The sequence below is a fragment of the Serratia sp. (in: enterobacteria) genome (genome assembly GCF_051654945.1).
Lineage (GTDB): Bacteria > Pseudomonadota > Gammaproteobacteria > Enterobacterales > Enterobacteriaceae > Chania.
Window position 1 is genome coordinate 57,672 of sequence record NZ_JBOFZA010000056.1, and the last position, 107,142, is coordinate 164,813.

At 53.6% G+C, this 107,142-nt stretch carries 104 protein-coding genes and 1 pseudogene (1 of these 105 cut by a window edge); 77 read left to right on the forward strand and 28 right to left on the reverse strand.

The features are described from left to right. The 6 genes from ACRDCA_RS08225 to ACRDCA_RS08250 all read right to left on the reverse strand — a co-directional run. Positions 1-582, reverse strand: partial view of an ABC transporter permease gene (locus tag ACRDCA_RS08225; protein WP_438689095.1) — the 5' portion only. It extends 264 nt beyond the left edge of the window; the window shows 582 of its 846 coding nt (coding positions 1-582); it begins with the start codon at positions 580-582; its stop codon lies off the left edge, out of view. 128 nt (positions 583-710) lie between these two features. After that, the gene (locus tag ACRDCA_RS08230) at positions 711-1,691 is read right to left on the reverse strand and encodes an ABC transporter substrate-binding protein (RefSeq protein WP_438689096.1); all 981 of its coding nucleotides are present in this window, start codon (positions 1,689-1,691) and stop codon (positions 711-713) included. A gap of 57 nt (positions 1,692-1,748) precedes the next feature. Next, positions 1,749-3,143, reverse strand: a complete 1,395-nt coding sequence (locus ACRDCA_RS08235) for an amino acid permease (RefSeq protein ID WP_438689097.1) — start codon at positions 3,141-3,143, stop codon at positions 1,749-1,751. 140 nt (positions 3,144-3,283) lie between these two features. After that, positions 3,284-4,819: a histidine ammonia-lyase gene (gene hutH, locus ACRDCA_RS08240; RefSeq protein ID WP_438689098.1), complete on the reverse strand. Its 1,536-nt coding sequence runs from the start codon at positions 4,817-4,819 to the stop codon at positions 3,284-3,286. Then, a complete protein-coding gene (hutU, locus tag ACRDCA_RS08245; RefSeq protein ID WP_438689099.1) occupies positions 4,816-6,507 on the reverse strand; it encodes a urocanate hydratase in 1,692 nt (563 codons plus the stop codon). The genes hutH and hutU overlap by 4 nt, the downstream gene beginning before the upstream one ends. A 369-nt stretch (positions 6,508-6,876) precedes the next feature. Continuing rightward, positions 6,877-8,214, reverse strand: coding sequence for an MFS transporter (locus ACRDCA_RS08250; protein ID WP_438689100.1), 1,338 nt, complete (start codon positions 8,212-8,214; stop codon positions 6,877-6,879). 325 nt (positions 8,215-8,539) lie between these two features. Here ACRDCA_RS08250 and queE point away from each other — a divergent pair, with 325 nt between their 5' ends. After that, complete coding sequence (gene queE / locus ACRDCA_RS08255) at positions 8,540-9,211, forward strand: 7-carboxy-7-deazaguanine synthase QueE (protein ID WP_438689101.1); 672 nt, start codon at positions 8,540-8,542, stop codon at positions 9,209-9,211. 119 nt (positions 9,212-9,330) lie between these two features. Here queE and queD read toward each other — a convergent pair whose 3' ends face one another. Beyond that, a complete protein-coding gene (gene queD / locus ACRDCA_RS08260) occupies positions 9,331-9,690 on the reverse strand; it encodes a 6-carboxytetrahydropterin synthase QueD (RefSeq protein WP_021179400.1) in 360 nt (119 codons plus the stop codon). A gap of 421 nt (positions 9,691-10,111) precedes the next feature. Here queD and cysJ point away from each other — a divergent pair, with 421 nt between their 5' ends. The 3 genes from cysJ (at position 10,112) to cysH (ending at position 14,574) form a co-directional block, all read left to right on the forward strand. After that, the gene (cysJ, locus tag ACRDCA_RS08265; protein WP_438689102.1) at positions 10,112-11,914 is read left to right on the forward strand and encodes an NADPH-dependent assimilatory sulfite reductase flavoprotein subunit; all 1,803 of its coding nucleotides are present in this window, start codon (positions 10,112-10,114) and stop codon (positions 11,912-11,914) included. After that, entirely contained in the window at positions 11,914-13,629 is a 1,716-nt protein-coding gene (gene cysI / locus ACRDCA_RS08270) for an assimilatory sulfite reductase (NADPH) hemoprotein subunit (RefSeq protein WP_438689103.1), read from the forward strand. The genes cysJ and cysI overlap by 1 nt, the downstream gene beginning before the upstream one ends. Before the next feature lie 210 nt (positions 13,630-13,839). Then, entirely contained in the window at positions 13,840-14,574 is a 735-nt protein-coding gene (gene cysH, locus ACRDCA_RS08275) for a phosphoadenosine phosphosulfate reductase (RefSeq protein WP_438689104.1), read from the forward strand. A 243-nt stretch (positions 14,575-14,817) separates the two neighbouring features. Here the strand turns inward: cysH and ACRDCA_RS08280 are convergent. Both ACRDCA_RS08280 and ACRDCA_RS08285 read right to left on the reverse strand, forming a co-directional pair. Continuing rightward, positions 14,818-15,078, reverse strand: a pseudogene (locus ACRDCA_RS08280) (hypothetical protein); the annotation flags it as partial. Between the two features lie 98 nt (positions 15,079-15,176). Further along, positions 15,177-16,259: an aminopeptidase gene (locus tag ACRDCA_RS08285; RefSeq protein ID WP_438689105.1), complete on the reverse strand. Its 1,083-nt coding sequence runs from the start codon at positions 16,257-16,259 to the stop codon at positions 15,177-15,179. A 292-nt stretch (positions 16,260-16,551) separates the two neighbouring features. Here ACRDCA_RS08285 and cysG point away from each other — a divergent pair, with 292 nt between their 5' ends. From cysG to ACRDCA_RS08310, 5 genes are all read left to right on the forward strand, one after another. Continuing rightward, entirely contained in the window at positions 16,552-17,982 is a 1,431-nt protein-coding gene (gene cysG / locus ACRDCA_RS08290; RefSeq protein ID WP_438689106.1) for a siroheme synthase CysG, read from the forward strand. Positions 17,983-17,991: 9 nt separating this feature from the next. Further along, positions 17,992-18,900 carry a sulfate adenylyltransferase subunit CysD gene (gene cysD / locus ACRDCA_RS08295; RefSeq protein ID WP_438689107.1) on the forward strand — a complete coding sequence of 303 codons (909 nt, stop codon included), beginning with the start codon at positions 17,992-17,994 and terminating at the stop codon, positions 18,898-18,900. A gap of 12 nt (positions 18,901-18,912) precedes the next feature. Next, a complete protein-coding gene (cysN, locus tag ACRDCA_RS08300) occupies positions 18,913-20,343 on the forward strand; it encodes a sulfate adenylyltransferase subunit CysN (protein ID WP_438689108.1) in 1,431 nt (476 codons plus the stop codon). Next, positions 20,339-20,962: an adenylyl-sulfate kinase gene (cysC, locus tag ACRDCA_RS08305; protein WP_438689190.1), complete on the forward strand. Its 624-nt coding sequence runs from the start codon at positions 20,339-20,341 to the stop codon at positions 20,960-20,962. The genes cysN and cysC overlap by 5 nt, the downstream gene beginning before the upstream one ends. A 109-nt stretch (positions 20,963-21,071) precedes the next feature. Then, entirely contained in the window at positions 21,072-21,389 is a 318-nt protein-coding gene (locus ACRDCA_RS08310; protein ID WP_438689109.1) for a DUF3561 family protein, read from the forward strand. Between the two features lie 181 nt (positions 21,390-21,570). Here ACRDCA_RS08310 and ACRDCA_RS08315 read toward each other — a convergent pair whose 3' ends face one another. The 3 genes from ACRDCA_RS08315 to ACRDCA_RS08325 form a co-directional block, all read right to left on the reverse strand. Beyond that, positions 21,571-22,293 carry an amino acid ABC transporter ATP-binding protein gene (locus tag ACRDCA_RS08315; protein ID WP_438689110.1) on the reverse strand — a complete coding sequence of 241 codons (723 nt, stop codon included), beginning with the start codon at positions 22,291-22,293 and terminating at the stop codon, positions 21,571-21,573. Beyond that, on the reverse strand, positions 22,277-23,044 hold the full coding sequence (locus tag ACRDCA_RS08320; RefSeq protein WP_025122021.1) for an amino acid ABC transporter permease: 768 nt from the start codon (positions 23,042-23,044) through the stop codon (positions 22,277-22,279). The genes ACRDCA_RS08315 and ACRDCA_RS08320 overlap by 17 nt, the downstream gene beginning before the upstream one ends. A gap of 83 nt (positions 23,045-23,127) precedes the next feature. Next, positions 23,128-23,898, reverse strand: coding sequence for a basic amino acid ABC transporter substrate-binding protein (locus tag ACRDCA_RS08325; protein ID WP_438689111.1), 771 nt, complete (start codon positions 23,896-23,898; stop codon positions 23,128-23,130). Positions 23,899-24,296: 398 nt separating this feature from the next. On the opposite strand from ACRDCA_RS08325, the gene ftsB reads away from it, so the two are divergent. The 13 genes from ftsB (at position 24,297) to rpoS (ending at position 37,160) form a co-directional block, all read left to right on the forward strand. Next, positions 24,297-24,617 carry a cell division protein FtsB gene (ftsB, locus tag ACRDCA_RS08330; RefSeq protein ID WP_438689112.1) on the forward strand — a complete coding sequence of 107 codons (321 nt, stop codon included), beginning with the start codon at positions 24,297-24,299 and terminating at the stop codon, positions 24,615-24,617. A 3-nt stretch (positions 24,618-24,620) separates the two neighbouring features. Further along, positions 24,621-25,328, forward strand: a complete 708-nt coding sequence (gene ispD / locus ACRDCA_RS08335; protein ID WP_438689113.1) for a 2-C-methyl-D-erythritol 4-phosphate cytidylyltransferase — start codon at positions 24,621-24,623, stop codon at positions 25,326-25,328. Positions 25,329-25,339: 11 nt separating this feature from the next. Continuing rightward, positions 25,340-25,813, forward strand: coding sequence for a 2-C-methyl-D-erythritol 2,4-cyclodiphosphate synthase (gene ispF, locus ACRDCA_RS08340; RefSeq protein ID WP_021179414.1), 474 nt, complete (start codon positions 25,340-25,342; stop codon positions 25,811-25,813). Between the two features lie 3 nt (positions 25,814-25,816). Further along, the gene (truD, locus tag ACRDCA_RS08345) at positions 25,817-26,863 is read left to right on the forward strand and encodes a tRNA pseudouridine(13) synthase TruD (RefSeq protein WP_438689114.1); all 1,047 of its coding nucleotides are present in this window, start codon (positions 25,817-25,819) and stop codon (positions 26,861-26,863) included. 292 nt (positions 26,864-27,155) lie between these two features. Next, complete coding sequence (locus tag ACRDCA_RS08350; RefSeq protein ID WP_438689115.1) at positions 27,156-27,890, forward strand: fimbrial protein; 735 nt, start codon at positions 27,156-27,158, stop codon at positions 27,888-27,890. Between the two features lie 76 nt (positions 27,891-27,966). Continuing rightward, complete coding sequence (locus ACRDCA_RS08355) at positions 27,967-28,464, forward strand: CS1 type fimbrial major subunit (RefSeq protein WP_438689116.1); 498 nt, start codon at positions 27,967-27,969, stop codon at positions 28,462-28,464. A gap of 70 nt (positions 28,465-28,534) precedes the next feature. Further along, positions 28,535-31,243 (forward strand): TcfC E-set like domain-containing protein, encoded by a 2,709-nt coding sequence (locus ACRDCA_RS08360; RefSeq protein WP_438689117.1) that lies wholly within the window; start codon positions 28,535-28,537, stop codon positions 31,241-31,243. Between the two features lie 160 nt (positions 31,244-31,403). After that, complete coding sequence (locus tag ACRDCA_RS08365; protein WP_438689191.1) at positions 31,404-32,432, forward strand: CfaE/CblD family pilus tip adhesin; 1,029 nt, start codon at positions 31,404-31,406, stop codon at positions 32,430-32,432. A gap of 110 nt (positions 32,433-32,542) precedes the next feature. Continuing rightward, positions 32,543-33,052, forward strand: a complete 510-nt coding sequence (locus ACRDCA_RS08370; RefSeq protein ID WP_438689118.1) for a CS1 type fimbrial major subunit — start codon at positions 32,543-32,545, stop codon at positions 33,050-33,052. A gap of 416 nt (positions 33,053-33,468) precedes the next feature. Then, the gene (gene surE, locus ACRDCA_RS08375; RefSeq protein ID WP_438689119.1) at positions 33,469-34,230 is read left to right on the forward strand and encodes a 5'/3'-nucleotidase SurE; all 762 of its coding nucleotides are present in this window, start codon (positions 33,469-33,471) and stop codon (positions 34,228-34,230) included. Further along, positions 34,224-34,850 carry a protein-L-isoaspartate(D-aspartate) O-methyltransferase gene (locus ACRDCA_RS08380; protein WP_025122016.1) on the forward strand — a complete coding sequence of 209 codons (627 nt, stop codon included), beginning with the start codon at positions 34,224-34,226 and terminating at the stop codon, positions 34,848-34,850. Before surE ends, ACRDCA_RS08380 begins: the two co-directional genes overlap by 7 nt. A 276-nt stretch (positions 34,851-35,126) precedes the next feature. Then, a complete protein-coding gene (gene nlpD, locus ACRDCA_RS08385; RefSeq protein WP_438689120.1) occupies positions 35,127-36,107 on the forward strand; it encodes a murein hydrolase activator NlpD in 981 nt (326 codons plus the stop codon). A gap of 54 nt (positions 36,108-36,161) precedes the next feature. Beyond that, positions 36,162-37,160, forward strand: coding sequence for an RNA polymerase sigma factor RpoS (gene rpoS, locus ACRDCA_RS08390; RefSeq protein WP_438689121.1), 999 nt, complete (start codon positions 36,162-36,164; stop codon positions 37,158-37,160). 236 nt (positions 37,161-37,396) lie between these two features. Here the strand turns inward: rpoS and mutS are convergent, their stop codons facing one another. Continuing rightward, the gene (gene mutS, locus ACRDCA_RS08395) at positions 37,397-39,952 is read right to left on the reverse strand and encodes a DNA mismatch repair protein MutS (RefSeq protein WP_438689122.1); all 2,556 of its coding nucleotides are present in this window, start codon (positions 39,950-39,952) and stop codon (positions 37,397-37,399) included. Positions 39,953-40,113: 161 nt separating this feature from the next. Between mutS and ACRDCA_RS08400 the strand changes: the two genes are divergently transcribed. From ACRDCA_RS08400 to ACRDCA_RS08415, 4 genes are all read left to right on the forward strand, one after another. Further along, complete coding sequence (locus tag ACRDCA_RS08400; RefSeq protein WP_438689123.1) at positions 40,114-40,257, forward strand: hypothetical protein; 144 nt, start codon at positions 40,114-40,116, stop codon at positions 40,255-40,257. A 226-nt stretch (positions 40,258-40,483) separates the two neighbouring features. Next, complete coding sequence (locus ACRDCA_RS08405) at positions 40,484-40,624, forward strand: hypothetical protein (protein WP_438689124.1); 141 nt, start codon at positions 40,484-40,486, stop codon at positions 40,622-40,624. Between the two features lie 1,050 nt (positions 40,625-41,674). Then, positions 41,675-42,241, forward strand: a complete 567-nt coding sequence (locus ACRDCA_RS08410) for a helix-turn-helix transcriptional regulator (protein WP_438689125.1) — start codon at positions 41,675-41,677, stop codon at positions 42,239-42,241. Between the two features lie 576 nt (positions 42,242-42,817). Beyond that, positions 42,818-43,393: a LuxR C-terminal-related transcriptional regulator gene (locus ACRDCA_RS08415; RefSeq protein ID WP_438689126.1), complete on the forward strand. Its 576-nt coding sequence runs from the start codon at positions 42,818-42,820 to the stop codon at positions 43,391-43,393. A gap of 97 nt (positions 43,394-43,490) precedes the next feature. Here the strand turns inward: ACRDCA_RS08415 and ACRDCA_RS08420 are convergent, their stop codons facing one another. Together ACRDCA_RS08420 and ACRDCA_RS08425 are read right to left on the reverse strand one after the other, a co-directional pair. After that, positions 43,491-43,985, reverse strand: a complete 495-nt coding sequence (locus ACRDCA_RS08420) for a hypothetical protein (RefSeq protein ID WP_438689127.1) — start codon at positions 43,983-43,985, stop codon at positions 43,491-43,493. Continuing rightward, positions 43,969-44,751, reverse strand: coding sequence for a winged helix-turn-helix domain-containing protein (locus ACRDCA_RS08425; protein WP_438689128.1), 783 nt, complete (start codon positions 44,749-44,751; stop codon positions 43,969-43,971). Before ACRDCA_RS08425 ends, ACRDCA_RS08420 begins: the two co-directional genes overlap by 17 nt. A 529-nt stretch (positions 44,752-45,280) precedes the next feature. On the opposite strand from ACRDCA_RS08425, the gene ACRDCA_RS08430 reads away from it, so the two are divergent. The 10 genes from ACRDCA_RS08430 (at position 45,281) to ACRDCA_RS08475 (ending at position 53,486) form a co-directional block, all read left to right on the forward strand. Next, positions 45,281-45,823, forward strand: coding sequence for a fimbrial protein (locus ACRDCA_RS08430; protein WP_438689129.1), 543 nt, complete (start codon positions 45,281-45,283; stop codon positions 45,821-45,823). A 73-nt stretch (positions 45,824-45,896) separates the two neighbouring features. Beyond that, positions 45,897-46,451, forward strand: coding sequence for a fimbrial protein (locus ACRDCA_RS08435; protein WP_438689130.1), 555 nt, complete (start codon positions 45,897-45,899; stop codon positions 46,449-46,451). A 13-nt stretch (positions 46,452-46,464) separates the two neighbouring features. Further along, a complete protein-coding gene (locus ACRDCA_RS08440) occupies positions 46,465-48,975 on the forward strand; it encodes an outer membrane usher protein (protein WP_438689131.1) in 2,511 nt (836 codons plus the stop codon). A gap of 100 nt (positions 48,976-49,075) precedes the next feature. Further along, positions 49,076-49,837, forward strand: a complete 762-nt coding sequence (locus tag ACRDCA_RS08445; RefSeq protein ID WP_438689192.1) for a fimbria/pilus periplasmic chaperone — start codon at positions 49,076-49,078, stop codon at positions 49,835-49,837. A gap of 73 nt (positions 49,838-49,910) precedes the next feature. Then, a complete protein-coding gene (locus ACRDCA_RS08450) occupies positions 49,911-50,513 on the forward strand; it encodes a fimbrial protein (RefSeq protein ID WP_438689132.1) in 603 nt (200 codons plus the stop codon). Further along, on the forward strand, positions 50,506-51,006 hold the full coding sequence (locus ACRDCA_RS08455) for a fimbrial protein (protein ID WP_438689133.1): 501 nt from the start codon (positions 50,506-50,508) through the stop codon (positions 51,004-51,006). Before ACRDCA_RS08450 ends, ACRDCA_RS08455 begins: the two co-directional genes overlap by 8 nt. Beyond that, positions 51,003-51,491 carry a fimbrial protein gene (locus ACRDCA_RS08460; RefSeq protein ID WP_438689134.1) on the forward strand — a complete coding sequence of 163 codons (489 nt, stop codon included), beginning with the start codon at positions 51,003-51,005 and terminating at the stop codon, positions 51,489-51,491. The genes ACRDCA_RS08455 and ACRDCA_RS08460 overlap by 4 nt, the downstream gene beginning before the upstream one ends. 10 nt (positions 51,492-51,501) lie before the next feature. Continuing rightward, positions 51,502-51,990 carry a fimbrial protein gene (locus ACRDCA_RS08465; protein WP_438689135.1) on the forward strand — a complete coding sequence of 163 codons (489 nt, stop codon included), beginning with the start codon at positions 51,502-51,504 and terminating at the stop codon, positions 51,988-51,990. 10 nt (positions 51,991-52,000) lie between these two features. Further along, entirely contained in the window at positions 52,001-52,543 is a 543-nt protein-coding gene (locus tag ACRDCA_RS08470; RefSeq protein WP_438689136.1) for a fimbrial protein, read from the forward strand. A 184-nt stretch (positions 52,544-52,727) separates the two neighbouring features. Further along, positions 52,728-53,486: an MrpH family fimbial adhesin gene (locus ACRDCA_RS08475; protein WP_438689137.1), complete on the forward strand. Its 759-nt coding sequence runs from the start codon at positions 52,728-52,730 to the stop codon at positions 53,484-53,486. Positions 53,487-53,744: 258 nt separating this feature from the next. Here ACRDCA_RS08475 and ACRDCA_RS08480 read toward each other — a convergent pair whose 3' ends face one another. Together ACRDCA_RS08480 and ACRDCA_RS08485 are read right to left on the reverse strand one after the other, a co-directional pair. After that, the gene (locus ACRDCA_RS08480) at positions 53,745-54,221 is read right to left on the reverse strand and encodes a hypothetical protein (RefSeq protein ID WP_438689138.1); all 477 of its coding nucleotides are present in this window, start codon (positions 54,219-54,221) and stop codon (positions 53,745-53,747) included. After that, a complete protein-coding gene (locus tag ACRDCA_RS08485; RefSeq protein ID WP_438689139.1) occupies positions 54,214-55,005 on the reverse strand; it encodes a winged helix-turn-helix domain-containing protein in 792 nt (263 codons plus the stop codon). Before ACRDCA_RS08485 ends, ACRDCA_RS08480 begins: the two co-directional genes overlap by 8 nt. A gap of 454 nt (positions 55,006-55,459) precedes the next feature. Between ACRDCA_RS08485 and ACRDCA_RS08490 the strand changes: the two genes are divergently transcribed. The 10 genes from ACRDCA_RS08490 to ACRDCA_RS08535 all read left to right on the forward strand — a co-directional run bounded on the left by ACRDCA_RS08490 (position 55,460) and on the right by ACRDCA_RS08535 (position 63,679). Then, positions 55,460-56,062: a helix-turn-helix transcriptional regulator gene (locus ACRDCA_RS08490; protein WP_438689140.1), complete on the forward strand. Its 603-nt coding sequence runs from the start codon at positions 55,460-55,462 to the stop codon at positions 56,060-56,062. Between the two features lie 161 nt (positions 56,063-56,223). After that, positions 56,224-56,766: a fimbrial protein gene (locus tag ACRDCA_RS08495; protein ID WP_438689141.1), complete on the forward strand. Its 543-nt coding sequence runs from the start codon at positions 56,224-56,226 to the stop codon at positions 56,764-56,766. 92 nt (positions 56,767-56,858) lie between these two features. Beyond that, the gene (locus ACRDCA_RS08500; RefSeq protein ID WP_438689193.1) at positions 56,859-57,386 is read left to right on the forward strand and encodes a fimbrial protein; all 528 of its coding nucleotides are present in this window, start codon (positions 56,859-56,861) and stop codon (positions 57,384-57,386) included. An 18-nt stretch (positions 57,387-57,404) separates the two neighbouring features. Continuing rightward, entirely contained in the window at positions 57,405-59,948 is a 2,544-nt protein-coding gene (locus tag ACRDCA_RS08505; RefSeq protein ID WP_438689142.1) for an outer membrane usher protein, read from the forward strand. 14 nt (positions 59,949-59,962) lie between these two features. Continuing rightward, positions 59,963-60,718 (forward strand): fimbria/pilus periplasmic chaperone, encoded by a 756-nt coding sequence (locus ACRDCA_RS08510; RefSeq protein WP_438689143.1) that lies wholly within the window; start codon positions 59,963-59,965, stop codon positions 60,716-60,718. An 11-nt stretch (positions 60,719-60,729) separates the two neighbouring features. After that, entirely contained in the window at positions 60,730-61,320 is a 591-nt protein-coding gene (locus tag ACRDCA_RS08515; RefSeq protein ID WP_438689144.1) for a fimbrial protein, read from the forward strand. 7 nt (positions 61,321-61,327) lie between these two features. After that, positions 61,328-61,816: a fimbrial protein gene (locus tag ACRDCA_RS08520; protein ID WP_438689145.1), complete on the forward strand. Its 489-nt coding sequence runs from the start codon at positions 61,328-61,330 to the stop codon at positions 61,814-61,816. A gap of 14 nt (positions 61,817-61,830) precedes the next feature. Continuing rightward, complete coding sequence (locus ACRDCA_RS08525) at positions 61,831-62,313, forward strand: fimbrial protein (RefSeq protein ID WP_438689146.1); 483 nt, start codon at positions 61,831-61,833, stop codon at positions 62,311-62,313. Between the two features lie 9 nt (positions 62,314-62,322). Further along, positions 62,323-62,856, forward strand: a complete 534-nt coding sequence (locus tag ACRDCA_RS08530; protein WP_438689147.1) for a fimbrial protein — start codon at positions 62,323-62,325, stop codon at positions 62,854-62,856. A gap of 28 nt (positions 62,857-62,884) precedes the next feature. Next, positions 62,885-63,679: an MrpH family fimbial adhesin gene (locus tag ACRDCA_RS08535; protein WP_438689148.1), complete on the forward strand. Its 795-nt coding sequence runs from the start codon at positions 62,885-62,887 to the stop codon at positions 63,677-63,679. Positions 63,680-63,837: 158 nt separating this feature from the next. Here the strand turns inward: ACRDCA_RS08535 and ACRDCA_RS08540 are convergent, their stop codons facing one another. Beyond that, entirely contained in the window at positions 63,838-64,635 is a 798-nt protein-coding gene (locus tag ACRDCA_RS08540) for a winged helix-turn-helix domain-containing protein (RefSeq protein WP_438689149.1), read from the reverse strand. Between the two features lie 419 nt (positions 64,636-65,054). On the opposite strand from ACRDCA_RS08540, the gene ACRDCA_RS08545 reads away from it, so the two are divergent. The 18 genes from ACRDCA_RS08545 (at position 65,055) to ACRDCA_RS08630 (ending at position 82,320) form a co-directional block, all read left to right on the forward strand. Next, positions 65,055-65,696 carry a helix-turn-helix transcriptional regulator gene (locus ACRDCA_RS08545; protein WP_438689150.1) on the forward strand — a complete coding sequence of 214 codons (642 nt, stop codon included), beginning with the start codon at positions 65,055-65,057 and terminating at the stop codon, positions 65,694-65,696. 196 nt (positions 65,697-65,892) lie between these two features. Next, positions 65,893-66,435 carry a fimbrial protein gene (locus ACRDCA_RS08550; RefSeq protein WP_438689151.1) on the forward strand — a complete coding sequence of 181 codons (543 nt, stop codon included), beginning with the start codon at positions 65,893-65,895 and terminating at the stop codon, positions 66,433-66,435. Positions 66,436-66,503: 68 nt separating this feature from the next. Further along, entirely contained in the window at positions 66,504-67,079 is a 576-nt protein-coding gene (locus tag ACRDCA_RS08555; protein WP_438689152.1) for a fimbrial protein, read from the forward strand. A 111-nt stretch (positions 67,080-67,190) separates the two neighbouring features. Further along, positions 67,191-69,680 carry a fimbria/pilus outer membrane usher protein gene (locus ACRDCA_RS08560; RefSeq protein WP_438689153.1) on the forward strand — a complete coding sequence of 830 codons (2,490 nt, stop codon included), beginning with the start codon at positions 67,191-67,193 and terminating at the stop codon, positions 69,678-69,680. A gap of 42 nt (positions 69,681-69,722) precedes the next feature. Continuing rightward, the gene (locus tag ACRDCA_RS08565) at positions 69,723-70,439 is read left to right on the forward strand and encodes a fimbrial biogenesis chaperone (protein ID WP_438689154.1); all 717 of its coding nucleotides are present in this window, start codon (positions 69,723-69,725) and stop codon (positions 70,437-70,439) included. Between the two features lie 8 nt (positions 70,440-70,447). Beyond that, on the forward strand, positions 70,448-70,981 hold the full coding sequence (locus ACRDCA_RS08570; RefSeq protein WP_438689155.1) for a fimbrial protein: 534 nt from the start codon (positions 70,448-70,450) through the stop codon (positions 70,979-70,981). Positions 70,982-71,017: 36 nt separating this feature from the next. After that, the gene (locus ACRDCA_RS08575) at positions 71,018-71,515 is read left to right on the forward strand and encodes a fimbrial protein (protein WP_438689156.1); all 498 of its coding nucleotides are present in this window, start codon (positions 71,018-71,020) and stop codon (positions 71,513-71,515) included. A gap of 13 nt (positions 71,516-71,528) precedes the next feature. Further along, a complete protein-coding gene (locus tag ACRDCA_RS08580; RefSeq protein WP_438689157.1) occupies positions 71,529-72,488 on the forward strand; it encodes a hypothetical protein in 960 nt (319 codons plus the stop codon). Positions 72,489-73,168: 680 nt separating this feature from the next. After that, complete coding sequence (locus ACRDCA_RS08585) at positions 73,169-73,840, forward strand: tyrosine-type DNA invertase (protein ID WP_438689158.1); 672 nt, start codon at positions 73,169-73,171, stop codon at positions 73,838-73,840. Positions 73,841-74,243: 403 nt separating this feature from the next. Next, the gene (gene fimA / locus ACRDCA_RS08590) at positions 74,244-74,789 is read left to right on the forward strand and encodes a type 1 fimbrial major subunit FimA (RefSeq protein ID WP_438689159.1); all 546 of its coding nucleotides are present in this window, start codon (positions 74,244-74,246) and stop codon (positions 74,787-74,789) included. A gap of 79 nt (positions 74,790-74,868) precedes the next feature. Beyond that, a complete protein-coding gene (locus ACRDCA_RS08595; RefSeq protein ID WP_438689160.1) occupies positions 74,869-75,411 on the forward strand; it encodes a fimbrial protein in 543 nt (180 codons plus the stop codon). An 80-nt stretch (positions 75,412-75,491) separates the two neighbouring features. Then, entirely contained in the window at positions 75,492-76,205 is a 714-nt protein-coding gene (locus tag ACRDCA_RS08600) for a fimbria/pilus periplasmic chaperone (RefSeq protein WP_438689161.1), read from the forward strand. An 83-nt stretch (positions 76,206-76,288) separates the two neighbouring features. Next, positions 76,289-78,928, forward strand: a complete 2,640-nt coding sequence (locus ACRDCA_RS08605) for a fimbrial biogenesis usher protein (RefSeq protein WP_438689162.1) — start codon at positions 76,289-76,291, stop codon at positions 78,926-78,928. Between the two features lie 22 nt (positions 78,929-78,950). Further along, on the forward strand, positions 78,951-79,478 hold the full coding sequence (locus ACRDCA_RS08610) for a fimbrial protein (protein ID WP_438689163.1): 528 nt from the start codon (positions 78,951-78,953) through the stop codon (positions 79,476-79,478). Between the two features lie 15 nt (positions 79,479-79,493). Further along, the gene (locus ACRDCA_RS08615) at positions 79,494-80,000 is read left to right on the forward strand and encodes a fimbrial protein (protein WP_438689164.1); all 507 of its coding nucleotides are present in this window, start codon (positions 79,494-79,496) and stop codon (positions 79,998-80,000) included. 43 nt (positions 80,001-80,043) lie between these two features. Next, entirely contained in the window at positions 80,044-80,976 is a 933-nt protein-coding gene (locus ACRDCA_RS08620) for a fimbrial protein (RefSeq protein WP_438689194.1), read from the forward strand. 67 nt (positions 80,977-81,043) lie between these two features. Next, positions 81,044-81,706: a hypothetical protein gene (locus tag ACRDCA_RS08625; protein ID WP_438689165.1), complete on the forward strand. Its 663-nt coding sequence runs from the start codon at positions 81,044-81,046 to the stop codon at positions 81,704-81,706. Further along, positions 81,703-82,320: a helix-turn-helix domain-containing protein gene (locus tag ACRDCA_RS08630; protein ID WP_438689166.1), complete on the forward strand. Its 618-nt coding sequence runs from the start codon at positions 81,703-81,705 to the stop codon at positions 82,318-82,320. The genes ACRDCA_RS08625 and ACRDCA_RS08630 overlap by 4 nt, the downstream gene beginning before the upstream one ends. Before the next feature lie 95 nt (positions 82,321-82,415). Here ACRDCA_RS08630 and ACRDCA_RS08635 read toward each other — a convergent pair whose 3' ends face one another. Beyond that, on the reverse strand, positions 82,416-82,991 hold the full coding sequence (locus tag ACRDCA_RS08635) for a tyrosine-type DNA invertase (RefSeq protein WP_438689167.1): 576 nt from the start codon (positions 82,989-82,991) through the stop codon (positions 82,416-82,418). Positions 82,992-83,421: 430 nt separating this feature from the next. On the opposite strand from ACRDCA_RS08635, the gene ACRDCA_RS08640 reads away from it, so the two are divergent. Then, positions 83,422-83,673: a hypothetical protein gene (locus ACRDCA_RS08640; protein ID WP_438689168.1), complete on the forward strand. Its 252-nt coding sequence runs from the start codon at positions 83,422-83,424 to the stop codon at positions 83,671-83,673. Between the two features lie 284 nt (positions 83,674-83,957). Further along, on the forward strand, positions 83,958-84,347 hold the full coding sequence (locus tag ACRDCA_RS08645; RefSeq protein ID WP_025122488.1) for an SHOCT domain-containing protein: 390 nt from the start codon (positions 83,958-83,960) through the stop codon (positions 84,345-84,347). A gap of 93 nt (positions 84,348-84,440) precedes the next feature. Here ACRDCA_RS08645 and yiaA read toward each other — a convergent pair whose 3' ends face one another. Next, a complete protein-coding gene (yiaA, locus tag ACRDCA_RS08650; RefSeq protein ID WP_438689169.1) occupies positions 84,441-84,893 on the reverse strand; it encodes an inner membrane protein YiaA in 453 nt (150 codons plus the stop codon). A gap of 156 nt (positions 84,894-85,049) precedes the next feature. Further along, entirely contained in the window at positions 85,050-85,868 is an 819-nt protein-coding gene (locus tag ACRDCA_RS08655) for a winged helix-turn-helix domain-containing protein (RefSeq protein WP_438689170.1), read from the reverse strand. A 722-nt stretch (positions 85,869-86,590) separates the two neighbouring features. Between ACRDCA_RS08655 and ACRDCA_RS08660 the strand changes: the two genes are divergently transcribed. The 6 genes from ACRDCA_RS08660 to ACRDCA_RS08685 all read left to right on the forward strand — a co-directional run bounded on the left by ACRDCA_RS08660 (position 86,591) and on the right by ACRDCA_RS08685 (position 93,141). After that, entirely contained in the window at positions 86,591-86,971 is a 381-nt protein-coding gene (locus ACRDCA_RS08660; protein WP_438689171.1) for a winged helix-turn-helix domain-containing protein, read from the forward strand. 118 nt (positions 86,972-87,089) lie between these two features. Continuing rightward, positions 87,090-87,626, forward strand: a complete 537-nt coding sequence (locus ACRDCA_RS08665; protein WP_438689172.1) for a fimbrial protein — start codon at positions 87,090-87,092, stop codon at positions 87,624-87,626. A 52-nt stretch (positions 87,627-87,678) separates the two neighbouring features. Then, positions 87,679-88,383: a fimbrial biogenesis chaperone gene (locus ACRDCA_RS08670; protein ID WP_438689173.1), complete on the forward strand. Its 705-nt coding sequence runs from the start codon at positions 87,679-87,681 to the stop codon at positions 88,381-88,383. A 74-nt stretch (positions 88,384-88,457) separates the two neighbouring features. After that, a complete protein-coding gene (locus ACRDCA_RS08675; RefSeq protein ID WP_438689174.1) occupies positions 88,458-91,112 on the forward strand; it encodes a fimbria/pilus outer membrane usher protein in 2,655 nt (884 codons plus the stop codon). Between the two features lie 220 nt (positions 91,113-91,332). Beyond that, on the forward strand, positions 91,333-92,517 hold the full coding sequence (locus ACRDCA_RS08680; protein ID WP_438689175.1) for a fimbrial protein: 1,185 nt from the start codon (positions 91,333-91,335) through the stop codon (positions 92,515-92,517). Between the two features lie 60 nt (positions 92,518-92,577). Beyond that, the gene (locus ACRDCA_RS08685; protein ID WP_438689176.1) at positions 92,578-93,141 is read left to right on the forward strand and encodes a helix-turn-helix transcriptional regulator; all 564 of its coding nucleotides are present in this window, start codon (positions 92,578-92,580) and stop codon (positions 93,139-93,141) included. A 57-nt stretch (positions 93,142-93,198) separates the two neighbouring features. Here ACRDCA_RS08685 and ACRDCA_RS08690 read toward each other — a convergent pair whose 3' ends face one another. The 3 genes from ACRDCA_RS08690 to ACRDCA_RS08700 all read right to left on the reverse strand — a co-directional run bounded on the left by ACRDCA_RS08690 (position 93,199) and on the right by ACRDCA_RS08700 (position 95,993). Then, on the reverse strand, positions 93,199-94,653 hold the full coding sequence (locus ACRDCA_RS08690; protein ID WP_438689177.1) for an alpha/beta hydrolase: 1,455 nt from the start codon (positions 94,651-94,653) through the stop codon (positions 93,199-93,201). 141 nt (positions 94,654-94,794) lie between these two features. Continuing rightward, positions 94,795-95,262 (reverse strand): glycine zipper 2TM domain-containing protein, encoded by a 468-nt coding sequence (locus ACRDCA_RS08695; RefSeq protein WP_438689178.1) that lies wholly within the window; start codon positions 95,260-95,262, stop codon positions 94,795-94,797. Between the two features lie 278 nt (positions 95,263-95,540). Further along, entirely contained in the window at positions 95,541-95,993 is a 453-nt protein-coding gene (locus tag ACRDCA_RS08700; RefSeq protein WP_438689179.1) for a periplasmic heavy metal sensor, read from the reverse strand. Between the two features lie 163 nt (positions 95,994-96,156). Here ACRDCA_RS08700 and ACRDCA_RS08705 point away from each other — a divergent pair, with 163 nt between their 5' ends. From ACRDCA_RS08705 to ACRDCA_RS08715, 3 genes are read left to right on the forward strand one after another with little or no spacing between them, the layout of a single operon-like run. Then, positions 96,157-96,330: a hypothetical protein gene (locus ACRDCA_RS08705; protein ID WP_438689180.1), complete on the forward strand. Its 174-nt coding sequence runs from the start codon at positions 96,157-96,159 to the stop codon at positions 96,328-96,330. Then, positions 96,320-97,726 carry a two-component system sensor histidine kinase ZraS gene (gene zraS, locus ACRDCA_RS08710; RefSeq protein ID WP_438689181.1) on the forward strand — a complete coding sequence of 469 codons (1,407 nt, stop codon included), beginning with the start codon at positions 96,320-96,322 and terminating at the stop codon, positions 97,724-97,726. Before ACRDCA_RS08705 ends, zraS begins: the two co-directional genes overlap by 11 nt. Continuing rightward, positions 97,713-99,056, forward strand: coding sequence for a sigma 54-interacting transcriptional regulator (locus tag ACRDCA_RS08715; protein ID WP_438689182.1), 1,344 nt, complete (start codon positions 97,713-97,715; stop codon positions 99,054-99,056). Before zraS ends, ACRDCA_RS08715 begins: the two co-directional genes overlap by 14 nt. 213 nt (positions 99,057-99,269) lie before the next feature. On the opposite strand, the gene ACRDCA_RS08720 is transcribed toward ACRDCA_RS08715, so the two are convergent. From ACRDCA_RS08720 to ACRDCA_RS08735, 4 genes are all read right to left on the reverse strand, one after another. Beyond that, positions 99,270-100,571: a c-type cytochrome gene (locus ACRDCA_RS08720; RefSeq protein ID WP_438689183.1), complete on the reverse strand. Its 1,302-nt coding sequence runs from the start codon at positions 100,569-100,571 to the stop codon at positions 99,270-99,272. Positions 100,572-100,574: 3 nt separating this feature from the next. After that, positions 100,575-102,836 (reverse strand): molybdopterin cofactor-binding domain-containing protein, encoded by a 2,262-nt coding sequence (locus tag ACRDCA_RS08725; protein ID WP_438689184.1) that lies wholly within the window; start codon positions 102,834-102,836, stop codon positions 100,575-100,577. After that, the gene (locus tag ACRDCA_RS08730) at positions 102,833-103,306 is read right to left on the reverse strand and encodes a (2Fe-2S)-binding protein (protein WP_438689185.1); all 474 of its coding nucleotides are present in this window, start codon (positions 103,304-103,306) and stop codon (positions 102,833-102,835) included. The genes ACRDCA_RS08725 and ACRDCA_RS08730 overlap by 4 nt, the downstream gene beginning before the upstream one ends. A gap of 205 nt (positions 103,307-103,511) precedes the next feature. Next, the gene (locus tag ACRDCA_RS08735; RefSeq protein ID WP_438689186.1) at positions 103,512-104,246 is read right to left on the reverse strand and encodes a carbonic anhydrase; all 735 of its coding nucleotides are present in this window, start codon (positions 104,244-104,246) and stop codon (positions 103,512-103,514) included. Positions 104,247-104,503: 257 nt separating this feature from the next. On the opposite strand from ACRDCA_RS08735, the gene mltB reads away from it, so the two are divergent. Both mltB and ACRDCA_RS08745 read left to right on the forward strand, forming a co-directional pair. Beyond that, on the forward strand, positions 104,504-105,583 hold the full coding sequence (mltB, locus tag ACRDCA_RS08740; protein WP_438689187.1) for a lytic murein transglycosylase B: 1,080 nt from the start codon (positions 104,504-104,506) through the stop codon (positions 105,581-105,583). Between the two features lie 384 nt (positions 105,584-105,967). Then, positions 105,968-107,103, forward strand: a protein-coding gene (locus ACRDCA_RS08745; RefSeq protein WP_438689188.1) for an IS3 family transposase whose coding sequence is annotated in 2 segments (ribosomal slippage) — positions 105,968-106,229 and positions 106,229-107,103 — 1,137 coding nt in all. Because the reading frame shifts where the segments join, the coding sequence is not laid out codon by codon here. The last annotated feature ends 39 nt before the right edge of the window (positions 107,104-107,142 follow it).

Genomic DNA, 107,142 nt, shown 5'->3' on the forward strand with positions numbered 1-107,142 from the left:
GTTGGCTCCGAAAGCGGTGACGGACTCCATCACCTCTTTATCGACCTGGCGGATACCCAGGTCGGTCAGGCGGATCAGCGGCGGGGTGGCGTAAATGACCGTGGCCAGGATCGCCGGGACTTTACCCAGCCCGAACAGCATCAGCACCGGGATCAGATAGACGAAGCTTGGCATGGTCTGCATGACGTCCATCAATGGCATCATTACCGAGCGTACCCGATCGCTACGCGCCGCCAGGATCCCTTGCGGAATACCGAGCACTATCGCCAGCAACGTTGCCACCAACACCAGCGCCAGCGTTTGCATCAGTTTGTCCCACATCCCTGCGGTACCGACCAACAGCAGCAGGCCGACCATCACCACCGTCGGCAATACGCGGCGGGTGGCATGCCAGGCTAACAGACCGACGATAATCAGCACCAGCCACCAGGGGGCCGCACGCAGCAGGCTTTCCAATTGGATCACCGCCCACAGCAAGGTATCGGAAATCTTGCGGAACATATCGCCGTAATTATTCACCAGGATTTCCACCCAGTGGTTAATCCAATCGGCGACAGAGAAGGTAAAACGTTCTGGAAACATGATTTTTGCCCCTATCGGGTCTGGAACGCGAAGGCTCCAGACAAGTGTTTACCTGAAAGCTCCCACAGCGCAGGGGCGCAGCATGCTGCGCCCGTCAGATGTTGAGCTGAGAAGCTAAGAGAATGCGCTTACAAAGACGCCTGGATTTTCTTCGCTGCGTCTTCACTCACCCACTGTTGCCAGATTTCCGGGTGCTGTTTGAAGAACTCCAGCGCCAGCTTCTGTGAGCTGATGCGTTCTTTACTCATGCGGGCCAGATTCTGGTTAACCATATCGAGCGGCAGATTGACCTTGGCCAAGACTTCTACCAGCTCTGGGGCTTGCTGGTTAAATACGCTCGACAGGCCGACCTTGATATGGATGGTTTTATTCACACCCGGTTCATCCAGCCTCACCAGATCGAGCTGGCCCATGATCGGCGTGGGTGACCAGTAGTAGAACAGGATCGGTTCGCCACGGCGGTAACTGGAAAGGATTGCGGTATCCAGCGCCGGGCCGGTTCCTGGACGGAAGTTGGTGAACTTATCGGCCAGATTGAAGGTTTTCAGGATGGTGCTGTTATCCAGTTCACAGGTCCAGCCGGCAGGGCAGTTGTAGAAACGCCCTTTGCCAGGTTCTTCCTGATCGCGGAACACCTGAGCATATTTTGCCAGGTCGGGGATGCTTTTCAGATCAGGGGCCAGGGGTTTGATATTACGCTTGGCGTCCCCTTCGATGACATAACGCGGGACATACCAACCCTCGACCGCGCCAACGATGGGTGCTCCTACGCTGACCGCTTTACCGGCTTTCTCGGCCTTGTTCCACACTTCACTACGGCCAATCCACTCTTCGGCGAAGACCTGGATATCATTGGTGCCGACGGCCTGTTCCATGGTGATGGAGTTGCCCGGGAGGGCATCGGTTTGGCAGTCGTACCCTTTTTGCAGCACGTACTGCATGATATCGGTCAGCAGCATGCCGCTTTCCCAATTCAAACCGGCAAATTTAACCGGCTTGCCAGACTCGCACCAGCCGGCAGCCTTGGCGGAAACGCTGCCCATGCTCAGCCCAATGGCAATTAGCGGCACCCACAGCGTTTTCAATAATCCCGATGTTGTTGTTTGCATAGCGCATTTCCCTTGATTATGGGGTCAGTTGATAAGCCCGGGAACGACGGGCCGTTATTACCGGCTTTCCGTTGAGACTACGGCGGGTGAACCCCCACCTTTTTTGCGTACCCACAACGTATAAGCCAGCGTCAGGAAGGCTACCCAGACTAGCCCGACATACAGCGCGATACGGCTTTCCTCGAAGTAACCGAGCAGGCCGATCACGAAGACCATAAACGCCGTAGCCAAGGCGGGAGCGACCGGCCACCAAGGCACCGGGAAGCTCAGCCTGGTCACTTCATCTTTAGTGAGCGTCCGGCGCATGGCGATTTGTGACAGCAGGATCATCAGCCACACCCATACCGTGGCAAAGGTGGCGATGGAGGCAATGATGATGAATATCTGTTTGGGGATCAGGTAGTTGAGCACGACGGCCAGCAGCAGCGCGATGGACATCACTAACACTGTCATCCAAGGCACGCCGTTGCCGGTCAGCTTGGTGAAGGCCTTCGGTGCCTGGCCATCCTGTGCCATGCCGTACATCATGCGGCCAGCGCCAAAGATATCGCTGTTGATGGCGGAGATGGCGGCGGTGATCACCACCACGTTCAACACGTTAGCCGCCGAGCTGATGCCCATATGGCTGAAGATTTCGACAAACGGGCTACCGTTCTGGCCGATGCTGTTCCATGGGTAGATCGACATCAATACCAGCAAGGTCAGTACGTAGAACAACAGGATACGGACGGGGACCGCGTTGATTGCCTTGGGCAATACCTTGGCAGGATCTTTGGCTTCGCTGGCGGTGATGCCGATGATTTCAATGCCGCCGAAGGCAAACATCACCACCGCCAGAGAGGCGATGACGCCACCAATGCCGTTTGGCATAAATCCACCGTGCTGCCACAGGTTGCTGAACCCTGTAGCTTCCTGCGTCACGCCGAAACCGAACAGCATCACGGCGGCTCCGCCAATGATCATCGCCACGATGGCGGCAACCTTGACCAGCGACAGCCAGAACTCCATCTCGCCAAACACTTTGACGCTGCACAGGTTAAGCGCGCCGATAAACAGAATGATGCTCAGCACCCAGACCCATTGCGCGACGTCCGGGAACCATAGCCCCATATAGATACCGAAGGCCGTCACGTCGGCCAGCGCCACGATCACCATTTCAAAGGTGTAGGTCCAGCCGGTGAGGAACCCGGCCAACGGGCCGAGATAATGACTGGCATAGTGGCCGAAGGAGCCGGAGACGGGCTGATGCACCGCCATTTCCCCCAAGGCTCGCATCACCATAAATACCGCCGCGCCGCCCACCAGATAGGCAAGCAGCACGGCCGGGCCAGCCAGTTGAATAGCGCCAGCGGAACCATAAAACAGACCGGTGCCGATAGCCGAACCGAGGGCCATAAAGCGGATATGTCGCGCGTTCAGGCCACGCCGGAGCTGGGGTTTCTCATTACGCATGTTGCTTCTCCGTTTTAATCATATTGTTGTCGGACAGGCAGCGCTATCCACGCCGGGGGAACGAGCCCTGGCGGGATAGAAGACGAATTGTGCAGGGTAATAAGCCGTGCTCCAGACTGACGGGGCACGGCCTAAAGGCGTTACGCCTGGCTAGGTAACAATGCGGTAGGGACCAGAGCGGTCAGATGGCCTGCTGCCAACAGTTGGCTGGCCGCTTCGATATCGGGGGCGAAGAACCGGTCCTTATCGTAGTAGGCAACGTGTTCGCGCAGCAGATGGCGTGCCTGCTCCAGACCTGCGGTGGTTTGCAGGCCCTTACGCAGATCCAGCCCCTGGCAAGCGGCTAACCATTCCACGGCCAGAATGCCGCGGACGTTATCCGCCATTTCCCATAGGCGACGGCCCGCTGCCGGTGCCATCGAGACATGGTCTTCCTGGTTGGCAGACGTCGGGATGCTGTCGACGCTGGCCGGGTGTGCCAAGGCCTTGTTCTCGCTGGTCAGCGCAGCGGCGGTAACCTGAGCGATCATAAAGCCGGAGTTCACCCCGCCGTTATCCACCAGGAACGGGGGCAACTGCGACATGTGTTTATCCATCATCAACGAGATACGGCGCTCGGAGAGTGAACCGATTTCGGCAAATGCCAGCGCCAGGTTATCGGCGGCCATGGCGACCGGCTCGGCGTGGAAGTTGCCGCCGGACAGCACATCACCCTGTTCGGCAAACACCAGCGGATTATCGGAAACGGCGTTGGCCTCAATTTCCAGCACCTCTGCGGCCTGACGGATTTGCGTCAGGCAGGCACCCATCACCTGCGGCTGACAGCGCAGAGAGTAAGGATCTTGCACCTTCTCGCAGTTGGCGTGTGAATCAGACACCGCGCTACGCGCCCCAAGCAGGTGGCGATAAGCGGCGGCGGCGTCGATCTGCCCACGTTGGCCACGGACTTCGTGAATGCGCGGATCGAACGGGCTACGAGAACCCAGAGCGGCCTCGACGGTCAGGCTGCCGGTAACGGTGGCGGCAGCATACAGGTCTTCGGCATCAAACAGGCCACGCAGCGCAAAGGCGGCGGAAACCTGGGTGCCGTTCAGCAATGCCAGGCCCTCTTTGGCCGCCAGCGTTAATGGCTTCAGACCCGCTTTGGCCAGCGCTTCGGTGGCCGGCAACCACTCGCCCTGATAGCGGGCTTTGCCTTCACCCAGCAGCACCAGGCTCATATGGGCCAAGGGAGCCAGATCGCCGGAAGCGCCAACGGAACCTTTCAGCGGAATATGCGGATACACTTCGGCATTCACCAGCGCCATCAGCGCCTGGATCACTTCCAGACGGATGCCGGAGAAGCCACGTGACAGGCTGTTGATTTTCAGCACCATAATCAGGCGCACCAGATTGTCGTCAGTAGGCGCACCGACGCCAGCCGCATGTGACAGCACGATAGAGCGTTGCAGGTTCTCCAAGTCCTCACGGGCGATACGGGTGGAGGCCAGCAGGCCAAACCCGGTATTGATGCCGTAAGTGGTGCGGTTCTCTTCCACGATGCGTTCGACACAGGATACGCTTTGCTGGATTGGGCCATAGGCGTTGTCGTCCAGCGTCAGGGTCACCGGGTGTTGATATACCTGGCGCAGTTCGGCCAGCGTCAGCTTGCCCGGGCGGATAGTCAGAGCTTTCATGCTTTGTCTCCCTGAGTTGCGGCAACCATTGGCAGGTTCAGGCCTTGCTCGCGAGCACAGTCGATAGCGATGTCGTAACCCGCATCGGCATGGCGCATCACGCCGGTGGCCGGGTCGTTATGCAGCACGCGGGCGATACGCTCGGCGGCTTCATCGGTGCCGTCACAGACGATCACCATGCCGGAGTGTTGGGAGAAGCCCATACCGACGCCGCCGCCGTGGTGCAGAGACACCCAGGTGGCACCGCTGGCGGTGTTGAGCAGGGCATTGAGCAGCGGCCAGTCGGACACGGCATCAGAGCCATCTTTCATTGATTCGGTTTCGCGGTTCGGGCTGGCTACCGAGCCGGAGTCCAGGTGGTCACGGCCAATCACGATAGGAGCCGAAAGCTCGCCGCTGCGTACCATCTCGTTAAATGCCAGCCCCAGCTTGGCGCGTTGACCCAGGCCGACCCAGCAGATCCGCGCTGGCAGACCCTGGAAGCTGATGCGTTCACGCGCCATATCCAGCCAACGATGCAGGTGCTCATCGTCTGGGATCAGCTCTTTGACCATCGCATCGGTCTTGTAGATATCCTGCGGATCGCCGGACAGCGCAGCCCAACGGAACGGGCCTACGCCACGGCAGAACAGCGGGCGAATATAGGCAGGCACAAAGCCTGGGAAGTCAAAGGCGTTGGTGACGCCCATCTCTTTAGCCATCTGGCGGATATTATTGCCGTAGTCGAAGGTTGGCACGCCCAGCTTCTGGAACGCTAACATGGCTTCGACGTGTTCGGCCATCGACTGCTTGGCGGCCTTTACCACCACCGCAGGCTCGGTTTGCGCACGGCGGCGATACTCTTCCCAGTTCCAGCCTTTTGGCAGATAACCGTTGAGCGGATCGTGGGCACTGGTCTGGTCGGTGACCATATCCGGACGCACGCCGCGCTTGACCAGTTCAGGCAGGATTTCTGCCGCGTTGCCACACAGGGCGATCGAAATGGCTTTGCCTTCGGCACAGTATTTTTTCAGACGCGCCAGTGCGTCATCCAGATCGGTCGCCTGCTCATCGACATAGCGGGTTTTCAGACGGAAATCGATACGGCTTTGCTGGCATTCAATGTTGAGCGAGCTGGCCCCGGCCAAGGTAGCGGCCAGAGGCTGTGCGCCACCCATGCCACCCAGCCCGGCGGTCAGCACCCAGCGGCCTTTCAGGCTGCCGTCGTAGTGCTGGCGGCCAGCTTCGACGAAGGTTTCGTAAGTCCCTTGCACGATGCCCTGGCTACCGATGTAGATCCAACTGCCGGCGGTCATCTGGCCATACATTGCCAGACCTTTGGCATCCAGCTCGTTAAAGTGTTCCCAGGTGGCCCAATGTGGCACCAGGTTGGAGTTGGCAATCAGCACGCGCGGGGCGTTGCTGTGGGTTTTGAACACGCCGACCGGCTTGCCGGACTGCACCAGCAAGGTTTCGTCGTCTTCCAGCGTTTTGAGGGTGGCAACGATCTTGTCGTAACAGTCCCAATCACGGGCTGCGCGGCCGATACCGCCATAAACCACCAGTTCATGTGGGTTTTCAGCCACTTCAGGATCGAGGTTGTTCATCAGCATGCGCAGCGGCGCTTCGGTCAGCCAGCTTTTGGCCGTTAATTGTGTGCCGCGGGGCGCGCGAATATCAACATGGCGAACTTTGTTATTTGCAGTCACAGCTAGTTCCTCAAACGGTATCGGTACAAATCTCATCTCATGACGTAAACACCGGTCATAACAATGAGCAGGGTTTATTAACATATACTTGTATGTACAAGCATATGCAACAGCGACGACGATTTGAGAAAAACGGCATAAGCAAAGATTATTTGCTTTATAAATCATTCGGTTAAATTTGTTTTTCGGATTAAGTCCATTAGCCAGACGCGGCAAAACAGTGAGCTGCTCTACAAAAATGAATTAAAATAGTGTCATTTTTGAGCGATAAATCACAATAATTTTACATATGGATTACAACTAAGCGGGGGCGATAAAAAAAACCTATTGCCGGGGGAAGCAGGGCGCGGGAGCGCGCCCTGGAGAAGATTAAAGAACGGGTTGTAATATGCTCGAGCGCGTCAGTTTGAATACCGTAGCCAGGCTGGCCAACAGCGCCGGGATCGCCAGAAACAGCAAAATACTTTGTACCTGCCACTCCATCGCCAATAGCTGGGCCGCCATCATGGTGCCAGCCACGCCGCCAAAGCGGCCAATCCCCTGCATCCAGGCAATACCGGTCGCGCGGCTGTGTGTCGGGTAATAGGTAGCCGCCAGAGTTTGCAGGCCGGATTGCGCGCCGTTCATGGTGATGCCCATCAGGAAGATAAAGGTACCGAGCAGCACGATCTGGCTATCCTCGGTGGCCATCGCCACAATCAGCAGGGCGCTGATGGCAAAGCCGGTGGCTACCACCTTGTGGGCATTCCAGCGATCCATCAACCAACCGGCCATCAGGATCCCCAGCGTACCGCCAAAGGTGAACAGTGAAGTCAGGATCGCCGACTGCTCAAGCTGATATCCCAGCCCTTGCATCAATAGCGGCATCCAGCTCAGTAATACGTAGTAGATCACCAACCCCATAAAATAGGTCAGCCATAGCATCAGCGTTCCCACCAGGTAGGGGCGGCTGAACAGCAGGCCGACGCTGGTTTTTGACAAGGCCAGCTTGTCTTCATACAGGTAGAAACGGGAGATATGGCTGATATTGTGGCTGATAAAGCGTTGGGCAATCTGTTTGATTTTGGCCGCATCATGGCCACGGTTCACCATATATTTTACCGATTCCGGCAGCAGCAGGATCAACAGTATGGTGAGCAACAGCGGGGCAATAGCTCCCAGCAGCAACACGCTGTGCCAGCCGTAAGCGGGGATCAGCCACGAAGAGATGGCACCACCGCCAGCCGCTCCCAGCGGAAATCCGCAGTACATGGTGTTGATGGCCAGCGATCGGCAACGCTGCGGGGCGTATTCGGAGATCAGCGTGATGGCATTGGGCATGGCGGCACCCAGCCCAAGCCCGGTGAGGAAACGCCATAGCGTCAGGCTATTGAGTGAGCCTGCGTAGGCGGTGGCCAGACTGGACAGGCCGAAGAACAGGCAGGAAAACACCAGCACCCGCTTGCGGCCAACGCGGTCGGAAATCGGCCCGGCAATCAGGGCGCCCAACGAAAGGCCCAGCAGCGCAGCGCTTAATACCGGCCCCAGATCCTGTTTGACGATCCCCCAGTCTTTGGCCACCGAAGGGGCGATATAGCCCATCGCCGCCGTATCGTAACCGTCGATCGCCAGGATCAGGAAACCCAGGATGATCAAGGTCCAGTGAAACAGCGAAAACTTGCTGTCGTCGATTGCCTGCTGAATATTCAACTCGGTGGAGTGAGCCATAATCCCCTCTGAACGCAGAAATGATGCTGATGGATGGATCGTCGGAACTGCGCCCGACTTGTGCCTGCCTGTCTATACATCTGCGTCACTGTCATGGTTTGTGTCAAATATTTTTAAATTATTTGTTAATTGTATGTTTGTTTTGCGAGGTGGATAACATCGGCCGTTGGCGTTAAGGCTGCAATAAACGCCACCTATTAGCGGGTTAGCTGGAGAAAGCTGCTGGTTGTTGGTAACGGGAAAAGATTTCATACAATTTTCCCGGTTTGGCCGTCCGGGTGGGATCTGCGATAATGCCTCTTTCCCCTTCGAAATTGAGAAAGCGATGCAGTACCCGATTAACGAGATGTTCCAGACCTTGCAGGGCGAAGGCTATTTCACCGGCGTTCCAGCCATTTTTATTCGTCTACAGGGTTGCCCGGTGGGATGCAGCTGGTGCGATACCAAACACACCTGGGAAAAGGACGCCGATCGGGAAGTGGATATGCAGCGCATCCTGGTGAAAACAGCCGAGAGCGATGCCTGGGGCAGCGCCAGCGCAGAACAGTTGCTGGAGGTGATCGAGCAGCAGGGCTATACCGCACGTCATATCGTGATCACCGGCGGAGAGCCGTGCATCTACGATCTGATCCCGATGACCAAGCTGTTTGAGAATGCGGGTTTTGGCTGCCAGATCGAAACCAGCGGTACCCATGAAATCCTCTGTACTCCCAATACCTGGGTAACTGTTTCACCCAAAGTGAATATGCGCGGTGGCTTGAAGGTGATAGAGCAGGCGCTGATGCGGGCCGATGAGATCAAACATCCGGTTGGGCGGGAGCGTGATATTGAGGCGTTGGACGAGTTGCTGGCGACGTTGCACGACGAAAAGCACCGGATTATCGCCTTGCAGCCGATTAGCCAAAAGGAAGATGCGACGCGGCTATGTATTGAAACCTGCATTGCCCGCAACTGGCGGCTTTCGATGCAGACGCACAAGTATCTGAATATCGCCTGAAACTCCCCCCAGATTTGCTCCAGAAAATGTGGGAAATATCAGCGAACTCGATCGGTTCCCTCTCCTTGGGGAGAGGGTTAGGGTGAGGGGAATCGCACTTGGCCAAACCCCTTCATCTATTAACCTTTATATACGCAGCCCGCGGTACAGGTCTCTTTGACCATCACCGCCGACAGTTCTGGCAGTTGCGGTTTCAACTGCTGCCAAATCCAGGCGGCAAGCACTTCGCTGGTCGGATTCTCCAGGCCAGGGATGTCGTTCAGATTATAGTGGTCCAGGCGCTGCCAGATAGGCTTGAAGGCGGCCTTCAGCTCGGCAAAATCCATCACCCAGCCGGTGTGGGCGTCCACTTCTCCGGTAACTTCGATACGCACCATGAACGAATGCCCGTGCAGACGGCCGCATTTGTGGCCCTCCGGTACGTTTGGCAGGTGGTGTGCGGCTTCAAACTGAAAATCTTTAAATAGCGTGGTTGCCATTTGCTACGGCCTCATTGACTCAAAAAACCGCCGAATAGTAACGGAAAGTGAGCCTGCTGACTAATCTTACTCACCTGATAGGGTCTCGCGCTTGATCTTCATGGGGCGGCGCGAGAATAAATTTGTTCGGCCATAGAAAGACTTATCGGGCGCATCATCCAACCTCAAATGCGAGTCATTTCACTTTTTATAAAATAACCATATAAATATCAATCAATTAAAAATTACCATCTAACGATTTAGCCACTATCCCTTACCAGGAAAACTGCTTAGTCGTTTTGGTTATTAATTATTGCTATCCCTTATTTAATCGTTGCAATGACGCTCGGTAACCTTACAAACTCTCCTGGTCTTTTCAGGACATCACACAACAACAATTACAGCGACTGACACTGGCTAAGCATAGGATATCCGTACCGCGATGACGACTCAGGTTCCTCCAACATCTTTGCTCCCGCTGACACCCGAACAGCTCTCGAGTTTACAGGCCGTCATCGGTGGGTATTCCCCAACGCAGCTGGCGTGGTTGTCCGGTTACTTCTGGGGCATGGTCAATCAGCAGCCGGGAAGCGTGGCCTCGGCACCGGTTGCCGCGGCCCCTGCGGCCAGCATTACCCTGATTTCTGCCTCTCAGACCGGCAATGCTCGCCGTCTCGCTGAACAGTTACGCGATGATTTGCTGGCGGCGAAGCTGAGTGTCACCTTGGTCAATGCCGGTGACTACAAGTTCAAGCAAATCGCCCAGGAGCGTCTGCTGGTAGTGATTGCTTCCACCCAAGGTGAAGGCGAACCCGCGGAAGAGGCGGTCGCGCTGCATAAATTCCTGCATTCGAAAAAAGCGCCCAAGCTCACTGAAACCGCCTTTGCGGTGTTTGGCCTGGGGGATAGCTCGTACGAGAATTTCTGCCAGTCCGGCAAGGATTTTGATGGCAAGCTCGCCGAGCTGGGGGCCGAACGCCTGGTGGAGCGCATCGATGCGGACGTGGATTATCAGGAACTGGCTGTTGCCTGGCGCAAGCAGGTGGTGGAAGTCCTGAAGTCGCGAGCACCTGTGGAAAACAGCGCCCCCGCAGCATTGGCCAGCGGCGCGGTCGATCTGATCGATAGCAGCCCTTACAGCAAAGAACAGCCGCTGACCGCCCAACTGGCGGCCAAGCAAAAGATCACCGGCCGTGCTTCCGATAAAGACGTGCGCCATATCGAAATTGATTTAGGCGATTCCGGCCTGCGCTATCAACCGGGCGATGCGCTCGGCGTGTGGTTTGACAACGATCCGGCGTTGGTGGATGAGTTGGTGCAACTGCTGTGGCTGAAAGGCGATGAACTCGTTGAGGTTGAAGGGCAAACCCTGCCGTTGCGCGATGCCCTGCGCAGCCACTTTGAACTGACGCAAAACACCACGCTGATTGTGGAGAAATATGCCGGGCTGTCACGGGACGAACAACTGATTGGCCTGCTGGCCGATAAGCCTAAACTGCAACATTACGCGCAGAACACCCCGATTGTAGACATGGTACGCCAGGCTCCTGCCGATCTGAGCGCAGAGCAGCTACTCAGCCTGCTGCGCCCGCTGACGCCGCGTCTGTACTCCATTGCCTCTTCTCAGGCGGAAAATGACAGCGAAGTGCATATCACCGTTGGCGTAGTGCGCTATGACATTGATGGCCGCAGCCGTGCCGGTGGAGCTTCCAGCTTCCTGGCCGATCGTCTGGAAGAAGAAGGCGAACTGCGGGTCTTTATCGAACATAACGACAACTTCCGCTTGCCGGCCAACCCGGACACACCGCTGATCATGATCGGCCCTGGCACCGGTATTGCCCCATTCCGCGCCTTTATGCAGCAGCGCGAAGCCGACGGTGCCGGGGGTAAAAACTGGCTGTTCTTCGGCAATCCGCACTTTACCGAAGACTTCCTGTATCAGGTTGAATGGCAGCGCTATGTGAAGGATGGCCTGCTGACGCGCATCGATCTGGCCTGGTCACGGGATCAACAACATAAGGTTTACGTGCAGGACAAGCTGCGCGAGCACGGAGCGGAAGTCTGGAACTGGATCCAGCAAGGCGCACACATCTATGTCTGTGGCGACGCCAACCGCATGGCGAAAGACGTTGAAAACACATTGTTAGCACTGGTGGCCGAGCACGGTGGAATGGATACCGAGCTGGCAGACGAATTCTTAAGCGAGCTGCGCCTTGAGCGCCGTTATCAGCGAGACGTTTACTGATGAGTGATAAACACCCCGGGCCTCTGGTGGTTGAAGGCAAACTGGCCGATGCCGAGCGTCTGAAGAAAGAGAGTAACTTCCTGCGCGGAACCATTGCCGAAGATTTACAGGACGGTCTGACCGGCGGTTTTACCGGCGATAATTTTTTGCTGATCCGTTTCCACGGCATGTATCAGCAGGACGATCGTGATATTCGTGCCGAACGTGCAGAGCAGAAGCTCGAGCCGCGCCACGCCATGATGCTGCGCTGCCGCCTGCCGGGGGGGATTATTTCTCCGCAGCAGTGGCTGGGCATCGACAAATTTGCCGCCGAAAGCACGCTGTACGGCAGTATTCGTATCACCAACCGCCAGACGTTCCAGTTTCACGGCATCGTCAAAGGCAATGTGAAACCGGTACACCAGTTGCTGAACCGCCTGGGGCTGGATGCGCTGGCGACCGCCAACGACGTGAACCGTAACGTACTCTGCACCTCGAATCCGGTGGAGTCGGAGCTGCATCAGGAGGCGTACGAATGGGCGAAGAAAATCTCCGAGCACCTGCTGCCGCGTACCCGCGCCTATGCCGAAGTGTGGCTGGATAAAGAAAAAGTCGCGACCACGGACGAAGAGCCGATCCTGGGAGCCACTTACCTGCCACGCAAGTTTAAAACTACGGTGGTGATCCCGCCGCAGAACGATGTGGATCTGCACGCCAACGACATGAACTTTGTGGCGATTGCCGAGCACGGCAAGCTGGTGGGCTTTAACCTGCTGGTGGGCGGCGGTCTGTCCATCGAGCACGGCAACAAGAAAACCTATGCGCGTACGGCGAGTGAGTTTGGCTATATTCCGCTGGAGCACACGTTGGCTGTCGCCGAAGCGGTAGTGACGACCCAGCGTGACTGGGGCAACCGTACCGACCGTAAGAACGCGAAAACCAAATATACGCTGGAGCGGGTAGGGGTAGATACCTTCCGCGCCGAAGTTGAAAAGCGTGCCGGTATCACCTTTGCGCCGGTGCGTCCGTACGAGTTTACTGGCCGTGGCGATCGCATCGGCTGGGTCAAAGGAGTCGATAACCACTGGCACCTGACGCTGTTTATTGAAAACGGCCGCCTGCTGGATTACCCAGGCCGTCCGCTGAAAACCGGCGTGGCCGAGATCGCCAGGATCCACCAGGGTGATTTCCGCTTAACGGCTAACCAGAACCTGATCGTCGCTGGGGTACCGGAAAGCGAAAAGGCCAGGATCGAAGCGCTGGCGCGCCAGCATGGTCTGATCGACGACGGAATCAGCGAGCAGCGCAAGAACTCAATGGCCTGCGTATCCTACCCAACTTGCCCGCTGGCGATGGCGGAGGCCGAACGCTTCCTGCCAGAGTTTGTGACCAAGGTCGAGGGCATCATGCACCGGCATGGCGTGGGTGATGAGCATGTGGTGCTGCGTATCACCGGTTGCCCGAACGGCTGTGGCCGGGCGCTGCTGGCGGAAATTGGCCTGGTCGGTAAAGCGATTGGCCGCTACAACCTGCATCTGGGGGGGAACCGTGAAGGGACGCGTATTCCGCGCATGTATCGGGAAAACATTAACGAAGAGGAAATCCTGCAAACTATCGATCAGCTGGTAGGCCGTTGGGCAACGGAGCGTAACGCTGGCGAAGGCTTTGGCGACTTCACCGTTCGCACCGGCATTATCCGGCCAGTGCTGGATCCCGCGCAGGATTTCTGGGAATAACCATCGCGGCTGCATGCTATATCGGTGCAGCCAATCCCCTCACCCCGGCCCTCTCCCAAAGGGAGAGGGGGAAGCCCGAGGTTTGATGCCGCACTGGTGCTCTAGCTACTTTGTAGAGCGATATGCTGAATACGGGCACGTACGGTTCCCTCTCCCTTTGGGAGAGGGTTAGGGTGAGGGGCCACATCAACACTATCAGGAGATCGCATCATGGCTGAATGGGATCTGGCGGCGCTGAACGCGTTACCAAAATCCGGGCAGGCGCTGGCATTGGCGGTCGTTAACGGCCAGTTGGAACAGCTTTCGGCGCAGGAGAGAGTCGCCTGGGCACTGGAACATCTGCCGGGGGAGTTTGTGCTCTCCTCCAGCTTTGGTATTCAGGCGGCGGTGTGTCTGCATCTGGTCACGCGCATCAAGCCGGATATCCCGGTGATCCTGACCGATACCGGCTATCTGTTCCCGGAAACCTACCAGTTTATCGATCAACTGGCCGACCAGCTGAACCTGAACCTACAGGTATTCCGCGCCGAGCATTCACCGGCCTGGCAAGAGGCGCGCTACGGCAAGCTTTGGGAGCAGGGCGTTGAGGGGATTGAGCAGTACAACCAGATCAACAAGGTTGAGCCGATGAACCGCGCGCTGGAAACGCTGGGGGCCCAAACCTGGTTTGCTGGCCTGCGTCGTGAGCAATCGGGCAGCCGTGCCAACCTGCCGGTGCTGGCAGTGCAGCGTGGGGTGTTCAAGATCCTGCCGATCATCGACTGGGATAACCGCCAGATTTATCAGTATCTGACCGAGCATGGGCTGAGCTATCACCCGCTGTGGGATCAGGGCTACCTGTCGGTGGGCGATACCCACACCACCCGGAAATGGGAAGAGGGCATGAGCGAAGAGGAAACCCGCTTCTTCGGCCTGAAGCGCGAGTGTGGCCTGCACGAAGGGTGATGGCTGATAGCGGCTCTGAACTAACTCACTCTCCCTAAATCAGCGTCCATGAGGTTCGCTGTCTGTACGTTGGGAGAGGGGTTGTAACTCACAAATGGGCGCAGCATGCAGCGTCCCTACGGTCGTTGGACACGGCAATAACTGCACTAGCTTAATAACATGTGCCGCAAGAGAGCGCGGGTTAAATCTTGGCGTGTTCGGCAAGGCTCGGTCAGACGCACTTCATACATGATAGGTTACTCCTTAACCTCTTGCAGCCCTTAACCTTTTCAGTGCTTCATCAGGCGTGAGGACTTTCCCTTCAACGACTTCTTGTTTGGCTTTCAACGCTAGTTTTAGCAGTGCCAGGGATTGCTGTTCCTGTTCCCAGGCAGCCAACTCCTCTTGTCGTTCCAAGGCCGTTTGAACGAATAATTCAGCAGTTCCGTTTTTAGTCACCCAAACACCTCCTTTGAAATTATCAGGTGATCCAAGGCTCTCTCGGGTCGCTTTTTGCGATAAGGTTTATGTGCGCACTCATCGGCTTCTTCTCGCATACGGATTTCACTCAGTATACTTAACCGAGGGGATGAGCACAAAATTTGTACTCTATGTTCGCCCAACTATTTCTTCTTTTTCTTCTTCGGCTCTGGGGCTGGATGCGCCTGTACCAGTTCTTTCACCAGCGGTAACAGGATCCGCACGCTGTCACGGCTGCGTTTATCGATCCGCCCCGGCAGATGGGTTTCCAGGTATTGCAGATTGTCGAATTGCGGACGATGCCAGGTGATACCCTGCGGGAAGCTCGGGCTGACGATACGCTGCTGATAACCGTCCTTCTCCCCCAGCGACCAGTTGGTCGCCTCTACCGCCATCACCGGGATTTTGGCCTCATCAAAGATAATCTGATCGGAACAGCAGCCGGTGCCTTTGGGGAACGCTTTGCTACCAGGGTTGATGGCCGCTTCGATACCATAACGGTGGGCGATATTCAGCGCCCGATCGCGGGATCTGGCTATCACTTCCGGCTCGGTGTTGCGTCCTGAATGGAAATAGAGGCGATCGCCGGTGATCAGGCTGTCGAGGTTAATCACCAGCAGCGTGTTATTGCGTTCATCCTGCGTCATGCGGCCGAGGTAGTTTTTCGCCCCCACCGATTTGAGTTCTTCACCGCTCATGGCTACAAAACGCAGGCTATAGGTGGTAGGGATGTTTTTCAGCCGGTTGGCCAATTCCAGCATCACGCCCACGCCAGAGGCGTTGTCGTCGACCCCTTGCAGCGTCAGGCCGCCGAGATTGTTGTCCACCTCATCGTCGCTAAGCGGGGTATAGGTATCGAAGTGCGCCATGATGATCACCTGCTGGGGGCGTTCACCTTTTTTGGTCGCAATCACCGAACTGACGCTGATCTTGCGCCAGTTTTCACTGCCGTCTTTGTTGGTGTAGAGATAACGGGCGTCAAAGGTGCGGCTGTCAGCCGGGTAGCCCATCTCGCTAAACTGTTGTTTCAGATAGTCGGCGGCCAATAGTTCTGCCGGGCTGCCCGCCATGCGGCCGGGGAAGTAGGTGGCGATGTGACGTATCTGGCTGGCGGCGAACTGGCCCATCGGGGCGTCTTTTACGGGTTTGGTAGCGGCCGAAACGCTTACAGCACTGCCGAGAGCGACTAACAACAGCCCAGCCCTCAGACACAAGCGGGAAAACATACCGAAAAATCCTTCTTTGACAGCGGTGATGCCGATTATTTTTGCGGTAGTCAGTATGGGACGCTACGGGCGATAAGACAATTTCTTCGCGTCCTATTTTTGTCTGAGATGCACGACGTTAAACCACCCTGTTCAACGATGCTCCATTTCGATTCACTCGCTGCCTGTCTATTTAACCTCGTTGTAGCCTGCCTTATTCCATTTAAGAACATCTCATGCCTTTTCGTCATTTCAGGGGGCAAATCGCACGCCGTATAGTCACCCTATCAATTTGTTATATGAAAAGGCCGTTGTGGACTATCTACCAATATTTGCCGACCTGAAACAACGCCCGGTGCTGGTGGTGGGCGGCGGCGAAGTGGCTGCACGCAAAGTCGACCTCCTGCTTCGTGCTGGGGCCGAAGTGCGGATCGTGGCGCAGGCGCTCTCCGCTGAGCTGGAGCAACAACATCTGCAAGGGCAAGTTCACTGGCTGGCGCAGAGCTTTGTGCCGCAGCAACTTGACGACGTTTTTCTGGTGATTGCCGCTACCGACGATAGCGCGCTGAACGCCGAGGTGTATGCCGAAGCGGATAAGCGCCGCGTGCTGGCCAACGTGGTAGACGATCAACCGCGCTGTTCTTTTATCTTCCCGTCGATTATCGATCGCTCACCGTTGGTGGTGGCCGTGTCATCCAGCGGCCAGGCTCCGGTATTGGCGCGGATGCTGCGCGAGAAACTGGAAGCCCTGCTGCCTACCAGCCTGGGACAGATGGCAGCACTGGCAGGTGGGTTGCGTGGCAAAGTGAAACAACAGTTGGCTTCCATGGGGGCCAGACGGCGTTTCTGGGAACAGGCGTTCAATGGCCGTTTTGCTACGCTGGTGGCGAATGGGCAGGCTGAGCAGGCACAACAGCAGTTGGATCAGGATTTAACGGCTTTTGCGCAGGGTAATAAGGGTAAGCAAGGTGAGATCGCGCTGGTCGGGGCAGGCCCGGGCGATGTCGGCTTGTTAACCTTACGCGGGCTGCAGGTCATGCAGCAGGCCGACGTGGTGCTTTACGATCATCTGGTGAGTGAAGAGACGCTGGATTTGGTGCGTCGCGACGCTGAACGTATCTGCGTGGGCAAACGCGCCGGTGCACACTCGGTGATCCAGGAAGAGACCAATCGGCTGCTGGTGGAACTGGCGCAGCAGGGGAAGCGGGTAGTGCGGTTGAAAGGCGGCGATCCCTTTATCTTTGGCCGGGGTGGCGAAGAGTTACAGGTGGCCGCCGCTGCCGGAATTCCTTTCCAGGTGGTGCCGGGTGTGACCGCCGCCGCAGGGGCTACGGCCTATGCGGGTATTCCACTGACGCACCGCGATCATGCACAGAGCGTCACCTTTATTACCGGCCATGGCCGTGACGATGAAGACGGCCTGGATTGGCCCGCTCTGGCGCGGGCGCGTCAGACATTGGCGATCTACATGGGCACCATGAAGGCGGCGGATATCAGCCGTAATCTGATCGCCCATGGTCGTGACGCAGCGACACCGGTAGCGGTGATCAGCCGGGGGACGCGGGCCGATCAACAGGTGCAGACCGGCACCCTGCAACAGCTGGAACAATTAACTCGGCAGGCACCGTTACCGGCGCTGCTGGTGATCGGTGAAGTGGTGGAATTACATCATCAAATCGCCTGGTTTGGGCATCAATCGCAGACGGCAGTGGCAGCGCGCCCGGCCGTCGTGAATTTGGCTTAAGGATCTGTTATGGACCAAAAACGACTCACCCATTTGCGGCAATTGGAGGCGGAGAGCATCCATATTATCCGTGAAGTGGCCGCCGAATTCGGCAATCCGGTGATGCTCTATTCCATCGGTAAAGACTCCTCGGTGATGCTGCATCTGGCACGCAAGGCGTTCTACCCGGGCACGCTGCCGTTCCCGCTGCTGCATGTGGATACCGGCTGGAAGTTCCGCGAAATGTATCAATTCCGCGATCGTACCGCCAAAGAGTACGGCTTCGAGCTGCTGATCCACAAAAACCCGGAAGGGGTGGCGATGGGTATTAACCCGTTTGTTCACGGCAGCGCCAAGCATACCGATATCATGAAAACCGAAGGCCTCAAGCAGGCGCTGAACAAGTACGGTTTTGACGCCGCCTTTGGTGGCGCGCGCCGCGATGAGGAAAAATCCCGCGCCAAAGAGCGGATCTACTCGTTCCGCGATCGCTTCCACCGCTGGGATCCGAAAAACCAGCGCCCGGAGCTGTGGCACAACTATAACGGCCAGATCAACAAGGGCGAGAGCATCCGCGTGTTCCCGCTGTCAAACTGGACCGAACTGGATATCTGGCAATACATCTTCCTGGAGAAGATCGACATCGTTCCGCTCTATCTGGCCAAACCGCGCCCGGTAGTGGAACGCGACGGCATGTTGATGATGGTGGATGACGATCGTATCGATCTGCAACCGGGCGAAGTGATCAGCCAGCGAATGGTGCGCTTCCGTACTCTCGGCTGCTGGCCGTTGACCGGCGCGGTAGATTCTTCTGCGCAGACGCTGCCGGAGATCATCGAGGAAATGCTGGTCTCCACCACCAGCGAACGTCAGGGCCGCATGATCGACCGCGATCAGTCCGGTTCGATGGAGCTGAAAAAGCGCCAAGGGTATTTCTAAGGAGCCGCCGGAATGAACAACGTTATTGCACAACAAATCGCTGAACAGGGCGGGGTAGAGGCTTATCTGCACGCGCAGCAACACAAGAGTCTGCTACGCTTTCTGACCTGCGGCAGCGTGGACGACGGCAAAAGTACCCTGATCGGTCGTTTGCTGCACGATACCCGCCAGATCTACGAAGACCAGCTGTCTACCTTGCATACCGACAGCAAACGCATCGGTACCCAAGGGGAGAAGCTCGATCTGGCCTTACTGGTGGATGGTTTGCAGGCGGAGCGTGAGCAGGGCATTACCATCGACGTGGCCTACCGCTATTTCTCGACTGAAAAGCGCAAATTTATCATTGCCGATACGCCGGGACATGAGCAGTACACCCGCAATATGGCTACCGGTGCCTCGACTTGCGATCTGGCGATCCTGTTGATCGATGCCCGCAAGGGCGTGCTGGATCAGACCCGTCGCCACAGCTTTATTGCCACGCTGCTCGGCATTCGCCATCTGGTGGTGGCGGTGAACAAAATGGATCTGGTGGATTACAGCCAGGCGGTGTTTGAGCAGTTCAAAGAGGATTACCTGACCTTCGCTCAGCAACTGCCCAACGACCTGGAAATCAAGTTTGTGCCGCTGTCGGCGTTGGATGGTGACAACGTTGCCAGCCAAAGCGTACAGATGCCTTGGTACAGCGGCCCAACGCTGCTGGAAGTGCTGGAAACGGTAGATGTCATCAGCGAGCGTGAACACCAGCCGCTGCGCTTCCCGGTGCAATACGTCAACCGCCCGAATCTCGATTTCCGTGGTTATGCAGGGACGTTGTCTGCCGGTGTGGTTCGCGTGGGCCAGCGCATTAAAGTGCTGCCATCCGGCGTTGAGTCCACCGTGGCACGCATCGTGACCTTCGATGGCGATCTGCCAGAGGCAGGGCCGGGTGAAGCGATTACGCTGGTACTGAAAGATGAAGTCGACATCAGCCGGGGTGACCTGCTGGTGGACGCCAGCGAAACCCTACAGGCTACGCAAAGCGCCTTGGCAGACGTGGTATGGATGGCGGAACAGCCGCTGTTACCGGGCCAGAGCTATGACATCAAGGTGGCTGGCAAGAAAACCCGCGCCCGCATTGAGAGCATTCGCCATCAGGTGGAGATCAACTCGCTGGCGCAGCATCAGGCCGACGTGTTGCCCTTAAACGGTATCGGGCTGGTGGAACTGACCTTCGACGAACCGTTGGTGCTCGACAGTTATCAGCAGAACCATGATACCGGTGGCCTGATCTTTATCGATCGTTTAACTAACGTCACGGTCGGCGCGGGGTTGATTCGCGAAGCCTTGCAGCAGGATAATCCGGCAGCGGCGGGGGATTTCAGCGCCTTTGAACTGGAGCTGAACGCCTTGGTACGCAAGCACTTCCCACACTGGGGTGCGCGTGACTTGCTCAAGGGGAATTAACGTGGCCGAGGCCGAGTTAGCGAAAGACGAAAACGTGGTATGGCACCCGCATGCGGTAACGCGTGCGGAGCGCGAAGCGGCCAACGGCCATCAGGGCGTGGTGCTGTGGTTTACCGGCCTGTCCGGTTCGGGGAAATCGACCGTGGCTGGCGCACTTGAGCAGGCTCTGCATCAATTGGGCGTCAGCACCTACCTGCTGGATGGCGACAACGTGCGCCACGGCCTGTGCAGGGATCTGGGGTTTTCTGACGAGGATCGGCGTGAGAACATCCGTCGGGTCGGTGAGGTGGCCAAGCTGATGGTGGATGCCGGGCTGGTAGTGTTGACGGCGTTTATCTCGCCACACCGTGCCGAACGGCAGCTGGTACGTGAAATGCTGGCCGAGGGGCAGTTCATCGAAGTGTATGTCGACACCCCGCTGGCGATTTGCGAGGCTCGTGACCCGAAAGGATTGTACAAAAAGGCCCGCGCCGGCGAGCTGCGTAATTTCACCGGTATTGACTCGGTTTATGAGGCGCCCGTGTTGCCGGATATACACCTCAATGGTGAACAATTGGTAACAAATTTAGCTGAGCAATTGTTAGACGTACTGCGTGGTAAAGCTATTATCAAACCCTGAATTCGATAAAGGCGTGTGGCGCGGTCAGCCATGCGCTTTTTAGCCTTAGCCCGCCGCAGAGCGAGCCGCATGCCCATGTGGATACATTGGGTATCAAACAGGTAACGCTATGCAAAACGCCACACCACTATTGATAGATACACAGCTCGAGCCCGACGAGCCCTCTTATTCGTTTCTGGGGGCAACCAGCGGTTTCGTCTTCTACTGGCTGGCGTTCACCGTGCCTTTTATGGTTTACGGTTCTAACACTCTGTTTTTCCTGCTTTATACCTGGCCTTTCTTCCTGGCTTTAATGCCAGCGTCTGTGTTGGTGGGGATCACTTTCAGCATGGTGCTACGTGGGCGACTGATCCTCACGCTGTTGCTGACCGGTGCCGCCGTCATCTGCCTGTTCTGGCTGGTGTTCAGTTTTCTTAGTGGTTGGTAGAGGCGCCCTCACCCTAACCCTCTCCCCCAGGAGAGGGAACCAGATCGAGTTTGTTGATAGTGCTGTACTTCCCGAAGCGGCACAAATTAACCAAGTACTCCGCACTAGCCCCCTCGCCCTTTGGGAGAGGGTTGGGGTGAGGGGAACCAGACGTCAACAGATGTCTAAACCGTGCGGAAGGTTACAAAACTTTGCTTAGGAATGCCTGCGTGCGCGGATTGGTCGGGTGAGTGAAGATATGCTCCGGCGTGCCTTCTTCCTGAATAATCCCCTGATCGATAAACAGCACCCGGTCGGCCACTTCGCGGGCGAAGCCCATTTCATGGGTGACCACCACCATCGTCATGCCTTCCAGCGCCAGCGCTTTCATCACCGCCAACACTTCACCGACCAACTCCGGATCCAACGCTGAGGTCGGCTCGTCAAACAGCATGATTTGCGGTTCCATCGCCAATGCACGGGCAATGGCGACACGCTGTTGCTGCCCGCCGGACAGGCTGCTCGGATAGGCATCAATCTTGTCCAGCAGGCCCACTTTGTTCAGTAGCACCTCGGCGCGTTCAATGGCCTCGCTGCGCGACAGTTTTTTCACCCCCATCGGCGCCATGATGATGTTTTCCAACACCGTCATATGCGGGAACAGGTTAAAGCGCTGGAATACCATGCCCACGCTTTCACGCATTTTGTTCAGATCGGTCTTCTGGTCGTGAATGGCAAAGCCATTGACGTCGATCTCACCGCCGGAGAGCGTCTCCAGCGCGTTGATACAGCGGAGGAAGGTGCTTTTACCGGAGCCGGATGGGCCGATAATGCACACCACTTCTTTCGGCGCGATCTGGCAGGAGATACCGCGCAGCACGTGGCTTTCGCCAAATTGTTTTTGCAGATTATGTACGCGAATCACTTTTACCGAACCTTTTTTCCATGTGTTGCACCATCAGCGAGAGCAGGAAGGTGATGACCCAATAGATCACTGAAATCGTCAGATAGGGCTCCCAGTAGGTGGCGTACGCGCCGGAAACGGTACGTGCGGCATAGGCCAGATCCGCCAGACCAATTGCGGAGGCCAGGGAGGAATCCTTGACGATGGCGATGGCGTTATTGCCGAGCGGTGGCAGCATGCGGCGGAAGGCCTGCGGCAGGATCACTTTGCGCATGGTTTTGCCGTAACCCATCCCCAGCGAGCGTGAAGCCTCCATTTGGCCGCGATCGATCGACTGGATACCGGCACGGAAGATCTCGGAGACGTAGGCACCGGCATTGAGCGTGATAGCGACCACGCACGACAGGAAGGCACCGTAATCGGAGCGCAATGCACGGGCGAAGTCGACGCTCATCAAACCGTTACTGACCAGCAGGCCGTCACGCGGGTTGATAAACAGCGGCACCAGCGCGAAGTGAACCACCATGATTTGCACAAACAGCGGCGTGCCCCGGAAGGCGCTGATATAGATACGCACCGGCCATTGCACGCAATAGTGCAGGATCGGTTTCCAGATGCCGTGCGGAGCCTGAGCCAGGCGGCCTAACCCGAGGATCAGTCCCCATGTGGTGCCCAGGATCACGCAGATGATGGTACATTTGATGGTCATCCAGGCACCCTCCATAAACAACGGAGCGTATTCCTCAATGATCTCCCAACGGAATGCTGACAAAATTTAATCCTTACGATGGTAATGCGAACGTGCGGGTCTAATACGTAGGGGCGCACTCAATTGCGCCCCTATTTACAGCAGGTTTATTCCGCTGGCAGCGTAGGGACGTTGCTGTCGAACCAGGTCTGGTAGATTTTGGCGTAGGTGCCATCGGCGACGATCTTCTTCAGGCCGCTGTTGATCTTGTTACGCAGCTCATCATTGCCCTTGGCCACCGCGATGCCGAAATACTGGCGTTCAAACTTGCTGTCAGAGACCAGTTTGAACTCTTTCTCCGGGTGGGTCTTGATGTAGAATTTGGCCACACCAACGTCACCGACCGCCGCGCCAATGCCGTCTTCATACAGCTCTTGCAGCAGCAGCGGGGTGTTATCGAAGCGCTTGATGGCGGTATTGTTTTTACCCAATACGTCGGAAACCACGATGTCGCCGGTACTGGAGTTCACTACGCCCACTTTCAGGCTTTTCAGCGCGTCGATGGAATCGACTTTAGAATCTTTCGGCACCACGATAGCCTGCTCTGCCGGGAAGTATGGCGCAGAGAAATCGACCATCTGCTTGCGCTTGTCGGTAATGGTAATGCCGGAAATGATGATGTCGCGGTCGCCGGAGTTCAGAGTGGCAAAGATGCCTTCCCACGGCGTGTTCACCAGTTTCACCTGGAAACCTTCCGCTTTGGCGACGGCTTTAATCACATCGATATCGAAGCCTTCCAACTCTTTTTGGCTGTTTTCGAATTCAAACGGGCGATAGGTACCGCCGGAGCCGACGACATAGGTCGGTTCTGCGGCAAAGGAGGCAGTGGAAAAAGCGGTTGCCAGGCAAGCACCGATCAGCACAAGACGTTTTAGCATTGGTTATCCCCGAAAGTAAGTTGAGTAAAGGTTATACATTGGATTTATTTATGCACTTTAGATGCATAAAAATAAACTTACATGAATAAAAACACAACCCCTACCTGATGATGAAAATGCTAATAGTGTAAAATATGAATAATTATTTAAAACGCGGCTGAAATGTCGGTGAAAATACCCTCCATCCAGTTATTCTTACTGCATACTGACTTGGGTGGCGCTGTGCACACATTTGTAGGGGCACCGCATGCCGCGCTCGTTTAGCTTTCAGCTGACAATTGGGTGCTAAACTCAGGAAATTCTTATTCCGCTCGATTGTCGCCGCTGAAAAGCCGCTCCTGCTGTGGAGTCAAACGGAAAGTTGTGGGATGATTAAGCGCTTTTTTTAGGGGGCGGAGATGGGAAAACTGACGCTGTTATTGCTGGCGCTGCTTGGCTGGTTACAGTATTCACTGTGGCTGGGGAAGAATGGTATTCACGATTATGTACGGGTCAATGAGGACGTTGTGGCTCAGCAGAGCAACAATGCCAAACTGAAAGCGCGTAACGATCAGCTGTTTGCCGAAATCGACGACCTGAACGGCGGTCAGGAAGCGATAGAAGAACGTGCACGTAATGAACTGGGCATGATCAAGCCCGGCGAGACTTTCTATCGTCTGGTTCCTGAACCTTCCGGGCGCAACGCGGCGTCTGCCACACAGAACAACCCACCGAAGTAACGCATGAATCCATCCGTAGGCTCCTCCTCGCAGGTGATTGCTGTCCTGCCCGCTGCCGGTATTGGCAGCCGTATGCAGGCCGATTGCCCGAAGCAGTATTTAACCATCGGTCACCAAACCATTCTGGAACACGCGATCCACGCTTTGCTGCGCCACCCGCGTATTAGCCAGGTGATCGTGGCAATCAGTCCCGAAGACCAGCAGTTTAAAACGTTACCGATAGCTCAGGATCCACGGGTGTTAGTCACCGAGGGGGGGCAACAGCGCGCCGATTCGGTGTTGGCCGGGCTGCAATTGGCAGATAACGCCCATTGGGTACTGGTGCACGACGCCGCCCGCCCTTGCCTGCATCCAGACGATCTGGAGCGTTTGCTGGCCATCACGGCACACACCAAGGTCGGGGGCATCCTTGCTGCGCCGGTGCGTGATACCATGAAGCGGGCGCAAGTAGACCAAAACGTCATTGCGCACACCGTTGAACGCCAGGATCTGTGGCATGCGTTGACGCCGCAGCTGTTCCCGCTGGAACTGCTCAAGATCTGCCTGCAACGCGCCCTGGATGAAGGGGCGGCAGTCACCGATGAGGCTTCGGCGCTGGAGCATTGCGGTTACCATCCGCTGCTGGTCGCGGGGCGTTCGGACAATATTAAAGTGACGCGGCCAGAGGATTTGGCGCTGGCCGCGTTCTATTTGACTCAGTTGAACAACTAAAGGAGCGCATCATGCGTATCGGTCACGGTTTTGATGTCCATAAATTTGGCGGCGAAGGGCCGTTGGTGATCGGCGGTGTTCGCATTCCTTATGAAAAAGGACTGCTGGCTCACTCCGACGGCGATGTGGCGCTGCATGCGGCTACCGATGCCTTGCTAGGGGCGGCGGCGTTGGGGGATATCGGCAAGCTGTTCCCGGACACCGATCCGGCCTTCAAAGGGGCGGATAGCCGCGAACTGCTGCGTGAAGCCTGGAAACGCATTCGTGCCAAGGGCTATCGTCTGGGGAATCTGGATGTCACCATCATTGCGCAGGCACCGAAGATGGCACCGCACATTCCTCAGATGCGCATCTTCCTGGCGGAAGATCTGCAATGCCATATGGACGACGTGAACGTCAAAGCGACCACCACCGAACAGCTGGGCTTTACCGGTCGTGGCGAAGGGATTGCCTGCGAAGCGGTTGCCCTGTTGATCAAGGAATAACCGATGGACATGGCCAATCTGACCTGGCTGCACGGCAAGCCTGCGGCCACCGGCGTGCTGAAAGCCAATCCGGAAGACTTTGTGGTGGTTGAGGATCTGGGTTTCGCACCAGATGGCGAAGGTGAACACCTGCTGGTGAACATCCGCAAGAACGGCTGTAACACCCAGTTTGTGGCCGATTATCTGGCGAAATTTGCCGGTATTCATGCCCGTTCTGTCAGCTATGCCGGTTTGAAAGATCGTCATGCGGTGACCGAACAGTGGTTCTGCCTGCATCTGCCGGGCAAAGAATCACCCGACCTTAGCCAGTTTACGCTGGAAGGCTGTGAAGTGTTACAGGCCGCTCGCCACTTGCGTAAGCTGCGTATCGGTACGCTAAAGGGTAACGAATTCACCCTGGTGCTGCGCCAGATCAGCGATCGTCAGGAAGTAGAACAACGTTTGCAGGCCATTGCGGCAGGCGGTGTACCGAACTACTTTGGCAGCCAGCGCTTTGGCCGTGGCGGCAACAACCTGACGATGGCGCGCCGCTGGGCCAACGATGAGATCCGCGTGAAGGAGCGTAGCAAACGCAGCTTCTACCTGTCCGCCAGCCGCAGTGCGTTGTTTAACCTGATCGCCAGCCAGCGTCTGGCTAACCAACAGCAGCAAACCGTGCTGGAAGGGGATGCGTTGCAACTCGCCGGGCGTGGTAGTTGGTTTGTTGCCAAAGCGGAAGAGTTATCTGACCTGCAACAGCGTCTGGACGCAGGTGAACTGATGGTTACCGCCCCGTTACCGGGTGATGGTGAGCCGGGTACTGCTGGGGAAGCGCTGGAGTTTGAACAAAGTTGTCTGGCCCAACAGCCGGAATTAATGAGCTTGTTAAAGCGCGAGCGAGTCGATCCTGCACGCCGGGCTTTGCTGCTACAGCCGCAAAATCTCCAATGGACCTGGTGGGATGATGTCACCGTGGAACTGCGCTTCTGGTTACCGGCAGGCAGTTTTGCCACCAGCGTGGTACGTGAAATTATGCAATTGGCTGGCAGTGACGCGGAGATTTCTGAATAACCCTTTGCAGGGGCGCAGGCGGCGCCCCTGTCATTTAGCCTGCTTAACCGCGGTTAAATACTCCCCCTCTCTGCTACTCCCTCAATTAAACGAATAATTTAATTATAATAAAAAATTATCTCTTTGTTTTTCATGTGCTTGCAATGTAATTTATTATTGCGGAAATATTAATTATTGTTATGTTGAGTTATTTAACTTCCGTACTTATAGTGAGCGCATTGTTATTTAAGTCAAATTAATTACGTCTAATGTTCTGTGGATATTTATATACAGGGACGTGTAGGGTGAACCCATGACAAAAAGATATAAGCATAAATACCTGCTGGGTATTCTTCCCATTCTGTTTTTCTCTGGCTGTGCGCTGGCTAATATGAGTATTTACCCGATGAGCGTCGAGATTGGCGACTCGGGGGCGACGCAAATAAGAGTCATGTCACAAAGCGACGAGGTGCAATTCGTCAAGGTGACCGAAAAGCAAATAATCAACCCGGGCACCAGGCAGGAAAAAGAGATTAGTGTCGACGGCTTTAGCCAGAACTCGTTGGTGATCACGCCGCAGAAGTTGGCGATTTCCGCTGGCAGCCAACGTCTGGTGCGTTTGGTGGCCCTGGAACTGCCCGAAAAGGAAACCGTCTGGCGAGTCTATTTTGAGGGGGTGTCAGAATCTGCATTTGACGATGTGGTGGCTAATGCCAGCCCGCAGGCTCCCTCGACCAAGGTTGGCATCAGTCTGGTCTGGGGAGCGTTAGTGCATATTGCGCCGAAAAGACCAACGGTCAGCCTGAAGCTAGATTCGCAAAGCGGTCTGGTGATAAATGATGGCACGCTGCGTGTGCCGTTGCGAGAGGTGGGTATCTGCGATCTTGCCGGTGCTTGCAACTGGAAAAAAGAAACCGCTACGATATATCCCGGGACCAGACTTAACGTTGCTACGCTTTTTTTTCAGCCAGGTAAAAAATATAAAGCGCGCTATTACCATTGGTTAAAAAAAACCGTTGAAGAAATCGATATACCGGTAAATAACTAATTATTGTCAAATCATGATCCCTATTTTATAGGGGGAGTAAAGCTGGACGTTATCTGTAAAATAAAATGGAGATTTTATGAAAAAGTTGATTAAACCACTGCTGATCGTTTCCACCCTGGCTGCTGCTTTTGCCGTTCAAGCCGTGCAGAAAGATATTACTGTCAATGCCAACGTGGATGCGACGATTGATTTAACCCAGGCCGATAACTCGGCGTTGCCAAGCAGCATCACCATGCAGTATCTGCCGGGCAAAGGGCTATCGCCTTTCAATCTGAATACCAAGATCTGGTCTAACAGCCCTACCGCAGCGGTAAACATTCGCCTGGTGAAAGCGGCAACCCTGACCGACGTTAATGGCAGCGAGACTATCCCTCTGTCCGTCAGCCTGGGGGGGAAAGCACTGACCACGGCTAATCAGGCTTTGACCGCTGCGGATCTGTTCCCCGCGGGCATTACCAATGGTTCAGACGTGTTGCCATTGCGCTTCAGCCAGACGACCCAGGGCGTGATTAAAACCGGTTCTTACACCGGCATCGTTAGCCTAGTCGTGGCCCAGGCAACTCAGACGCCTTAATTTCTTATCTAGCGGTTTGACTTCCGATCCTGTGGGGCTTTTTAGCCCCACTTTTATCCAGGGATGAACAATGGCTTTTCACGCAAGGCTAACAACGGGATTGTTGGTAGGCCTGATGATTATTCATTACGACGCATTAGCCCTTCCTCAGGTACCCGCCGGTTTTGAAGAGTTGGCGCAAGGGCAGGATCTTTGGGTCGATGTTTCCCTCTACGGGAAGTCTCTCGGGCTTTATGAAGCCAATATCAATTTGCAACAGGTTGTTTTCATAAAGCCAGCGGAGCTGATAGCCGCCGTGCAGCAACAATTTAACGACGACCCCGCGTTGGGCACACAACTGATCTCGGCGTTGGCGAAACCGTTGGCGCGTAACGGTAATCAGGCTTGTAGCAGTAACGGCGATGCGCCGAGCTGTGACTATCTGATCACCCAGACGGTGGATATTATCTATGACGAAAATAACTCTCGCGTCAATCTGTTCCTCAACCGTCAGTATTTACCGAAAAAGGTCGCTGGTAGCGGTTTTTATCAGGCTACGGCGGAAAGTGAGAATGCGTTACTGCATCAACAAAACCTGAATTTTGTCGCCGACGAAAACTTTCAGTCGCTGGCTTTGCAGGGCAACGGCTCGCTCGGCGTCACTGAAAACGGCTTCCTGAATATCGACTGGACCTATCTGGGGCAGCACTATCGCCGTGCCAGCCATCAGCAGGCGGACGTCAACAATGCCTATTTCCGGCAGGATTTGTACCAGCGAGTCTATCTGCAAGGCGGCATGATGGATGCGCGCGACATTTTCAGCAACGCAGGCGGCAACATCAACCTCAGCCAGTTACCGATTGGCAAAATTCGTGGCTTACGAGCCGGTTCAACCATGGCCTGGATTAATCAGTCACAGGTTTCCCGTGGGACCCCGGTATCGGTTTTTCTGGCGCGTAATGCCCGTATCGACGCGTTTCGTGATGGGCAACTATTGGCCTCATTTTACCTGAATGCAGGGGCGCAGGAGTTGGACACCCGTACTTTTCCCAATGGTAGTTATACCGTGACGTTACGCGTGTTTGAGGATAACCAACTGGTCAGGACGGAAACTGTCCCTTATACCAACATCGGTGTGGCCCCGTTGAATACTTTTCAATGGTTTCTCCAGGCCGGGGTTGAGCAGAACCGTGATGTTCATCAGGGAGAAGGGGAGCGGCAAGTTGTTCAGGGCGGGTTGCGCATACCGTTGACCGACGCTCTATCTTTGACGGCGGGAACCACGTTACTGAAAGATATCCAGTATTGGGAAGCGGCGGCAGACTGGAGCCATGGCTTTAGCACTGGCCCATTGGATGGGATCTTGACCTCTCGTGTCAGTTACCTATCCGGCAGCGACGGTGCGCGCGGCAACATTCAGCAACTCAACTATAACGACGGTTTTTCGTTGAGCTTCTACCGTTCGGCGATGTCGGTACCTGGCTGTGACTCTCAAGGGGAAAACTACGGTTTCAGCGGTTGTTATCAGAGCTCTAACCTGATGATTTCACTGCCTGTTGCCCAATGGTACACCAACCTTGGCTACTCGCTAAACAGCAATGAGGGGCGTTACCGCTACCGCAGTGAGTTGCTTGATAGCGATAGCCAGCGCCAGGGGGGGGCTCCTTGGGAGCGCATCTATGCGACCCGGGCGCGTAGCCAGACCTGGCAGGTCGGCCTGAGTCGTTCCCTGATGGTTAACGACATTAACATCAACACCAGTATCAGCGCTTTTATGCGCAACGACTCCGGACGGCAGGGGACCGATAAGGGGGGCTATCTCACCCTTAGTCTGTCGTTTTCTGGGCGTAGCGGTAGCACGACTAACAGCACCAGTTCGTTGGGAGCAAGCTATCACAACAGCCAGCGTGGGGCCGGGCAACTCAGCTATAACGCCAACTACAGCCGCTACCTGGACGAAAGTGGGCAAAATGAGCTGGGAGCATCGCTCAGCGGTGTGAACAGCCAGACTTTGAGTGCTGGAACCTATGCACGCAGCAGCGGGCAGTACGGCAATGGCAGCCTTGCCGTCAACGATGCTTATGACAAGGCGAGCAACCGGCATGCTGTTAGCAGCAGTGGCAGTTTTAGCTCTTCTCTGCTGGTCGACCGCACCGGCTTGTATTGGGGGCGTTGGGGGGATGGGCGCCCGTCTTCCGCGATCACGGTTGGGGTAGACAGTGCAGTTGAAAGCCATGCCGCACTGGTCAACGTATCGGTAGACGGAGCTGGTCAGGCAGACGTCCGTAGTAATAGTCGGGCACTGTTTACCGTACCGGGCTATCAGCCGACAACCTTTGATATCAATGAATCACTCAATGCCCCGGCCGGTATCAGCAGTGAAATCCGCCGTGGGGCGGGCACGCGTACGGCGTTTATGGTGCCGGGTAAGGTATTGCGCCGCAATATCGAGGTCACCTCACGCTACACCTGGCTAGGGAGAATGTTGGACGAGCAGGGCAGGCCGATGCTTGACGGTATTCCGCTCAACGTACTTTCCTGGACGCCGTTGAGCGGCGGGGGATTTAGTCTGGAAACCGTCAGGCCGATGAACCAGCTGTATCTGCTGCGTGGTGCTCAGTTTTATCAGTGTGCAATGAAGGTGCAAGCGATCCGTGACGTGGTGCGCTATGTCGGCACCACTCACTGTAACGGAGTGGCTGTGGCAAACATACCGCCAGCCGAACAGAAACAGGCCCAACTGATGACCGCCAGCCAAGATAGCGGCAGAGATGTGCCGATGGCGATGAAGGTGAATTAGGTGATGAATTATGTTATTGAAAAAAATGTATAATTTAAAGGTTTTCATCGTGGGGGCTGTTAACGCCTTTATCCTGTACGGTCTGCTGAGTGCGCAAGTGTTTAGTGCCAATATTGCCCCACAGGCACAGGACACTAAGGTCAATATAACCTTTGATCGTATGAGCCTGCCAGCAAATATCTATATCTGGCAGAACGCCTTTGGGGGGGGCAGCACAGATGGGGTCGCATGCTCGAGTAATGTGACTTGCATAGATAAGGATGAGATTAATAGCCTAACGTGTTATTCCACCACGGATGCAACCAATGGTGCCTGCCAGGTAAACTTGTTCTGGTGGAGGAGTGTTAACAACGATAATTCGAGATATCTGACGCTGCGCTTTACCCACAGCAGTGGGGCGACCAAAGACTTACGGGTCACCTCTATTAAAGAAGATACAGGAAACTATAGTTCCTGGATTAGCGGCGTCATTTTGTCTAAGGGGTTCAATACTTTTATCCCGATGTCTGAGTTGAACAAACTATCTGTTATCGGAGTTTGGCGTGCTGACCTCAAGATGCAGATTAAAGCTTGGGATAACTGTGGCAAATTGACCGTCGGTTGCCCAGGCATTCACCGTGTTGACTGGAAGGCCAATCTGACCCTTAACGTCACAGATTATGGGAATCAGCAGGTTTACCTGCCTGCATTCCCAACCTCGGCACCGGTAATCAACCTGAACCTGAAAACCCGCCCGGGAACCAGTAGTAGCCAGAGCGTCAGCGGCAGCACCAGCCTGGATATGTGCCTCTACGACGGCAATAATTCTGCCAGTAACCGTATCAGTTTGTTATTACAGGACGAAGGTGCTGCGGCAGAGGGACGGCTTGCCGGTCAGTTTTCGATTTACCGTCGCGGTGGTGATAAGGCCAAGGTGCGCGATCGGCTGGATTACCAAGTGAGCGTGATCAACCCAACCACCGGTGCTATGCAAAACCTTGCCAACGGCACAGAGGTGGTCTGGAGCGATACCAACCGCCGCAATATCCAACGGCAGGTGATACTACCCGGCATCAGTACACCTTCGCTCTGCGTACCAGCTCCGCTTACCCTGACGACGCCAACGTTCGCTTTGGCTGATAAAACGTCGGGTGACTACACAGGCACATTACGCATTATCTACACCCCCACGACGCAAACGGCTCAATAGGGAATTGGGCGGCTTTAACCGACAGTTATCAAGGTTGAGGCTTGGATTTTTATCGTGTTTTTACAGGGAGTTTAATCTTGATGTTGTCTGTAAAGTAAGTTGGAGATTTTATGAGAAAGTTGTTTAAACCACCGCTGATGGTGTTCCCCCTGGTTGCCGCCTTTGCCGTGCAGGCCGTGCAGAAAGATATTACCGTCAATGCCGATGTGGATGCCTCGCTTAATGTGACCCAGGCCGATAGCTCGGCGTTGCCTGGTAGCATCACTATGCAGTACCTGCCGGGCAAGGGGTTGATGCCTTACAACCTGAACACCAAGATTTGGTCCAACACTCCTGCCATTGGTGTCTTCGTTCGCTTGGGAAGTGTGGCAACCCTGGCAGATGCAGATGGAAGTAAAACCATCCCTCTGTCTGTCAGCCTGGGGGGCAAAACCCTGACCACGACAAATCAAACGCTGGAAGCTGAGGATCTGTTCTCTGCGGAAATGGCCAATGGTTCTGACGTTTTGCCGCTGCGCTTCAGCCAGACCACCCAGGGCGTGCTTGAGAGCGGAAACTACACCGGCACCGTTAGCCTGGTCGTGACCTTGGCGATCCAGACGATTAGTCCTAATCCTTAACCTCGTATTCAGCGGTTTGAATTCCGACAGTGTTGGCAGGTCTGATGATTATTCATTATGGCGCGTTGACTTTCGCGCTGAGTACCTGCCCCCAAACCGCTCAATAGTATTGGCATAGTGAAAACCCACTCCAGATAACTCACCTCAGCCCCGATTAAGGGAGCATCCTGCCCTGTTGCCACGGGTTAGGGGTGATTTAGCGCCTGTTGAATTGTATAGTAGAGCGTAGTGAAGGCCGTGCAGGCCAATGCTATCAACGGCAGCGAGGTTGGCCTCGCTGTACTACGCTAGTCAGAATGGCTACTACGACAGGTTGGGCTTACTATTGAAAATACTATTAAAAACAGAAAGATGTAGCAAGACAAGCCCAAGCCTGCGTGTTATCGCCATCTTCAAGAAAGTCGTTTAACCGCAAGATGAGAATACTCCTGAGTAACGATGACGGCGTGAGCGCTCCTGGCATCCAGGTGCTGGCGGCGGCATTGCGTCAGTTTGCCGAAATACAGGTGGTAGCCCCCGATCGTAACCGTAGTGGCGCTTCCAACGCGTTAACGCTGGATGCGCCTTTGCGTACGTTGACATTACCTAACGGTGATATTGCGGTGCAGCAGGGCACCCCGACGGACTGTGTTTACCTTGGCGTTAACGCGCTGATGCTGCCAGCGCCAGATATCGTGGTGTCCGGTATTAACGCCGGGCCCAACCTGGGTGATGACGTGATCTATTCCGGCACGGTGGCTGCCGCGATGGAAGGCCGCCATTTGGGCTTACCCGCGCTGGCCGTGTCGCTCAATGGTCATCAACACTATGAGACGGCGGCGGCCATCACCTGCCGTATCTTGCATGCTTTGCAACGCGAGCCGCTGCGGACCGGCAAAATTCTGAATATTAACGTGCCCGATTTGCCCTTGGCTGAGATTAAAGGGATACGCGTGACCCGCTGCGGCAGCCGGCATCCTGCCGATAAAGTGTTTAGCCAACAGGATCCGCGTGGCCAGATGTTGTATTGGATCGGGCCGCCGGGTGATAAATTCGACGTAGGCCCGGATACGGACTTTGCTGCCGTGGAACAGGGCTACGTATCGGTGACGCCATTGCAGGTGGATTTGACCGCCTACGGGGCGCAAGATGTGTTATCAACATGGTTAACCAAAGCAGAGGTTAGCGGGGAATGGTGAACAAACGCATACAAACGCTGCTGGCACAGCTGCGCCAGCAGGGGATCAGGGACGAACGGCTGCTCAAGGCAATCGAAAACGTACCGCGTGAGCGTTTTGTTGACGAGGCTTTTGCCCATAAAGCCTATGAGAATACGGCACTGCCTATTGGTTCCGGGCAGACGATTTCTCAACCCTATATCGTGGCGCGCATGACCGAGTTGCTGAACCTGCAGCCGACTTCACGCGTGCTGGAAATTGGCACCGGCTCGGGTTATCAGACCGCGATCCTGGCACATATGGTGCAGCATGTCTGCTCGGTTGAGCGTATCAAAGGGCTGCAATGGCAGGCCAAGCGCCGCCTTAAGCAGCTTGATCTGCACAATGTCTCGACCCGCCATGGCGACGGTTGGCAAGGTTGGGGCTCGCGCGGGCCTTTTGATGCGATCATCGTGACGGCCGCGCCGCAGGAGATCCCGCAGGCATTGATGCAACAGTTGGATGACGGTGGCATTCTGGTGTTGCCGGTGGGCGAACAGGCTCAGGTACTGCAGTGCATTCAGCGGCGGGGGGATGAGTTTGCCATCAATACCGTTGAGGCCGTGCGTTTCGTTCCCTTGGTGAAGGGGGAGCTGGCTTAGGGCGTACAGAACAAAGTGGCAGATAAATTGCTGGAATATTATTAATTTCCAGTAGAATTGTTCCACTATGTGGTTGTCTTATAGCGTGATCGCATCAATGCGGCTAGCATGGGCGCCACGGTTTTTAGCTCCCTGGCGGGAGATCTGCTGGTTTTCAGGGATCGGCCGGGGAAACCTTGCGTTGTAGAACGATAAAGCTCGGCTACGATGTATAAGGTATTTTGGATCTAACACTGATATTGCTGTCATGGGGGAAGCATGAGCACGGGAAGCCCAATGAGTTCTTTACGCCGAGTTGCGGTGTGTACGATGTTAAGTTTGTGGTTGGTTGGCTGTTCGGATAAAAATTCTGCCTCGGCACCTATCAGCAGCGTCGGTGGAGGTGGGGCCGCCGCATCGGCTAACACCGGTAGTGGCAATGCACCGCAAGGGCGTATCGTTTACAACCGTAGCTATAACGCGATCCCTAAAGGGAGCTACAACGGTGGTAGCTCCTATACCGTTAAACGTGGCGACACGCTGTTCTATATTGCCTGGATCACTGGCAACGATTTCCGCGACCTGGCCCAGCGCAACAATATTCCTGAGCCGTACAGTCTTGAAGTAGGGCAAACCCTGCAACTGGGCAATGGTGCAGGCAACGGCGGCAGTGGGATGTTGGCTGGCGGTAATGGGACGGTGTCAAAACCACCTTCCAGCACTCAGATACAAACTGCAACGGTTGATTCTCAATCAACGAACGCGTATTCTGGTAATTCGAGTAAACAGAATGTAGGTAAAATGTTACCTGCAGCAGGGGCCGTTGTGGCAGGCTCAGCCGCAGCCCCTGTTACCGCACCAGCCGCTACGCCACCGGCGAGCAGCACCGTCAGCAACAGTGCCCCAGTTAGCAGCTGGAAATGGCCAACTGACGGTAAGATCATCGATAACTTCTCCTCATCGGAAGGTGGGAACAAAGGCGTCGATATCTCTGGTTCCCGTGGGCAGCCGATTGTCGCTACCGCCGATGGCCGTGTAGTGTACGCAGGCAACGCTTTACGGGGTTACGGTAATCTAATCATCATCAAACACAACGATGATTACTTGAGTGCCTACGCCCATAACGACACCATGCTGGTCCGGGAACAACAAGAAGTTAAGGCGGGGCAGAAAATAGCAACGATGGGAAGCACCGGAACCAGTTCAGTACGTTTGCATTTCGAGATTCGTTACAAGGGGAAATCCGTAAACCCGCTGCGTTACCTTCCGCAGCGATAGATTGGGCAGAATGCGCTGTATTCTGCTCGCGGTATCACGGGTAGGAGCCGCTTTATGAGCCAAAATACGCTGAAAGTTAACGAGTTACATGACGATGCAGATTTCGATGAGAACGCCATGGAGGCTGAGTCATTTGATGAAAAAGCGCAGGTAGAAGAAGAGACCAGCGAAAATGACTCGGCGGAAGACGAACTGTTGTCTCAAGGTGTTACCCAACGCGTATTGGATGCAACGCAGCTCTATCTGGGCGAAATCGGTTACTCCCCTCTGCTGACCGCAGAGGAAGAAGTTTATTTTGCGCGGCGTGCACTGCGCGGAGACGTGCCGTCCCGCCGCCGCATGATAGAGAGTAACCTGAGGCTGGTAGTGAAAATTGCCCGCCGTTATAGCAATCGCGGCCTGGCGCTGCTGGATCTGATCGAAGAGGGTAACCTTGGTCTGATCCGTGCGGTGGAAAAGTTTGACCCAGAACGCGGTTTCCGCTTTTCCACCTATGCGACCTGGTGGATCCGCCAGACGATTGAACGGGCGATCATGAACCAAACCCGTACCATTCGTTTGCCGATCCATATCGTCAAAGAGCTGAATGTTTACTTGCGCACCGCGCGCGAGCTTTCTCACAAACTGGATCATGAACCCAGCGCTGAAGAGATTGCGGAGCAACTCGACAAACCGGTTGATGATGTCAGCCGTATGCTGCGCCTGAACGAACGTATCACGTCTGTCGATACGCCGTTGGGCGGGGATTCAGAGAAAGCCCTGTTGGACATTCTGACCGACGAGAAAGACAACGGGCCTGAAGACACCACGCAAGACGATGATATGAAACAGAGTATCGTCAAATGGCTGTTCGAATTGAACGCCAAGCAGCGTGAAGTGTTGGCTCGCCGTTTCGGCCTGTTAGGCTATGAAGCGGCTACGCTGGAAGATGTTGGCCGTGAGATTGGCCTGACTCGTGAGCGTGTTCGTCAGATCCAGGTTGAAGGCTTACGCCGCCTGCGTGAAATTCTGCAAATGCAGGGCCTGAGTATTGAGGCACTGTTCCGCGAATAAACGCGTTAAAGCGATAAAATAAAAACGGTGAGCATGGTTGATGCTCACCGTTTTTTTTATGCCTGCGATCCCACTCACCCCAACCCAAAGGGGCTGTCCTGCGTAGGGGCGCTGCATGCTGCGCCCGTGTCAAGGTCAGATGCGGGAGTCAAATTATGGCACGTTCTGTCCCCTCTCCCTTTGGGAGAGGGTTAGGGTGAGGGGAAATGCGTTAGGGTTTAGGTAATAAAACAGCCTCAGACCAGGCTCTTCAACCGGTAGATCCATTCCAACGCCTGGCGTGGCGAAAGGGAATCCGGATCCAGCGTTTCCAACGCCTCAACCGCCGGTGACACTTCTTCGTTCAGCAACGTCATCTGAGTAGCATCCACCGAGCCTGCCGCCGTCTGGCTGGAGAGGCTTTCCAGTTCACGCAGCTTCTGGCGTGCACGCTTGATCACATCCCGCGGCACACCGGCCAGCGCCGCTACCGCCAAGCCGTAGCTTTTACTGGCAGCGCCATCCTGCACGCTATGCATAAAGGCGATGGTATCACCGTGCTCCAGCGCATCCAGATGCACGTTAACTACGCCCTCCATTTTCTCTGGCAAGGTGGTCAGCTCAAAGTAATGGGTGGCAAACAGCGTCATGGCCTTGATGCGGTTGGCCAGGTTTTCGGCGCATGCCCAGGCCAGAGAAAGTCCGTCGTAGGTGGAGGTGCCCCGGCCAATCTCATCCATCAATACCAGGCTGTTTTCCGTGGCGTTATGCAGGATATTGGCGGTCTCGGTCATCTCTACCATAAAGGTTGAGCGGCCAGAGGCCAGATCGTCTGCTGCCCCCACACGGGTAAAGATACGATCCACCGGCCCGATGGTGGCTTTTGCCGCCGGAACGTAGCTGCCAATATGTGCCAACAGTACGATCAGTGCCGTTTGCCGCATATAGGTACTTTTACCACCCATGTTGGGGCCGGTAATGATCAGCATCCGGCGCTGAGGCGAGAGGGAAACCGGGTTGGCAATAAAGGGTTCTTTCAACACCTGTTCCACTACCGGGTGGCGGCCATCGATGATGCGGATGCCGGGCTGCTCGCTGATGGTCGGGCAGGCATAGTTGAGCGTTTCGGCCCGCTCTGCCAGGTTGGCCAGGACATCCAGCTCGGCCAGTGCTCCAGCGCTCTGTTGCAGTTGTTCAAGGTGCGGTAACAGTAGATCGAACAGTTCGTCATACAGCCCTTTTTCGATCGCCAACGCTTTCCCTTTGGAGGTCAGCACCTTGTCTTCATACTCTTTCAGTTCTGGAATGATGTAGCGTTCCGCATTCTTCAGCGTTTGGCGGCGTACATAGTGGATCGGCACCAGATGGCTCTGGCCACGGCTGACCTGAATGTAGTAACCATGTACACCGTTGAATCCGACCTTCAGCGTATCAAGGCCCAGCTTTTCGCGCTCGCGGATCTCCAGACGATCCAGATAGTCGGTGGCACCGTCGGCCAGCGCCCGCCATTCATCCAGCTCTTCGTTATATCCCGGGGCAATCACGCCGCCATCACGCACCAGCACCGGCGGGGCTTCCACAATGGCGCGCTCCAGCAGTGCCTGTAATTCATCAAACTGGCCGACTTGTGACAGCAGTTTTTGCATCTGAGGCGCTTGGGCGTTTTCCAGCTGTGCGCGGATATCCGGCAACTGTTGGAAGGCATGGCGCATGCGAGCCAGATCGCGTGGGCGAGCCGTGCGCAGTGCCAAACGAGCCAGAATACGTTCCAGATCGCCAACCTGGCGCAGTGGCTGCTGTAGATCGCTGCTAATTGGCTGCAATGCGGCAATGGCCTGTTGGCGGTTGTTCAGCACCTGAACGTCGCGGGTGGGCATATGCAGCCAACGCTTGAGCATGCGGCTACCCATCGGGGTAACGGTGCGGTCGAGGATCGCGGCCAGGGTATTTTCACTGCCGCCGGACAGGCTTTGGGTGATTTCCAGGTTACGGCGGGTAGCTGCATCCATAATGATGCCGTCTTGCTGACGTTCCATGGTGAGGCCACGGATATGCGGCAGCGAGGTACGTTGTGTATCTTTGACATATTGCAGCAGGCAGCCCGCCGCGCGCAGCGCCTGATGGGCCTGCTCGACGCCAAAGCCGCTCAGATCGCGGGTACCGAACTGCAGGTTCAACTGCTGGCGTGCGGTATCCAGCTCAAACTCCCACAGCGGGCGGCGGCGTAGCCCATGGCGCTGTTCGATCAGCGTCATTTGCTCGAAGTTTTCCGGGTACAACAGCTCCGCCGGATTGGTACGTTGCAGCTCGGCGGCCATGGTTTCGAGATCTTCTGGCTGGGCAACGCGGAAGCGGCCGGAGCTGAGATCCAGCGTGGCGTAGCCAAAGCCGCGGCCATCCTGCCAGATAGCGGCCAGCAGGTTGTCCTGACGTTCTTGCAGCAAGGCTTCATCGGTGATGGTGCCTGGGGTAACGATGCGCACCACTTTACGCTCGACCGGGCCTTTGCTGGTGGCCGGATCGCCAATCTGCTCGCAGATCGCGGCCGATTCCCCAAGCTGTACCAGCTTGGCGAGATAGTTTTCCACCGCGTGGTGAGGTACACCCGCCATTGGGATAGGTTCACCTGCTGAAGCACCACGTTTGGTCAGTGAGATATCCAACAGCTGAGAGGCGCGCTTGGCATCGTCATAGAACAGCTCGTAGAAATCCCCCATCCGATAGAACAGCAAGATCTCCGGATGCTGCGCCTTAAGGCGCAGGTATTGCTGCATCATTGGGGTGTGCGAATCGAGTATTGCGCTGCTAGTCATAACGTTACCGTTTCCAATCCATTGAATTCAAAGTTGATTGTGATTCTTGTTGTCATCATTAGCTATCACGTTGCCTCATAAAAACCGCCAAAACGTTCAGGATGAGCAACAATCAGGGCTGCTCAAATAAATCAATCGGTTGGTCAAAGAATTGAGCATATATGACCGGCAAACAGGCTGGCAAACCTTTGTGGCTCAAAGCCTGGGTAATGACGAGATTGACGGATAAAAACCAGGCCAAACTCGGCAAGATCCGAGGCTTACGTGCCATGGGCCGCCAGGATCGTTTTCAGCCGCTATACTAGCCCAGCAGGCAACGGGCTGTCACAGCCAAAAATTGGAAGCACTACGCAAACTGGATATTTAATGGCCTAACGGAGGTTGTCATCGCACAAATAAATCAGAAATGAAGGCGTTTTTGCTACCGCGGACCTGAATGAGAGGAGAACATCTAACAAGCAAAATGCAGCAACATTGGCAACGGTTTTGGCTGATAACATGCGTTGACAAGATATGTAGATAGGAGTCGTGATGAGTGGTGCTAAAAAAGCCGTGGTATTTTATATCAAACCTTCCCGCGAACAGATTGTTCGTTCTGTGGTGACTTCTACAGCCAGCGAAACCGGTCAATCATCAGATAAAAACGAAGCCTCCCTCAAAAGCCCTGCGTGAAAAGTTTGCCTACCTTAGCCTGGGGGGGTTAAGCGTTTTCTAGCGCTCTGCTAATCCAATGCTTCATAGGTTCGTCGTCCATGCTCATTCCTGCGTGAATAGCAGAGATATACCGCTGCTAATCTTGCTCCCAGCTTTGGTAATCCACCGGATGGTTACCTCCCTGAATGTCAGTGACGAGGCACAGCCGCATTTTCCTGATGACGGTACAACGTGCCGATACCGCATTCGCCCAAAGTGCTTCCTTGCGGGTATGAATGGCCCTCTGCTTGCCCTATATGCTGTAGGTTGCTCGTATATATATTTTGGCATAGCACATATTGACTCTGAAAGTTTGACGGACCTTATATCTGAGAATCTCGCCGATCAGCTATTAACGAGTGAAGCCGTTCCGCGTATCAATAGAAAAATCAAAACTTAAAAATAAGCCTTGATTCGTTTAGGTATTCTGATGGTTATTTAATTGCTGGGCTTTATCGAATACCTTGACGTTATGATAGGACCGTTCATGGCTGGTTTAAATGGGACTTTTCTCTTTATTTTCTCTTGTTGTCTTATAATTAACGCTTTTGCCAAATAAATACTAGCATAAGCGATTATAAAATATAAGAAAGATCGGTTATGCTTTTTTTGGGGTTATTACCAGAAATAAAATTGATTGACGATAATTCTTTTGTAAGAATATACTGATATAGCTGGGTGGTAAAGAGGGTGGTATTATTATGGATATACCAGGGTAAGGTGATGAAATTGGTTTGCTTTGCATGGAACTAGTAGATAAAAGGTGACGCGATGGCGTGAAAGGGTGATGTTTCGCCTCAATTGCTACAGTCGTATCAGGCGTTTTTTCCTAAAAAAAGAGCATGAACCTCAGTGAGAGGAAGCTGCGCTTGCATCAGTGTGCCAGAAATTAATTTTGGTTTGCTCTGCCCATTGTATTAGAACCTGGATATCTACTATAGACGATATTTGGTCGCCTGCTTTTGGCGATCATAAAATCTGCATGTTCCAATATGGATGGATTATTTTTACCAGGAGGTAAGTATTCCAATGATTCTAATAGATTCGAATTATTCCTGTGCTTTAAGCAAAATAACCTTTAAATCGATCGTCGAATCCTTAAGGCGTGAGCCAACGCCTGCCTTGCAGCATAGCGAGGGATCAATCGCTTTTGTTGATGGTGATTCTGCTAATATTTACAGCGTTGTCAAGTCGGTGTATGAATTACGTAAGAGCAGCAAGGTGGTTTATATGGTGACGTTGCTGTCAAAAGATAAAGACTGCTCCTCTGTTATCAGGCATCTATCCGATTACGTGGTAGATAAAAAAATCACCTATGACGAGCTGGATAGGTTGATCCGCACCATGATTGCGACCAAACCCAAGATATTGGCGGATAATGTGTTTGGCGATGTTTGGGGGGATATACTGAAGTCTTCCCAAAAAGAGTACCTGGTGTTGAAGCTGTTGCTGGATGGCCACAGTCAATACCAGATAGCCAAGATGTTAAATCTATCGATAAAAACCATCAGTGGATATAAGGTTAAGGCGATCAAAAGGCACGGAGCCAGAAACTTCAATGAACTCTATATGCTAAAGCTAAATAATAATGCTTAACATCACCTGATAGGCAAGGTATCTGAATTGGAGCCGGGAAGGGGAGGTGTTTAACTTCCCCGTACCCATGGCAACATTCGCACTTTGCCATCGGTAATGAAGATACGTATTAATCGATGCATATACCCATGCCAATACTATGGTCTCCTCTGAGGATCAGGGTGAAATTTCGTGCCGCATGCCGGCAACCCTGCCGATCAGGTTAAGCAAAATAATGACTTTAGCGCTTTCTATCACTCACCTCAGATGTCCCGAATCTACATTATATTCCATTAAATTATTAAAATTCAGCACTAAAACCTATAAATAACGTATTTACAGTTATAAGTAACTGCGTGATAACTTTTTCTGTAACTTAAACCTCAGATTGATGTGGATCGCGGTTAGCGGGCTTTTGTTCTGACAGGCGCAACTTCAATCATCAGCGGTAACGCTAAGTTCAGAACCAGGCAGACATCGGCTAACCCCATTAAGGGGTTGACCTCTGACGTCGATGAGCAACGAGGACGGTTATTCTGGATAGCCTTGGCCTGGTATTTCGCAAAATTAAAGTATTATCTTTGCAGGAAGTCGCCAATGTTTTTATTTGACACTAATTACCCTTGTCCTTTGAGTAAAGTCGCTTTCGCTTCAATGATTGAGGTTTTAAACTCGGAATTACAACCCAGCTTGCATTATCATGACCGCTACGTAGCCTTTGTTGATGGCGACTCAACCGATGTGCACAACACCATAAAACAGATCTATGACCTGCGAAAGAGTAACAAGGCTGTTTATGTGATCACTCTGCTTTCTAAAGATAAAGAGTGTTCCGCAGTGATTAAACATCTGTCTGATTTTGTGGTGGATAAAAAAATCGCCTTTGCCGATCTGCAGAGTCTGGTCAGTGTCATGGGGGCGGCAGAGCCCAAGGCATTGGCAGATAATATCTTTGGCGATATTTGGGGCGAGATCCTGAAGACCTCGCAGAAAGAGAACCGGGTATTACAACTGTTGATCGAGGGTTACTCGCAATCGCAGATAGCCAAGATGTTGCACCTATCGATAAAGACGGTCAGTGGTTATAAGGTTAAGGCGGTAAAGCGGCATGGTGCAAGAAACTTCAATGAGCTGTATATGCTAAAATACGGTAACAGTTTATCGGGCGTGTAATAAGCCTCTATGCGATGGCGTTGAATGTAAACATTCGGCCATCGCACTTATGGGAGGGGAAAGAAGTCCGTTTTACTGTTCTGTAATAAGCTGCCGGTTATTGGCTACTGATGCACATCATCACCGGTGAAAAACCATTCCACAATAAATAACCATCACCAACCGTGGTGATCCTTAACCGTCGATTTTTGACTGAAAAGTCAAAAATGGACTGGTTGAACAATTCATTAGGCATATCATCGCTGGCTTTCTTGATGACGTCTACCAGTTGTATCGCCAGATAGCCATTATCTTCATAGCGATATTCAAAACTGATGTTACGCAGCAGGTGGTACTTTATGGCGCCAGCATTATCCCTGACCGTGGCTGAAATGCCCATTTCCCCCTGGCGCTTACCATTAATATGTAAACTCATCACGCCCTTGGTTTGCAAATCACTTTGTACCAGGAAAAACGAGGAACAGCTTATTTTCGGGCCCAACTCGGTGACAAAAAATTTATGCATCAGGAGATTAAACAGTAGCGCTGCGGCTACCAGGACAATGGCAAAGGCTCCGACCAGCTTGCCAGGACGATTATTTAGCAAAAACATAGACGGCCCTACAGTCAGAGAAGTGAGACAAGGTACGATCGCTATCAGCGCAACGGGCTATAAACGCCCTGCCGGACTGTTGGTAGGCATAGTGTTCGCCTGACTGAAAAATAAATACCTCATTGTTGATACATGGCGCATGAGCAGTAGATAATTCTTGCGCCAGTTGCTGTTTACGTGCAGCGGTGTAAGGCGAACCCTCAGAAAGGCCATAGACTGGGCAGGTGTCAATCATGCCAATTTTAAACAACGTCGATTTGGGAAAGCTGTAGTCCAGGCGGCCGGTGGCGGAACGAAAAGGTTGCAGGATCAACAAGGTTGAGATAATGACGCTGAATGCGAGCAACGCAGGCTTATACCATCCGCGTAGCCTTGACTGTTGTTTTGCAGGTTGGGCTTCGGCGATCGCACTGACTACGCTCTGTGGCGTTTCCAGGTTGCGAGACACCATTTCCCCGGTGATATAAAACCCCATTCTAGGAACGGTTTTGATGATCTCTTCGTCACAGCCTAGTTCACTCAATGACTTACGGATCAGAGAGATATACTGATTAACCGAGTTATTCGACGGTTCCAGGCCATACTTGTCCCAAATATTATTGAGCAATTCTTCTCTACCCACCATTTTATCGGCGTTTTCCAGCAGGTAGGTGAAAAGCCGGGCAGGAATGGTGGTTAAGGAGAGCCTTCTGTCGGGCTGCGCGATGTTCCACATCGCCCCGTCTTCGCTTCTGAACGCCACCGTATTAAAAATCGTAAAAACCATCTCCCCCCCTTGTAAGTGGCGGCCTGACAGAGCGCCGCTCTCCACTGCTGCTTGGCCCTGGTACAGAGTTGCAGTTTCTCTGCCTGATTATAGTGTATCTGCGTGGCCAGCGGTTTCGACATTGTGCGCTCCTTTTATACTATGCATTGGTAGCTAATGGGCAGCAAAAAACGTTGCATAAATGTAAATAAGAGATTTTGAGTGCCGATAATTGTTATCTCGTGAAAATTTAGATGGTTTTTTTTGGTTATTTTTACCGCCAAATCGGTTTGTTTTAAATGCAATCCATTAGACATTTCCTAGTCCATACAGGCGGTTGCGATTACGTCTGTAGGACTCGGCTATTTTTATAAGACAGTGAGAGAAAACAAGGAGGAACGTCCTATTTAAGTATTTTCAGCTGGCGCTATTATAGCGCCAATCCTAAGCAACGGCATTATTGTTGGGTAGTGATAAAAGGCGTGACATGTGTATTTCTCTGCCCGCCTAACATTGTACTTTTGATATTTAAATAATAGGAACGGATTTCATGAACGTAAAAGCAATTGCAATGATTATTGGTGCTTCCCTGATGGCTAGCACCGCTTACGCAGCAAACGAAGGCGAAGGCAAAATCACCTTCACTGGTTCTATCACTGATGCACCTTGCTCTATCGCTGCAGGTTCACTGGACCAGGTTATCCCATTGGGTGCTGTATCTAACGTTGCTTTGGCTGTTAACGGTAACACCGGTGTTTCTACCCCAATGCCTTTCAGCATTGAACTGAAAGATTGCGTAGTTGCCACTGCTGGCACCAAAGATAAAGTTTCTGTGACCTTCACCGGTGCAGCATCTTCTTATGACGCAGCTAGCCTGGGTCTGATCGGTACAGCTCAAGGTGCTTACATCCTGATGTCTCAGGCTGACGGTGCCAAAGTGGCTCTGAACACCCCAACTGCTGGTCAGATCGTGACTGACGGAACCAACAGCACCCTGAGCTTCACTGCAGCCCTGAAAGGTGGCGGTACTGACGCAACTATCGTCCCAGGTAACTTCCAGGTACCAACCAACTTCGTACTGTCTTACCAGTAAGTTTGTTGCGCAGTGCTGAATAACCTGCGGCGGCTGTGCCGCAGGTTTTTTTTGTTACCCATGGAGTTGGTTCATGAAATGGACTTATGACGTTTCACCTTATGTGGTGCCTTCCCTGCTGATGTGTTGTGCCCTGACGTTTTCTGGCAGTGCAGCTTCCGATGATGTACTGGGGAAGGGGCGCGTCAGCATGGAAGGCGCCATTGTAGAGACGCCGTGTGCCATTGAAGTCGGCGACCGTGATCAGAGTCTGGTGATGGACACCCTCCCGGTCAGTCAACTGATCCGGGATGGCCGCGGGCCAGAAAAAGAGTTTGTGATTCACCTGAGAGATTGTGTGCTGGCGCGTCTTGACCCGAAGGCCGCCAACTGGAAGCACTTTGCTGTGGCTTTTGATGGTGACAGCGACAGAGGTCACTTTGGCCTCTCGGGAGAGGCACGTGGTGTGGCTCTGATGATACGCGATCCGCATGGCACGGTGGCGACGCCGGGGAGTGCTTTGCGTGCTGGGGACATTTCTCCGGGAGAGATGCAACTGCATTACACCCTGAGTCTGGTAGGTAATCAACAGACGTTGCAGGCAGGGAATTACCGTTCGGCAATACGGTTCAGAATGGATTATTACTAAAGGGACTCTCTTCATGGTGCGTTATTTTTCCCGCTCCCTGCTCGCCATCTTGTGTCAGGCCAGCCTGGGCAGCGGCGTATTGCTCGGCGCAGTGAGCGTGGCCCAGGCAAAGGATATCCAGTTCAACACGGATGTATTGGATCTCAAGGATCGTGGCAACATCGATTTAGCCCAGTTTACCCACAAGGGCTTTATCCTGCCGGGTACCTATGATCTGGCACTAAGCCTTAATAACCAGGTACAACCGGCACGTCCGGTGGCGTTTCTGGCCCCGGACGACGATCCGAAAGGCAGTCAGGTCTGTCTGAGCAAAGAGATGGTCGATCAACTGGGTCTGACCAAGGCGGCGCTGGCCAAGTTGACCTGGTGGCATCAGGACCAGTGTCTGAACCTGGAGAGCGTGGATGGGCTACAGGCCCGTACCGACCTCGGTACCAACACGTTATACCTCAGCATCCCGCAGGCGTATCTGGAATACAGCAGTGCGAACTGGGATCCGCCCTCGCGCTGGGAAGAGGGGATCCCTGGCATTCTGCTGGATTACAACCTGAATACTCAGGTTCAGCGGCAGAACCGGGATGATACCCAGGGCTATAACCTCAGCGGCAACGGGGTCACCGGAGCCAACATAGGTCCTTGGCGGTTGCGTGCCAGTTGGCAGACGCAAATCAACCACCTGACCGGTGCTGGGCAACAGACCGAGCGGAGCTTTGACTGGACACAATACACCGCCTACCGGGCGATTACACCGCTACGCGCCAAGCTGACGCTGGGGGAGGACTTCCTTAAATCCGACATCTTCGACAGCTTCCGTTTCACCGGTACCAGCCTGATCTCGGATGACAACATGTTGCCACCGAATCTGCGTGGCTATGCACCGGAAGTCACCGGGGTGGCACGCGGCAACGCCAAGGTGGTGATCAGCCAGCAGGGACGCGTGATCAAGGAGGTGCTGGTCGCCTCTGGGCCATTCCGTATCCAGGATTTAGATAGCGCGGTCTCCGGTGCATTGGATGTGCGGGTAGAAGAGGCCGATGGCAGCGTACAGAACTTCCAGGTGGATACCGCCACCATTCCGTACCTGACCCGGCCAGGGCAAGTGCGTTTTAAGCTGGCGGCGGGCCGTCCGTCTGACTGGCAGCATAAGGTCAATGGACCGATGTTTGCCACCGGTGAGTTCTCCTGGGGCGTGAGTAACGGTTGGTCGCTGTACGGTGGTGGGCTGGGTGGTGATGAATACACCGCCCTGTCATTGGGGATCGGGCGTGACCTGATGGTTCTGGGGGCTTTGTCGGTGGATATGACGCAGTCCCGTGCACGGTTACCGGATCAGGATCCCATGCAGGGGGGATCTTACCGCCTGAGCTACTCGAAGCGTTTTGACGAAACGGGGAGTCAGGTGACGTTTGCCGGCTATCGCTTCTCCGACAGCGGCTTTCTGTCGATGGCGGACTACCTGAGTTTAAAGAATAGCCCCGACGGGACAGCGCCGGGGCGCAGTAAGGAGATGTACACCGTGTCCTTCAGTCAGCAAATCGAATCGCTGGCAATGAGCGGGTACCTCAACTACAACCACCAGACTTACTGGAACCAGGCCACCAGTGACCGTTATGACCTGACGTTGGCACGGAATTTCGATATTGGCAGCTTTCGTAACATCAACCTGTCACTGACGGCTTACCGCAACAACTTTAGCGACACCAAGGATGACGGCATGTACCTGTCGCTGTCGTTGCCGTGGGGCAGTAGCGGAACGATGGGCTACAGCGGTTCTTACGCCGCGGGCAACAATAGCAACTCGGTCAGCTATTCCGACCGGATCAATGATGCCGACAACTATGTCTTGCGTGCCGGTATGGCGAACAGCGACGCCGATCTGAGCGGCTATTACACGCACCGGGGCACTCTGGCACAGATGAATGGCATGGCCAGCTACCGTTCCGGGCAATACAGCTCGCTGGGGATGTCGATGATGGGCGGTGCGACCCTGACCGCGAAAGGCGGTGCGCTGCATCGTGCGGCAGTACTGGGTGGCACGCGGATGCTGGTTGATACCGACGGCGTGTCCGGCGTGCCGGTGGGCGGTTATGGCAGTACGGTCAACTCCAACTACTTCGGTAAAGCGGTGGTGGCGGATGTGAACAGTTATTACCGCAACAGCGTACGTATCGACGTGGACAAACTGGCGGACAACGCCCAGGCCACCGGCTCGGTGTTGGAAGGGACGCTGACCGAAGGCGCAATAGGCTATCGCCATTTTGAAGTGATAGCGGGTGAGAAGGCGATGGCGGTGATACGCCTGGCCGACGGTTCGGTACCGCCGTTCGGCGCCACGGTCCTGAATGCCAAGAAGCAGGAAACCGGCATGGTGAACGACGCGGGCAACGTCTACCTCAGCGGCATCAAGCCGGGTGAGACGATGACGGTGCATTGGAATGGTGCCGAACAGTGCCGCATTACGCTACCAAAAGAAATACCGGCGGGTATGACCGCCAACCTGCTGTTGCCCTGTGTAAAGGGGTAACGACAGAGAACCAAACCCATTGAACAGTAAGGGCGTCATCGCCAGCAGGCTAGTTAGCCGGTAGGGATGACGTCTGATAGGAAGAGTATAGGTAATGATGATGAAAAGATTTTTTGCGATGAGCCTGTTGGCTGGCGCCGCAGTGGCCACCATGGTGCCGTCCGCGCAGGCGGCGATTTCTCTGGATCGCACCCGTGTGGTGTTCCCAGGGGATGAGAAGTCGGTAAGCCTGACCGTGCGCAACCAGAATCCGGAACTGCCGTATCTGGCGCAGGGTTGGTTGGAGGACGCCCAGGGCGTCAAGCTGGAGGGGAACAGTGCATTTACCGTGTTGCCACCGGTACAGCGCGTTGAGCCGAAAGGGCAGACCCAGGTGAAAATCCAGGCAACGGCGGGTGCCAATGCATTGCCGCAGGATCGCGAGTCGCTGTTCTTCTTCAACCTGCGGGAAATCCCGCCGAAGAGTGACAAATCGAACGTGTTGCAGATAGCGCTACAGACGCGCATCAAGATGTTCTATCGCCCGGCGGCACTGGCCGAAGCGGCGGCAAAGCTGCAAGCGACGCCGTACCAGGAGCAACTGACGCTGAGCAAGAATGGCGATCAGTACACCGTCAACAACCCAACGCCGTATTTTGTGACATTGATTGGTGCCAGCGCCAAAAAGGGTGGGGACGTGGTGAAAGGTTTCGAACCGCTGATGGTGCCGCCGAAGGGCAGTGTCAAGTTGGGCGGTAGTGCTGCGGCGTTAGGGGCCACCCCGGTGCTGGTGTATGTGAATGACTTCGGTGGCCAACCGGCGCTGACCTTCAGCTGCAGTGGCAGTAACTGCAAAGTGGATACCAGCAAGCGCGACAAATAATCACCCGGCATGGCGGTGGTGATGGGCGGTGCCCGGCGGGTATGAACCGTGACGGAAGAACGAGGAAATAATCATGGAAAAGAGAAGACTGCCCGGTAAGACAGCACGGTACACCATCCTGAGCGGGATGGTGCTGGCTGCTCTGCTTTCCCCGACGGCACAGGCCGCTGCGGGAGCGATTGACGGTGAGCACGGCGTGCTGCATGTGTCGGGAGCGCTGACCGAAAGCGCCTGCCGCCTGGAAATGAGCAGTGCTGACCAGTCGGTCGAGTTGGGTGAGGTGGGAACCGGCCGTCTGCAACACGTTGGCGAACGGGGAGCGGCGGTGGCGGTGACCTTGTATTTGCAGGACTGTTTACGCAGTGCAGCCAACAATCGTGACCAACAAGGCAACCTGACCTGGAGCACCAACCAACCCGCGGTGTCGTTGACCTTTACCGGCGTGCAGGATAGCAACCAGCCCGATCTGTTCCTGGCGCGCGGTGTAGGCGGCATGGGATTGCGCCTGACGGATGCCTCTCACCACGACGTCGTGCCAGGGTTGGCTGGTCAGCCGCAGTTACTGACACCGGGCAACAACGTGCTGACCTATTACATTGCGCCGGAGCGCACCGGAGCACCGTTGCAAGCGGGCGCGTATCTGGCCCACGTCAACTTCAGGTTGAGCTATGAATAAATTTCCATTGCGGGCCCTGAGCTGCGCACTGGGCGGTCTGGTGTTATGCCTGGCCTCGGCGCAAGCCGCCACCCAGTTCTCGTTCACTATCAAAGGCACGGTGGTCTCTGGCCCGGCTTGCATACTGAACGCCAACACGGCAATTGATGTGAAGTTTGGCAGTGCCTTGCAGACCACCAGCATTGATGGCAGCAACTATGCGACACCGGTGCCGTTTACCCTGGCCTGTGTCGGCAATCCGTCGAGCCTGCGGCTGAGGTTCCAGGGGGCGGTAACTAGCTTTGAGCCCGGCGTGCTGGCAACCAACTTTGCGGATCTGGGGATCAAATTGTTGAAGCCGGACAGCAGCACGCTGGCGGTGGATGAGTGGTTTACCTTTGCCTATACGGCCACGCCGCCCACTATCACGGCGGTACCGGTGAAAAGGCCGGGGGCCATTCTGCCGGGTGGAGCGTTCAACAGTACGGCAACGCTGCTGGTGGAGGTGATATGAAACAGCTAACAGCAATGCGCCGTGCTCTGGCCCTGACGATCGCCTTGGGTATCGTGTTACCGGCACAGGCCGTGGACGTCAAGTTCAGCGGCACGCTGGTCGTGCCACCACCTTGTGTGATTAACAGCAACAGCGATATCTCGGTCGATTTTGGCACCGATCTGCTGGCCGGCCGGGTTAACGGGGTCAATTATGAAAAGCCCATCAGCTATGTGCTGGACTGTACCGGGGCGACCTCCACGACGCTGAAATTGCAATTCCAAAACGGCGGGGCAGGTTTTGATGCCACCGTGCTCGGTACCAGTAAAACCAACCTGGGCCTGGAGTTGCGCAGTAACGGCACTAAATTGCCGATGAACACCTGGCTGAATTTTACCGACCCGGCTCGCCCTGTATTGACGGCAGTCCCGGTGAAAGCGACCGGCAGCACCCTGAGCGGAGGAGCCTTTACTGCGGCTACCACGCTGTTGGTGGACTATCAGTGAGGGATGAACAATGACGGCTAAAACAGTTTCCCTGGCAATCTTGCTGGGCATGATGGGCGCATTGGCGTTGCCAGCACCAGCGGTGCAGGTCAACTTTCAGGGCGGCTTGGTGGAGGCATTGCCCTGCACCATAAGCAACGATCAACTGATTGAAGTGGATTTTGGCGACAGCCTGGTGATCCGCAATCTTGACGGAGTGCGCTATAGCAAGCCGATCCCTTATCAGATTGATTGCAGCGGCGTAGGGAAGGTCAAGTTGAGTTTGACGGGGGAGCCAGCCAGCTTTGACAACATGGCGATCCAAACCAGCCTGCCGGGCTTGGGGATCCGCATTTTAATGGAGGGAGGGGTGCCTTTCCCTTGGCAGAGCTCATCTTTTGGCGATGTCGATCTGCAATCCCTGCCGCAGTTGACTGCGGTGCCAGTAGCCAATTCGGCACAGCCACCGAGCCCGGGAGCATTTACGGCGCGAGCCACGCTGCTGGCCGAATATCAATAGGAGCCGTTTGATGAAGCAATGGCAATTACCACGGATCGGTCTGGCACTGCTGTTGGCCTACCCGTTTTTATTCTGCGCACCGACGCAGGCGGCCGAGAACCTGGCCTTCAGGGGGACGCTGGTGAATGCGCCTTGCACCCTGCGTCCGGGTGACGAGGCAATAGAACTGAACTTTGGCACGCTGGTTAACAAGTTCCTTTACAACAATACGCGTACTCCCAGCCAACCGTTTTCATTGCATCTGGATGACTGTGATACGGCAGTGGCGACAGGGGTCAAACTGACGTTTATCGGCACCGAGAACTCGGCATTGCCAGGGCTGTTGGCACTGGATGCGTCCAGCGTGGCCCGTGGCGTAGCTGTGGGTATGGAGACGGGCGCAGGTCAGGCATTGCCGCTCAATGAGCAAGGTTCCACCGCGCCGTTGACGCAGGGCAACATGGCGATTGCGTTGCAGGCCTATGTGCAGGCCGAACCGGTAGCGCAGGCGAACCTGGGCATTGTGCCGGGGGCGTTTACGGCGACTGCGACGTTTGCGCTGGAGTACCAGTAGCAGACGGTGCGGCCATGGTGGAGGCGCTATGGTCGCCTCAGCCAAGAACAGTAATGGGCGGCAGGCTTACAGCCGCCTTGCAGTGGCCGGTTGGCCATTATAGGCAACAGGATTATTGCATGTAGCGCGGTAATTTCTTTGCCGCAAATTATGACATGAGATCACTATGCGATTACCAATCTGTTTGACAAAAATACTGTTGCTGACCGCCCTGTTGGTGGGGGGCGAAGCCTCTGCCGCTGTCCAGTTCACCTCTGCAACGGGGACGGCCTCATCCAGGGGATCAACCATCTTCGCAACATGGGTATCCGATGCGAATGTGTATGCACCGGCCAACCTGGGTCCCTATGCGTCTTATGGTGCCGTATCCTCGTGGACCAATAACCCGACTGACCAGTCAGCGGTGACTGATGGGAGTAGTATCGATATCATCAGAGGTGAAACCTGGGAAGCGCTCAACGCCCGTTGGTCGGCCAAGTATGGCAATAGCGCCAGTCGCCTGTTTAATTCCGGTAGTAGCGACCAGAACAACCAGGGAAAATATATGTGCATGCTGTTGATCAGCGCCAGCGGGACGACGCGCTATAAAACGGGGTGTACTCCTATCGACTACTCTAAAAGTACGGTGTCCTGTGATATCGCAGGTCCCTCGACCCTTGACTATGGGATGCTGGATATAAACTCGGTGAATGGGCAAGTTGCCCGTCTTGACGCCACGATCCAATGTTCTGGCGCAGCAACTGTGGGCCTTACCTCCTCACCGACGAATGTCACTTTGGGTAATGGGATCACCGCTACGCTCAAACTTAATAACGGTAATGCGAGGGTGCAAATCAACTCGGGCGGAATGGCTACCGTGCCAATAGAATCAACACTATCAGCCACCAATCCGGTCGCTGGTAATTTTTCTGGCTCAGCGGTAGTCGTCATCAACGTGTTGTAAAATTATTCGCAGACTCGTATCTAGATATAGGGGGGCCTCATACGGCCCCCCTCACAGTCGAAGGCGAATTTAGTCACATTGCCATTTTCTCATCACTCCCCCTGCCGCCGCTCTCAATTCTATTTCCGATTTCCTCTTTATCCATTCGACCAACCCGTGGTCTGCCGAACGATTTGCTGTATATCCGGGTAGTCTTTCTAAGATTTATGAATATGCAGGCGGAAATTATTATTCAAGCTAGAGTTGTCTAAACCCCTGTCAACTACGCGCACAGAAGAAGGAGGGAACATAACCGGTGGAGAATACCAACCCTTCTCTGCCTATCGGATAGACCTCAAAGTCAAATATCATGCCCTGTTGCAGGTAAAAGCGCGGCAGGTAGCGGGCGACTTCCTCTGTGTTGCTGTTGTCAGCGGGGGAAATTATCGCCGAGGTTGACTTAAGATGATAAAACCCGTTCTCATAAATGAAGGTAAAGTAATTTTTCCTGCTGACGTTGGTCACTTTCGCCCCTTGCCTGAGCGTTCCCTTCAACACGGCAATGCCGTTATCACCCTGAAAGCTGTAGTTCAATGCCAGGGATAATTCCGCATCCTCCTTGTGAACCTGCAGTATGGCATCGCAGTTGAAATACGTATGCCGATGCTGGGCATAGAGGTGGTAGATGCCTTTGGCCTGCAAAAAGAAGAACCAGGAGAGTAATGTAAATACGCCGATCGGTAGGAGCCTATTCATGGTGCTGCCACTCCAAATGATACTCTGAAATACAGCTATTACTGGTCTCGGCGGAAAAGGGTCGCTCACAGCGGATCACCGACGCTCGGGGAACCAGAGGATAGGTCGAGAAATAGATAAATTTAAGTTTGTTACAGGTGAACTCCTTCTGGGCAATAAACTGCATAAAAGATTCCAGCGTGGTTCTGCTGCTGTAGAGGTAGACCGAGCACTGGTCTATTTGCCCTATGTAGTGAAAGTTGGAAAAGAAGTTTTTTTTCGCCGAGCCGCTCCAGATGGCAAACAGGATCAAGCCAGCGATTAAGGAAAGGCCGAGCACCATAAACCACTGGTGCCTGGGTTGATTGTTGTTACTAATCCTAATGTTGCTTGGTACTTCGGGAGGGTTATTTTCAATTATGGGCAGCGGTTCCGTATGTTTTGCTGTGCCATGCTGCATGATCTTTTCTACCGGCACCGTTGCAGGGATCATTAATCCTTGGCGGGGGACGGTCTTTATCACCGTGTGTTCATATCCGGCATGTTTTAATCCTTTACGCAGCATAAGAATGTTTTGGTAGAGGGTGTTATTAGAAACGCCAGGCGCATTTTTTTGCCAGCCGACATCAAATAAATCCTGTTGCAATACCAGCGAGCCCTGTTGGTTCAGCAATAACTCAAAACAGCGTGAGGCGGCAACAAAAAGCGTGATTTCTTCACCGTTGATACGGGAGTGAAGTAAGTTATCATCAGGCCAAAATTCAACGCAGTTATCGATAAGATAACAACAACCATTATGGGCCATTTTTTAACCTCCGTGTATACATCTTTATTGTTATTAAAACAGGTATTAAGTCTTGGTATATAAGGTATTTGTCGGGGGGGTGTCTTATTGACCAAAAAACATCCTGATAGATAGGGCGCTTATTAGGATGCCAAGTGTATTTCGCTATGTCAAACAAACTGAGACTATTCTTAACAATAAATTTCTTAATCACGCTTTAGATATGAATGAATTTATTGTGTGTATTTCTTAGGTTATCTTAAGTATTCTTAAATAAAAAAATAAAATTCACTAAGTTATTGATTTTATTGTGTATTAAAATTTGTGCTTTTGGTTTGAATAAATTGATTATGACGATATGAACCAAGCCGGTAACCTATGTCCAACTTTTCAGGGATAGTGGCGATAAGCAAATTAAGAATATCCCCCACGGAATTAGAAAAGGGTTGACTCTATTATGGTTAATGGATGCGCTATGAGCGAACAAAGGATTGGCTATCATGATATCAATGATGTGTATTTCCATGTCGCCAGCAATAACAGCTTTTTTATGCAAGGTATCAGCTGTGGCTTGCTGAAGCTAAGGCAACAGCATGAAGATATCAAGTTAGACTATACCCTGTCGGAGGGTTCGGCTCGTAGTATACGGCTAATCGCCGATATTATTCGTGAGAAACATCACGCTACCTTGATAGTCGTTATTGCCAGCGCCGCATTGTTGAATATGCTATCGCTAAGTATTGAGCATCTTTATCGGGAGCGGGTTATTTTTATTGTTGCCAGTGAATGTCGTGCTGCTTTATTAACGCAGATTGCGTACTCGCCGGATAACGCCTGGGTAAAACAGGCACAATACTTCCCGAAAGGAACGCAGGCGGCATTAACCAATAGAGAAAAACGTATTTGCTATTACCTATTTCGCGGTTACAGCCCCAAGATGATTGGTGCAATTTTGGGTATTAATATAAAAACGGTCAGCAGCCACCGCGTCTCGGTAATGAAGAAGATAGGATGCGCCAACAAAATAGGCTTGTATAAAACTTTGCGCTTCTATTACGGAGCCAGTGCAGAAGGCTGAGCGTTAAATCTGTATTTAGCAACAAGATATAAAAGCATGGAAAACTCTCCATTGAATAATGGGGCGGTCACTCATGTTTTTGTAGTCCCCCAGACCATGTTTAGCATGGATGGATAGTAGTAATAAATATCAATCAATTAATATATAAAGGAATAGAAATAATGAAACTGAACAAATTCATGGTCGCCGCAATCGCAATGGGTTTTGTTTCTGTAGCCAATGCTGCACCAAAGGATCAGGGCCATGGCTCCGTTGAATTTTATGGCTCTATCATTGATGCACCTTGCTCTATCGCTCCTGGTGACGAAAAACAGCGTATCGATATGGGCCAAATCGCTAACGTCGCCTTGAAAGACGGTGGCAAGTCCACACCAGAAAAATTCTATATCCATCTGGTGAACTGTGACAACTCAACCGCTAAAACGGTCACCAGCACTTTCTCTGGCCCAATTTCTGCGGGTAACGCCGATCTGCTGGGCATCACCGGTTCTGCCCGTGGCGCTAGCCTGGCGATCACCGATGGTGCTGGTGCGTTGATCAAACTGAATACCCCTACTCAGCCACAGGGTATCGATAACCACACCAATATCCTGAACTTCTCTGCCTACCTGCAGGGTGATATGGGTACCGACGGTAAAACTGCTGCAGAAATCGTCCCGGGTGACTTCAGCACCACGACTACCTATACCCTTACTTATCAGTAATTTATAGCCGGTCGGACGATCGCACATGCGGGGAAACCCGCATGTTTATTCTTTAATGTCATGGTGTTGAAAGGATTAACGGCGTGAACAAAATGGATTATGCGGTGACGGGCTGCCTGTTTGGCGCTCTGCTCTGCACCAGCGCAACCGCTGCAACGCTAATGGGCAAAGGCCGGGTCACTATGGAGGGCAGCATTATTGCGACCGCCTGCGCCATAGAGATGAATAGCCGCGATCAGGTTATTGAAATGGCCACCATTCCCGTTTCAAAGATTGCGCGTGACGGGCGTGGTATCGCCAAACCTTTTTCCATCCATTTGATTAACTGCATCGTGCACCGTGTCGATCCCACTCTCCCTGATTGGCAGGCATTTCGCGTCACCTTCGACGGTACGCCGGATGGCCAGTTACTGGGGGTTGAAGGCGATGCCCGTGGCGTTGGGCTACAGATCAAAGATCACCAAGGCAACATTGCATTACCCGGTGTACCACTGCCCGCCGCCGAATTAACTGCCGGTGACAAGGTTCTGCAATACACCATGAATCTGGTACCGAACCAACAAGTATTACGAGCCGGTGAATATCGTTCCACCGTACGTTTCAAAATGGATTATTACTGATAAAACGGAATTTCATCGATGGCCAAACCTGTTGCGAATTCCATCTTCCGGCTGCGCGGACTATGGATCTGTATTGCTTTATCGCTGGGAAGCCCGGTTTATTTTTCTCATGCCGCAGATGATATCCAGTTTAATACTGACGTGTTGGATACTCAAGATCGGGAAAATATCGATCTCAGTCACTTCGCGCGTGGCGGTTATATTATGCCAGGTAGCTACACCATGGCGGTGTATCTCAACCGGCAGCTGCTGGTTGAACGGGCGATTACCTTTGCCCCCTCTGCAGCCGACCCCAAAAGTAGTGAACCTTGTCTGACGCCCGAGCTGGTCGATCTATTGGGGCTGAAAGACAGCGCCCTTAAGCATCTCGTCTGGCAAAGCGATCGCCAATGTGTTGATCCGCAAAGTATTCCAGGGTTAATGGCGCAGGGAGATCTCGCGACTTCAGCCCTGCAACTTAGTGTGCCGCAAGCCTATCTCGAATACAGTTCTGCAGAGTGGGATCCGCCTTCCCGTTGGGATAATGGTATCCCGGGCCTGTTGCTTGACTACAACATGAATTTCCAGACGTCACGTCAACAGAACCAGGGGCAGAACTACAGCCTCAGCGGCAATGGGACGACCGGTGCCAACCTCGGGGCATGGCGCCTGCGTGCCGATTGGCAATTACAGGTGAATCATCAGACGGGGGCTAACTCTGCAGGCAACGAAAACAACCTGGACTGGAGCCGCTATTACGCCTATCGGGCGGTGCCCCAACTGCTTGCCCGTTTGACGCTGGGGGAAAACTTCCTCAACTCCGATATTTTCGACAGCTTCCGCTTTACCGGCGTTACGCTCAACACCGACGACAACATGTTGCCGCCGAACCTGCGCGGCTATGCGCCAGAAGTCAGCGGCGTGGCGAAAAGCAACGCCAAGGTGACCATCAGCCAGCAGGGCCGGGTGTTGTATGAAACCCAGGTCGCGCCAGGTCCATTTCGTATTCAGGATCTGAACGATGCGGTGTCTGGCCAGTTGCTGGTGCGTATTGAAGAGCAGGATGGCAGCGTGCGGGAATTTAGCATGAATACCGCCAGCATCCCTTACCTGACGCGTCCTGGCTCACTGCGCTATAAGCTGGCAACAGGTAGACCGACCAGTTGGCAGCACAGTGTTAACGGACCGTTGTTCGCTACCGGGGAATTCTCCTGGGGGGTGAGTAACGGTTGGTCACTGTATGGCGGTGGCGTGGGGAGTAATGACTATAACGCGCTGGCGTTAGGGGTTGGCCGTGACCTGATGTTTTTGGGCGCACTGTCATTCGACATCACGCAATCTCGGGCAAGTTTGCCGCAGGAAGGAGACCTGTTTGGTAACTCCTATCGTCTGAGCTATTCAAAACGCTTTGAGGAGTACGACAGCCAGGTGACCTTCGCCGGTTATCGCTTCTCTGAACGTAACTTTATGAGCATGGGCGAATATCTGGACGCGCGGACATCAGGCAACCGCACCCAGAGTAGCAAAGAGATGTACACCGTTACCTTCAATAAGCAGTTTGTCGATCTGGGGCTGAGCGCCTTTGTGAACTACAGCCATCAGACGTATTGGAACGACAGTGCCAACGACCATTACAACCTGTCGCTGGCGAGATACTTCAATATTGGCCGCTTCAAGGATATCAACCTGTCATTGACCGCCTATCGCAATAAATACAACGGGACGACCGATGACGGCATGTATCTGACGCTCACCGTACCTTGGGGCGATGCGGGCTCCGTCAGCTACAACGGCTCCTGGGATCGCAATAACAATACCCACCAGATGAGCTATTTTGGCCGGGTGAATAACGCGGACTCCTATCAGGTCAGTGCGGGTAGTGCTCGCCACGGGGCCATTGCCAGCGGTTATTACACCCACATGGGGGATATCGCACAGGTTGGAGCCAACGCAGGCTACCAGGCCGGGCGTTCCAGCTCCCTGGGTCTGTCGCTACAGGGCGGAATGACGGCCACTGCCGAGGGTGCCGCCTTGCACCGTATAGGTATGCCAGGAGCAACGCGCATTCTGGTGGATACCGATGGTGTCGCTGGAGTTCCTCTGCGCGGTTACGGTGCCAACACTTGGTCCAACCGCTTTGGTAAAGCGGTGGTAGCCGATATCAACAGCTACTATCGCAATCAAATCAGCATCGATCTCAACTCGCTCGATGACAAGGTTGAAGCCATCAACTCCGTGCAACAGGCCACCTTGACGGAAGGGGCCATTGGCTTGCGTCGTTTCGAAGTGGTCGCTGGCGAAAAAGTGATGGCAGTGGTTCGCTTGACGGACGGTTCATCGCCGCCTTTCGGTGCCACCGTGCAAAACGCCAAGCAACGGGACGTGGGCATTATTAACGATAACGGCAGCGTCTATCTGAGTGGTATACAACCCGGGGCCAGCATGACCGCCAATTGGAATGGCATCACTCAGTGCGAAATAACGCTACCTGCGCATATTCCCCAGAACATGGCACAGAACTTATTGCTGCCTTGCCGGCCTATTGCCGCCAAGGAACATCCGCAAACGGAAAACCCAAGCTGAACGGAAAAAGACTGATGAAACTAACCACAACGCATTCATTCACCGCCAGTGCTTTGTTACTGGCTATCCTTGTACCGCAGGCCAATGCGGCTATTGCGCTGGATCGTACCCGGGTGATTTTTAACGGTGCCAGCAAATCCGTCAGCATGAGCGTCAGCAATGAAAACAAACAGCTGCCTTATCTGGCTCAGGGCTGGATCGAAGATGAACAGGGCAACAAAATCACCAGCCCGCTCATTGTGTTGCCGCCGGTTCAGCGTATTGAATCCGGTGCCAAAAGCCAGGTGAAAGTTCAGGGGCTGCCTGCGGCGCAGCAATTGCCACAGGATCGTGAATCACTGTTCTATTTCAACCTGCGTGAAATTCCTCCACGCAGCGACAAGCCAAATACGCTGCAAATTGCACTGCAAACCCGTATCAAACTGTTCTACCGCCCGGCGGCAATTGAAGCGACCAAGGAAATGATGAGCAATCCCTGGCAGGAGAAAATGACCCTGACAAGGCAGGGCGATCGCTATGTGGTAAACAATCCCACGCCGTATTACATCACCATCGTGGATGCCAGCGCCACCAAAGGGGGCAAGGGTGTTAGCGGGTTTGAACCGCTCATGGTTGCGCCTAAATCCAACGCGCCGTTAAGCGCCAGTGCCAGCGTTTTGGGTAATGCTCCGGTGCTGACTTATGTCAACGATTTCGGTGGCCGTCCTGAGCTGATCTTCCGTTGTACAGGTGATAGCTGTCAGGCCGAACCAGGCAAACGTAACTCATAAAGAGGTGAATTATGCCGTGGAAAATACTGACGAAGCTCGCCAGTTTGGTACTGGTGCTGGGTCTGCCATCGGCCTTTGCCGAGAGGGTGGATAACTGGAATGTGGACGGCGCACATGGCGTGTTGCACGTGCATGGGGCGTTGACCGAAAGCGCCTGTCGGCTGGATATGGCCACCGCGCGCCAGACGGTCGAACTTGGTGAAACGGGGACGGGGCGATTGCTGAACGTGGGCGATCGCGGGACGCCAGTCGCCGTGACTCTCCGCTTATATGACTGCCTGCGCAGTGGGGCACGCAACCGCGATTGGCGTACCGGTAATCTTAGCTGGGATCCGGTGCAACCAGCCGTTTCGGTGGGCTTCATTTCCCCTGCGGATGCCGACAGCCCATCGTTGATCGGCGTGCGTGGTGCGTCCGGTCTGGCTCTGCGTCTCACCGACGCGGACCATCGGGACGTGCGTTTGGGGAGCCGGGGCAAACCATTATTTTTGCTTCCTGGGCAGAACATACTGACCTATTACGTGGTGCCAGAGCGGACCGCGGCTCCCTTAAACGCCGGTGGTTATCAGGCCCATATCGATTTTTGGCTGAATTATGACTGAGGTGCGCATGAGCAGAAAACGTGATTACGCGGCTCTGCTGACATCGCTGCTGTTATTCACTGGGCAGCCGGCGATGGCCGCAACATCCATGCTAAACATCTCGGGTAATATTTTGCTGCCGCCACCTTGTGTCATTAACGGCACAGAAACCATATCGGTGGACTTTACCGATCAAGTGATGACGACCCGGGTTGACGGTATTAACTACCGTCAGCCAGTGCCCTATAAGCTGGATTGTACCGGCAGCAGTAACAATGCTTTAAAAATGAAGATCCAGGGCATGGATGCTGGCTTTGGCGGCGCGCTGCAAACCACCAGTACTAATTTAGGGATTATTCTTTCCACCGACAGTAAGAAGATGCCGGTGAATAGCTGGTTGAACTTCAACCTGCCAGATACGCCAACGCTGTTTGCCACGCTAGATAAACGTCCTGGTACCACTCTTAAGGCCGAACCCTTTACGGCAACAGCCACTATGGTGGTGGATTACCAGTGAATCAGGAGAATGGAATGAAACTGGGCGCAACATTGTTGGTACTCCTGTCGCTGGTCCTGCTGGCCGTAAGCCCGCTGTGGGCGGCAGACAACATGAGTTTTCGCGGAGCCTTGATTGAGCCGCCGCCTTGTCAGGTCAACAACGGTAGCGATATTGACGTGCCTTTTGACAAGGTTGGCGTCAATACGGTGGATGGGATCAACCACCGCAGGCAGGTTCCTTATGTGCTGGACTGCACGGCGGGGCCAGCCTGGAACATGGTGTTGACGCTGATTGGCCCGTCAGCCAGCTTCGAACGAGCCACATTACAGACCAATATCGCCAATCTGGGGATCAAGATTTACCAGAACGGCCAGCCGTTTGATCTGGATACGCCGCTCGGCATCGACCCGCAAAACCCACCGCGGCTGGAAGCCGTACCGGTTAAAAAAACGGGTTCAGAACTGCCCGAAGGGGCGTTTGAAGTCACGGCGACGCTGCGGGCAGACTATCAATAAGGAACCGAGATGCGGCAAAAACTGGGCTATTTGTGTACCGCCATTACCCTGCTTTCGCTGAGTGTGGGCGTTAGGGCAGCAGATAATATGCGTTTGCATGGCACGCTGGTGGCACAACCTTGTGTCATACAGCCGGGTGATGAAATCGTCGAGTTGGATTTTGGTACGGTCATTGACAAGTACCTGTACCACTACCAGAAAACGGCTAGTGAGGCGTTTAAATTGCACTTGAGCAAATGCGATCTGTCGTTAGGGAGCGCTGTGCAGGTCACGTTGAGTGGCGTTGAGAACCCAGCATTGCCGGGGTTACTGGCATTGGATGCATCCAGCCAGGCATCCGGCATTGCCATTGGGATTGAATCGATAGAAGGCAAAGCGATGCCATTGAATAAACCTGGTGAGCAGCGTTACCCATTATCCGCAGGGGATAACTATCTGCGTATGCAGGCCTATGTGCAGGCCGAGCCAGAGGCGATTGTCAACAAGACCATCAGCCGTGGCCCTTTCAGTGCCACCATGACTTTTGCGTTGAGTTATGACTGAGGTTAACTCGAAATAATAAGGAACAAGGATGATGATAATAGCCACGACGCTGCTTAAAAGAGCCGCGATAATCTTTGGCCTGCTGGTGCCTACTTTTGGTTACACTGTTGGCCTGGATGTAAACTGGACTGGTCCGAAACAGCTGACCATCCAGTCGCAACCTGACGGACTGGGTGGTTCGGCGAATATCTGTAAGGCAGGGAAAACGATCTATTTTTATGCCATTTTGAATACTGCGGCGGGGAATAAGCAACGGATGATTTTCTCGGCCTCTGGGATCGCCAGCGGTATCTGCAAGGATGTGTTAAAAGCGGCGTTACCGAAAAGTTTTACGCTCACTGGCCTGGAAAATTACTTCTTCGGTTTGGGATTTGTGGTGGGTTCCCGGCCAGCGGATGGGAACGTGAACGTCTCACTTGAATATCAGTCAGGTACGGGGGACGGCTGGAAACCACAGCCACCGCCGGGGCCTGCCTGCTCGCTGGTCGGTACCTCGGTCAATATCAACTACAATGACATTAAGCTCAGCGAAGTCGCGGGATATAAGAAGAGCTCGTCTCTGTTAGTGAGCTGTAATTCCAAACAGAGGGTAAAGGTGACGCTTATTGGTTATGTGCCTTCCAGCGGGATCAAGTTGCGCTCGGATGGTTCATTGACCGCCAGTGTGCTTATCCGTAATCAGGCAGGCAATGTCGGTAGTATTGAAGATGTTCCCGCCAAGCAAACCATCTCCGTGCCAATCTCTTCAGAACTGAAGGTGAATGGTAACCTGGCTGGTGGCTATTTTGGTGGTTCGTCGGTGATTAATATGGAGGTCTATTAGCCGGTATCCTGGAGAGGTCGTATCTGACGACGATTGCGGGCTGACTCCCTCTCCCCCAACAAGTGTTTATGGCGTCCACTCTCTTTACATCCGGAGAGGGTTGGGGTGAGGGGGCAAAGGTAAACTTATTTAACAAGCATCAGGCTAAAAATGACCGCTTATTCGACGGCCTGCCATTCCAACTGGTATTCAGGAATACACTTGTTTTTCGCGCCGCGAATATAAGGGCTGTCACAATGGATCACTGAGGCACGGGGAAGCAATGGATGGGCGGTAAAATAGATATATTTCTGCTCTGAACAATCGACCTTGTTGTGGGCGATAAATTGCAGATAGGTGTTAAGGGAGGTCCCTCTGTCGTAGAGGTAGACCGAACACTGCCCGATTTTCCCGGCATAGTTATAGTTGGAAAAATGCTTTTCGTGTACCCAATGACCCCACAAAATATAGCACAACATACCCACGCAGGAAAACACGCTAAGTAGCGTCACCAAAAGGGGGGCGGGGATGCGCCGTTTTTTCTTTCCGATAGTTCGGGAGAGGTCACGCGTACTATCCTCTGAGAACATTTCCCCATCAGGGGGCAATAGGGGAGCATCGCCTGCTATTTTCTCTACCGCAACGGATAACGGTATCGTCAGCCCCTGGCGGGGTACCGTTCTGATTACCGTTTGATCACAACCCGCGAGTTTTAAACCTTTCCGCAACGTCAGGATGTTTTGATAAAAGGTATTGCTGGACACGCCGATACCACTTTGGTTCCAGCCGATGTCGAACAACTCCTGCTGTGAAACCAGTTTCCCTTGCTGGTTCAATAGCAGTTGCAGGCAGCGTGAAGCCGCAACAAAGAGTGTGACCCTTTCGCCGTTCTTGCGTGAGTAAAGCAGGTTTTCTTCGGGCCTGAACTCTATACTGTTACCGATGAGATAATAAAAACTACTACATTCCGTCGTCACTTCGCCATCTCCATTTTCAAATCTCACTTGATATTAAAGCGGATTTTAACATCTGATATTCTAATCATTGAGTGAGATTCTTCCTATTGGTTGTAAAACAGTCACCACCAAACGGGTTGGGAGCACACCCTGGTTGGGGGTTCTATTGCAAAATTTACCAAGATTATTCTGATTAGTAAATTGATTTAAGACGATTTAAGGCGATATTTAGCACGTTATCGATTCCATTAAGTAATCTTAAGGTCATGCTGATTTTACTCAAGTTATTGATTTTTATTTTATTTTTATAGTTATTCCTTTTAAGGCTCAAGGTTGAGATTAATTGAGTATGCCGGCTGGAGGGCGGTCGCTAACATGCGTCCAACTTTTCAGCGTTAGGAGAAAAGCCAGTGCAAAATAGTTCATAGGGATTTGGCGGAATGTTTAATAATAGAATGGATAACGAATTTTATGTAAGCGGAACCTGTTTTGGTTACCCAGGTAATGATATCGAACAGATATCATTTCATATCGCCAGCGACAACAGTTATTTTGTCGAAGGGATCATTTTCAGCTTACATAAGTTAAAACAGCAACATAGCCATATTGATTTTGAGCATACCGTGTCGAATGGTTCTGCACGCAGCGCATTACTGCTGACCGAAATAATCCGCGAAAAAAAACATCATTCATTAATGGTTGTCATTGCCAGTGCTGCACTGTTGAACATGTTGTCACTAAGTATTGACCATCGTTATATGGATAAGGTGGTATTTGTGGCGACCAGCGAGTGTAATGCTGCTGTATTAGCACAGATTACCGATGCACCTCATAGCACCTGGGCTATTCGGGATAAATATTTCCCTAAAGGGACGCTGGCGGCATTAAGTAATCGAGAAAAGCGCATCTGTTATTACCTGTTTCGCGGTTACACTCCGAAGATGATCGGTACGATTTTAGGGATTAATGTAAAAACGGTTAGCAGCCATCGTGTGTCCGTTATGAAAAAAATCGGCTGCAGCAATAAAATAAGTTTTTATAAAACCTTGAAGGTTTATTACGGTGCCAGCGTTGAAGGCTGAATCTGAATAAAAGAGTATCACAATAATAATTGATGGTTTTACTAACGGTTTACAGGGTCTTCATGTAGCGTCGATGCCCTTTTATTGTCTGTCTTTTTTACTTGCAGAGATAAATATCTAGCAATTATTGGATATTTATCTGTGGGAGTGCAGGCCACATATTGCTTGCCAATTAAATATGAAAGGAAATTATATCATGACTTTATCTCGGATCTCTCTGGCTACTCTGTTTGCCGTTGCTGCCGTTTCTTTTGGCGCTAACGCTGCAGGTTCTTTCGTTGGTAACACGGGTAAAGTGACCTTCCACGGTAGCGTAGTTGATGCTCCGTGTAACCTGGCTCCGGGCCAGGACGGCGAAGATATCAAGGTTGATTTCGGCGAGCTGTCCATGTCTCAGCTGAACGCTGGCGAAACCTCTGCACGTAAGTTTGAGATCAAACTGGAAAACTGCAACCTGGGTAGCGACGCTGCCAAGAAAACCGCAGAAATCACTTTCACCAGCCAAGACCAACTGGCAGACAAAAACCTGCTGGGTACCAATGGCACCGCGAAAAACCTGGCAATCGGCATCGACAAAGTGACGTTTGGTACTGCTGCTGCACTGACCAACCTGACCGATGGTGACAACGTCCTGACCTATACCGCCATTGCACAGAAAGCGGCTACCGGTGAAGGTTCTGCAGACGTTACCCCTGGTGACTTCACTGCATCTACCACTTTCAAGATTAGCTACAAGTAAGTTCTAGTCTGACGAAGACTTGCCGCGTAGGCCATGGCGTTTACGCGGCAAGCAATCGGGGAGGTCGTATGTGGTGCAGGTCAGTAGGCTTACTGTTGTTGTCCATGGTGTTCAACGCCTGGGGCGGAGTGCTGGCTCTCACCGATAACGAGGATGGGCGGCTACGCCCTATGCGCGGGCTAGCCACTCTGAGCGGTACGGTGTATGCCCCGGCATGTAGCATTGCGTTAGCCAGCCAATACCAAACGCTGAATCTGAATGAACAGCCGTTGCTGGCGTTAAGAGACGGGGCTTCGTTGGTTTATCCGTTCTCTATTCAGCTGGAAAATTGCTCTTTGCCCACCGATCGGGAAAGAGATCCGGCAATGTATATTCGCTTTGAGGGGACTCAGGGCACGCAGAATGAGTTATTTCTCCCTTCCGGCGGTGCCCAAGGTATTGGGTTCAAGATCCGGGATGCTTTGGATCAGACGCTTCACCCCGGCAAAAAATTGTCCGTGCACTATAAAAAACAACCAAATATGGATAATTCGGGTCATTACACCACCCTGTTAAATTATAGCGTTGAACTACTCCCTGATGGCTCTGCGTTACAGTCGGGAGACTATCACGCCATCTTGAGGTTCTTCATGAGTTACGAATAGCGCCCCAGTGATGGCAATGCCAATGACAGTCATTGCTTTTTTGGGGTTATACGACCGTATTCACGTGGCTGCGTGTTTTAAATGGCATGCGTTAGAAAAGGATTATTCGCGATGAACCAAGGCTGGTTTGCGGTGAGCCGTATTGTTTTATGGATATGCATGACCTTGGCGACAGAGCAGGCAGCGGCCGTTGAGTTTAATACGGATGTGTTAGATACCGATGATAAAGCGAATATCGACTTCTCGCGCTTTTCACAGATCGGCTACGTGCTGCCTGGCGTTTACCAGATGCGGGTCAAACTTAATGGCGATAGCTGGGGCAATGAGATCGGGGTGCCGTTCTATCTGCCGGATGCACCGTCTGCGGACGAAAAAGACGCCACCCTCCCTCAGGCGTGCTTGCCCCCGACTATCGTCGGACATCTGGGATTACTGCCCTCTGCCCAGGAAAAACTGACCTATTGGCATGATGGGGAATGTGTCGATTTCAGTACGCTGAAGGGCACGACCTTGGTTCCCGACGTTGGAGCCGGTACGCTCAATATCACTATGCCGCAGGCCTGGCTGGAGTATTCGGACGCCTCCTGGCTGCCACCCTCCCGCTGGGATCACGGCATTCCCGGCATGATGCTGGACTATAACTCCAATGCCACGACCTCCCGCCAGCCTGGGCAGGGCCAGCAGCAAAGAGCCAGTATCAACGGCACCGCAGGAGCCAATTTAGGTGCCTGGCGTCTGCGGGCGGACTATCAGGCCAGCTATAGCCATTCGACGGGGAGCCAAAGCGCGTCCAACAGTTCGTTCGAGTTCAGCCGTATCTATCTGTTCCGCCCCCTTCCACAGTGGCAGTCGACATTGACGCTGGGTGAGAACTACGTCAACTCCCAGTTGTTCGACTCCTGGCGCTATGCCGGGTTGGCCTTGGCGAGTGATGAGCAAATGTTGCCACCACGGCTGCGGGGCTATGCGCCGGAAATTATTGGCGTGGCCAAGACGGACGCGCTGGTGACCGTGACCCAGCAAGGGCGGGTGGTCTATGAAAGTACCGTGCCTGCCGGGCCGTTTCGCATTCAGAGCCTGGACAATGCCATTCGCGGCACCCTGGATGTCAAAGTCACCGAACAGAACGGCGAGGAGCGGACCTTCAGCGTCTCGAGCGCCTCGGTGCCTTATCTGACGCGTCCTGGGCAGATCCGCTATCAGGCCATGGCCGGGCGTCCCAGCAGTTGGCAGCACGATCTGGAAGGCCCGCCGTTTGCTTCCGCAGAGATGGCCTGGGGGATTTCCAACGCCTGGTCGGTGTATGGCGGGGCCACGGTATCGCGTGAATATCAGTCGGTGGCGTTGGGGGCGGGTAGAGACCTGTTCCTGATGGGGGCGCTGGCGCTGGACGTGACGCAGTCGCGGGCCAAATTGCAGAATGATCAGGAATTGAGTGGTAAATCCTGGCGTCTGAGCTACTCAAAATATTTTGACGTGGCGCAGGCCGATGTGACCTTTGCTGGCTACCGCTTCTCTGAAAAAGATTACATGAACATGCAGCAGTTTCTGGATAACCGTTACCACGGCGGCGATCGGGAACATCAGAAACAGCGCTATCAGATCAACGCCAACAAGCGCTTTGATGCCTTGTCGATCGGGTTGAACTACGAACGCCAGACCTATTGGGATCGCGGCGATACGCGCCAATACGGGGTGAACATTGGCAGCTACTTCGATCTGCCCGCCCTGGGGCTACGCACCCTATCACTGAATGCCACCTTGGCGCGCAGCCAGTATCTGGGGAACAAGGAAAACCTGTTCAGCCTGATGCTATCCATGCCGTTAGGCAGTGGTTCGGTCAGCGCCAACAGCACCTACAGCGGCAAGCGTTACGGGCATCGCCTGGGCTATTACGATCGCCTGGGGCTGGACAGCTACAGCGTCAATACCGGCTTTGACTATGGCAACAACCAGCCTGATGGTGGCCAGTTCAGCGGCATGTATACCCATAACAGCGGGATGGGGACCGTGAGCGCCAACGCCGCGGTAGAGACGCGGGGTTACACCTCATTGGGCCTTAGCGCCAATGGCGGCGTGACGGCAACCGCTAAGGGAGTGGCGTTGCACTCCGGTGGTTACAACGGCAGAACCCGCCTGATGGTTGATACCGATGGGGTTGGTGGAGTGCCAGTGGACGGTGGCCGCGTGGTGACCAACTCGGCGGGGATCGGCGTGATGGCGAACGTCAACAGTTACTACCGCACCACGGCACGGATCGATATCAACAAGCTGGCCGATGACATTGAGGCAACCCAGGGCGTAGTGGAAATAGCCCTGACCGAAGGGGCGATTGGCTACCGGAAGTTTTCAGTGGTTAAAGGGGGCAAGGCCTTTGCCGCCCTGCGGCTGGCCAACGGTGACTTCCCGCCGTTTGGTGCCAGCGTGAACGACCCTAAAGGCCGAGAAGTAGGGATCGTGGCGGACAGCGGCCTGGCCTGGTTAACCGGTATTACCCCTCAAGAGCGGCTGTCGGTCGCCTGGGATGGCGAGATCCAGTGTTATGCCGTACTCCCGCTGATCCTCGACCAGGACACTTTACTACTGCCGTGTCGTCAATAGCGTCACGTCAGGGATTCGAAACACCAGCATGAGCCTATCCAAATGAAAGTAATGAACCAAGCGGTGCTGTGCGCCACCCTGCTGATGAGCAACTCCTACACCGCGCAAGCGGCCATAGCGCTCGATCGTACCCGTGCAGTGTTTAACGGCACGGAGAAATCCATCAGCCTGAATATCAGCAATGAGAACAAAAATCTGCCCTATCTGGCTCAGACCTGGCTGGAAGATGAGGATCAGCAAAAGCTGTCCGCTGGCCCACTGGTGGTGACACCGCCGGTACAGCGCCTGGAGCCGGGGAACAAGGCGATGCTGCGCATCATGGCCACGCCGTCGGCCAGGCAACTGCCCATCGATCGCGAGTCGCTGTTCTATTTTAACCTGCGTGAAGTGCCGCCACGCAGTGAAAAGCCTAACGTGTTGCAGATTGCCTTGCAGACCAAGATCAAACTGTTTTATCGCCCGGCAGGGATCGTGGTGGCGCCTGGCAAAATCTGGCAGGACCAATTGGTGCTGCATGTCGAGGGTAATGGTTATCGCATCGAGAACCCGACGCCTTATTACATCACGGTAATCGGTTTGGGCGCCACGGAGCAGCAGTCAGAAAACGGTGCCTTTGAAACCGTGATGATTGCCCCCAAAAGCAGCGCAAAGGTGAAAAGCAGCACCTTCACCACTCCGCACCTGACCTATATCAACGACTATGGCGGCCGTCCTACGTTGACGTTTCGCTGTAGCGGCCACCGCTGTGTAGCCAAGTAGAGGCTGAGATGATTAAACGTCGTACGTGGCCGTGGGCGATCGCGCTGTCTGCCTGGTTGTCTGCCAGCGAATGCGGGGCTGCAGGAAGCCTGGAACTGAAGTTTAGCGGCACGCTGAACGAGAAGGTTTGTTCGTTTGAGCAAGGCGATCAGGCTCAGGAGGTCTCGTTGCAACTGCAATCGATTAAATACTTCGAAAACTATGGGCGTACGGCAGTCTATCCCTTTCTGGTCAGCCTGACCAATTGCTCGGCCGCCACGCTGGCCAAGATGGTGCAGTTGACGTTTAACAGCACCCACATCCGGGTCGTGGAAGGGGAAAACCTGTTGGATACCGAAGGTGATACCGGTCTGGTGCTGGGATTGACGGATGCTAAAGGCCAGGCGATCAAGCTGGGTGAGGCCGTTCCTGCCGGCCAGATTGCCAATGTCGGTGATGGATCGGCGAACAGGTTCCAGTTTGGCGTTTATGCGCAGGCAGTCGGGGAAGTGATGGCAGGCAGCTATTCCTCGACCGTAATGATAGAGATGGCATTTGAGTAGCCCTCTGCGGCCATCAGGCAAAAGGGAAGTCGGGTAATGAAAACCTGCAAATGGAGTATCGGGCTGGTGGCGCTGCTAGGGAGTGCCTTCAGCCACGCAGACGTGCTGGTCAACATATCGGCGATCATTATCAAGCCGGCCTGTGAAGTGACGGGCGATGGGCAGAATGGGGAACTTGAGGTTCGTTTTGGTGAACTGCCACTTGCCTCCGTCAATACCGCCGATGCCCAAAAGGATATCGCCCTCAAGTTCAGCTGTGTGGATGGTATTCCGTCCAACGGCAAACTGAGAATGTATCTGCGGCCAAGCTCATTCGGGGCTTTAGGCAGCAACATTCTGGGCACCTCGATGGAGGGGCTGGGGATTGAAATGCTGGTGGCAAGCCAAAAAGCGAACTTCAGCCAGTGGGTGCCGGTAACGGTGACCACCGCGGGGGAGATGATGTTAACGGCGAAGCTGGTTGCGGCGGATCTGCCTTCCCTGTCCGGCGGCGAATTTACGGCCTCGGCCAATATGATGATGACTTATCCATAGAGCAGGAGAGCTTATGCGGTGGCATGGCGTGGCCCAGTTAACATGGGTATTGGTGGGCCTGGCCGTCTGGTCAGGTAAAGGTTTGGCTTATCAGGTGGAGTCGGAATATGGCGGCGCCACTTTCACCCTCAATGTACCGGAGGGCAGTGCCAGCGTCGGCAGGGTTGGGGAGTTTGTGGTGGAGGAATCGACGGTAAGCGGGCGCGTAAAGTGCAACTATACCTCTGCGGGTGGCACCAAAACTATGTACCATCGCTCTTTTATCAATCTGCCTTGGGATGCTTCAGTAGGCCGTTATCGGATCAATAAAAACCTGTCGATGTCCTACTCTTCTGGTGGCGTACCCGATACTATCTGGGGATCAGCCAGTAATGTATCAGACTGGGTGTGTGGAAGCCGTGGTACCACAAATGCGCAATCCAGGACTTTAGTTAACGCGTTCCCGATCACGCTAACTTTTTATTTGGACAAGCGGCCAATCGATAATCTGATCGCCGTTCCGGCGATGGTATTGGGCGGCTATGTGAGGGCATTTGAAGAGACTGCTCCAGCAGGACAACCAGCGATCTACACCATTCCGTATCAGCTTCAAGGGGGAACGATTATGGTGCCGGCTGTTTGTGAGGCGTCGGCTACGACTTTACAGATAGATCATGGCATCCTGGCTGCGGATTTAAAGTCGCATAGTGCCACCCAGCAGTTGACCTATAGCTGTTCCACGCCGATCAAAGCCAGTATCGAGATCTCTTATCAGGAGAACGCCAATGGGTTGCTCGATCTCAAAGACGGCACCGGGGCGGTGAGGGCGCAGACCAAGTTGACGATTATGGATAATGAAACCCGGCAACAAGGCAAAGAAATCACCACCCAAATCAACCAGGTAAAATCCTATACGGTGAGCAGCGAACTGAGCAATATTACCGGCGAGGGAGCGATATCCGGCAGTGCCTGGATTATCGCCTTGATGGACTAGTATTGCCTCACCCTCAGCGGGAATCGATCGAGGTAGCCATTAATTGCAGCAACTTACCTGATCCTCCTCAAGAGCATTTCGGTTCCAGATTAACTCCGACACCCGATAGTGGCTCTGCACTAGCTCCCTCTCCCTTTGGGAGAGGGTTGGGGTGAGGGGAATACAATCTATCCTATGTCGCTATGACGCCAACAAGTCTTAAACTTCCATTGAATAATCTGGCTTAAACACCATTAGCTGGTTTTTATTATTCGCCATCCGCCTGTTTTACTGCCAGGGTAATGTGACACGCTAATAACAAGAAGAACAATTGATTAGCAAAATAACTTGGCGCCATTTTCATTTAATTACAAATTTTAAAATTTAATTTTGCCAATTTTGACTAGCAGGGCGACTAAGAGAAATCTTCAGTTTGGCTGGCAGAAGCTGGTCGGTACTGGCTTTGCTTACAAAACGCACGCTGGCATGAGATAATTCTCATGCCGAGCCAATATAAAAATAACCCATTAAAATTTTAAGGTCTTATTTTTCCTTTTTGTTTTGCTCGGAGGGTGAGTAAATCTATTTTTTATTTGGTAATCATTCCTCACAATAGGCTATGCTTTAAGCAATCTGTTAGTGACAGATGTTATTAATTCTTGAATGTGTTATCGCCAGTATAATTGCAATAGGAGTTCTTTGTGGCACAGCGTAAATTTCTCACTCTCACCGAAGTTAACAACCTGATGAGTGCTGCCCGGAATAAACCCACCGGGGTACGGGATAGCTGTCTGATCCTGCTGGCCTTTCGCCATGGCTTTCGCATCAGCGAGTTGTTGAACTTGCGTTACCACGACCTGGAAATGATTGAGGGACGGATAAATATACGCCGACTGAAGAACGGATTCTCTACCGTTCATCCTCTGATGAGTGATGAATGCAAGGCGATAATGGAATGGAGCCAGGTCAGGGCGCAGTGGAAGCCCGCAGTGGATCCGGAGATTGTTTTTATTTCTCAACGGGGTACCCAGTTATCACGTAACCAGGCCTGGCGCATTATCCGCCAGGCAGGCGAACTGGCTGGCACGGTTACCCATACCCACCCCCATATGCTGCGTCATGCCTGCGGCTATGAACTGGCAGAAAGGGGCACCGACACTCGCCTCATTCAGGACTATCTGGGGCACCGCAACATCCGACATACTGTACGTTATACCGCCAGTAACGCGGCGCGCTTCGTTGGGATGTGGGATCGTAATGGATTGGTTTTAAAGGATTTAATAGTAAATGATGGGATGCAAGATGAAACAATTGGGGCTAAACTGTTCCTAATTCTTAAACGAACAATAGGATTTTGCAATGCCCCTTATTAGAATATTCCTTGTTTTTATGATATCACGTTGAAAATTAACTATATTTTTTTATCTCCGCCAATTACCTGCTTCGACCCCCAAATTTTCGCCAGTGCGCCAATCCTCGATTGCCAAATTCAAATTCACTAAAAATCACACTCCCAGGCAAAATACAAAGCATTTAATTCTTTATTTAACGATTTAAATAATAAAAATAGTTAATTAATCCGTGGTTAACCTATTTGTCATTTTTTTATAGGGTGCGACAAAATAGCCCCAAATGTCTCATGTTGATGGCGAAAACTGAACGGAATAGGGAGGTCCGGCCGTGAGTAGCAATAAGTCTGTGCGGTTGCCCGCCAGGGGAATCGACCTCCACACTTTTTCATGGTTATGAAACATTATGTGTTCAAAGGAAAATAGTATGAAAATCAAATCACTGGTTGCTGGTATTGCCGCAGTTCTTTCTCTGGCTGGCGTCGCTAATGCGGCAACGACTACCGTCAACGGTGGCCCGATCCATTTCAAAGGGGAAGTCGTTAATGCGGCTTGTGCCGTGGATGCAGGTTCTATTGGCCAGACAGTGCAATTGGGGCAAGTAAAAACAACTTCATTGGCTACCGCTGGCGATGTCAGTTCTTCTACCGGGTTCAATATCCAACTGAATGATTGTGATTCCACCGTTTCCAGCAAGGCATCTGTTGCATTCACCGGCACCGCGGTAAACGCTACCTATCCTACTGCGCTGGCCCTGCAAGGCTCTGCAGCAGGTAATGCCAGCAACGTTGGCGTTCAGATCCTTGATCGCACCGGTACAGCACTGGCAGTTGATGGCGCTACCTTCAGTGCGGCTACTACGCTCTCTGATGGCACCGTTGTTGTTCCATTCCAGGCTCGTTATATCGCAACTGGCGCAGCCACAGCCGGTATTGCCAACGCTGATGCCACTTTCAAGGTGCAGTATCAGTAAGCTGAATTTAGCTCATCAAGGATGATTATTGCAGGCCAGGGAGGCCTGTTTTTCAGCTACCGGAGGCAAGGAGCATGCGATGTGGAGAATGGGAGCGGGACTACTGCTAACTCTGCTGTTGGGGGGAAAGGCCGTTGCCGACAAGAACTGGGAGGAGCAACCTCTCGGCGGTTTGATGCGTTTTCAGGGCGAAGTGATCGCTGAAACCTGTGCGGTGGAAACCGGGGATCGCAATCTGACGGTATCGATGGGGCATATCACCACCGATCGATTTCGTTTGCCCGGCGATGAGGCCGATCCAGTCCCCTTTGATTTACATCTGCAGAACTGCAATACCGCAGTCAGTCGCAACGTGGGAGTGATGTTCCATGGTATGGCAGACAGCAGTAATCCGCAGGTGCTGTCTATTGGTGAAGGGCCAGGCATTGCTTCTGGGGTCGCCGTGGCGTTGTTCGATGACCGAGGCCGATTTATTCCACTCAATACCGCTCCGCGGTACTGGGTGCCATTGCAAGAGGGGCCGGTGATCCTGCATTTCGTCGCGAAGTATCGCGCTACCGGGCAGCCGGTAAACGATGGTTTGGCTAACGCTCAGGCATGGTTTGCACTGACTTATCAGTAGGCCTTGGCCGCAAGATAAAAGTAATAGCGCTGCACAATGATGGGCTTATGGCCGCGTAGCGTTATGGAGGTCAGATCCTGATGGATGAGGTAAATGTGAGAACAACAACGATGGTTGGAAAGATGATGTCCGTACTGCTGCTGCTGGCAGCGGGGCATGTGGGCGTGGCAAATGCCGGAGTCGGCCTGGGCGCGACCCGGGTGATCTATCCTGCCGATCAGAAGCAGGTGACTCTGGGTGTCAGCAATAACGATGAAAAAAGCACCTATCTGATCCAATCCTGGGTAGAAAGCGCCGATGGCCAAAAAGATGGCCGGTTGATTATTACGCCACCGTTATATTTGATGCAGGGAAAAAAAGAGAACACGCTGCGCATTATCGATGCGACCAATCAGAGCTTGCCGAAGGATCGGGAGAGTTTGTTCTGGGTCAACGTCAAAGCGATCCCCTCACTGGATAAATCACGCCAGGATGAAAACACCCTGCAATTGGCGATTACCAGCCGTATCAAACTGTTTTATCGCCCCAATGGGCTCAGTATCGCGCCAGACAAGGCACCGGAGCAGTTGCGCTTTAAACGTAGCGGCAAAGAGCTGACGATCGTCAATCCCACGCCTTATTTTATCACGCTAAGCGAGGTCAATGCCGGTACGCGGCTGTTGGCAAACACCATGGTGTCGCCGATGGGGTCAGCCAACGTGGCGCTCCCTGCCGATGCAGGCAGCAATATCAGCTATCGGACGATCAACGATTACGGTGCCCAGACACCGGTACTCAAGGGTGTGATGCAGTAAGGCTAAAGCCGCCATATCCATTTTATAACGCTATAACCAGATAAATCAGGCAGCCGGGCGACCTGTATCGAACCGGAGGGATCATGCTATACCTGAAAAACGGCACGGAAAGTCGCAGAGTGATAAAAGATAACCACCAGGGTGCCTCCATCTTTACGCTGACGTTAACGCCATTGGCCATGATGCTGTTGGCGTTATGCGGCGACGCATCGGCGCGAGCGGAAAACTACTTCAACCCGCGTTTTCTTTCCGACGATCCGGCGAAGGTGGCCGATCTGTCTGGATTTGAAAAGGGACTAGAGGCCCCTCCGGGTGTCTACCGCGTCGACATTTATATGAATGACGGGTTTATGTCGACCCGGGATGTCTCTTTCAAGCCCGATAACGATCACAAGGCTTTGGTGCCTTGTCTGACCCGCAGCCAGCTAGCCGCGATGGGCGTCAATACCCGGTCGGTGCCGGGCATGGCCGTATTGGCAGCAGAAGCCTGTGTACCATTGACCTCGATGATCAAAGAGGCCTCCACGGATTTTGACGTCGGGCGGCAGCGTCTGTCTATCAGCATTCCTCAAGCCTATATGGGCAATCTTGCCCGTGGCTATATTCCCCCGGACCAATGGCAAAACGGTATCACCGCCGGGTTACTCAATTACAGCTTCACCGGCAGTAATGTCCGTAATCAGCAATCGAGCACCAGCAATTACGCCTTCCTTAACTTGCAGAGCGGCGTGAATCTGGGAGCCTGGCGGCTGCGGGATAATACCACCTGGAGTTACAGCAGCGGCGGCGGATCGAGCGCCAATCAAAACCGCTGGCAGCACGTTAATACCTATTTGCAGCGCGATATTGCGTCTCTGCAGAGTCGGTTGACGCTGGGCGATAGCTATAGCTCAGGGGACATTTTTGATGGCGTTAACTTCCGCGGCGTGCAGGTGGCGACGGATGACAACATGTTGCCAGACAGCCAGCGAGGCTTTGCTCCCGTGATCCACGGTATTGCCCGCGGCACCGCCAGGGTCACGATCAAGCAGAATGGGTTTGAGATATACCAGGCGACGGTGCCGCCAGGCCCATTCACCATCGACGATCTTTCCGGGTCTGGTAACGGTGGCGATTTGCAGGTCAGCATTCAGGAGGCCGACGGCACGGCCCAGGTATTTACCGTGCCTTATACCTCGGTTCCCGGGCTGCTACGCCAAGGGCATGTGAGATATGCGGTGACGGTGGGGCAGTATCGCAGCGGCAACGATCAGCAGGAGGAGCCAACCTTTGGCCAGGGTACGCTGATGTGGGGGCTGGCCGACGGTTGGACGCTATCCGGCGGCACCCAGCTAGCCAATCGCTATCGGGCATTCAATCTCGGGGTGGCTAAAGACCTGGGTATTTTCGGTGCCGTGTCGCTGGACATCACTCAGGCTCGCGCCACTTTGCCAGATGACAGTACCCATCAGGGGCAGTCACTGCGCTTCCTTTATAACAAAGCCTTGAATGAGTGGGGCACCAACCTGCAACTGCTCGGTTATCGCTATTCCACCAGCGGCTATTACAGCCTGGCTGACACCACCTGGGGCCAGATGAGCGGCTACAGCGCGGCCACCGACGAAGGGATTGTCCAGCTCACGCCGAAGCTCACCGATTACTACAATCTGGCCTACAACAAGCGTGGCCGGTTGCAGGTAACGGTGACCCAGCAGGTTGCGGACAACGCGACCTTATATCTGACCGGTAGCCACCAGACGTATTGGGGGATCGGCAAGGCAGATGAACAACTGCAGGCTGGTTACAGCGGTACGTTGGAGGATATCACTTACACCCTCAGCTACAGCCTGACCAAAAATGCCTGGCAGGATGGGCGCGATAATATGCTGGCCTTCAACATCAGCATCCCGTTCAGCCATTGGCTGCGTTCCGACAGCCAGTCGGCTTTCAGCCGCTCCAGCGTCAGCTACAGCATGTCTGACGATCTGAATGGCAGGATGACCAACCAGGCCGGGGTGTACGGCACGTTACTGGAGGATAACAACCTGAGCTACAACGTGCAGGCCGGTTACGCCGGAGGCGGAGTGGGGACATCAGGCGGCACCGGGAACGCATCGCTGACGTATCGCGGGGCTTCGGGCAACGCCAACGTAGGGTACAGCCGCAGCAGCGGTTCCAACCAACTGTATTACGGGCTGAGCGGTGGCGTGCTGGCGCATGAAAACGGCATCACCCTGAGCCAACCGCTGAACGACACCCTGATCCTGGTCAAAGCGCCGGGGGCAGGCAACGTATCGGTGGAAAACCAGAGCGGGATACGTACCGACGGGCGTGGCTATGCCGTACTGCCGTTTGCCATGGATTACCGGGAAAACCGCGTCGCGTTGAACCCGAATACGCTGGCAAACAACGTCGAACTGGATGAGGCAGTGGTCAGCGTGGTGCCGAATCACGGCGCGGTAGTGCTGGCCGATTTTAAAACCCACGTCGGGCTGAAGGTGCTGATGACGCTGACCTATAACGGACAGCCGTTGCCATTCGGCTCGGTGGTGTCATTCGATAATGGCCGTTCTGGCAGCATTGTTGCCGATGGCGGGCAGGTGTATCTGACCGGGTTGCCATTACGCGGTGAGGTGAAAGCCAAATGGGGCGAGGGTGCAGGCGGGCAGTGCGTGGCGAGTTACCAACTGCCGCCGGAAAGCCAGCAGCGGGCACTTAGCTATCTAACGGCAGCATGCCGATGACGCCGGGCGGGAGAGGCGATCAATGAGAAAACAACTTTATATCCTGGGTCTGCTGGCGCTGTTTAGCGCCGGGGAAGCCCAGGCTGCGGATAGCACTATTACCATTAATGGCTACGTTAAGGACAACGCTTGCTCCATCGCGCCGGGTTCACAAAGTTTCGTGGTGGATCTAATGAGTAATGCGGCCAAGCAGCTGTTTCAGGTAGGCGCGACGACGCCGATGGTGCCATTCAGCATCGTGCTCGACAAGTGCGGCGGCTCGGCGATCGCGGTGAAAACGGGTTTCACCGGCGGGGCCGATAGTGACAACCTCAGCCTGCTGAAAATAGACGGCGGGGGCGGTGCGGCGGCTGGCATGGGAATACAGATCCTCGATAACAACGGTAATGCCATTGCTCTTAATGACGTATCGAGCGGGTTGAGCTGGTCACCGGTCACCGCTGGGCAATCCAATACGCTGTATTTCTATGCGCGTCTGATGGCGACCCGTACACCGGTCACTGCCGGGCAGGTCAGAGCGACGGCAAATTTCACCCTGGAATTTCAGTAACCGGAGACAAGGGCTATGAACATAAGCAAGCTGGGGCCGATCGCCGGGTGGTTACTGATGATGGTACTCCCCATAGCGCACGCGGCAGATGTCAACATCACCATCAACGGCAAGGTGGTGGCCAAACCCTGTACGGTATCCACCGTGTCTACCACGGTAGAACTGGGCGACTTGTACACCTTCAACCTGCTGGCGGCGGGGGCGACTTCGCCATGGCATTCGGTAACGTTGAGCCTCACCAACTGCCCGGTGGGAACATCCAAGGTGACCGCGACCTTTTCCGGCACGGCCGATAGCACCCGCAGTTATTACGCCAACCAGGGAGCTGCCCGCAACATTGCGTTGCAACTGGCCGACAGCGGCGGGGTGAATCTGCCCAACGGCAGTACCAAGGTCGTGGCGGTAAATGATGCCTCACTGGCCGCCAGCCTGGTGTTGCAGGTAAGGGCTATCACGCCCAGCGGCAGTGTGACGCAGGGGAGCATTCAGGCGGTAATTAACGTGACTTATACCTATGCCTGAGCAAGGAGAAACAATGAAAGACAGTAACCTGAAAAGAATTCATATGCTGCGACGAGTTGTGCAGTCATCCCTATTTTTAGCATTGCTGGCCGGTTATTCTGCTAGTTCATTTGCCTTTACCTGTTATGACTCGACGGGTAATACCTTAAACAGTGCCTCGGGGACCGCGACGGCCAATGTCTATGTGAATCTGCAACCATCGGTGGCGGTCGGCCAGAACTTGGTCGTCGATCTCTTTAGTTCTATCAAGTGTAAAAATGACAACCCCACCATAAGAAACGATTTGGTCAGTATGTTGAGAGGCTCAGCCTATGGCGGGGTGCTGAGTAATTTTAGTGGCTCGCTAAAATATTACGGCTCGAGCTACCCATTCCCGCTCAATTCGGCTACTGCCAGCCAAAACTTTACCTCTGGGGCATATGCTGGATGGAACACGCAGCTTTATCTTACGCCGATTTCTGCCGCTGGTGGCGTGGTCATCAACAGCGGTACGCTCTTTGCCTCTTTAGTTATGTATCAGGTTGGGTCGGATATTGTTGGTGGAGGTAACGTTCATACGGCGACTTTTACCTGGAATTTGTATGCAAATAATAGTGTGATAGTGCCAACAGGGGGGTGCGATGTCTCTTCCCGCGATGTCAACGTGACGTTGCCGGAATATCCGGGAACCGTGGCGATACCGCTGACGGTCCGTTGCGCCCAGAACCAGAACCTGGCCTATTACCTGACCGGGCCGACGACGGATACCGCAAACACGATTTTTACCAACACCGCCTCTGCGCCTGTGGCTCAAGGGGTGGGCATTCAGATTGCCAACCGCAATGGCGCTATTGCGACCAACAAGAACGTTGCACTGGGTACCGTTGGCAGTTCGGGCATCAGTTTGGGTTTGACCGCGAACTATGCACGCACCACTGGCCAGGTCGTGGCCGGTAACGTCAAGTCAGTGGTTGGCGTGACCTTTCTATATCCATGAAGGTGCTGGTTAACGTGACCTCAAGTCAGGAGGGAACGGCGCGCAACTGGGTTATTGAGGAGGAAAAATGCAGCAGATAAATCATCATCAAACCGAGCACGCGGCAGCGGAACATTGCAAACGAATTCTGGTGGTCGAGCCATCGAGGATCAATTGGATCGGGCTGCAACGGTTGCTGGGTGACGCAGGCAATACGGAGTTAAGTTTTTGCCGGGTCAGCAAGCTGACCGACGCCAAAAATAAAATCCATGAATTTAAACCTGATGTGATCTTGTTCAGTTCATTAGCGCGTGGCACTGATTATCTGTCGTTACTCTCCCTGTTATCAGATATTGCCAGCTATCGGGCGACAACCAACTCGGTGATCTGGTTGCCGCACGATATGGCATGGATGGTGCAACTGCTCCACGCTTTCGGGGTGGATACGGTATTGATCGATCCGGTTAATCTTTATCAAATCACCCAATGCCTGGGGAGTGAGCAGGCTGACAAATCATCAAGAAATGCTGCTTTATTAGGCAAGCAGGAAAGGCTCATTGCGCTGGCCCTGCTGCGCGGGCGAAGTGCCACGGCTATCGCCAATGTGACAGGCAAAGATATACGCACCATCAGCACGCAAAAGAAAGCGATCATTAGAAAGTTGCATATGACAACCAATGAGGAACTCTATCTGCTGGCGGGTAGGCTGGTTTATTTAAACAAGATAAACAGACTGAATGGTGAGACATGATGAAAAAAATAATGATTATGCATCCTTGCATTGTTACCTGGCATGGTTTGTATCAGCTATTCAGGCGCAAACTGCCAGACGCGGAGATCGTACCAGCACATGCTATCTATGATGTGGTATTTAATGATGATTTATCTGATATCGATCTGATCGTCAGTGAACTCTATGGCTTGAATGAAAATATCACTATGGGAGCGAAACTGCTGTCATTTGTGCAATCGGTCAGGCAGGACAAACCGCTGCTGATTATGACCGATGTGCCAGGTAATCAGGTGATGGATTGTCTGGGGTATCTTCCTGGGGCATCCTGTATTGCTTTATCCGAAGATATTCGTCAACTCATTAATCAGGTCGACCGGGTTCTGGCGGGTAATGTGGTTATCAGCCCGTCTCTGTGTAGAGAACGGGAAATTAGCGTGTTCAACAGCGATGTCAGGCCTTTTTCCCGTTCGGAAATAAAAATTTATAGCTTATTGCAGGAAGGCTTTAGTATTACGCAGATAGCGAAAAAGATTTCTCGCAGCGTCAAGACCGTGAGTGCGCATAAACGCAATATGATGGGAAAACTCGGCATTGACAGTGAGGTGGAGCTTTATGCCTGCTTTAACCAATAGTTACGCCTTGGTTAGCGTCAGATGCGGAGATCGCTGACTACAGCGATCTCCGGCAGTAGTGGCATAGGGTTTGCGGCATAAGGCGCGAGGCCCTGTCAGCCATTTTCCCGTTTATTGGCTTCCCAGATACCGGCGAATCGCGCCGCGTTACTGGCGGTATAGCGTACCGTGTGGCGAATATTGCGGTGACCCAGATAATCCTGGATCAGACGGGTATCGGCGCCTCTTTCCGCCAGTTCATAGCCACAGGCATGGCGCAGCATATGGGGATGCGTGTTAATAACCGTACCCGCCAGTTCACCCGCCTGACGGATGATACGCCAGGCCTGGCCACGCGATAGCTGGGTTCCCCGTTGAGAAATAAAGATAATGTCCGGGTTGGCACTCGGTTTCCATTTGGCCCGGATCTGCCGCCACTCCATAATCGCCTCGCATTCGTCATTCATCAGAGGATGAACGGTAGAGAAGCCATTTTTAAGGCGACGTATATTTATCCTTCCTTCGAGCATTTCTAGATCGCGAAAGCGCAGACTCAGCAACTCGCTGATTCGTAATCCATGGCGGAAAGCCAGCAGGATCAGGCAACTATCCCTTACTCCAGTGGGTGTCTTTCTGGCAGCACTCATCAGGTTGCGGACTTCTGTCAGGGTGAGAAATTTACGCTGTACCAAAGAAAACTCCTATGTTTTTCGCCGAAAAGAATCCAGAGTCAGGATTAAATAGAATAATATTCTTACCTATCGATTTGACATCTTAAAGATGTCATGAGAATTCGTTAAACATTCATTTAGAAGTAACTTTATAGGACTAATCCTATTTTGTATTTATTAAGATGTTACAGGTGACGACTGACAATATCCAGCATTTACCGGGGAGGTTGTCTGGGTTGTTGAAATAATAATGCCAATGCAACCGATGAGTGGGCTATTTGACTTTAATATATTGTTCTTTGGGTTTTTTAATAGTGTAAAATGTAATAAATTTCCCATTTGTCAGAATAAAAATTGGTGCGCAGCGTAATAAATTTACATTACTCAAAAACTGCACTTCGGGCCTATCATAAAAGGGATAACTCCCGTCGATTACCAGAGGTAATGCAAGATGAATATTGAAATAAAAGTTGATAACAATCTGTTCAACAGCCTGTCTGAGAAAGCCCGTGATGCGATGCTGGACGAACTGCAAACTCGTGTGCATGAGGTCTATCCATCGAGCCAGCTCACGGTGATCGCCGGGCTGAATGATAAGACCGAGATCGTGACCAGCGATTTTTTTAACGACATAGAGGCGAAACTGACCGTGCAGGAAATTGTCGATGATGTCAGTCTGCATGGTCATTGGCGTCAGGTGTAAAAGTCCGGGCCCCTCACCCCGACTGAGCTAGTTCAGCGTCGTGGCAGGTACGAAGGGGTGCAGCACGCAGCGCCGTGTTAAGGTCAGTTTCAGGAGTCAATGGATAGCACATACGGTCCCCTCTCCCTGTGGGAGAGGGTTAGGGTGAGGGGCTTCAGCTCCCATCGCCATATTTCCCTCTCAACCTGGAAAAAATGGAAGTCCGACATATACTTAAGGTGCTTACACCGTTGTTCTGGGGCAAGGCGGTTTTATCCTGCGTTACTGGACCATAAGGAGTACCAATGACTTATCATCTACTCACCCTGTGGGATATCCTGGTTACCACATTCTCGTTCTTCTTCTTTATCGCCTATCTGTTTATTCTGTTCCAGGTGGTTTCTGACCTGTTCCGCGATCACCAACTGAGCGGTTTCTACAAGGCGGTTTGGATTGTGTTCCTGTTGTTCATTCCGTTGTTCACCTCGCTGGTCTATCTGATTACGCGCGGTAAGGGCATGGCGGAGCGGCATCGTGCTCAGGTTCAGAAATCCGTCTCTGCCACCAACGAATATATCCGTGGCGTGGCGGGTAAATCGCCTGCTGAGCAAATCGCCGACGCTAAAAAGCTGTGGGATGATGGTGTGATCACCGAAAGCGAATACCAGCAGCTTAAGGCAAAAGCACTGGCTTGAGGTGGGTCGAATTGGAATAGGGCCGAACAATCGTTCGGCCCAGCTTGTCAGAGTCAAGGGGGGCTCGGCCGGTTCCCTCTCCCTGTGAGGGCATCATTCGGCAGGGAATTGCGATCCTGCTTCCTCGTTATCATCCCCATCGGCACGGCGCTGGTTGGCCATATCTCGGGTATTCTTCTGCACGGCAATGGCGCCGAACAGGCTCAAAAAGAAGGAAACACCGTAGAACCCCTTTTCGCTCAACAGCAGTTTGGCATTCCACAGGCCAATGCATAGCAGGCCGACAGCGATGGCAAAGGCAACCCAACAGGTAATGATGTAGATATGGGTTACCGGCAGGCCATCCTGCTGGTCCCGCACCGTTTTCTGGATGGTGATGGCGCTAAACAGGCCGAGGATCAGTACGGCAAAGTAATAACCTTTTTCATTCAGCTCCATTTCGGCGTTCCATAGGCCCAGCAGGAACACGGCAAAACCGCCCAGCAGGGCAGCCCAAGAGGCGAGAATAAACGCAGGTGAGGTCGTGTTTTGTGGTGCTGCACTCATGTGATAAATCCCTTATTGGCAAGAAAAGCTCCCTTCTCCCAAGTAGGTACACCACTTGTGAGGTCAGTTGCAATCTACCGGTCCCGCTTGGTGAATGCAACCACGCTGCTGCCTATTCGGGGTAATACCCTTTCTGTGTTTCGCAATGGAAAATTCTTAGCGTCCATCCGCAGGCTGTAGGCCAGCCAAAGGATCATGTTTATTATCGATTTTAAAGCGGGATGAGCATCTCAGATCGCCTTGTGCGGTGGTATCGCAAAATAACACCAGGGTGCTTTGGTTCGCCGGGAGGCGGGTAATGTAGACGAACTCATCCGGATGGCAGACCACATTGCTGGCGGTTAAAAACTGCTTATAGCCTTCCACGTTGGTTGCCAGATCGTCTCTATCTATATAGACGGAGCACTGGTTGATACGGGCAACTTGATTATGGCTATTAAAAAAACGCGCGCTTTGTGACGGATTGCTGACTAATAAGCTCAACATGACAATGATGAACGACACGAACAGGCTATAGCGTAATAGTTTGTTGCGGTTTGTCCCTGCGCGTTTTGGCTGCGGCGTTTCAGCCTGCGAGTTTTCGATGAGGGGCGGTTTTGGCTTAATGCTTTGCTGCACAATGACGTTGGCGCTCTCTTCTTGCTGTATTTCAATGGTACCGGAAAAAACCACTCCGACTTTTGGCACCGTTCTAATGATGTTTTTGCTCAGCCCGGCTTCCCGCATCCCTTTTCTTACCAACGAGATGTTCTGATAGAGCGTATTGGCGGTGACATATTGGCCATGTTTTTGCCATACCTCACTAAAAAAATCGCTTTGGCTGATCACCTCGCCGGGGCGTTGCAGCATTAATTGCAGACAACGGCTGGCAGGAACATTCAACACGGTTTCTTTGCCCCGAGCGCGCAATGGGCACAGGCGGTGCTCTTCGGGAAGGAACAATACGGTATCGCTTATGATTATTTTTCGTTTCATTTCAATTTGTTAACTTTATATTGTTTAAGGGGCCCGCTTATTTTAAGTATAGATTAATCATTTCTAGCCGCATGACCAATCGATAACAATTATTTTTCATTTAAAAAACAATGCGTTAATAATGGTTCTTAAATGAGATTGGGTGTCATTTAAGAACAATTTAGAATGGTTGGATCTGATTTAAAATTACTGCTTAATTTATTGAATTTTATCATCTTTTACGAAATTTATTAATGTTAAAACTACTTCACTAAGAAAAATCCCATCAATGCCATAGTATTTATTCCATCAGCAAGCGGAAGGGGAAAGTAAAACGCCTTCATCTTATTGAGGTAAAGGATAGCTTGGCCGATAGAGACGCTTATAAATCGGTTTAACAGATAAATCCTAATCATGGATTGGTAGATAATGGATTGAATATTAATGATTAAAATTTAACACCCAGTTATTAATTCTGTAAGATAAAAATCTTTGAGATTTATGACTACTAAAATGAGATGAAGTAATGAGATGTGAAAAATACCAGAATGATTGCTGTCAGATAGCGGTAAGTTCTGATTGAATTGAGTTGATCGGTATTTATCGCTGTTATGAGGCTTTTATAGATGGCAATGTGATCATTTTGGCTCGGTTGCCATAGTGAAAATTGCTTCTATAATGTCTCACTTAAGGGAGGCTTGTTATTTTCGTTTTTAAAACAGAAATAATAATCCGAGATGCATATGGAAAATAGACTTTATGGATTCCTAATTGATGATGATATTCAATTCGACATTGCCAATCGCAGGCTCCTTTACTATTCCGATGGAGCTTATGAACGCACTCTTTTTTTCAAGGTTATCTCTCTAAACGAGATCCAGACCAGATTACTGATTTATTTACTGGTTAATAGCCAAGATGCCGTCATCTACAAAAATGACATAATGAAAAGCGTTTGGGAGGAGATTAATTTATCTTCATCCAGCCAGCGTTTATGGCATGCAATAAATGAATTGCGTAAAAAACTGGCGTCGATAGGTCTCCCGGAAGATTTTATAGCGAACGTTCATGGTATTGGCTATTCCGTCGATAACCAGCGAGTCTCTTCGCTATTTATTAAGTAAGTTGTTGTAAATATAAATGCTGGAATAATCTAGCTGTATCCATACCCATGGATATCCACCAGGCCATTTTAATGGATATTAAAATGGTATTCATAATACAAGGTAAGTAGGAATAACTATGAAAAAGTTAACAATCGTAGCATCCCTGATCGCTGTTTTCGGTACTGTTGGTCTGGCTCAGGCTGCCTCTACCGGTACCATCACTTTTAACGGTGAATTGACTGCCAACACTTGTGACGTGGCTATTGACGGCCAGCCGACCGATGCGACGGTGATCCTGCCAACTGTGAGCACTGGCACGCTGGCTGCTGTTAACCGCACGGCAGGTGACACCCGCTTTATGATGGAGCTGACCAACTGCTCAACAACAGAAAACGTTTCCGCGTTCTTCCAGGCTGGCGCATCAGTGGATAGTAACGGCCGCTTGATCAACAGCGGTACCGCTACCCAAGTCAGCCTGCAACTGCTTGACGGTTCAAGCGCGGCTCAGGATGTGATCAATATCGGTAGCCAGGATCAGGTAGCGAATACCGTTTATCTAGCTACCAATAGTGGCGCAGCCTCTCTGCCATACATCGTTCGCTATTACGCCGAAGGTGCAACCGGTGCGGGTACCGTAGTCAGCAACGTTGTTTATTCTATTCAGTACCAGTAATGGGCTGTGGGAGGGGGAACGCCCCCTCCCAATCTGTCAGTTTTCGGAGTTAATGATGAAGTTTCTAGCTATTAATGTGCTGCAGGTTGGCACTTTTGCCGCCGCAGCCCTGTTCAGCGCCAGTAGCCTGGCCAGCGTCGTGATTAGCGGTACGCGGGTGATTTACCCCTCTGATGCTAAAGAGGTCAGCGTCAAAATCACCAATGGTGGTGCCTCGCCGGTGTTGCTGCAAAGCTGGATCGATAACGGTGATGCAGACGCCAAACCGGCGACGATCAAGGTGCCGTTTGTCCTGACCCCCCCGATGAACCGTGTGGAGCCAGGCAAAGGCCAGACGTTACGTATCAGCTATGCCGGTGGTTCACTGCCGATGGATAAAGAATCGGTTTTCTGGCTGAACGTGCTGGAAGTGCCGGCCAAATCCCAGGCGAAAACCGCTGAGAACCGCTTGCAGATGGCATTCCGCTCACGTATCAAGCTGTTCTATCGCCCGGCGGGTCTGGAGGGTAGCGCCAATGACGCGGCTAAAGCGCTAACCTGGAACAGCCAGGGTAACCGGGTTCAGGCCAGTAACCCAACGCCTTATTTTGTTTCTCTGGTCAATATATCCATTAATGGCAAAAAACTTGACCATGCGATGGTGGCCCCTCGTAGCACCCTGACCTTGGACTTGGCGGGTAGTGCAGGCAGTAAAGTAACAGGCAGTTTCGTTAATGATTACGGCGCGGTGAATACTTTTGATGCAGTGATTAAGTAACGTCCTGATAGATATAACACTCTCGCATTAATCGGTTGATCGCTATTCAGGAATCAGTTCTTGAAGGGATATCTATGTCTAAATTTATGCAATATGGCCTGAGCGGCCAGTTATCTCCCTTGGCCATAGCTATTATATCGACTTTTTTTGTCGCTAACGTTAATGCTGAGATCGCGGTTTCTGCACCACAAGATATCGCCAGAAATATTGAGTTTGATGCCTCATTCCTGAATGTGGATGATGAGAAGTCGGTTGATCTGAGTCGTTTCGCCAATGGTTCCTCGGGATTGCCTGGCGTGTATAAAACGGCTTTATATATCAACAATCAACCGGCCAGTAATACCGATATTGAATTCAAGGCGCGGGCAGATAAAAGCGTTTACCCCTGCCTGACCCGCGAACTGATTAACAACATTGCGTTTGATTATGCCAAACTGCCGGCGGATTTTTTAGCTTCGCTGGACAAGGGGGATGTGTGTTTCGATCTCCAGCAGCGGTTGCCGGAAGCTCAGGTCAATTACGATAGTAATGAGCAACGCCTGGATATCATGGTCCCGCAGCTTTATATGCTCAACACCGCTCGTGGCACCGTGAGCCCGGAGCTATGGGACAGTGGCGTACCGGCGTTGTTGCTTGGCTATAACGTCAATGGCTACACCAGCGAATCCCATGGCTCCAGCTATAACTCGCTGTTTGCCGGGGTGAATGCCGGGGCTAACGTTGGAGCTTGGTATCTGCGCCACAACGGTTCCTATAGCCGGATGAATAACGGCGAGAGCCAGTACAGCAGCCTCAATACCTATTTGCAGCGTGATATCCCAGTGCTGAAGGCTCGACTCCTGATGGGGCAGTCGAATACCACCGGGCAACTGTTCGATACCGTGCCGTTTACCGGTCTACAACTGGCCAGCGACGAGCGGATGCTGCCGGAGTCCCTGCGCGGTTACGCGCCGGATATCCGTGGTATCGCCCGTACCAACGCCCGTGTCACCGTGCGCCAGAATGGCCAGGTGTTGTATGAAACCACGGTTACGCCGGGCGAGTTCCTGATCAACGACCTGTACCCGACCGGCTACGGTGGCAACCTGGACGTTACCGTGCGCGAATCCGATGGCACCGAACAGACTTTCAGCGTGCCTTATGCCTCGGTGGCGCAGCTGTTACGCCCTGGGTCATCGCGTTATTCGATCACCGCAGGTGAAGTGCGCAGCGACAACCTGCGTGACAAACCGGCGCTGTACCAGGCGACCTATCAGCTTGGCCTGACCAATACCGTTACCGGTTACGGTGGCCTGCAGATGAGCCAGGATTATTACGCATTACAGCTGGGGGCCGCCGTTGGTACACCGATCGGTGCCTTGGCATTTGATGCTACTCAGGCGCGTGCCCGTTTGGACGACAGCAGCGATAGTGATGGCCGCCATCGCTCGGGTAGCAGCCTCAGCGGGCAAAGCTATCAGGTGAGCTACAGCAAGATGATCAGCGAAACCAACAGTAACCTGTCGCTGGCGGCCTACCGCTTCTCGACCGACGGTTACATGGATTTCATGACCGCGATGCGAACCCGTGATGCGGTAGCGCAAGGCTATTCGCCGGACTCGATCTCACGTGCCAAAAACCGCCTGACGGTCACCGCCGGGCAAGGTCTGCCAGAAAACTGGGGCCAGCTGTATATCAGCGGTTCTTTGCAGAACTACTGGAACAAAGACGGCAGCGAGAAGCAGTACCAACTGGGCTACAACAACCAGTACAAGAGCCTGTCATACGGCCTGAGTGCCAGCCGTAGCTTCTCCAGTCTGGGCACGTCGCAAACCAACTATTTGTTGAGTTTCAGCCTGCCGCTGGGGAGCAATGACAACCGGTATACGCCGCAACTGCGTATGGATCTGTCCCACGACAGCACTGGCCGTACTGGTCAGCAAGCGACGGTATCGGGCAGTGCCGGTGTGGAGAATCAGTTCGGCTACGGCGTGACGGCGATGAATGCCAATCAGGGCCAGGGCAGCAGCGGATCGCTGAATGGTAACTATCGCACCCCGGCAACGGCGTTGAGTGGTTCTTACAGCACCGGTAAAGGTTATCAAAGCGCCTCTGCCGGGATGAATGGCACGGTGATAGGCCATGCTGGCGGCGTGACCTTTACGCCGTACACCTCGGATACCTTTGCGCTGGTGGAAGCCAAGGGAGCAGAGGGAGCCAAGGTTTCTTCGTATCCCGGCGTGAGCATTGATTCGCGGGGTTACGCGATAGTGCCTTACCTGAATCCGTACCAGATGAATGACATCAGTATCGACCCGAAAGGGACGGCGGCCGGCGTGGAATTGGATAACACCAGCCAAAAGGTCGCGCCGTATTCCGGCGCGGTGGTGAAACTGAAATACAACGCCAAGCGGGGTACGCCGATCCTGGTGAATGCTACCTATCAAGGGGAGCCGGTGCCGTTCGGCGCCGATATCTTTGACGGCAAGGGTAACAGCGTAGGCTCAGTGGGCCAGGGTGGGCAGTTGTATGCGCGCGTGGCAGAAGATAAAGGCCAACTGCGGGTGCAGTGGGGCGAAGGCAGTGAGATGCAATGTACCGTCAGCTATGTACTGATGCCTATTGCCAAGGGACAAAAGCAGGAGCAGGTACAGCAATTCAACTCTCCTTGCACGGCGGCGCCATCGGCCGGTTCCCAGAGATCGAAACTGGCGAACCAAGTCGCGATTTCGGCGGTTAACCACGGTTAACGGGCAGGCAGACAACTATTTTGCTTTCTGGCATGGCCTGCCAGAAAGAGGGGTAAAGACAGATGAAGTTAGTGATCAACAAAGTTAGTGGTTTACTCGGCGCGCTCTTGTTAAGCGTGTTCAGCTTAACGGTGGTTGACCATGGTTAGCGGAGTGACACATTACCAATTTATTCTTTCTGGCAAGACCTACATAGGTAATGAGAAAGAGGATAATACTCATGCAACGATCGATGAATAAAGTATCAGGTTTACTGGTGGGAATACTGCTGACGATTATCTCTTGCCCTGGTTGGGCAGCGTTGACCGTGACGCTAACAGGTGGCCAGTCCACAAATGTCATTCCCTTGAGTCCCCCGATTATTTCGGCGGGTGTAGACGCTCCGGTAGGGACGATACTTTATCAGGCCAGCGTGACGATGAAAGATACCTACTCTGAAGTCAAATGGGTAGCCTCCGATATTGGAAAATATCTGTATTATGCGACATCATCGAGCTTGATTACGACACCAAAGCCTCTCGCTGGCCTGACAACCGGGCCTTATGCTAATGGAGTGTATGAAACTGGTATACCCGGCATCGGTGTGGCTATTGTAAGCGGGGTGTCAAATCGAGCATTGACCACAACCAAGATTTATGCTGAAGGGCAGAATTTATTAGACTCATCATTAGGTTTGAGGATTATCCACCAGGGCGAAAACTCACCGCGATATGTCCTGCTGATTAAAACCGGCCCTCTTGTACCAGGAAATTACAGTATCAGCGGTGCAAATTTCCCTACCGCTCGCGGAGGAATGGACGTTTCGCAAATCAGTCACACTAACGCCGCTGTAATCAATGGGTTACCATCATATTATTGGATCTACAGTTTTCAAGGGAACATAACGGTATCGGCACAAACCTGCACCACGCCTGATGTTGCCGTTACCTTGGGGAGTTACGATATCGGGGAGCATTTTAATCGGGTGAATGCGACCACGCCATGGATAGATGCCTCAATTATCTTGACTAATTGCCCCAGGTTTTACGGTTTTTATAATTCGACTAATGCGCCGTTATTAATGAATTACAATACCGGAAGTGGGAAGGCAACTACCTCACTAAATAACAGCGTGGGGGTACGCCTGACACCAACGACCGAAGTGCTGGATGCAGCCAATGGCATTATGGCTATCGACTCAACGGTATCTGGAGCGGCCAGTGGTGTGGGGATTCAACTTGGCTGGGGAGAGAGCGCCCAAGCGCCGACGCTGTTTAACTTCTCGACAGAACAGGGGGTGAGCTTACCGAAAGACGGGAGCCCGACAATTCGTATCCCCTTGGCTGCCCGTTATATTCAAACGGCTGCAGCCCCGACGCCGGGTAAGGCGAATGGCAAAGTGGTATTTACCATTAACTATTATTGAGCCCAGCGGATGGTGGAGTTGAAGTATGGATAGCCATATAAATCAAACAGGGTTGTTGCTATGCCTAGGAAAATAAGCGTCGTTACCAATAACAGTTATTTTTTTGTTGGGATTGCGGCGCAGTTATGCGCCGAGGACCGAGAGATAAGCCAAATGTCTTCCGATGAGTTAAGCAAGCTCTCTGTCGACAATTTTAATCAGCGGGATGCGCTAATCTTTCATACGCCTAATTATATTAATGAAATGACATGGTTGGTTACGGTGCTGACTTTTCCTGGCAATATCATTCTGGTGCCTGCGCGGGCCAGGGTCAGGTTTAACCTTGACTTCGAACGGCGCAGGGTCGTGGACGTACATGATGATGCTGCTGCGGGATATCATGAGCCGCCTGGAAAAACGGTTTTCATCGCACAGTTTATTCAATATAAATTGACCCGCAGAGAGAAGGCTATCCTGTTGCATACTATTAATGGCAAGACGCCACAGGACATTGGCCAATTGCTGGCTATAACAACCAAAACGGTTTATACGCACCGGCGTAATGCTTTGCGTAAGCTCGGGGGGCGAAATCTGTTTCAGGTGTGCCCAATCAAAGACGCTATTTTAACTTCGGCTATCTGCTAAACCAGAAATACCCTGACCAGTGCCGACGAGGCGCTGGTCAGGGGGGAGCTGTGACCGTTATTTCGCGGGCGCAGGGCCGATATTGTCATCAATGCGCTTGAGCATATAAGGGAAGAACGGGTTGGAGGAGAGACGCATCAGCGAATCCAGCCCCACGACCAGTACCGCTCGCTCACCCCGTGCGGCAAAGGTGCCCAGACTGATGCCGTACTGATTGCGCGGTTCTGGGTAACGCCCGTACAGGGAATCGCTCAGCGGGAACGGCAGTGCCACGTGCGACAGCGAGAAGATATCCGGCAAATAGGTGATACCGAGCAGATCGGTGGTCTCTGCCGTTTGCCCTGCAACGATGGTGCGAGCCTCGGTATCGGTGGTTTCCGGCGTTACGTTGGTGACGACGGTAGCGGTGTAGTTACGCGGTGCCGGTGGTAGCAGCCTTGGCAAAGCGGTATAGGATGAGCTTCTGAGTAATGGCCCAAATGCCACCGCCTGATTTAAATCAAATAACACCACCTCACTGCCGTTGGCGGGCAGATGGTTATACAGGGCGGTGATCACCGCGCGGGTGCTGACGGTAGAATCCATCACCGATTGGAACGTCAGGATCGGCGGTAGCTCGCCCATTTTGCCGTTGCGTGAATCGGCGGCAATCTGTTTTTGCAATGCCTGGGTGAGCTGGAAGGATTGGCGCGCCGCATTCACCGGGAATGAATTGTATTTGAACGGGTTAAACTCCGGCACAATCCCCAGCCAGGCCGCCTTGGCAAACGCCGGGAAGATGGCGGGCCAACCGGCAATACCGGCAAAGCGGGCAAAACTGGTGACGCCGATCATTGGTGAAATCAGTACCACACGCTGAGGTTTGGTCAGCCGCGGATCGTCCAGCGCATCCAGCGTATACTTCATCGCCAATGCGCCGCCATTGGAGAAGCCCACGATGTGCAACGGCACATCGTCACCCGCCAGGCGTTTGGCTTCGCGGATTGCCAGCCGTGTCGCGGCCATCCAGTCCTGCCAGTCCACATCGGTCAGCGCTCCCGGCACGGTACCGTGTGCCGGTAAACGAATACCGACCGCCACATAGCCATATTCACGGTAATTATCCGCAATATGCCGCAGGCTGTAAGGGGTATCGGTCAACCCATGCAGCAGCACCACGGCACCTTTCGGCTTGCCGTCCGGCATCATGATGTAGGAGCGGTTCCAGTCGGTGGGAAACTTTTCGGGATAGATCGGGCTGCCGGTATAGTAGCGGTTCAACGAGGTTTGCTGGCTGCTGTCCAGTTTGTCGGTCACATTCTGGCGCACCTCCTTGAAAATGGCGTCCTCGGCGGTCAGATAGTCTGCCCAACTGGCTTTATCGATCTCATCGGCTCGCATTTCATCGGGGACAAAGGTATGCCAAAGCTGTAGCGCTGGCCCACGCTGGGTGTCATAAATCCTCGCCCCCAGAGCACCGACGATGAGCATCACCAGCAGCAGGGCGATGCGTTTACTCCATTTGATAAACATCAGGTTTAACTCCGTTTTTTATTGTAATGATCGAGCCGGAAAACTCGCTATCATCCCGCAAGAGGAAGATCGTCCCTGAATTTTGTATCCTGGCGGCCATGTTGCGGTCTGGCACTTAAACCGTGAAGCAACCTATTATTGTTAGCGCGGTGAGACGGTGGTGGTGCTGCCATTGGTCACCAGTGCGACGCGCTGCCCAGTATGGAACTGGGTTGTGCCTTGCGCCTGTACGACCACGATATTCACACCATCATCCCGGCGCACTTCCAGTTCTACCCCGGCGCTGCGGTTCATCGCGCTCTGAATACCTGAACCTGCGGCTGCGCCCCCAACGGCACCGGCTGCCGTGGCCAGATTGCGGCCTGTGCCGCCACCAACGGTGTTACCCAGGAAGCCACCGACTACGGCACCCCCGATCGATCCCGCGGCGTTGGTGCCATCGCCACCCTGAATGGTGACCGGACGCACGGATACCAGCGTGCCATATGTCACGAAGTTGGCCTGCCTGGCCTGTGCTGCGGTAAAGGTATCGCCGGAAGCGGTGTTATTAGCATTACACCCACTGAGAACCGCGGCAGCTAGAGCGACAACAATGATGGTTTTATTCATAAGAAAACTCCGAACAGGTTAAGTGCGCAAAGAGACAACCGCTGTCTCATGCAAATAAGTATGGCAGGAACCTGATTTTATTCAGGTGATGAGGAAAAAAATTATAGTCGGGCGCAAGAATAAAGATTAAGAATTTTAGTATGTTGTTTTAAGTCAATTTAGCGGGAATCTTCTTATTTATGAGGATGATTAATTGTTGGCAGGGGGTAAATGAAGTGCGGGAGAAACCAGCATGAGTCTGGTGTTCTCCCGGTGTTACATGAGGGGAATATTAAGGCTTAACGGCAGCCACGTCCGCCGTGCATCCCCATACCGCCCATCCCATGGCCCATCATCGGTATGCCAGCCTTGGCCAGCTCGGTATCCAGCGCCACGCGCTGTTGGTACAGGTTGTCACGCAACGCGGTAATTTCTTTACTGACGGCCAATACCTTCTGCTCATCCAAAGGTTTACCGGTCAGCAGCGCTTTATATTCGTATTGCTTGGACATTAGCTGTTGGCGCAGATCGGCAGTTTTCTGCTGGAACTCATCAAAGGCCTTCTGGCTGACGGCCTGCTGTTCAGGCGTCAGATTCGCGCGGTTACCTTGCTGATAACCCTTCCCCTGATGAGTTCCCTGGGCATTGGCCATGTTGCCGTGATAACCATTTTGCGCCAGCGCGGTAGTGCTAACACCAGCCAGCATGGCAACGGAGAGCATAGCGGCGAGGGTGGTTTTAGTCAGCGTCATGATTAATTTCCTTTTGTTTGCGGTTCATGGAATCAATGTTGTCTCCATCTCCTTATTGCAACCGCCGTGCCAGCTTCAGGTTGGCACGGGAATTGTATAGATCCCGGATCATATTGATGGCGTTGCGATCTCCGCCACCCGGCGTCAGCCAAGGAATTCCAGCATGCAAGGCGTTAAATTCAGGGCAGTAAGAAAAATAATTGACGGCGGGGGATGGTCATTTTCTGGCCGCAACCTTGCGCGAAAGTGGGTTATTATTACCCGCCATACTGGTAGTGTGAGTAAAAATTACCCGCACATCGGCGGGCCGGTTGCAGAGGAAACCCATGGAATTTAAAACTCGAACGACGCTCTTGCCCGTCTGGACGGTGATCGCCGCGGTCGTGTTACTGCTTGGTATTATCGTCACGCTGGCGATCAAAGACCTACAGCGTGGGCGCGAGGCGGAGATCCAGACGCTACGGGAAAAAAGCTCGGTGCTGATGAGTTCTTTTGAATCCGGTGCCCGAACCGGTATGGGCATGCGTTGGCGTCACGATCAGCGTCAGACCCTGTTGGAGGAGATGGCCTATCAGCCGAACGTGCTGTATATCGCCATTACCGATCGGTCTGGCCGCATCCTGGCGCACAGCGATCCGCAACGCGTGGGTCAACAGCTATATAGCCCACAACAGATGGCTGCGCTGAAGATCTCCGGCGACGAGCAGTGGCATATGACGACCTTTGATGAGCCGCAGAACGAACGACAGAATGCATTCGAAGCCTACCGTTGGTTTAAGCCGCTCAAGCGCGGTAACGGCCACTCCGGGCATATGATGAAGCGATCGCGTATGCAGGAAGCTACCGAACCGCAGGATGATGAGCAAGGCGTTATCTTTGCGGCGTTTGACACCGTGGCGCTGGATGCGGCCCAGGCAAAGGATATACGCAACACCGCCATTTTGCTGGTCATCCTGTTGTTGTTGGCATTCGCCAGTTTGTTTATCTTCCGCGATATGCGGAAAATTCGCCAATTGCAGGAGGAGATCCGCCGTAAAGAAAAGCTGGCGGCTATCGGCGATTTGGCGGCCGGCGTGGCCCACGAGATCCGCAACCCGCTGTCCTCGATCAAAGGTTTCGCCAAGTATTTTGCCGACCGTTCGCCAGAAGGCAGCGAGCAGCATGAACTGGCCAAAGTGATGGCGAAAGAGGTCGATCGCCTCAACCGCGCGATCACCGAATTACTGGCGCTGGTGCGGCCTGCCGATCTGCGTTTGCAGCGGGTGGCGATTGACGAGGTGATTGAACATTCACTGCATCTGATCCGCCAGGATGCGGAGAGTCGCCAGATCGGCCTTGGTTACCGTTGCACAGATGCCTTGCCGCTGGTGGAGCTCGATCCCGACCGTTTCACTCAAGTGCTGTTGAACCTGTATCTCAATGCCATTCAGGCGATCGGCAGCGATGGCTCGCTCGAGATCGACGTTGAACTGACCAGGGACGGGGCGGTGCGCATTACCGTCAGCGACTCGGGGACAGGTATTGCGCCGGACGATCTGCAAAAAATCTTTAATCCTTATTTCACCACCAAAGCAACGGGCACCGGCCTGGGCTTGACCATGGTGCAGAAAGTCATCGAGGAGCATCAGGGGACGATCGCCGTGACCAGCGGCCAGCCCACGGGCACCCGCTTTGAGATCGTGATCCCACTGCGTCACCCAACATCGCAAGGAGAAGCCCATGCAGACGCCTAACGCCCATATTTTGCTGGTGGAGGACGATCTCAGCCACTGCACCATTCTCCAGGCGCTAATAAGCGGTTGGGACTACCGGGTCAGCGTGGCGCATAACGGCTTACAGGCGTTGGAACAGGTCAGGGCGCAGCCGTTCGATCTGATCCTGAGCGACGTGCGAATGGCGGAGATGGATGGCATTGCGGCGCTGAAGGCGATCAAAAGCTATAACCCGGCGATCCCGATCCTGATCATGACTGCCTACTCCAACGTCGAGTCTGCCGTGGAGGCGATTAAGGCGGGGGCTTATGACTACCTGACCAAGCCGCTCGATTTCGATACGCTGCAACTCACGCTGGCACGTGCGCTGGAACACACCTCGTTAAAGAGCGAGAACCATAGCCTGAAGCAGCGTTTGCAGTTTGATCCGCAAAATATGATTGGCCGCAGTGAGCCGATGCGCAGGCTGATGGAAATGATCGCCATGATCGCCCCTTCCGAGGCCACGGTATTGATTGCGGGTGAATCAGGCACCGGCAAGGAGTTGATCGCCAGGGCGGTACATGCCAACAGTCTGCGCAAGGATCGGCCACTGGTCAGTATCAACTGTGCAGCCCTGAGCGAATCTTTGCTGGAATCGGAGCTGTTTGGCCATGAGAAAGGGGCGTTTACCGGTGCTGATAAACGCCGGGAAGGGCGCTTTATGGAGGCCGATCAGGGCACGCTGTTTCTGGACGAGATTGGTGAAGTGTCGCCGCTGATGCAGGCAAAATTACTGCGGGCGATCCAGGAGCGCGAGATCCAACGGGTGGGCAGCAACCAAACGCTGTCGGTGGATGTCCGCCTGATCGCGGCGACCAACCGGGATTTGTTGGCGGACGTGGAGGCGGGCAGGTTCCGTCAGGATCTCTACTATCGGTTGAATGTGGTGACGGTGGATAGCCCGCCGCTGAGGGCGCGCAGCGAAGATATTCCGCTGTTGGCGATGCACTTTCTGGAGAAATTTGCCGAACGAAACCGTAAGCCGGTCAAGGGATTTACCCCACTGGCGATGGATATGCTGTTGAAATACCCTTGGCCTGGCAACGTGCGTGAGCTGGAAAACAGCGTTGAGCGCGGGGTGATCCTGTTGAGCGGGGATTTCGTCAGCGAAAAGGAATTGCCGCTGAGCATAAGTCAGTGCGTTGATGTCCAACCGGAACGCCAAACTGGTCAAGCGATCCAGCCGTTGGAGCAAGTGGAGAAACAGGCGATCCTGGCGGCGCTGGAACAAACCGCGGGCAACAAGACCGAGGCGGCGAAGCAACTGGGCATTACCCGTAAAACGCTGTTGGCCAAGTTACAGAAATAATCCCCCCTCACCCTAGCCCTCTCCCACAGGGAGAGGGGACCGATCGAGTTCGCTATCGGCTATGGAAACCTACCTCACCACAATACTGAAATAGCTTCCGTAGTGAGGGAGTCAGATCGCTGTCCTGATTACCACACCGAACTGACTCCCTCTCCTTGTTGGGGAGAGGGTTGAGGTGAGGGGGAACAGCGATCGCCGGAGTATCAACAAAAGCTATTGCCCGCCAGTCTCCGCCCTCAGTGCGGCCACCCGCTGCGGCAAATCAGGCCACGGTTTTTGATTGGCAAAGTCCTGTCGCAGGTATTGCAGCAGCGCGGTAATTTGCTCGTCGTTGAGGTTATAGCGAAACGCTGGCATATAACCTAATTCGCCTTTGGCCGGCTGCTGAATACCGGAGAGCACCACGCGAATGGCATTATCCGGGCTGGCGCTGTAGAGGTTGCTGTTCAGGGCCAGGGAAGGACGTACACCCAGCATCTGGGCGCCTTTCTCCTGCGAATGGCAGGCCATACAGGCACCAGAGAAAATCCGTGCTCCCTGCGAAGTCAGCGGCTCTACCCTTTGCTCTGCCAACCGGCTGATCTCTTCGGCATTGCTTAGAAGCCCTTCATCCTGAGGATAGAAAGAGTGCAGATAAGTCGCGATGGCCTGCAAATCCTCCGAGGGTAATTGAGACAGCCCTTCCGCAATCACCGGAGCCATTGGCCCTGCGGCTACGCCGTGGTTAGCGGAGAAGCCGGTTTGCATAAAGGTCAGCAGATCCTGTCGGCTCCAGGGGATCGGCAAGTGCGCATTGTCAGTCAGTGCCGGAGCAGTCCAGCCTTCTGCGACACCCCCGCTCAGATGTTTGCTGCCCCCTTGTTCACCAAACAGGAAGTTACGCGGTGAATGGCAGGCGCTGCAGTGACCCAAGCCTTCCGTCAAATAGGCTCCCCGGTTCCACTCTTCACTTTGGCTGGCGTCTGGCTGCATGGCACCGGGGGACAGATAGAGCCAGTTCCAGGTGACAATGCCCTGGCGGATATTGAACGGAAAGTGCAGCGCAGTGTTAGGTGGTTGGTAATGGACCGCTGGCTGGGTCATCAGGTAGGCGTACAGCGCCTTGAGATCTTCGTCGCTGGTGCGGGTAAAGGCGGTGTAGGGGAACGCCGGATAGAGGTAATTCCCCTGGCGGTCGATCCCGTGACGCATAGCGCGTTCGAAGGCTGCATAAGACCATCTGCCGATGCCGGTTTGCAGATCGGGAGTAATGTTGCTGGTGTAAATAGTCCCGAACGGGATCTCCATCGCCAGCCCACCGGTATTGCGTTCACCCCCAGGACGAGTGTGGCAAACGGCGCAGTCACCAAGGGCGGCCAACTGTTTACCTTTCTCAATCTGCGCCTGGCTGAAGGTGTGGGTATCCAGACGGTCGATTTGTGCTATCTCTGGTTTCCAGGTAGCAATGGCACCCACGGCCACGATGATGGCAACGGCCAGCGCGCCCAGCCCGGCGATTTTCTTTATCTTGTTCATATATTATCCGTTTTGCTGGCTGGAGGAGGCTAACGCCTTCAGGATCCGTTCTGGAGTGAAAGGGACTTCGCGCAGCCTGACGCCCAGCGCATCAAACAGCGCATTGGCGATGGCGGCGGCACTCGGCACGGAGGCGGATTCCCCGGCCCCCATCGGCGGTTCGTGCGGGTTATCCAGCAACTGAATATCTACCTGGGGCAGCTCGTCAAAACGCAGCAGAGGGTAACCGCCCCAATCCAATGAGGTCACTCCGCTTTGGTCAAAGGTGACAAACTCTTTCAGCACGCGGCTGGCAGACTGGATAATGTTGCCATGCACCTGGTGGCGCACCCCGGCCGGGTTGACGATTTGCCCGCAATCATGAGCGACGTAAATGTTGTTCAGTTTGATTTGCCCGCTGCGGCGATCCACGCTGAGATCGCAAACCCAGGCGGCCCATGCGGCACCAAAACCGGGAAACTTGCTGTGGAAGTAACGGGCGTAGGCGAAGCCCCGGCCATTGACCACTTCTTGATCCTCCGCCACCGGTTGGCGGTGGGCTGGCCCATCCTGCCAGTTGGCCTGCTTTTTCAGCGCGTGGATCAACGTGATGGCGCGCGGATCGGTTAAATACCGCAGGCGGTAGGCGATCGGATCCTGTTTGGCCAGATAGGCCAACTCGTCGATCCAGCTTTCGTGAGCAAACACGTTCGGCAACGCCGACACGCCACGCATCCAGGAAGCCCGCACGATGGGGGCCGCATCTTCCGCAATGATCCGCATATGCGGATATTCATACTGTGGCACGGCGGTACGATCGCCCATCTGCTGTACGTCTGGCCGATTGGCGACCTTGCCGGTCAAGACCAGCGGCAGGGTGACAGCGTTGTTGGAGGGGTAGCTGGTTCTCAGCTCATAGGCGGCTACTTGCTGATTGGCATCCAGCCCGCCACGTACGCGGATCAACTGCCCGGTGCCTTTAGGCTCCCAGCCCGCTTCCTGTTCGCGCATCAGTTGTACCCGCACCGGTTTGCCGGTCGCTTGTGACAGCAGGGCCGCATCCGCCGAAACGTCATCGGCGCAGTTACGGCCATAGCAGCCGGAAGCCTCCATACGGTTGATATGCACCTGCTCAGGCTCGCGGCCAAGCAATTTTGCGATGTCTTTGCGCAGATCGTGGGGATTTTGCGTCCCCGACCAGATTTCCGCCTGCTGAGCGTTGACCTCCGCCACGGCACAGGAAGGGCCGATGGACGCATGTAAGTGATAAGGCCAGACGTAGTCGACATTGACCGGGGTGGCTACCGTGGCAAGGGCGCTGGTGGTTCCCGGATCGTCACGCAGAATTCGCTCGGCTTTCGGGATGGCGGTCAGCGTGGCGTGCAGCTTATCCAAAGACAGGCCCGGTAAACCGGCCCAAGGCTGCCATTGCACCTTTAGCTGGCGCATGGCGGCGATCGCCTGTTCCTCACGCTCCGCCACGATGCCGATAAAGTCATTGATAACTACCAGTTTGACAATACCAGGCAGGTGGGCGATGGAGTCATGATCGACGGAGATCAGTGCTTTTCCCAACGGGGCGCTGCTGTCTGCTCCGGCATAAGGTGGGCGAACGACCCGGCCATGCAGCATGCCCGGCAGACGTATATCGTGCACATAGGTCAGTTGGCCGCGCACCTTGGCCGGAATATCGACGCGCGCGACCGGTTTACCCACATACTGCCCGCTTTGCGGGCTTTTCAGCGCCACGTTGCTGTCCAGCGGGCGGTGCAAATCTTGCCCACGCGCCAGCTCGGCGTAGCTCAGACGGGCCGTGGGAGCATCGGTGGCAAATACGAAGCCATTAGCGGTTGTCAACTGTGTCGCCGGGCGGTTAAAGGCCTTGGCGGCCAGTTCCAGTAACAATTGCCGCACCTGTGCCGCTGCCTGACGCAGGGGAACCGACGTCACCTGGATCGTGGCGCTGGCGATGGTCGGGCCCTGATCGGGCGTGCGGTTGGTGTCGCCCAGGATCATGGTGACATCCTCGAATGCCACGTCCAGCTCATCGGCGACAATCTGCGCCAGTGAGGTGCGTACGCCTGTACCAAGATCGACGTGGCCGTTAAACGCGGTCACTTTACCGTCGGCACCGAGGGCAATAAAGCTGCTGATGCGATCCAGGGGGATGGAGTTGTCTACGGCAACTGCGCTGCCGGCCAGTGCGTTCAGGGGCAACAGGCTGCTGACCATTACGACGCCACCCGCTTGCAGCAGACGGCGACGGGTTATCTGCATTTCCATCATTGGACACCGCGCTCGGCCAATAGCCGCTTGGCCTGCTGCGCCGCAGCCAGGATTTCCAGATGGGTGCCACAGCGGCACAGGTTGAAGGCCAATTCGTTTTTGATCTGTTGCTCACTGGCCTGGGGATCGCGTTCGAACAGCGCCACCAGCGTCATAATCATGCCGTTGGTGCAATAGCCGCACTGCGCGGCCTGCTCATCGATAAAGCCCTGTTGCACCGGATGTAACTTGCCTTCCTGGCTCAGTCCTTCCAGCGTAGTGACCTTTTTTCCCTGTGCGGCAGATAGCGGGGTGGAACAAGAGCGGGCGGCAACCCCGTCGATCAGCACGGTGCAGGCTCCGCATTCCCCCAGGCCGCAGCCGTATTTGGGGCCGTTGAGTTGCAGATCGTTACGTAAAACATACAGCAGGGGAGTCTCTGGTGGGATATTGCTCAGTGCGACCAAACGGCCATTAACATCAATTTCCATGAAAAACCTGATCCTTAATGAGTTTAATTTTTTGTGAAGTCTATGTTAGTGATTGGATGGGTGTTTGATCAAAAGAGGGGATTTTAATGCTTAGCAGGGTAATTATTGAAAGAAAATGTTACGTAGCGCCTTGATACTCAAGAAGAGTTATGGGAGGGCGAGTCAGCGGCGCAGCCAATGCCCGCCGCTGCGATGGAAGGGTGACCTAAAGAAACTCGACCTTGCCACCGTCCAGATGATACATGCTGCCCACAATCTTGATTTTCCCATCCTCTTCCAGTTTTTTCAGCACCGGGCTGTTTTTGCGGATATCGTCAATGGTCATGGTGACGTTGGTTTTGGCGACGGCATCGACAAACTTATCGTTGCTACCGTTGCGATCCCCTTTAAATTCGGTTTTGTCGATGGCCGGTTTGATCTTGTTAAGCAGCCCGGTCAGGTTGCCCAGTTCGACATTCTCGATAGCGCCTTTTACCGCACCGCAGGCGGTGTGCCCCATCACCAGTACCACTTTGGCTCCGGCAGCGGCGCAGGCAAACTCCATGCTGCCCAGAATGTCGTCGTTTTGAATATTACCGGCCACGCGGGCGTTAAAGGTTTCGCCGATGCCGACGTCCAGCAGGATCTCCGCCGGGGCGCGCGAGTCAATGCAGCTTAAGATCACCGCCGCCGGGAATTGTCCCTGTGCGCTGGCCTGCTTTTGGGCGACATAGTCATGCTGCTGCATTTTTCCTTCACGAAAGCGCATATTGCCTTGTTTAAAGCTCTCGATAATCTCGTCCGGCGTCATTTTATCGCGCTGTTCTTTGGTCATCGCAGCGGCAAAGGCTACCGTGGGGGCGGTGAAACCGGCAATGCCGGTCATGGCTAATACCGATAGGGCCGCGGTACGTTTTAATAGGGCGCGGCGTGGCGGTTCTTGGGTGGGCTGCTTACTCATGATCGTGATTCCTTGTGCTATTGGAGGGACAAGACGTCGCACAGGATCGCAGAGTAAACATCGGGAGCCTGTTGATGACGTGAGTTGGATTTCGTCTGGCAAGATGTAAGCAATTTAAGTGTATACAGCGCCCCACTTTTCGCCTGGTTATTTTATGGGCAATGGCGGGCTGAAAGCGCGTAGATTCCTGTTTGTTCGCGCCAGACAATGGCTTAACATAGCGACAACTTTTTTTGCCTGGCCTATATGGATATCCGATGCGTCATCTGGTTACGCTTTTACCCCTGATCCCTTTGCTGGCTGCCTGTAGCAGCGAGCCTAAACCGACCGAGCAACTGGCTCCGCCGGAGAGCCTGGTGCAGAGTGGCTTTGTGCTTGAACCGGAGCACGCCATTCATCCGTTGGGCGGCGACTTTGCCGACAACCCGGCAACGGCACGTTTTATCGATAAGATGGTGCAGGAGCACGGTTTTGAACGCCAGCAACTGCATGACGTGCTGGCGCAAGCCAAACAGCTGGACTGGGTAGTGGCGCTGATGGATAAGCAGGCACCGGCAGGCAAGCCGGCGACCACGCCGAACGGCGCCTGGATCCGCTATCGCAACAAGTTCCTGACGCCGGATAACATACAGAATGGGGTGGTGTTCTGGAATAAATATGAGGCGGAGCTAAAGCGCGCCGAGCAGATTTACGGCGTACCGCCAGAAATCATCGTCGGCATTATCGGGGTGGAAACCCGCTGGGGCCGGGTGATGGGAAAAACCCGCATTATCGATGCGCTGGCGACGCTGTCGTTTAATTACCCACGCCGTGCTGACTACTTTAGCGGCGAACTTGCGACCTTCCTGCTGATGGCGCGTACCGAAGGTGACGATCCGCTTTCCCTGCGCGGCTCCTACGCCGGTGCCATGGGCTACGGCCAGTTTATGCCTTCGTCGTTCAAGAGCTATGCGGTGGACTTCAACGGCGACGGCCACATCAACCTGTGGGATCCGGTGGATGCCATCGGCAGCGTAGCCAACTACTTCAAAGCGCACGGTTGGACGCGTGGGGCCACGGTGGCGGTACCGGCTAACGGTCAGGCTCCGGGGTTAGAGACCGGTTTTAAAACCAACTACTCGGTGGCTACGTTGGCGGCGGCTGGGTTGACCCCGCAAGGCTCGTTAGAAGGTAATCAGCAGGTCAGCCTGCTGCGTCTGGATATGGGCAACCGTTATCAATACTGGTACGGTTTACCGAACTTCTACACCATCACCCGCTATAACCACAGCGTGCATTATTCGATGGCGGTCTGGCAGTTGGGTGAGGCGGTTGGCCAGGCACGCCGCGGGCGGTGATTCTGAGCTAAAGGTTAGGCGAGCTTCAGACGTAAAAAAACCCGATGGTGAATCGGGTTTTTTTACGTTCTGGCTCGGAGTTGGTGGCTCTAGCCAGAGTGAAGCAGCCAACATCTAACGGAAACAGTATACGCAGGATTTGATTGATTTTTAAACTACCCCCTGGCCTTTAATAGCTTATTGGCCCTGCGATCATCCCCTCACCCTAGCCCTCTCCCACAGGGAGAGGGGACTGAATGTGCTACCCAGTGACTTCCGAATTTAGCTTTGGCACGGGCGCAGCATGCAGCGCCTCTAAGGCGCGCCACCTTACCTTGATGTGGCTTAATGATCTTGGACACCAACTAAGGGTGATAAACTTCCCTGATACAAAAGAGGTGTCCAATGACAGGCAGACGAACTTTTTCTCCCGAATTCAAATGTGAGGCTGCAAGCCTTGTTCTCGATAGGGGTTACTCAATTGCACAAGCCTGCGAAGCAATGGGGGTGGGTAGTACAGCGATGCAGCGCTGGGTACACCAGCTAACCCGTGAGCGGGGTGGAGTTACGCCGACGACAGGAAAGGCTCTGACGCCTGAGCAGAAACGTATCCAGGAACTTGAAGCTCAGGTCCGTAGAATTGAGCGTGAGAAAAATATCTTAAAGGAGGCTACCGCTCTCTTAATGTCGGAATCGTTCATTCGCTTGAAATGATTAAAATATTGAGTGAGCGTTATCCTGTTGTTGAACTGTGCGTTCTCTTTGGCGTTGCACGCAGTCGTTATTACTACCGACGTCTTCCTGAGAAGACGGCGAGAAAAGCCCAACGAGAACGTCTGTGTGAGCTGCATAAAGAAAGCCGTGGTTCTGCAGGGTCTAGGACCTTATCTGCCTCGCTAAACGCTGAAGGCTATGTGGTAGGCCGGGATAAAGCACGTCGGTTGATGCAGGAAGCTGGGCTGAGAAGCACACAACAGCGTAAACACAGTTACAGGTTAGCGACAGATGAAGCGAAGTATGCCCCCAATCACCTGGCACGCGCCTTCAATGTTGAAAGGCCGAATATAGTCTGGTGTGGGGATGTGACTTATATCTGGGCAGGTCGATGCTGGCTGTACCTGGCAGTGGTGTTGGATCTCTATGCCAGAAAGGTAGTGGGTTGGTCGTTATCTTTATCGCCGGATAGCGTGTTGACTGGTGATGCGTTGCGAATAGCTTACGAATCCAGAGGATGTCCTGAGGGTGTCATGTTCCACTCAGACCAGGGCAGTCACTACAGTAGTCAAGCATACAGGCACAAGTTAGAGCAATACCAGATAAAACAAAGCATGAGTCGACGTGGTAACTGTTGGGATAATGCGCCAATGGAGCGGTTCTTCAGAAGCCTGAAATCAGAATGGGTCCCGAAGTATGGTTACGAAAATGTGGACGAAGCCAAGGCAGATGTTCTGAGCTACATAACGCATTACTACAACCATCGAAGAGCGCATAGCTTTAATGATGGTCAGACACCGCATGCCAAAGAGAGGCATGCGGTGTAAAAAACCTTAATCGGTGTTCGATATTACTAGACCACATCA

Bases quoted from the DNA above. Each gene is read 5' to 3' on its own strand.
- ACRDCA_RS08230 (WP_438689096.1), bottom strand. From the start codon at position 1,691: ATGCAAACAACAACATCGGGATTATTGAAAACGCTGTGGGTGCCGCTA.
- ACRDCA_RS08235 (WP_438689097.1), bottom strand. From the start codon at position 3,143: ATGCGTAATGAGAAACCCCAGCTCCGGCGTGGCCTGAACGCGCGACAT.
- hutH (WP_438689098.1), bottom strand. From the start codon at position 4,819: ATGAAAGCTCTGACTATCCGCCCGGGCAAGCTGACGCTGGCCGAACTG.
- ACRDCA_RS08250 (WP_438689100.1), bottom strand. From the start codon at position 8,214: ATGGCTCACTCCACCGAGTTGAATATTCAGCAGGCAATCGACGACAGC.
- queE (WP_438689101.1), top strand. From the start codon at position 8,540: ATGCAGTACCCGATTAACGAGATGTTCCAGACCTTGCAGGGCGAAGGC.
- queD (WP_021179400.1), bottom strand. From the start codon at position 9,690: ATGGCAACCACGCTATTTAAAGATTTTCAGTTTGAAGCCGCACACCAC.
- cysJ (WP_438689102.1), top strand. From the start codon at position 10,112: ATGACGACTCAGGTTCCTCCAACATCTTTGCTCCCGCTGACACCCGAA.
- cysI (WP_438689103.1), top strand. From the start codon at position 11,914: ATGAGTGATAAACACCCCGGGCCTCTGGTGGTTGAAGGCAAACTGGCC.
- cysH (WP_438689104.1), top strand. From the start codon at position 13,840: ATGGCTGAATGGGATCTGGCGGCGCTGAACGCGTTACCAAAATCCGGG.
- ACRDCA_RS08285 (WP_438689105.1), bottom strand. From the start codon at position 16,259: ATGTTTTCCCGCTTGTGTCTGAGGGCTGGGCTGTTGTTAGTCGCTCTC.
- cysD (WP_438689107.1), top strand. From the start codon at position 17,992: ATGGACCAAAAACGACTCACCCATTTGCGGCAATTGGAGGCGGAGAGC.
- cysN (WP_438689108.1), top strand. From the start codon at position 18,913: ATGAACAACGTTATTGCACAACAAATCGCTGAACAGGGCGGGGTAGAG.
- ACRDCA_RS08310 (WP_438689109.1), top strand. From the start codon at position 21,072: ATGCAAAACGCCACACCACTATTGATAGATACACAGCTCGAGCCCGAC.
- ACRDCA_RS08325 (WP_438689111.1), bottom strand. From the start codon at position 23,898: ATGCTAAAACGTCTTGTGCTGATCGGTGCTTGCCTGGCAACCGCTTTT.
- ftsB (WP_438689112.1), top strand. From the start codon at position 24,297: ATGGGAAAACTGACGCTGTTATTGCTGGCGCTGCTTGGCTGGTTACAG.
- ispD (WP_438689113.1), top strand. From the start codon at position 24,621: ATGAATCCATCCGTAGGCTCCTCCTCGCAGGTGATTGCTGTCCTGCCC.
- ispF (WP_021179414.1), top strand. From the start codon at position 25,340: ATGCGTATCGGTCACGGTTTTGATGTCCATAAATTTGGCGGCGAAGGG.
- truD (WP_438689114.1), top strand. From the start codon at position 25,817: ATGGACATGGCCAATCTGACCTGGCTGCACGGCAAGCCTGCGGCCACC.
- ACRDCA_RS08350 (WP_438689115.1), top strand. From the start codon at position 27,156: ATGACAAAAAGATATAAGCATAAATACCTGCTGGGTATTCTTCCCATT.
- ACRDCA_RS08355 (WP_438689116.1), top strand. From the start codon at position 27,967: ATGAAAAAGTTGATTAAACCACTGCTGATCGTTTCCACCCTGGCTGCT.
- ACRDCA_RS08360 (WP_438689117.1), top strand. From the start codon at position 28,535: ATGGCTTTTCACGCAAGGCTAACAACGGGATTGTTGGTAGGCCTGATG.
- ACRDCA_RS08365 (WP_438689191.1), top strand. From the start codon at position 31,404: ATGAGCCTGCCAGCAAATATCTATATCTGGCAGAACGCCTTTGGGGGG.
- ACRDCA_RS08370 (WP_438689118.1), top strand. From the start codon at position 32,543: ATGAGAAAGTTGTTTAAACCACCGCTGATGGTGTTCCCCCTGGTTGCC.
- surE (WP_438689119.1), top strand. From the start codon at position 33,469: ATGAGAATACTCCTGAGTAACGATGACGGCGTGAGCGCTCCTGGCATC.
- ACRDCA_RS08380 (WP_025122016.1), top strand. From the start codon at position 34,224: ATGGTGAACAAACGCATACAAACGCTGCTGGCACAGCTGCGCCAGCAG.
- nlpD (WP_438689120.1), top strand. From the start codon at position 35,127: ATGAGTTCTTTACGCCGAGTTGCGGTGTGTACGATGTTAAGTTTGTGG.
- rpoS (WP_438689121.1), top strand. From the start codon at position 36,162: ATGAGCCAAAATACGCTGAAAGTTAACGAGTTACATGACGATGCAGAT.
- mutS (WP_438689122.1), bottom strand. From the start codon at position 39,952: ATGACTAGCAGCGCAATACTCGATTCGCACACCCCAATGATGCAGCAA.
- ACRDCA_RS08400 (WP_438689123.1), top strand. From the start codon at position 40,114: ATGACCGGCAAACAGGCTGGCAAACCTTTGTGGCTCAAAGCCTGGGTA.
- ACRDCA_RS08405 (WP_438689124.1), top strand. From the start codon at position 40,484: ATGAGTGGTGCTAAAAAAGCCGTGGTATTTTATATCAAACCTTCCCGC.
- ACRDCA_RS08410 (WP_438689125.1), top strand. From the start codon at position 41,675: ATGATTCTAATAGATTCGAATTATTCCTGTGCTTTAAGCAAAATAACC.
- ACRDCA_RS08415 (WP_438689126.1), top strand. From the start codon at position 42,818: ATGTTTTTATTTGACACTAATTACCCTTGTCCTTTGAGTAAAGTCGCT.
- ACRDCA_RS08420 (WP_438689127.1), bottom strand. From the start codon at position 43,985: ATGTTTTTGCTAAATAATCGTCCTGGCAAGCTGGTCGGAGCCTTTGCC.
- ACRDCA_RS08425 (WP_438689128.1), bottom strand. From the start codon at position 44,751: ATGGTTTTTACGATTTTTAATACGGTGGCGTTCAGAAGCGAAGACGGG.
- ACRDCA_RS08430 (WP_438689129.1), top strand. From the start codon at position 45,281: ATGAACGTAAAAGCAATTGCAATGATTATTGGTGCTTCCCTGATGGCT.
- ACRDCA_RS08435 (WP_438689130.1), top strand. From the start codon at position 45,897: ATGAAATGGACTTATGACGTTTCACCTTATGTGGTGCCTTCCCTGCTG.
- ACRDCA_RS08440 (WP_438689131.1), top strand. From the start codon at position 46,465: ATGGTGCGTTATTTTTCCCGCTCCCTGCTCGCCATCTTGTGTCAGGCC.
- ACRDCA_RS08445 (WP_438689192.1), top strand. From the start codon at position 49,076: ATGAAAAGATTTTTTGCGATGAGCCTGTTGGCTGGCGCCGCAGTGGCC.
- ACRDCA_RS08450 (WP_438689132.1), top strand. From the start codon at position 49,911: ATGGAAAAGAGAAGACTGCCCGGTAAGACAGCACGGTACACCATCCTG.
- ACRDCA_RS08455 (WP_438689133.1), top strand. From the start codon at position 50,506: ATGAATAAATTTCCATTGCGGGCCCTGAGCTGCGCACTGGGCGGTCTG.
- ACRDCA_RS08460 (WP_438689134.1), top strand. From the start codon at position 51,003: ATGAAACAGCTAACAGCAATGCGCCGTGCTCTGGCCCTGACGATCGCC.
- ACRDCA_RS08465 (WP_438689135.1), top strand. From the start codon at position 51,502: ATGACGGCTAAAACAGTTTCCCTGGCAATCTTGCTGGGCATGATGGGC.
- ACRDCA_RS08470 (WP_438689136.1), top strand. From the start codon at position 52,001: ATGAAGCAATGGCAATTACCACGGATCGGTCTGGCACTGCTGTTGGCC.
- ACRDCA_RS08480 (WP_438689138.1), bottom strand. From the start codon at position 54,221: ATGAATAGGCTCCTACCGATCGGCGTATTTACATTACTCTCCTGGTTC.
- ACRDCA_RS08485 (WP_438689139.1), bottom strand. From the start codon at position 55,005: ATGGCCCATAATGGTTGTTGTTATCTTATCGATAACTGCGTTGAATTT.
- ACRDCA_RS08490 (WP_438689140.1), top strand. From the start codon at position 55,460: ATGAGCGAACAAAGGATTGGCTATCATGATATCAATGATGTGTATTTC.
- ACRDCA_RS08495 (WP_438689141.1), top strand. From the start codon at position 56,224: ATGAAACTGAACAAATTCATGGTCGCCGCAATCGCAATGGGTTTTGTT.
- ACRDCA_RS08500 (WP_438689193.1), top strand. From the start codon at position 56,859: ATGGATTATGCGGTGACGGGCTGCCTGTTTGGCGCTCTGCTCTGCACC.
- ACRDCA_RS08505 (WP_438689142.1), top strand. From the start codon at position 57,405: ATGGCCAAACCTGTTGCGAATTCCATCTTCCGGCTGCGCGGACTATGG.
- ACRDCA_RS08510 (WP_438689143.1), top strand. From the start codon at position 59,963: ATGAAACTAACCACAACGCATTCATTCACCGCCAGTGCTTTGTTACTG.
- ACRDCA_RS08515 (WP_438689144.1), top strand. From the start codon at position 60,730: ATGCCGTGGAAAATACTGACGAAGCTCGCCAGTTTGGTACTGGTGCTG.
- ACRDCA_RS08520 (WP_438689145.1), top strand. From the start codon at position 61,328: ATGAGCAGAAAACGTGATTACGCGGCTCTGCTGACATCGCTGCTGTTA.
- ACRDCA_RS08525 (WP_438689146.1), top strand. From the start codon at position 61,831: ATGAAACTGGGCGCAACATTGTTGGTACTCCTGTCGCTGGTCCTGCTG.
- ACRDCA_RS08530 (WP_438689147.1), top strand. From the start codon at position 62,323: ATGCGGCAAAAACTGGGCTATTTGTGTACCGCCATTACCCTGCTTTCG.
- ACRDCA_RS08535 (WP_438689148.1), top strand. From the start codon at position 62,885: ATGATGATAATAGCCACGACGCTGCTTAAAAGAGCCGCGATAATCTTT.
- ACRDCA_RS08545 (WP_438689150.1), top strand. From the start codon at position 65,055: ATGTTTAATAATAGAATGGATAACGAATTTTATGTAAGCGGAACCTGT.
- ACRDCA_RS08550 (WP_438689151.1), top strand. From the start codon at position 65,893: ATGACTTTATCTCGGATCTCTCTGGCTACTCTGTTTGCCGTTGCTGCC.
- ACRDCA_RS08555 (WP_438689152.1), top strand. From the start codon at position 66,504: ATGTGGTGCAGGTCAGTAGGCTTACTGTTGTTGTCCATGGTGTTCAAC.
- ACRDCA_RS08560 (WP_438689153.1), top strand. From the start codon at position 67,191: ATGAACCAAGGCTGGTTTGCGGTGAGCCGTATTGTTTTATGGATATGC.
- ACRDCA_RS08565 (WP_438689154.1), top strand. From the start codon at position 69,723: ATGAAAGTAATGAACCAAGCGGTGCTGTGCGCCACCCTGCTGATGAGC.
- ACRDCA_RS08570 (WP_438689155.1), top strand. From the start codon at position 70,448: ATGATTAAACGTCGTACGTGGCCGTGGGCGATCGCGCTGTCTGCCTGG.
- ACRDCA_RS08575 (WP_438689156.1), top strand. From the start codon at position 71,018: ATGAAAACCTGCAAATGGAGTATCGGGCTGGTGGCGCTGCTAGGGAGT.
- ACRDCA_RS08580 (WP_438689157.1), top strand. From the start codon at position 71,529: ATGCGGTGGCATGGCGTGGCCCAGTTAACATGGGTATTGGTGGGCCTG.
- fimA (WP_438689159.1), top strand. From the start codon at position 74,244: ATGAAAATCAAATCACTGGTTGCTGGTATTGCCGCAGTTCTTTCTCTG.
- ACRDCA_RS08595 (WP_438689160.1), top strand. From the start codon at position 74,869: ATGTGGAGAATGGGAGCGGGACTACTGCTAACTCTGCTGTTGGGGGGA.
- ACRDCA_RS08600 (WP_438689161.1), top strand. From the start codon at position 75,492: ATGGATGAGGTAAATGTGAGAACAACAACGATGGTTGGAAAGATGATG.
- ACRDCA_RS08605 (WP_438689162.1), top strand. From the start codon at position 76,289: ATGCTATACCTGAAAAACGGCACGGAAAGTCGCAGAGTGATAAAAGAT.
- ACRDCA_RS08610 (WP_438689163.1), top strand. From the start codon at position 78,951: ATGAGAAAACAACTTTATATCCTGGGTCTGCTGGCGCTGTTTAGCGCC.
- ACRDCA_RS08615 (WP_438689164.1), top strand. From the start codon at position 79,494: ATGAACATAAGCAAGCTGGGGCCGATCGCCGGGTGGTTACTGATGATG.
- ACRDCA_RS08620 (WP_438689194.1), top strand. From the start codon at position 80,044: ATGCTGCGACGAGTTGTGCAGTCATCCCTATTTTTAGCATTGCTGGCC.
- ACRDCA_RS08625 (WP_438689165.1), top strand. From the start codon at position 81,044: ATGCAGCAGATAAATCATCATCAAACCGAGCACGCGGCAGCGGAACAT.
- ACRDCA_RS08630 (WP_438689166.1), top strand. From the start codon at position 81,703: ATGATGAAAAAAATAATGATTATGCATCCTTGCATTGTTACCTGGCAT.
- ACRDCA_RS08640 (WP_438689168.1), top strand. From the start codon at position 83,422: ATGAATATTGAAATAAAAGTTGATAACAATCTGTTCAACAGCCTGTCT.
- ACRDCA_RS08645 (WP_025122488.1), top strand. From the start codon at position 83,958: ATGACTTATCATCTACTCACCCTGTGGGATATCCTGGTTACCACATTC.
- yiaA (WP_438689169.1), bottom strand. From the start codon at position 84,893: ATGAGTGCAGCACCACAAAACACGACCTCACCTGCGTTTATTCTCGCC.
- ACRDCA_RS08655 (WP_438689170.1), bottom strand. From the start codon at position 85,868: ATGAAACGAAAAATAATCATAAGCGATACCGTATTGTTCCTTCCCGAA.
- ACRDCA_RS08660 (WP_438689171.1), top strand. From the start codon at position 86,591: ATGGAAAATAGACTTTATGGATTCCTAATTGATGATGATATTCAATTC.
- ACRDCA_RS08665 (WP_438689172.1), top strand. From the start codon at position 87,090: ATGAAAAAGTTAACAATCGTAGCATCCCTGATCGCTGTTTTCGGTACT.
- ACRDCA_RS08670 (WP_438689173.1), top strand. From the start codon at position 87,679: ATGATGAAGTTTCTAGCTATTAATGTGCTGCAGGTTGGCACTTTTGCC.
- ACRDCA_RS08675 (WP_438689174.1), top strand. From the start codon at position 88,458: ATGTCTAAATTTATGCAATATGGCCTGAGCGGCCAGTTATCTCCCTTG.
- ACRDCA_RS08680 (WP_438689175.1), top strand. From the start codon at position 91,333: ATGCAACGATCGATGAATAAAGTATCAGGTTTACTGGTGGGAATACTG.
- ACRDCA_RS08685 (WP_438689176.1), top strand. From the start codon at position 92,578: ATGCCTAGGAAAATAAGCGTCGTTACCAATAACAGTTATTTTTTTGTT.
- ACRDCA_RS08690 (WP_438689177.1), bottom strand. From the start codon at position 94,653: ATGTTTATCAAATGGAGTAAACGCATCGCCCTGCTGCTGGTGATGCTC.
- ACRDCA_RS08695 (WP_438689178.1), bottom strand. From the start codon at position 95,262: ATGAATAAAACCATCATTGTTGTCGCTCTAGCTGCCGCGGTTCTCAGT.
- ACRDCA_RS08700 (WP_438689179.1), bottom strand. From the start codon at position 95,993: ATGACGCTGACTAAAACCACCCTCGCCGCTATGCTCTCCGTTGCCATG.
- ACRDCA_RS08705 (WP_438689180.1), top strand. From the start codon at position 96,157: ATGCAAGGCGTTAAATTCAGGGCAGTAAGAAAAATAATTGACGGCGGG.
- zraS (WP_438689181.1), top strand. From the start codon at position 96,320: ATGGAATTTAAAACTCGAACGACGCTCTTGCCCGTCTGGACGGTGATC.
- ACRDCA_RS08715 (WP_438689182.1), top strand. From the start codon at position 97,713: ATGCAGACGCCTAACGCCCATATTTTGCTGGTGGAGGACGATCTCAGC.
- ACRDCA_RS08720 (WP_438689183.1), bottom strand. From the start codon at position 100,571: ATGAACAAGATAAAGAAAATCGCCGGGCTGGGCGCGCTGGCCGTTGCC.
- ACRDCA_RS08725 (WP_438689184.1), bottom strand. From the start codon at position 102,836: ATGATGGAAATGCAGATAACCCGTCGCCGTCTGCTGCAAGCGGGTGGC.
- ACRDCA_RS08730 (WP_438689185.1), bottom strand. From the start codon at position 103,306: ATGGAAATTGATGTTAATGGCCGTTTGGTCGCACTGAGCAATATCCCA.
- ACRDCA_RS08735 (WP_438689186.1), bottom strand. From the start codon at position 104,246: ATGAGTAAGCAGCCCACCCAAGAACCGCCACGCCGCGCCCTATTAAAA.
- mltB (WP_438689187.1), top strand. From the start codon at position 104,504: ATGCGTCATCTGGTTACGCTTTTACCCCTGATCCCTTTGCTGGCTGCC.